This window comes from Populibacterium corticicola (assembly GCF_042683685.1).
GTDB classification, from domain to species: domain Bacteria; phylum Actinomycetota; class Actinomycetes; order Actinomycetales; family Cellulomonadaceae; genus Timonella; species Timonella corticicola.
In genome coordinates this window covers 57,672-171,504 of the sequence record NZ_JBHUOP010000005.1, presented here as the reverse complement: position 1 = coordinate 171,504, position 113,833 = coordinate 57,672, and the positions used below count along the sequence as shown (strand labels likewise).

The 113,833-nt window shown below is 59.2% G+C and carries 119 protein-coding genes, 7 tRNA genes and 1 pseudogene (2 of these 127 only partly in view); 16 read left to right on the top strand and 111 right to left on the bottom strand.

All coding sequences use genetic code 11. The features are described 5' to 3' along the window. Nucleotides 1-203 carry the 3' end of a hypothetical protein gene (locus tag ACFSYH_RS12755; RefSeq protein ID WP_377467378.1) on the top strand. The gene continues 1,213 nt to the left of window position 1, outside the view, so only the last 203 of its 1,416 coding nucleotides appear in the window; its start codon lies off the left edge, out of view; its stop codon occupies nt 201-203. 42 nt (nt 204-245) lie between these two features. Here the strand turns inward: ACFSYH_RS12755 and ykgO are convergent, their stop codons facing one another. The 3 genes from ykgO to ACFSYH_RS12740 all read right to left on the bottom strand — a co-directional run bounded on the left by ykgO (nt 246) and on the right by ACFSYH_RS12740 (nt 1,841). Further along, nucleotides 246-368 (bottom strand): type B 50S ribosomal protein L36, encoded by a 123-nt coding sequence (gene ykgO, locus ACFSYH_RS12750; protein ID WP_012805852.1) that lies wholly within the window; start codon nt 366-368, stop codon nt 246-248. 82 nt (nt 369-450) lie between these two features. Continuing rightward, nucleotides 451-1,539 (bottom strand): GTP-binding protein, encoded by a 1,089-nt coding sequence (locus ACFSYH_RS12745; protein ID WP_377467376.1) that lies wholly within the window; start codon nt 1,537-1,539, stop codon nt 451-453. Next, complete coding sequence (locus ACFSYH_RS12740; protein WP_377467374.1) at nt 1,536-1,841, bottom strand: type B 50S ribosomal protein L31; 306 nt, start codon at nt 1,839-1,841, stop codon at nt 1,536-1,538. The genes ACFSYH_RS12745 and ACFSYH_RS12740 overlap by 4 nt, the downstream gene beginning before the upstream one ends. A 56-nt stretch (nt 1,842-1,897) precedes the next feature. Between ACFSYH_RS12740 and rpmB the strand changes: the two genes are divergently transcribed. Genes rpmB through rpsN form a run of 3 tightly spaced genes read left to right on the top strand, consistent with a single transcriptional unit; the run spans nt 1,898 to nt 2,603 of the window. Continuing rightward, on the top strand, nt 1,898-2,134 hold the full coding sequence (gene rpmB, locus ACFSYH_RS12735; protein ID WP_377467372.1) for a 50S ribosomal protein L28: 237 nt from the start codon (nt 1,898-1,900) through the stop codon (nt 2,132-2,134). Next, nucleotides 2,134-2,301, top strand: coding sequence for a 50S ribosomal protein L33 (gene rpmG, locus ACFSYH_RS12730; protein WP_377467370.1), 168 nt, complete (start codon nt 2,134-2,136; stop codon nt 2,299-2,301). Before rpmB ends, rpmG (ACFSYH_RS12730) begins: the two co-directional genes overlap by 1 nt. Continuing rightward, nucleotides 2,301-2,603 (top strand): 30S ribosomal protein S14, encoded by a 303-nt coding sequence (gene rpsN, locus ACFSYH_RS12725; protein ID WP_377467368.1) that lies wholly within the window; start codon nt 2,301-2,303, stop codon nt 2,601-2,603. The genes rpmG (ACFSYH_RS12730) and rpsN overlap by 1 nt, the downstream gene beginning before the upstream one ends. Before the next feature lie 115 nt (nt 2,604-2,718). Here the strand turns inward: rpsN and tsaD are convergent, their stop codons facing one another. The 11 genes from tsaD to ACFSYH_RS12670 form a co-directional block, all read right to left on the bottom strand. Next, nucleotides 2,719-3,762: a tRNA (adenosine(37)-N6)-threonylcarbamoyltransferase complex transferase subunit TsaD gene (gene tsaD / locus ACFSYH_RS12720; RefSeq protein ID WP_377467366.1), complete on the bottom strand. Its 1,044-nt coding sequence runs from the start codon at nt 3,760-3,762 to the stop codon at nt 2,719-2,721. A gap of 154 nt (nt 3,763-3,916) precedes the next feature. Further along, nucleotides 3,917-4,810, bottom strand: coding sequence for a sulfurtransferase (locus ACFSYH_RS12715; RefSeq protein WP_449301331.1), 894 nt, complete (start codon nt 4,808-4,810; stop codon nt 3,917-3,919). 110 nt (nt 4,811-4,920) lie between these two features. Further along, nucleotides 4,921-5,403 carry a ribosomal protein S18-alanine N-acetyltransferase gene (gene rimI / locus ACFSYH_RS12710; RefSeq protein WP_377467362.1) on the bottom strand — a complete coding sequence of 161 codons (483 nt, stop codon included), beginning with the start codon at nt 5,401-5,403 and terminating at the stop codon, nt 4,921-4,923. Continuing rightward, nucleotides 5,400-6,107, bottom strand: a complete 708-nt coding sequence (gene tsaB, locus ACFSYH_RS12705) for a tRNA (adenosine(37)-N6)-threonylcarbamoyltransferase complex dimerization subunit type 1 TsaB (RefSeq protein WP_377467360.1) — start codon at nt 6,105-6,107, stop codon at nt 5,400-5,402. Before tsaB ends, rimI begins: the two co-directional genes overlap by 4 nt. Before the next feature lie 73 nt (nt 6,108-6,180). Continuing rightward, nucleotides 6,181-6,714 (bottom strand): tRNA (adenosine(37)-N6)-threonylcarbamoyltransferase complex ATPase subunit type 1 TsaE, encoded by a 534-nt coding sequence (gene tsaE, locus ACFSYH_RS12700; protein ID WP_377467358.1) that lies wholly within the window; start codon nt 6,712-6,714, stop codon nt 6,181-6,183. Between the two features lie 331 nt (nt 6,715-7,045). Next, nucleotides 7,046-8,260 (bottom strand): alanine racemase, encoded by a 1,215-nt coding sequence (alr, locus tag ACFSYH_RS12695; protein WP_377467356.1) that lies wholly within the window; start codon nt 8,258-8,260, stop codon nt 7,046-7,048. Between the two features lie 182 nt (nt 8,261-8,442). Next, a complete protein-coding gene (locus tag ACFSYH_RS12690) occupies nt 8,443-9,222 on the bottom strand; it encodes a nucleoside/nucleotide kinase family protein (protein ID WP_377467354.1) in 780 nt (259 codons plus the stop codon). Continuing rightward, nucleotides 9,219-10,907: a bifunctional ADP-dependent NAD(P)H-hydrate dehydratase/NAD(P)H-hydrate epimerase gene (locus ACFSYH_RS12685; protein WP_377467352.1), complete on the bottom strand. Its 1,689-nt coding sequence runs from the start codon at nt 10,905-10,907 to the stop codon at nt 9,219-9,221. Before ACFSYH_RS12685 ends, ACFSYH_RS12690 begins: the two co-directional genes overlap by 4 nt. A 37-nt stretch (nt 10,908-10,944) precedes the next feature. Further along, nucleotides 10,945-11,337 carry a hypothetical protein gene (locus tag ACFSYH_RS12680; protein WP_377467350.1) on the bottom strand — a complete coding sequence of 131 codons (393 nt, stop codon included), beginning with the start codon at nt 11,335-11,337 and terminating at the stop codon, nt 10,945-10,947. Nucleotides 11,338-11,535: 198 nt separating this feature from the next. After that, on the bottom strand, nt 11,536-11,865 hold the full coding sequence (locus tag ACFSYH_RS12675) for a hypothetical protein (protein WP_377467348.1): 330 nt from the start codon (nt 11,863-11,865) through the stop codon (nt 11,536-11,538). Between the two features lie 794 nt (nt 11,866-12,659). Next, nucleotides 12,660-12,908 (bottom strand): hypothetical protein, encoded by a 249-nt coding sequence (locus ACFSYH_RS12670; RefSeq protein ID WP_377467346.1) that lies wholly within the window; start codon nt 12,906-12,908, stop codon nt 12,660-12,662. 63 nt (nt 12,909-12,971) lie between these two features. On the opposite strand from ACFSYH_RS12670, the gene ACFSYH_RS12665 reads away from it, so the two are divergent. Next, nucleotides 12,972-13,262: a hypothetical protein gene (locus tag ACFSYH_RS12665; protein WP_377467344.1), complete on the top strand. Its 291-nt coding sequence runs from the start codon at nt 12,972-12,974 to the stop codon at nt 13,260-13,262. Nucleotide 13,263: 1 nt separating this feature from the next. On the opposite strand, the gene ACFSYH_RS12660 is transcribed toward ACFSYH_RS12665, so the two are convergent. The 3 genes from ACFSYH_RS12660 to ACFSYH_RS12650 form a co-directional block, all read right to left on the bottom strand. Further along, entirely contained in the window at nt 13,264-13,788 is a 525-nt protein-coding gene (locus ACFSYH_RS12660; RefSeq protein ID WP_377467343.1) for a hypothetical protein, read from the bottom strand. A 448-nt stretch (nt 13,789-14,236) separates the two neighbouring features. Then, nucleotides 14,237-14,758, bottom strand: coding sequence for a hypothetical protein (locus tag ACFSYH_RS12655; RefSeq protein WP_377467342.1), 522 nt, complete (start codon nt 14,756-14,758; stop codon nt 14,237-14,239). Between the two features lie 553 nt (nt 14,759-15,311). Next, nucleotides 15,312-15,722, bottom strand: a complete 411-nt coding sequence (locus tag ACFSYH_RS12650; RefSeq protein ID WP_377467341.1) for a hypothetical protein — start codon at nt 15,720-15,722, stop codon at nt 15,312-15,314. Between the two features lie 189 nt (nt 15,723-15,911). Between ACFSYH_RS12650 and ACFSYH_RS12645 the strand changes: the two genes are divergently transcribed. Then, nucleotides 15,912-16,895: an LLM class F420-dependent oxidoreductase gene (locus ACFSYH_RS12645; protein WP_377467340.1), complete on the top strand. Its 984-nt coding sequence runs from the start codon at nt 15,912-15,914 to the stop codon at nt 16,893-16,895. Nucleotides 16,896-17,028: 133 nt separating this feature from the next. Here ACFSYH_RS12645 and ACFSYH_RS12640 read toward each other — a convergent pair whose 3' ends face one another. Then, the gene (locus ACFSYH_RS12640) at nt 17,029-17,379 is read right to left on the bottom strand and encodes a holo-ACP synthase (protein WP_377467339.1); all 351 of its coding nucleotides are present in this window, start codon (nt 17,377-17,379) and stop codon (nt 17,029-17,031) included. Between the two features lie 281 nt (nt 17,380-17,660). Here ACFSYH_RS12640 and ACFSYH_RS12635 point away from each other — a divergent pair, with 281 nt between their 5' ends. Next, a complete protein-coding gene (locus ACFSYH_RS12635; protein ID WP_377467338.1) occupies nt 17,661-19,076 on the top strand; it encodes a hypothetical protein in 1,416 nt (471 codons plus the stop codon). 190 nt (nt 19,077-19,266) lie between these two features. Here the strand turns inward: ACFSYH_RS12635 and glmS are convergent, their stop codons facing one another. After that, a complete protein-coding gene (gene glmS, locus ACFSYH_RS12630; protein ID WP_377467337.1) occupies nt 19,267-21,132 on the bottom strand; it encodes a glutamine--fructose-6-phosphate transaminase (isomerizing) in 1,866 nt (621 codons plus the stop codon). A gap of 375 nt (nt 21,133-21,507) precedes the next feature. Here glmS and coaA point away from each other — a divergent pair, with 375 nt between their 5' ends. Further along, nucleotides 21,508-22,458, top strand: coding sequence for a type I pantothenate kinase (coaA, locus tag ACFSYH_RS12625; RefSeq protein ID WP_377467336.1), 951 nt, complete (start codon nt 21,508-21,510; stop codon nt 22,456-22,458). Nucleotides 22,459-22,686: 228 nt separating this feature from the next. Here coaA and ACFSYH_RS12620 read toward each other — a convergent pair whose 3' ends face one another. The 7 genes from ACFSYH_RS12620 to truA all read right to left on the bottom strand — a co-directional run bounded on the left by ACFSYH_RS12620 (nt 22,687) and on the right by truA (nt 29,677). Beyond that, nucleotides 22,687-23,415, bottom strand: a complete 729-nt coding sequence (locus tag ACFSYH_RS12620) for a DedA family protein (protein ID WP_377467335.1) — start codon at nt 23,413-23,415, stop codon at nt 22,687-22,689. Nucleotides 23,416-23,418: 3 nt separating this feature from the next. Further along, nucleotides 23,419-24,075 (bottom strand): peptide deformylase, encoded by a 657-nt coding sequence (locus tag ACFSYH_RS12615; protein ID WP_377467334.1) that lies wholly within the window; start codon nt 24,073-24,075, stop codon nt 23,419-23,421. 235 nt (nt 24,076-24,310) lie between these two features. After that, nucleotides 24,311-25,657 carry a phosphoglucosamine mutase gene (gene glmM / locus ACFSYH_RS12610; RefSeq protein WP_377467333.1) on the bottom strand — a complete coding sequence of 449 codons (1,347 nt, stop codon included), beginning with the start codon at nt 25,655-25,657 and terminating at the stop codon, nt 24,311-24,313. A gap of 96 nt (nt 25,658-25,753) precedes the next feature. Then, nucleotides 25,754-26,242 (bottom strand): 30S ribosomal protein S9, encoded by a 489-nt coding sequence (gene rpsI, locus ACFSYH_RS12605; protein WP_377467332.1) that lies wholly within the window; start codon nt 26,240-26,242, stop codon nt 25,754-25,756. Nucleotides 26,243-26,285: 43 nt separating this feature from the next. Next, nucleotides 26,286-26,729: a 50S ribosomal protein L13 gene (rplM, locus tag ACFSYH_RS12600; protein WP_377467331.1), complete on the bottom strand. Its 444-nt coding sequence runs from the start codon at nt 26,727-26,729 to the stop codon at nt 26,286-26,288. Nucleotides 26,730-27,286: 557 nt separating this feature from the next. Continuing rightward, nucleotides 27,287-28,183: an oxygen-dependent tRNA uridine(34) hydroxylase TrhO gene (trhO, locus tag ACFSYH_RS12595; RefSeq protein WP_377467330.1), complete on the bottom strand. Its 897-nt coding sequence runs from the start codon at nt 28,181-28,183 to the stop codon at nt 27,287-27,289. Between the two features lie 609 nt (nt 28,184-28,792). Continuing rightward, a complete protein-coding gene (gene truA, locus ACFSYH_RS12590) occupies nt 28,793-29,677 on the bottom strand; it encodes a tRNA pseudouridine(38-40) synthase TruA (protein WP_377467329.1) in 885 nt (294 codons plus the stop codon). A 57-nt stretch (nt 29,678-29,734) separates the two neighbouring features. Between truA and ACFSYH_RS12585 the strand changes: the two genes are divergently transcribed. Further along, nucleotides 29,735-30,556: an ROK family protein gene (locus tag ACFSYH_RS12585; protein WP_377467328.1), complete on the top strand. Its 822-nt coding sequence runs from the start codon at nt 29,735-29,737 to the stop codon at nt 30,554-30,556. A gap of 221 nt (nt 30,557-30,777) precedes the next feature. Here the strand turns inward: ACFSYH_RS12585 and rplQ are convergent, their stop codons facing one another. From rplQ to ACFSYH_RS12365, 44 genes are all read right to left on the bottom strand, one after another. Then, nucleotides 30,778-31,305, bottom strand: a complete 528-nt coding sequence (rplQ, locus tag ACFSYH_RS12580) for a 50S ribosomal protein L17 (protein ID WP_377467327.1) — start codon at nt 31,303-31,305, stop codon at nt 30,778-30,780. Between the two features lie 64 nt (nt 31,306-31,369). Continuing rightward, nucleotides 31,370-32,365 (bottom strand): DNA-directed RNA polymerase subunit alpha, encoded by a 996-nt coding sequence (locus ACFSYH_RS12575; protein ID WP_377467326.1) that lies wholly within the window; start codon nt 32,363-32,365, stop codon nt 31,370-31,372. A 180-nt stretch (nt 32,366-32,545) separates the two neighbouring features. Further along, a complete protein-coding gene (gene rpsK, locus ACFSYH_RS12570) occupies nt 32,546-32,953 on the bottom strand; it encodes a 30S ribosomal protein S11 (RefSeq protein ID WP_377467324.1) in 408 nt (135 codons plus the stop codon). 110 nt (nt 32,954-33,063) lie between these two features. Continuing rightward, entirely contained in the window at nt 33,064-33,438 is a 375-nt protein-coding gene (rpsM, locus tag ACFSYH_RS12565; protein ID WP_377467323.1) for a 30S ribosomal protein S13, read from the bottom strand. Between the two features lie 207 nt (nt 33,439-33,645). Beyond that, nucleotides 33,646-33,759 (bottom strand): 50S ribosomal protein L36, encoded by a 114-nt coding sequence (gene rpmJ, locus ACFSYH_RS12560; protein WP_018682809.1) that lies wholly within the window; start codon nt 33,757-33,759, stop codon nt 33,646-33,648. Between the two features lie 59 nt (nt 33,760-33,818). Then, nucleotides 33,819-34,040 (bottom strand): translation initiation factor IF-1, encoded by a 222-nt coding sequence (infA, locus tag ACFSYH_RS12555; protein ID WP_013770189.1) that lies wholly within the window; start codon nt 34,038-34,040, stop codon nt 33,819-33,821. Nucleotides 34,041-34,455: 415 nt separating this feature from the next. Further along, entirely contained in the window at nt 34,456-35,049 is a 594-nt protein-coding gene (locus tag ACFSYH_RS12550) for an adenylate kinase (protein WP_377467322.1), read from the bottom strand. Then, on the bottom strand, nt 35,046-36,335 hold the full coding sequence (secY, locus tag ACFSYH_RS12545; protein WP_377467321.1) for a preprotein translocase subunit SecY: 1,290 nt from the start codon (nt 36,333-36,335) through the stop codon (nt 35,046-35,048). Before secY ends, ACFSYH_RS12550 begins: the two co-directional genes overlap by 4 nt. A 340-nt stretch (nt 36,336-36,675) precedes the next feature. Beyond that, nucleotides 36,676-37,251, bottom strand: coding sequence for a 50S ribosomal protein L15 (rplO, locus tag ACFSYH_RS12540; RefSeq protein ID WP_377467320.1), 576 nt, complete (start codon nt 37,249-37,251; stop codon nt 36,676-36,678). 2 nt (nt 37,252-37,253) lie between these two features. Then, entirely contained in the window at nt 37,254-37,436 is a 183-nt protein-coding gene (gene rpmD / locus ACFSYH_RS12535) for a 50S ribosomal protein L30 (protein ID WP_377467461.1), read from the bottom strand. Further along, nucleotides 37,436-38,089 (bottom strand): 30S ribosomal protein S5, encoded by a 654-nt coding sequence (gene rpsE, locus ACFSYH_RS12530; RefSeq protein ID WP_377467319.1) that lies wholly within the window; start codon nt 38,087-38,089, stop codon nt 37,436-37,438. The genes rpmD and rpsE overlap by 1 nt, the downstream gene beginning before the upstream one ends. Nucleotides 38,090-38,123: 34 nt before the next feature. Further along, nucleotides 38,124-38,495, bottom strand: coding sequence for a 50S ribosomal protein L18 (gene rplR, locus ACFSYH_RS12525; RefSeq protein ID WP_377467318.1), 372 nt, complete (start codon nt 38,493-38,495; stop codon nt 38,124-38,126). 2 nt (nt 38,496-38,497) lie between these two features. Beyond that, nucleotides 38,498-39,037 carry a 50S ribosomal protein L6 gene (rplF, locus tag ACFSYH_RS12520; protein ID WP_377467316.1) on the bottom strand — a complete coding sequence of 180 codons (540 nt, stop codon included), beginning with the start codon at nt 39,035-39,037 and terminating at the stop codon, nt 38,498-38,500. Nucleotides 39,038-39,058: 21 nt separating this feature from the next. Continuing rightward, nucleotides 39,059-39,457 carry a 30S ribosomal protein S8 gene (gene rpsH / locus ACFSYH_RS12515; RefSeq protein ID WP_377467315.1) on the bottom strand — a complete coding sequence of 133 codons (399 nt, stop codon included), beginning with the start codon at nt 39,455-39,457 and terminating at the stop codon, nt 39,059-39,061. Nucleotides 39,458-39,532: 75 nt separating this feature from the next. Further along, nucleotides 39,533-39,718, bottom strand: coding sequence for a type Z 30S ribosomal protein S14 (locus ACFSYH_RS12510; RefSeq protein ID WP_019146759.1), 186 nt, complete (start codon nt 39,716-39,718; stop codon nt 39,533-39,535). A gap of 1 nt (nt 39,719) precedes the next feature. After that, nucleotides 39,720-40,268 (bottom strand): 50S ribosomal protein L5, encoded by a 549-nt coding sequence (gene rplE / locus ACFSYH_RS12505; protein ID WP_377467314.1) that lies wholly within the window; start codon nt 40,266-40,268, stop codon nt 39,720-39,722. Continuing rightward, nucleotides 40,268-40,618, bottom strand: coding sequence for a 50S ribosomal protein L24 (gene rplX, locus ACFSYH_RS12500; protein ID WP_377467312.1), 351 nt, complete (start codon nt 40,616-40,618; stop codon nt 40,268-40,270). Before rplX ends, rplE begins: the two co-directional genes overlap by 1 nt. A gap of 1 nt (nt 40,619) precedes the next feature. Continuing rightward, nucleotides 40,620-40,988, bottom strand: coding sequence for a 50S ribosomal protein L14 (rplN, locus tag ACFSYH_RS12495; RefSeq protein ID WP_013837848.1), 369 nt, complete (start codon nt 40,986-40,988; stop codon nt 40,620-40,622). Nucleotides 40,989-41,123: 135 nt separating this feature from the next. Further along, nucleotides 41,124-41,396, bottom strand: coding sequence for a 30S ribosomal protein S17 (rpsQ, locus tag ACFSYH_RS12490; RefSeq protein WP_377467311.1), 273 nt, complete (start codon nt 41,394-41,396; stop codon nt 41,124-41,126). Between the two features lie 7 nt (nt 41,397-41,403). After that, nucleotides 41,404-41,643: a 50S ribosomal protein L29 gene (gene rpmC / locus ACFSYH_RS12485; protein WP_377467310.1), complete on the bottom strand. Its 240-nt coding sequence runs from the start codon at nt 41,641-41,643 to the stop codon at nt 41,404-41,406. Further along, complete coding sequence (rplP, locus tag ACFSYH_RS12480; protein WP_377467309.1) at nt 41,643-42,062, bottom strand: 50S ribosomal protein L16; 420 nt, start codon at nt 42,060-42,062, stop codon at nt 41,643-41,645. Before rplP ends, rpmC begins: the two co-directional genes overlap by 1 nt. Before the next feature lie 4 nt (nt 42,063-42,066). Next, complete coding sequence (gene rpsC / locus ACFSYH_RS12475; RefSeq protein ID WP_377467308.1) at nt 42,067-42,888, bottom strand: 30S ribosomal protein S3; 822 nt, start codon at nt 42,886-42,888, stop codon at nt 42,067-42,069. Further along, complete coding sequence (gene rplV, locus ACFSYH_RS12470) at nt 42,888-43,256, bottom strand: 50S ribosomal protein L22 (RefSeq protein WP_019146767.1); 369 nt, start codon at nt 43,254-43,256, stop codon at nt 42,888-42,890. The genes rpsC and rplV overlap by 1 nt, the downstream gene beginning before the upstream one ends. Nucleotides 43,257-43,317: 61 nt before the next feature. Then, entirely contained in the window at nt 43,318-43,599 is a 282-nt protein-coding gene (rpsS, locus tag ACFSYH_RS12465; RefSeq protein WP_377467307.1) for a 30S ribosomal protein S19, read from the bottom strand. Between the two features lie 15 nt (nt 43,600-43,614). Beyond that, nucleotides 43,615-44,451, bottom strand: coding sequence for a 50S ribosomal protein L2 (gene rplB / locus ACFSYH_RS12460; RefSeq protein ID WP_377467306.1), 837 nt, complete (start codon nt 44,449-44,451; stop codon nt 43,615-43,617). Between the two features lie 32 nt (nt 44,452-44,483). Then, complete coding sequence (rplW, locus tag ACFSYH_RS12455) at nt 44,484-44,789, bottom strand: 50S ribosomal protein L23 (protein ID WP_377467305.1); 306 nt, start codon at nt 44,787-44,789, stop codon at nt 44,484-44,486. Beyond that, nucleotides 44,786-45,472 carry a 50S ribosomal protein L4 gene (rplD, locus tag ACFSYH_RS12450; protein WP_377467303.1) on the bottom strand — a complete coding sequence of 229 codons (687 nt, stop codon included), beginning with the start codon at nt 45,470-45,472 and terminating at the stop codon, nt 44,786-44,788. The genes rplW and rplD overlap by 4 nt, the downstream gene beginning before the upstream one ends. Before the next feature lie 5 nt (nt 45,473-45,477). Beyond that, entirely contained in the window at nt 45,478-46,137 is a 660-nt protein-coding gene (gene rplC, locus ACFSYH_RS12445; protein WP_377467302.1) for a 50S ribosomal protein L3, read from the bottom strand. A 19-nt stretch (nt 46,138-46,156) separates the two neighbouring features. Continuing rightward, the gene (gene rpsJ / locus ACFSYH_RS12440) at nt 46,157-46,465 is read right to left on the bottom strand and encodes a 30S ribosomal protein S10 (RefSeq protein ID WP_019146773.1); all 309 of its coding nucleotides are present in this window, start codon (nt 46,463-46,465) and stop codon (nt 46,157-46,159) included. A gap of 607 nt (nt 46,466-47,072) precedes the next feature. Beyond that, the gene (tuf, locus tag ACFSYH_RS12435) at nt 47,073-48,263 is read right to left on the bottom strand and encodes an elongation factor Tu (RefSeq protein WP_377467301.1); all 1,191 of its coding nucleotides are present in this window, start codon (nt 48,261-48,263) and stop codon (nt 47,073-47,075) included. Between the two features lie 130 nt (nt 48,264-48,393). Beyond that, on the bottom strand, nt 48,394-50,496 hold the full coding sequence (fusA, locus tag ACFSYH_RS12430; protein ID WP_377467300.1) for an elongation factor G: 2,103 nt from the start codon (nt 50,494-50,496) through the stop codon (nt 48,394-48,396). Between the two features lie 84 nt (nt 50,497-50,580). Further along, on the bottom strand, nt 50,581-51,051 hold the full coding sequence (rpsG, locus tag ACFSYH_RS12425) for a 30S ribosomal protein S7 (RefSeq protein ID WP_377467298.1): 471 nt from the start codon (nt 51,049-51,051) through the stop codon (nt 50,581-50,583). Between the two features lies 1 nt (nt 51,052). Beyond that, on the bottom strand, nt 51,053-51,427 hold the full coding sequence (gene rpsL / locus ACFSYH_RS12420) for a 30S ribosomal protein S12 (protein WP_377467297.1): 375 nt from the start codon (nt 51,425-51,427) through the stop codon (nt 51,053-51,055). A gap of 687 nt (nt 51,428-52,114) precedes the next feature. Continuing rightward, complete coding sequence (locus ACFSYH_RS12415; RefSeq protein WP_377467296.1) at nt 52,115-55,987, bottom strand: DNA-directed RNA polymerase subunit beta'; 3,873 nt, start codon at nt 55,985-55,987, stop codon at nt 52,115-52,117. Between the two features lie 125 nt (nt 55,988-56,112). Further along, entirely contained in the window at nt 56,113-59,625 is a 3,513-nt protein-coding gene (rpoB, locus tag ACFSYH_RS12410; protein ID WP_377467295.1) for a DNA-directed RNA polymerase subunit beta, read from the bottom strand. 551 nt (nt 59,626-60,176) lie between these two features. Beyond that, nucleotides 60,177-60,563 carry a 50S ribosomal protein L7/L12 gene (gene rplL, locus ACFSYH_RS12405; protein WP_377467294.1) on the bottom strand — a complete coding sequence of 129 codons (387 nt, stop codon included), beginning with the start codon at nt 60,561-60,563 and terminating at the stop codon, nt 60,177-60,179. 79 nt (nt 60,564-60,642) lie between these two features. Then, nucleotides 60,643-61,173 carry a 50S ribosomal protein L10 gene (gene rplJ, locus ACFSYH_RS12400; RefSeq protein ID WP_377467293.1) on the bottom strand — a complete coding sequence of 177 codons (531 nt, stop codon included), beginning with the start codon at nt 61,171-61,173 and terminating at the stop codon, nt 60,643-60,645. Between the two features lie 719 nt (nt 61,174-61,892). Further along, entirely contained in the window at nt 61,893-62,609 is a 717-nt protein-coding gene (rplA, locus tag ACFSYH_RS12395; RefSeq protein ID WP_377467292.1) for a 50S ribosomal protein L1, read from the bottom strand. A 157-nt stretch (nt 62,610-62,766) separates the two neighbouring features. Continuing rightward, a complete protein-coding gene (gene rplK / locus ACFSYH_RS12390; RefSeq protein ID WP_377467291.1) occupies nt 62,767-63,198 on the bottom strand; it encodes a 50S ribosomal protein L11 in 432 nt (143 codons plus the stop codon). 129 nt (nt 63,199-63,327) lie between these two features. Then, nucleotides 63,328-64,104 carry a transcription termination/antitermination protein NusG gene (gene nusG / locus ACFSYH_RS12385; RefSeq protein WP_377467290.1) on the bottom strand — a complete coding sequence of 259 codons (777 nt, stop codon included), beginning with the start codon at nt 64,102-64,104 and terminating at the stop codon, nt 63,328-63,330. Nucleotides 64,105-64,332: 228 nt separating this feature from the next. Next, nucleotides 64,333-64,596 carry a preprotein translocase subunit SecE gene (secE, locus tag ACFSYH_RS12380; RefSeq protein ID WP_377467289.1) on the bottom strand — a complete coding sequence of 88 codons (264 nt, stop codon included), beginning with the start codon at nt 64,594-64,596 and terminating at the stop codon, nt 64,333-64,335. Between the two features lie 48 nt (nt 64,597-64,644). Continuing rightward, nucleotides 64,645-64,717: transfer RNA gene (locus tag ACFSYH_RS12375), tRNA-Trp, on the bottom strand. Between the two features lie 150 nt (nt 64,718-64,867). After that, a tRNA-Trp gene (locus ACFSYH_RS12370) sits at nt 64,868-64,940 on the bottom strand. 182 nt (nt 64,941-65,122) lie between these two features. After that, a complete protein-coding gene (locus ACFSYH_RS12365) occupies nt 65,123-65,620 on the bottom strand; it encodes a flavodoxin domain-containing protein (protein ID WP_377467288.1) in 498 nt (165 codons plus the stop codon). A 214-nt stretch (nt 65,621-65,834) separates the two neighbouring features. Between ACFSYH_RS12365 and ACFSYH_RS12360 the strand changes: the two genes are divergently transcribed. Then, nucleotides 65,835-66,860: an adenosine deaminase gene (locus ACFSYH_RS12360; RefSeq protein ID WP_377467287.1), complete on the top strand. Its 1,026-nt coding sequence runs from the start codon at nt 65,835-65,837 to the stop codon at nt 66,858-66,860. Nucleotides 66,861-66,873: 13 nt separating this feature from the next. On the opposite strand, the gene ACFSYH_RS12355 is transcribed toward ACFSYH_RS12360, so the two are convergent. From ACFSYH_RS12355 to ACFSYH_RS12330, 6 genes are all read right to left on the bottom strand, one after another. Further along, on the bottom strand, nt 66,874-67,737 hold the full coding sequence (locus ACFSYH_RS12355) for an MYG1 family protein (protein ID WP_377467286.1): 864 nt from the start codon (nt 67,735-67,737) through the stop codon (nt 66,874-66,876). Between the two features lie 53 nt (nt 67,738-67,790). Further along, the gene (locus ACFSYH_RS12350) at nt 67,791-68,162 is read right to left on the bottom strand and encodes a GntR family transcriptional regulator (protein WP_377467285.1); all 372 of its coding nucleotides are present in this window, start codon (nt 68,160-68,162) and stop codon (nt 67,791-67,793) included. A 139-nt stretch (nt 68,163-68,301) separates the two neighbouring features. After that, a complete protein-coding gene (locus ACFSYH_RS12345) occupies nt 68,302-69,435 on the bottom strand; it encodes an alpha/beta hydrolase (protein ID WP_377467284.1) in 1,134 nt (377 codons plus the stop codon). Between the two features lie 22 nt (nt 69,436-69,457). Beyond that, nucleotides 69,458-70,867 carry an MFS transporter gene (locus tag ACFSYH_RS12340; RefSeq protein ID WP_377467283.1) on the bottom strand — a complete coding sequence of 470 codons (1,410 nt, stop codon included), beginning with the start codon at nt 70,865-70,867 and terminating at the stop codon, nt 69,458-69,460. Between the two features lie 218 nt (nt 70,868-71,085). Continuing rightward, complete coding sequence (locus ACFSYH_RS12335) at nt 71,086-72,438, bottom strand: UDP-N-acetylmuramate dehydrogenase (RefSeq protein WP_377467282.1); 1,353 nt, start codon at nt 72,436-72,438, stop codon at nt 71,086-71,088. A gap of 81 nt (nt 72,439-72,519) precedes the next feature. After that, complete coding sequence (locus ACFSYH_RS12330) at nt 72,520-73,884, bottom strand: MFS transporter (RefSeq protein WP_377467281.1); 1,365 nt, start codon at nt 73,882-73,884, stop codon at nt 72,520-72,522. Nucleotides 73,885-74,028: 144 nt separating this feature from the next. Here ACFSYH_RS12330 and ACFSYH_RS12325 point away from each other — a divergent pair, with 144 nt between their 5' ends. After that, complete coding sequence (locus ACFSYH_RS12325; protein WP_377467280.1) at nt 74,029-75,126, top strand: LacI family DNA-binding transcriptional regulator; 1,098 nt, start codon at nt 74,029-74,031, stop codon at nt 75,124-75,126. Nucleotides 75,127-75,380: 254 nt separating this feature from the next. On the opposite strand, the gene ACFSYH_RS12320 is transcribed toward ACFSYH_RS12325, so the two are convergent. The 9 genes from ACFSYH_RS12320 to ACFSYH_RS12280 all read right to left on the bottom strand — a co-directional run bounded on the left by ACFSYH_RS12320 (nt 75,381) and on the right by ACFSYH_RS12280 (nt 77,809). Beyond that, nucleotides 75,381-75,803 carry a MaoC/PaaZ C-terminal domain-containing protein gene (locus ACFSYH_RS12320; RefSeq protein WP_377467279.1) on the bottom strand — a complete coding sequence of 141 codons (423 nt, stop codon included), beginning with the start codon at nt 75,801-75,803 and terminating at the stop codon, nt 75,381-75,383. Beyond that, nucleotides 75,800-76,267: an FAS1-like dehydratase domain-containing protein gene (locus ACFSYH_RS12315; protein WP_377467278.1), complete on the bottom strand. Its 468-nt coding sequence runs from the start codon at nt 76,265-76,267 to the stop codon at nt 75,800-75,802. Before ACFSYH_RS12315 ends, ACFSYH_RS12320 begins: the two co-directional genes overlap by 4 nt. Nucleotides 76,268-76,291: 24 nt before the next feature. Next, nucleotides 76,292-76,462 carry a 50S ribosomal protein L33 gene (rpmG, locus tag ACFSYH_RS12310; RefSeq protein ID WP_377467277.1) on the bottom strand — a complete coding sequence of 57 codons (171 nt, stop codon included), beginning with the start codon at nt 76,460-76,462 and terminating at the stop codon, nt 76,292-76,294. An 84-nt stretch (nt 76,463-76,546) separates the two neighbouring features. Further along, nucleotides 76,547-76,620, bottom strand: a tRNA-Met gene (locus ACFSYH_RS12305). Between the two features lie 96 nt (nt 76,621-76,716). Further along, nucleotides 76,717-76,791 (bottom strand) — tRNA-Thr (locus ACFSYH_RS12300). A 40-nt stretch (nt 76,792-76,831) separates the two neighbouring features. Next, nucleotides 76,832-77,002 (bottom strand): 50S ribosomal protein L33, encoded by a 171-nt coding sequence (rpmG, locus tag ACFSYH_RS12295; protein WP_377467277.1) that lies wholly within the window; start codon nt 77,000-77,002, stop codon nt 76,832-76,834. A gap of 81 nt (nt 77,003-77,083) precedes the next feature. Next, nucleotides 77,084-77,157: transfer RNA gene (locus ACFSYH_RS12290), tRNA-Met, on the bottom strand. A gap of 75 nt (nt 77,158-77,232) precedes the next feature. Continuing rightward, nucleotides 77,233-77,304 (bottom strand) — tRNA-Thr (locus tag ACFSYH_RS12285). Nucleotides 77,305-77,727: 423 nt separating this feature from the next. Continuing rightward, a tRNA-Tyr gene (locus ACFSYH_RS12280) sits at nt 77,728-77,809 on the bottom strand. A gap of 150 nt (nt 77,810-77,959) precedes the next feature. On the opposite strand from ACFSYH_RS12280, the gene rarD reads away from it, so the two are divergent. The 3 genes from rarD (at nt 77,960) to ACFSYH_RS12265 (ending at nt 80,577) form a co-directional block, all read left to right on the top strand. Next, nucleotides 77,960-79,045 carry an EamA family transporter RarD gene (gene rarD, locus ACFSYH_RS12275; protein WP_377467276.1) on the top strand — a complete coding sequence of 362 codons (1,086 nt, stop codon included), beginning with the start codon at nt 77,960-77,962 and terminating at the stop codon, nt 79,043-79,045. A 195-nt stretch (nt 79,046-79,240) separates the two neighbouring features. After that, complete coding sequence (locus ACFSYH_RS12270) at nt 79,241-79,735, top strand: YajQ family cyclic di-GMP-binding protein (RefSeq protein ID WP_377467275.1); 495 nt, start codon at nt 79,241-79,243, stop codon at nt 79,733-79,735. A 26-nt stretch (nt 79,736-79,761) separates the two neighbouring features. Continuing rightward, on the top strand, nt 79,762-80,577 hold the full coding sequence (locus tag ACFSYH_RS12265) for an HAD family hydrolase (RefSeq protein ID WP_377467274.1): 816 nt from the start codon (nt 79,762-79,764) through the stop codon (nt 80,575-80,577). 286 nt (nt 80,578-80,863) lie between these two features. On the opposite strand, the pseudogene htpX reads toward ACFSYH_RS12265, so the two are convergent. The 21 genes and pseudogenes from htpX to ACFSYH_RS12160 form a co-directional block, all read right to left on the bottom strand. Beyond that, nucleotides 80,864-81,718 (bottom strand): annotated as a pseudogene (gene htpX, locus ACFSYH_RS12260) (zinc metalloprotease HtpX); the annotation flags it as partial. A gap of 233 nt (nt 81,719-81,951) precedes the next feature. Next, on the bottom strand, nt 81,952-83,334 hold the full coding sequence (locus ACFSYH_RS12255) for an FAD-dependent oxidoreductase (RefSeq protein WP_377467273.1): 1,383 nt from the start codon (nt 83,332-83,334) through the stop codon (nt 81,952-81,954). A gap of 253 nt (nt 83,335-83,587) precedes the next feature. After that, nucleotides 83,588-84,070, bottom strand: a complete 483-nt coding sequence (locus ACFSYH_RS12250) for a hypothetical protein (RefSeq protein WP_377467272.1) — start codon at nt 84,068-84,070, stop codon at nt 83,588-83,590. Between the two features lie 281 nt (nt 84,071-84,351). Then, nucleotides 84,352-85,056, bottom strand: coding sequence for a hypothetical protein (locus ACFSYH_RS12245; protein WP_377467271.1), 705 nt, complete (start codon nt 85,054-85,056; stop codon nt 84,352-84,354). 246 nt (nt 85,057-85,302) lie between these two features. Then, nucleotides 85,303-86,523, bottom strand: coding sequence for an FHA domain-containing protein (locus ACFSYH_RS12240; protein ID WP_377467270.1), 1,221 nt, complete (start codon nt 86,521-86,523; stop codon nt 85,303-85,305). A gap of 79 nt (nt 86,524-86,602) precedes the next feature. Next, nucleotides 86,603-87,613, bottom strand: coding sequence for a polyprenyl synthetase family protein (locus ACFSYH_RS12235; RefSeq protein WP_377467269.1), 1,011 nt, complete (start codon nt 87,611-87,613; stop codon nt 86,603-86,605). Between the two features lie 180 nt (nt 87,614-87,793). Beyond that, on the bottom strand, nt 87,794-89,578 hold the full coding sequence (gene nuoN, locus ACFSYH_RS12230) for an NADH-quinone oxidoreductase subunit NuoN (protein ID WP_377467268.1): 1,785 nt from the start codon (nt 89,576-89,578) through the stop codon (nt 87,794-87,796). Next, nucleotides 89,578-91,119, bottom strand: a complete 1,542-nt coding sequence (locus ACFSYH_RS12225) for an NADH-quinone oxidoreductase subunit M (RefSeq protein WP_377467266.1) — start codon at nt 91,117-91,119, stop codon at nt 89,578-89,580. The genes nuoN and ACFSYH_RS12225 overlap by 1 nt, the downstream gene beginning before the upstream one ends. Nucleotides 91,120-91,131: 12 nt before the next feature. Next, nucleotides 91,132-93,054, bottom strand: a complete 1,923-nt coding sequence (gene nuoL / locus ACFSYH_RS12220) for an NADH-quinone oxidoreductase subunit L (protein WP_377467264.1) — start codon at nt 93,052-93,054, stop codon at nt 91,132-91,134. Between the two features lie 16 nt (nt 93,055-93,070). Further along, entirely contained in the window at nt 93,071-93,370 is a 300-nt protein-coding gene (gene nuoK / locus ACFSYH_RS12215; RefSeq protein ID WP_377467263.1) for an NADH-quinone oxidoreductase subunit NuoK, read from the bottom strand. 1 nt (nt 93,371) lies between these two features. Continuing rightward, a complete protein-coding gene (locus ACFSYH_RS12210; RefSeq protein ID WP_377467262.1) occupies nt 93,372-94,223 on the bottom strand; it encodes an NADH-quinone oxidoreductase subunit J in 852 nt (283 codons plus the stop codon). Further along, nucleotides 94,220-94,921 (bottom strand): NADH-quinone oxidoreductase subunit NuoI, encoded by a 702-nt coding sequence (gene nuoI, locus ACFSYH_RS12205; RefSeq protein ID WP_377467261.1) that lies wholly within the window; start codon nt 94,919-94,921, stop codon nt 94,220-94,222. The genes ACFSYH_RS12210 and nuoI overlap by 4 nt, the downstream gene beginning before the upstream one ends. Then, the gene (nuoH, locus tag ACFSYH_RS12200) at nt 94,914-96,287 is read right to left on the bottom strand and encodes an NADH-quinone oxidoreductase subunit NuoH (RefSeq protein WP_377467260.1); all 1,374 of its coding nucleotides are present in this window, start codon (nt 96,285-96,287) and stop codon (nt 94,914-94,916) included. The genes nuoI and nuoH overlap by 8 nt, the downstream gene beginning before the upstream one ends. Beyond that, entirely contained in the window at nt 96,287-98,932 is a 2,646-nt protein-coding gene (locus ACFSYH_RS12195; RefSeq protein ID WP_377467259.1) for an NADH-quinone oxidoreductase subunit G, read from the bottom strand. The genes nuoH and ACFSYH_RS12195 overlap by 1 nt, the downstream gene beginning before the upstream one ends. Then, nucleotides 98,932-100,269 carry an NADH-quinone oxidoreductase subunit NuoF gene (gene nuoF / locus ACFSYH_RS12190; RefSeq protein ID WP_377467258.1) on the bottom strand — a complete coding sequence of 446 codons (1,338 nt, stop codon included), beginning with the start codon at nt 100,267-100,269 and terminating at the stop codon, nt 98,932-98,934. The genes ACFSYH_RS12195 and nuoF overlap by 1 nt, the downstream gene beginning before the upstream one ends. Next, nucleotides 100,266-101,069 carry an NADH-quinone oxidoreductase subunit NuoE gene (nuoE, locus tag ACFSYH_RS12185; RefSeq protein ID WP_377467257.1) on the bottom strand — a complete coding sequence of 268 codons (804 nt, stop codon included), beginning with the start codon at nt 101,067-101,069 and terminating at the stop codon, nt 100,266-100,268. Before nuoE ends, nuoF begins: the two co-directional genes overlap by 4 nt. Beyond that, nucleotides 101,066-102,406: an NADH-quinone oxidoreductase subunit D gene (locus tag ACFSYH_RS12180; protein WP_377467256.1), complete on the bottom strand. Its 1,341-nt coding sequence runs from the start codon at nt 102,404-102,406 to the stop codon at nt 101,066-101,068. Before ACFSYH_RS12180 ends, nuoE begins: the two co-directional genes overlap by 4 nt. Further along, nucleotides 102,403-103,119, bottom strand: a complete 717-nt coding sequence (locus tag ACFSYH_RS12175) for an NADH-quinone oxidoreductase subunit C (RefSeq protein WP_377467458.1) — start codon at nt 103,117-103,119, stop codon at nt 102,403-102,405. Before ACFSYH_RS12175 ends, ACFSYH_RS12180 begins: the two co-directional genes overlap by 4 nt. Before the next feature lie 5 nt (nt 103,120-103,124). Continuing rightward, nucleotides 103,125-103,676 (bottom strand): NADH-quinone oxidoreductase subunit B, encoded by a 552-nt coding sequence (locus ACFSYH_RS12170; RefSeq protein WP_377467255.1) that lies wholly within the window; start codon nt 103,674-103,676, stop codon nt 103,125-103,127. Between the two features lie 15 nt (nt 103,677-103,691). Further along, complete coding sequence (locus ACFSYH_RS12165; protein WP_377467254.1) at nt 103,692-104,054, bottom strand: NADH-quinone oxidoreductase subunit A; 363 nt, start codon at nt 104,052-104,054, stop codon at nt 103,692-103,694. Nucleotides 104,055-104,851: 797 nt separating this feature from the next. Next, nucleotides 104,852-105,544, bottom strand: coding sequence for a demethylmenaquinone methyltransferase (locus ACFSYH_RS12160; RefSeq protein ID WP_377467253.1), 693 nt, complete (start codon nt 105,542-105,544; stop codon nt 104,852-104,854). 147 nt (nt 105,545-105,691) lie between these two features. Between ACFSYH_RS12160 and ACFSYH_RS12155 the strand changes: the two genes are divergently transcribed. After that, nucleotides 105,692-107,023: an isochorismate synthase gene (locus ACFSYH_RS12155; RefSeq protein ID WP_377467252.1), complete on the top strand. Its 1,332-nt coding sequence runs from the start codon at nt 105,692-105,694 to the stop codon at nt 107,021-107,023. A 108-nt stretch (nt 107,024-107,131) separates the two neighbouring features. On the opposite strand, the gene ACFSYH_RS12150 is transcribed toward ACFSYH_RS12155, so the two are convergent. From ACFSYH_RS12150 to ACFSYH_RS12140, 3 genes are all read right to left on the bottom strand, one after another. After that, nucleotides 107,132-108,715 (bottom strand): S1C family serine protease, encoded by a 1,584-nt coding sequence (locus ACFSYH_RS12150; protein ID WP_377467251.1) that lies wholly within the window; start codon nt 108,713-108,715, stop codon nt 107,132-107,134. 144 nt (nt 108,716-108,859) lie between these two features. After that, complete coding sequence (gene menD / locus ACFSYH_RS12145; protein WP_377467250.1) at nt 108,860-110,632, bottom strand: 2-succinyl-5-enolpyruvyl-6-hydroxy-3-cyclohexene-1-carboxylic-acid synthase; 1,773 nt, start codon at nt 110,630-110,632, stop codon at nt 108,860-108,862. A 48-nt stretch (nt 110,633-110,680) separates the two neighbouring features. Continuing rightward, complete coding sequence (locus ACFSYH_RS12140; protein WP_377467249.1) at nt 110,681-111,640, bottom strand: o-succinylbenzoate synthase; 960 nt, start codon at nt 111,638-111,640, stop codon at nt 110,681-110,683. A 45-nt stretch (nt 111,641-111,685) separates the two neighbouring features. Here ACFSYH_RS12140 and ACFSYH_RS12135 point away from each other — a divergent pair, with 45 nt between their 5' ends. Then, complete coding sequence (locus tag ACFSYH_RS12135) at nt 111,686-112,636, top strand: 1,4-dihydroxy-2-naphthoyl-CoA synthase (protein ID WP_377467248.1); 951 nt, start codon at nt 111,686-111,688, stop codon at nt 112,634-112,636. 267 nt (nt 112,637-112,903) lie between these two features. On the opposite strand, the gene ACFSYH_RS12130 is transcribed toward ACFSYH_RS12135, so the two are convergent. After that, a complete protein-coding gene (locus tag ACFSYH_RS12130; RefSeq protein WP_377467247.1) occupies nt 112,904-113,146 on the bottom strand; it encodes a hypothetical protein in 243 nt (80 codons plus the stop codon). Between the two features lie 286 nt (nt 113,147-113,432). After that, on the bottom strand, nt 113,433-113,833 hold the 3' end of the coding sequence (locus tag ACFSYH_RS12125) for a DUF3048 domain-containing protein (RefSeq protein ID WP_377467246.1). 694 nt of this gene lie beyond the right edge of the window; only the last 401 of its 1,095 coding nucleotides appear in the window; the start codon falls outside the window, past its right edge; it ends in the stop codon at nt 113,433-113,435.

The following is a 113,833-nucleotide window of genomic DNA, read 5'->3' as shown; positions in this document are numbered from 1 at the left end:
TTGATGCGTATGCTACCGAATACACCAGCACTATGGGTATCTACGTTTTGAATCTGACAACACACAAGGGTCTTATGACCGTTGTAGAGGACGCTGAGGCGCGCCCCAGCGAGGACGGTAAGTACATAGAACTGATTAGAAGTGCAGATTATGTAGCTGGCTCGTCTGGCGAGTTGCAGAGGACTTTTATCCCATTGCCATAGCGTGCCAAACTCGCCATACCCCTCGATTTCTTACGTCTAGTGTCACCCTTGGCGCGCTTTGAGCCTCGGGTTCTTCTTGTTGATCACGAACACTCGCCCGCGACGCCGCACGATTTGCGAGCCGGGCTGATTCTTGAGTGACTTAAGTGAGTTTCGTACCTTCATGTTCTTTCCTATCTATTGCGGGTGGGCAATGTGTGCAACCCTCTTAAACTGTGTTGTACAGAATTCGCAAGCTGTTTTCGGCCTAGTGGGCCTCCGAAATCTCGCCAAGCCATGGTTCAAGGCCATCGTATGGATCGTTCCAACGCATTCCACGAGTAACGGCTTCGTACTCTGTGATGAGCACGGATTCGAAGGCCCGACGCAGTTCGTCACGACCGTCCCCAACTCCTGTCACGACGATCCGGGACAGTTTCTCGCCGCTGCCCCAGTGTGCGCACGTCCCGATGGAGAGCTGACCTCCCGCGCCCTCCCAACGGCATACGAGATCTGGGCGGGTGGGCACCCAGAAGCAGCCGCGTGCCCGCGCTTGGTGTGATCCCAGTTCCTCGATTCGTTCGAGTAGTCGCCCGGGATGGAATGGGAATGGTGAGGAGAAGTCCAATACCCACACGTCGGCGTTGTCCACTTCGAGGGATCGCTCACGGCGGACCTCGGCGATCCACCGTTCAGAAGCCTCATGGTCGTGCAGTCCTTGCGTGAGCAGGCGAATCGGCATGCTCTCCGCTCCCTCGACGAGTGGGATCTTTGGTCGTGCGAGGCTCGTGATGAGTTGCGTGGCAGGCTGGAGCAGGGCCAGCGATCCATCTGCAACGATAAGATCTGCGTGTTCCACGAGTGCGCATTGGACTTCTGCAACGCCACGATAGTCATCTGAGGCGCTGTGCTGGCCGCGTTCGATGAGTAGTTCTTCACCGCGTAAGTCTTCTAGTGAATGTTGTGCACTGATGGCGGCGACAACACAGGATACTTTGACCTGTTGTTCTAGATGTTTGTCCCATGCGATCACCCGACAGATCTGCACGGCCTCGGCACCCACGGGCAGATTCACAATGATCGTGCCCCATCGACCGCTTTCCGCGAGGCGTTGAACGGTCGGAATGATGTCCTCCCTGATCGCGCAACTTACACAGGCATGTTCCAGATCCACGATGACGTTCTCTAGGAGTCCGGATGCGTCGCTGACGGTACGCGTCAGCCGAGCCGCTTCAACGTCAATGTGGTGGGTGAGGGCAACAACCCTTGGAATGTCCCACTGCATGGAGACGGTCGCTGCGGCCATGGGCTCTGGTCGCACACCGGTCACCAGAATGAGCGAAACTTGGGTGCTCAATCTGCAACACCGTCCTGTGTCTCTGCTTCACCGTTCGGTGCCGCGGGTGATGTGGTGCGGTTAGATGCTCCGTAGCGGCGCTTGAACTTTTCAATCCGTCCTTCAGCATCAACAACGCGTGCGTTCCCAGTCCAGAATGGGTGGCTTGCGCTGGAGATGTTGACGTCGATGAGCGGATAGATTTCGCCTTCGTACTCGATTTTTTCCTGCGAGGTCGCTGTTGACCGGGTGAGCAGTAAGAGCCCACCGGCTTTGTCGCGGAAGACCACATGGTGATAGTCGGGATGGATGTTCTTTTTCATCGTTTCCTCTGCTAAGGTTATTGATAACGATTCCCATTATATACAGAAAGGTGAGCATGTCACGCATCTGCGATGTCACAGGTGCCCAACCAGGGTTTGGGCACAGCATCTCCCACTCACACCGGCGCACCAAACGCCGCTTCAACGTCAATGTCCAGCGCAAACGGTATTGGGTGCCGAGTTTGGCCCGGCACGTCACGCTCAATGTCAGCGCGCGCGGAATAAAGGTCATCGACAAACGTGGAATCGACGCTGTCGTTACCGAAATCCAACAGCGTGGGAGGAAACTCTGATGGCTAAGGGCCAAGACATTCGCCCGATCATCAAACTGCAATCGACCGCAGGGACCGGGTACACCTACGTCACCCGCAAGAATCGGCGCAACACCCCGGACCGCCTCGTACTGCGCAAATATGATCCGGTTGCGCAACATCACGTTGAGTTTAAGGAGACTCGCTGATGGCAAAGAAGTCAAAGATCGCAGCACAAAAACGCCGCGAGGAAACCGTTGCCCGGTACGCACCACTGCGAGCTGAACTCAAGGAAAAAGCTCGTACCGCATCAACACCACAGGAACGCCAGCAGGCGTACGCAACGCTCGCAGCACTCCCCCGAGACGCCAGCCCAACGCGTCTGCGAAACCGGGATCAGATTGATGGTCGGCCTCGCGCTCATCTGCGTAAGTTCGGACTCTCCCGAATCAACTTCCGCGATCTAGCGCACCGAGGCGAACTTCCCGGCATCACAAAATCAAGCTGGTAGATACAAGTTCACGGTGGGAGCAGCTGATCAGCACAATTCGTGTTCCGCCGACAATAAACGGGGCCCAACCTGTACATCAGGTTGGGCCCCGTTCATGCAGAAGAGGACGACCGTCCTATACGTGAGTGACCGTCAGCGGCATTGACGAGTCCACTGGAATGTCATAATTCGATGGCTCAACACCGGCAGCCACGAGCGAGGAGCCGAGCGCCGCAATCATTGCGCCGTTGTCCGTGCAGTAGCGAATCGGTGGAATACGCAGAGTGATGCCGTGCTCGGCGCAACGCTGCGCCGCCAGGTCGCGAAGTTGCGAGTTGGCCGAGAAACCGCCGCCAACCACGAGGGTGTCCACGCCGTGGAGTTCACAGGCTGCGATGGTTTTTGCGGTCAAGACATCCGCAACAGCGTAGGCGAAGGATGCTGCCACATCGTTGAGCGGGATATCGAGCCCTTGGTCCTGTCGGGTTTCAACCCAGCGTGCGACCGAGGTTTTTAAACCTGAGAACGAGAAATCGTACATGTGCTTCTCCTGATCCTTTTTCGAGGTCAGGGCACGTGGGAAGCGGATTGCGTCGCGGTTGCCTTCGCGAGCCAGACGGTCAATGTGCGGACCGCCCGGGTATGGCAGATCGAGCAAGCGCCCCACCTTGTCAAAGGCCTCACCTGCGGCGTCGTCCAACGTTGATCCGAGTTCGTTCACCGCTGTGGCGATATCATCCACGAGCAGCAGCGACGAGTGTCCGCCGGAAACTACCAGAGCCATGAAGCGCTGCGGGAAATCTCCGTGCACGAGTTTGTCCACAGCCGCGTGTCCCACCACGTGGTTCACGCCGTAGAGTGGCTTGTTGATCGCGAGCGACAGGGCTTTCGCCGCCGAGGCACCGATGGTCAGAGGGCCAACCAGACCCGGACCTGCAGTTACGGCAACCGCGTCCACATCGCTGAGGTCAACATCTGCCTCGCTCAACGCACGCTGCAACGTTGGCACCATGGATTCAAGGTGTGCCCGCGACGCGATTTCGGGAATGATCCCGCCGAAGCGCGAGTGCTCATCCATTGATGAGGCAACCGCATCGAACAGCAGTTCATTTCCACGGACCAGTGCAACACCGGTCTCGTCGCAGGAACTTTCGATTCCAAGAATGAGTGGTTCAGACATGTGCCCCTAGCCCGTGTGGGCTTCTCCTTTATATCCGTACGTGTGCAGTTTTGCTTGTTAGTTACGAACTACATTCATTACGCTTCGGTAGGGTTTGCTCCGCGAAACCCCTACCCTCCGCTGCACTACTTTGTCCGTAACAAGTGTAGTTTTGTCAGCCGGTGTAGTCTTCATCGAACTCATCCGTTCCGGTGGCAACGGGCCGCTCAGGGTTGTTTGACCATTGCGACCACGACCCCGGGAAGAGTGAGGCCTCGATTCCCAGTGATGCGAGAACAGCAATCTCGTGCGAGGCTGTCACGCCTGAACCGCAGTACACGGCAACTGGAACATCAATCGAAACAGCCCCACCGCACCCGTCCTGAACCTGCGGGTCAATCACCCCGGCTTCTTCAAAAGCCTCGATCAGTTCCGTGGTGGAACGCAGCATCCCAGCCTCGCCCAGGTGCGAAAACGTAGGGACGCTAATGGCACCGGGGATGTGGCCAGCTCGCGGGTCAACGGGTTCAACCTCACCTCGGTAACGTTCGGCGGCGCGCGCGTCGATCAGGATTCCCTCTTCGGGCCAAGCTGCAGCTTGGTCGATCGTGATGGTTGGCATGTGTCCCTCGCCAAGCACGATATCGGAGGCGGCAATCTGCACGTCCCCGGCTTCGACCGCATACCCTGCGGCTGTCCAGGCAGGCAGCCCACCATCTAGGATGCGCACATCGGCAAGCCCTGCGTTGCGTAACATCCACCAGGCTCTGGCCGCAGAGGTACCACCGACGGCGTCGTATACGACCACAGTCGAGGAATCGCTGATACCCCAGCTCCGCACCGCACGGGTGAAGTCTTCACGTGCGGGAAGTGGATGCCGCCCGCCCTCGGAGACAAGAACGCCAGCGTGCCCGTCACCATGCGCTACAGCAAGTTCTGTTTCAAGATCCACATACACGGCACCGGGAATATGCGCTTCCATGTGCTGCGCACTTCCATCGGAGCGGCCCAACTGCCAGCGCACGTCGAGTACCCGAAGCTGGGTATCGTCGGCAATGAGCGGCTGCATCGCAGCCACCCCCGATGAACCAGCAGAACCCAACCCGGCAGGCTCATCAAAGATCAACTCGGCGAGCTCGCTCGCAGTGATAAAAATGCGACTGTAAGTTTCTGACATACCTAGCTTTCCAGGGTCAGGCGCATCGTGTATGCGTCGAGATTTTCCGGCTGATAATAACGTTTGCGCACGCCAAGCCGCTCATATCCGTAACGTTCGTAAAGCGAGATGGCAGCGGAGTTCGTGACGGCAACTTCAAGGAAAACCGCACTGGCACCCAGTGAACGAGCGCGTTCATGCAGCGCTTCAAGAAGCATCGAGCCAATCCCAAGGCGTTGCGCCTGTGGTGCAACGCCAATCGTGGTGATGTCGGCGGTTTCACCGTCGCACTGCAGGCCAGCATAGCCAACCACGAGTTCAGCACCCGGAATGGTTCCCGGCGCAGTGGCGACGACATACCAACCCGGCCCGGCAAACTCACCCTCCAACATTGCAGGACTCCACGCGCCGACACCGAAGAGTTCGACCTCAAGCGCGGCCACGCGCGGCAGATCGCCGCTGCGCATGGCGCGCAGGGTGACCTGATCGCGAGAGACGACTGTCATCCGAGCGCCCGCTTGCGGCTCGTGGGCACTTGCGCGTCTGGGCGGCGCAGATAGAGCGGAGTCGTGGGTTGATCTTCGCCGCGCGCCGCACGGGCCAGGGCCAGACGACCAAGCGTGACGGGAGACGGAACCTCGATGTCTGTGCGGACGTCGCTGCCCTCAAACACGGAAGCATAGAGCGTCGCACCTTCACCGACCACGATCGCACCCTCGGCAAGGCCTTGCGCAACCACATCGGCAGCGGACGCAACCTCCGGACCAGCGACAGCGGTGACTTCAACCGCGCCAAACGCATCCAACCGGCCAACTTGGTAGCGGGCGTAGTAGACCTCGCGCCGGCGGGCATCCGTCACCACAAGCACCTCGGCACCCTCATCCAACGAATAGCGGGCAGCAGCCTGCGCCGCGAGCGCATCCAACGAGCACACGCCCAACGCCTGCGTACCCACACCGAACGCGAACGTCCGGGCGGTCACGAGTCCCACGCGTAGACCAGTGAACGGAGCCGGACCGGTGCCACTCACAACTTCCGTCACGTCCGACGAGTCCAGCCCTGCCTCCGCCAACAGTTCCGCCACGAGCGGGGTCAACAGTTCGGCATGGCGGCGCTGCTCACGGATAGTGCGGCTGGCACGTTCGGTGCCGTCATCGCTCAGGAGCGCTGCCGACACGGCGGCAGAGGTGTCTACGATCAGAACGGTCATTACTCGAGTTCCTGTCGTGGTTGGGATGATGCTTGGGGCAAAGGGATACGAACGTTAATGTACTGCCAGGCCACTAGGCACGGATGAGGCCTGGGAGCGAGCCGAAGTCGGCCTCAGCCCACCGTGCGCCGTGCGCGCTCAAGGTCAGTTCGCGCACCCCGGTCTCAGCTTCGGCGGTTTCGAGGTCGGTCGTGTCCAGGCCGCCGTGCGGGCGGTTCAGGGTGATCTCGATGCGGTCATCGGCGATACCCTCAACCAGGCCGGTGCCCCATTCCACGACGGTGACGGCCTCTTCGAGCGAGGAGTCCAGGTCAAGCGCGTCCACTTCGTCGAGTGACCCGAGCCGATACGCATCAACGTGCACGAGTGCAGGCCCATCAGCCAGTGAGGGGTGTTCCCGCGCGATGATGAAGGTCGGCGATGCCACCTGTCCACGCACGCCAAGCCCCTTACCGAGGCCCTGTGTGAGGGTGGTTTTGCCGGCACCAAGGTCACCGGTCAGCATGACCAGGTCTCCTGCCCGCAGCATGGTTGCGAGCGCCTCGCCGAATGCACGAGTCTGTTCCGCCTGCGTCAGTTGCGCGGAGAAAGTCAAAACGTTTACCACGGGTCCATTATCCTCTTATTTTCCGGTGGCAACTGACACGGCAGTGTTAGATTGCCGACGAGTCCGGCGCGTCGTCCCATACCCCGCTTCCCAGCGCGGTTGAGTCTGGTTACTCAGCCCAGCCCTGTTTGGGCCTCAAACAGTCGATGGGGCCAAAACAGCCCAACTACACCTACTTTTCCTGTGTGCTTGGACGAATTATGTCCCATCGGTTTTCGGGGGACAAACGTCGCAGCGAGCGCAGCAGTGTTGGATTGTCGACGAGTCCGGCGCGTCGCCGAGCGCCTCACCTCCCAGCGCGCGTGGGCTGGGAGGTGAAGTGGAGGACTAACTAGACCGGTTCGTCGTCAATGTAGACCCGCGGGACACGCTCACCCACGCGAGTGACAATCTCATAGGAAATCGTTCCGGCGGCAACGGCCCAGTCTTCTGCGCCTGGAACGCCGGTGGCGGGATCACCGAAGAGGATGGCGGTATCCCCGGGGACCGTTCTCGTATCGGGTCCAAGATCGACCACGAACTGATCCATGCATACCCGTCCAGCAATGGAAACTCGCTGGTCACCGATCTGAATCGGAGCGCCCAGTCCGCCGCGATCAGCGGTGCCCGACGCGTGACGGAAGATGCCATCCGCATACCCCAACGGCACAACACCGATTCGTGTGTCCTCTTCGGTGTGGTACTGGTGGCTGTAGGAGACTCCGTGCCCTGCAGGCAGTTTCTTGACGGTGGCGATGTCGGCTTCCAGGGTCATCGCTGGGATGAGACCGAAGTGCGCGGCATCCCCGATCTGGGGCGCGGGAGACAGTCCATACACGGAGAGTCCCGGACGTACCAGGTCGTAGTAGACGCTCGGGTTGAGCAGGGTTGCCGCAGAGTTTGCGAGGTGGCGAACCTCAAGATGAGCACCAGCCGCCTCTGCCTGGGCTATCGCCTGCTTAAACGTTTCCGCCTGCGCCAACACCGTGGGGTTTTCGGGTTCATCCGCGAACGCAAAGTGCGACCAGATTCCAACGAACTCAAGTGTCCCCTCGTCCTGCGCCGCAATGAGCGGAACGAGCATCTGGTCCAGGTCTGCGAGGGTCACACCGTTCCGCCCCAGTCCCGTATCAACCTTGAGATGCACACGCGCGGGCTTCCCTACCTCGCGGGCAGCGTCACGCACGGCGGAGACAGCCCAGGGTCCGGCTACAGAAATGTCAATGTCATGCCTGATGAGTTCCGCAAAATCAATCCCTGGCGTGTGCAGCCAGGTCAAAATCCGCTGATCGAATCCAGCTCTTCGTAGTTCGAGGGCTTCGCTTGCCTGAGCGGTTCCGAACCAGGTTGCACCACCCTGTGCGCTCGCCCGTGCCGACTCGATCAACCCGTGCCCGTACGCGCCGCCCTTCACCACCGCCATGATCTGGGTGTGCGGCGAATGGCTGCGCACCTTCTCCCGCATGAGCGCGACGTTATGCCTGATCGCGGCGAGGTTCACAACGGCTCGACCGGTGTAGTAGTCAAAGTGCGGACGGGTGTTTTGTGCGGGGTCTGGTGTCGTCACCGTCCCATTCTCTCACCGAGGTTGTTTCGGAGACCTCGCCGCAGTGCACCTCCCACAGAACTTTCACCAGACTTTCGGAAAACCGTATGGTGATTTTCCGGAATTAAGGTCCTTTTCCTTGGTTGTTGATCCCGGAAAATCACCATGTCGGTAACCCCAACCAAGGTCCTAGCCACGAGCAGTTAGGTTAGGTGCACGATCAGATCAGCGCGATCACACGAAGCCGCTATGAGTTCGGCATTACGTTGATCTGTTCCAAGCGCCCACTCGATCGCGTCCTGTGGACTGCGCCCATGGTGCACGTGTCGCAGCACGAGACGATCGATACGCACTTGTTCATCTGGTGCGAGATACCAACTTTCGCTGAGCAGCGACCGCACCGGCTCAAAACCCCAGTCATCAAGCAGCAGGTAGTTTCCCTCGATCAGGACCACCTGCGCCGCAACGCTCACAACCCCATCCGCCGCATAGGATTCTTCGATCTCACGGTGAAACACGGGCACATACACGTCCTGATGCCCCTGCACAATCCGCCGTAGCAACCCCACGAATCCCGCAGCGTCAAAGGTCTGCGGAGCACCTTTCACCTGACTGAGCCCGAGCCTCCCAAGTTGCACATTGGACAGGTGGAATCCGTCCATCGGCAGGATCGCGGTATCGATCCCGCGAGCGCTGAGGAGTTCGGCAACTGCCGCAGTTATAGTCGATTTCCCGGCGCCAGGGGCGCCGACAATCCCGACAAGCAATCGTTCGGTGCTCGCTTGCCCAGCCGTATCGTCGCCACGCGACTCCCCCGCACTGTCAGAGCTGCGGCTGACCAGCCCTGCTATGGCCGCGCCAAAGTCCAACCGTGTCGTCGTGTTTTGCCCGTCAATGCGTTCCACGATGCGTGAGGCAAGGAACTGCGCGGCGTGGTCCTCCCGGAGTTCGACCTGCTGCGCCCGGTCCGTGTGAGCGGTCATCGGTCGCCCGCCAGATATGCGTGTACGCCCGGGACAGCAAGCGCCACCTGGCTTGCGCTGAACGGGCGGGAACCCGAGTCACCCAACAACTCCCCCGCCGCCAAGCGACCGGCGAGTCCGTGCAGCATGACGCCTGCGGCTGCGATCTTTGCCCAGTCGATGTGATCGTTCGCGGATACGTCGCCACCCGAAGTTTGCTCTACTTCCGCAACGACCCGTGCCGCAGCGGCCACGAGGATTCCCGCGAGCACGTCACCCGACCCTGCAGTTGCGAGTCGCGGGGTCCCGTCGTTTTGGATGTAGGTTCCGTTCCTACCCGCGATGACGGTTGCTGGCCCTTTGGCCACGATGGTTGCGCCGGTCAGTTCGTGCGCTGTGCGGGTGACAGACAGCAGGTTGTCTTCGACGTCGGTGCGGCTGGCAGGTGTGCCGAGCCGAGTGAGCAGCACAGCGAGTTCGCCCGCGTGCGGGGTCAGAATGTGGCGCGCGTGCAGCGAGGTGGTGTCCTCGTAGGTGAGGCTCGCGATGGCTCCTGCGTCGATGACTGCGGCTTCGGGCTGTCCGAGCACTTCGAGCACTGCGCGCCGCGTTGCGTCGCCTGGTTCGTACCCGGACCCCACGGTCCACGCCTGCACGCGCCCCGGAACCGTCACGATTTCCGGCATCGCTGCGGTCACGCGTTCCGCGACCGCAGCCGCTCCGAGGTATCGGATCATTCCAAGCCCTGAATGCAGTGCCGCGCTCGTGGCGAGCACTCCCGCCCCAGGGAACCGTGCGGTCCCCGACAACACTGCGGCCACTCCGCGCGTGTACTTGTGCGCGTCGGGCGCGGGCCGCTCTACGAGTTCCCGCAGCAGCGGGTCGCTGCGGAAATCGCTGGCTTCCAACTCACGGATGGGAATCTCATTGCCGACGAGCCGGTCAGTCCCAGCCCCATCCCCCATTCCAGAGATGCTTGTGGGGCCCAGCAGTTCGAGTCCGATGTCTACGGTTTCGATTGTTCCCGCATAGAAACAGCCCGGTGCCGCGACGAGTCCAACTTTGAGCGCCCCAAACGTTACGGTAAGGTCTGCGGCCAAGATCGAGTTTCGGTCTTGGACCTGTCCGGTCGCGCAGTTAACCCCGGAGGGCACATCCACTGCGATGACGGTGGGTCGGTCAGACTCGTCGATTCGGTCGATATTGATAGTTCTGGCAACGCTGCCGGTTTGGTGAGCACCGGATGCGCGTGGTGTGTTGAGGGCAAGCCTACGAAGAAGTTTCCCGGCGTTTCCGCGCGGCGCGCCAACGGCTCCGATACCCAACAAGCCATCCACGAGGGTGTCCGCTGACCGAATGAACGCAACCAGATCGTCGGTAATCTCGGTGCTACTGCACGAGACAATACGAGCCTGTGAGGACCGTACTGCGGACAAACCAACCTCGTGGACGCGTTCCCCGAGGAGTACGACCGTCACCTCGATAGGCCGTTTGGCCAGCAGTGCTGCGGCAAACAGTGCATCGCCGCCGTTGTTACCCGGACCAACCAGCACCACAACGCGTCCGCCCCGTTCGACCCTTGAACGCAGCGCCCGCACGACATGCTGGTAGAGCGCGAACGCCGCACGCGCCATCAGCGGCTCGCCGGCCTCCAACAATGGCCGCTCGGCGTCCCTGATCTGCTGCGGCGTATACGCGAACCTCATGGATCAATCATCCCTCATCGCTATTGCTTACGCGGGTCTAGCTGGCCCCGCGCTGGTTTGCTTGGCCCTTCACGAGCCTGTCCTGCCAGAGAACAACGGCAAGAAAAACAAGGCCGCCTGCAAGCACTCCGAGGAAGGACACGAGGTATCCCGCCTCCAGAAAAACCTCGCTCAGAACAGCAGCCACACCAAACACGAGCAGCGTCCAAGCAATTATCTTTCTGTCGCTACCTAAAGCGCTCCACCACGTGCGGAGGGCAGATTTCTCAGATCTGGGTAGTTGATCGTTCTTGCCCTCAAGATATCCGGCAACGCTGGCTGGAACTCGGATCTGAGTTTCGTTGCGGGAAGGCACCCTGGCCGATGAAGAACCGTGCGCTTCAGGATCTGCGGCTTCCTCAATACCCACCTGCACCAATCGGCGAGTCAACCATAAATACAGGCAGAAGGAAAATATCGATAGACAAAAGTGGTACGCAAAATCTGAGAATCCTCCATTGAGGTAGTTCCTCGCAAAATACAAGGCGACAATCATCAACCCGGCCCAAAGGAGTGGCTTCTCTCTGAACATAGGCATTACGCTCTCATCACTTGAATCTTCCATGCTCCGCAACAGGCGGTTCAGCCCCTAAGCCCACCACGGATTCGGCCCATCCGGGACTGTGAGCGTGCAACGAAAGTTGAACACCCGCTCTTCAACTTCGGGTTCCCCGCCTCCCGACAGCCACTGGATCCCCCAACGTTCCAAAAGATGGTTAATGCGCTCGGTGCCATCCATCAGGTTGTCAACCCCGAAAAGATACCCCTGTAAGCTAAAGTCTTTCACCGGAGGTTCAAGGACGAGCGTCCACGCATCATCAACGAGCTCCGGATAGAGCAGAATAAACTTCCCTTTGGTCGGACCCTGCGACGAGATCCCTACCCTACCTAGAGGCCGTCGGGCTCCGTCAATCAGCATTTCGAATCCTTTTCGCCAGCAGGTCAGCCCGGAACCGATAGTCCACGAGGTCGGTTGTGAACTCGACATTACTCTCACCATCTAGTTTCGTAATGTCAAACACGAGCCGTAGAGAACCTGACTCAGCGATGTCCTTCTTTGGCTACATCAGCGACACAAGCATTTTCTCGTATTCCTCATCTAGCCTGCCCGATGTTTTCCAGCGATCAATCTTCCGATCACTCATCCACCGGTAGGTTACCCAGTTGCTGAGTTCGCCATTTGGCAACTCAACTCGCAGCGATATGGCTCGCCTAACACGGGGAGCAGTACGTAGTGACTCGTCAACATCCGCAGCACACGAAAAATGTACGAACAGAGGTTCGTCAGATTCACATTCATGATGCGTAAGGAAAACATATGATCCCTTGGAATATCCATATACTGCGAGGATCGGAAACTGGTCCGACAGAAAGTGCTCGCTGGACACGATCAATTCATCATCGTGCCATGCAGTTCGACCCCACCTCATCACGTCCACCTAACTAGTACGAAATCATCCACTTACACGAGCTTATGCATGTGCATCCTGCGGTGCTTGTCTGAAAAATCCTCACTTCAGTGCATTGCGGAACTCCCGAACCCACTGCTCGGAACCAACACACACGACTTCCACTCACTCCCGTAACGCATATCCAGAGCGTTCGGCACCCGCCCACCGATCCGGATGGAATCGAAGCCAATCATCTGCGCCTCACCTATACGTCGGTTTGCCCATAGAGGTTTATGGTTTTGCGCGTCTGCTGTGGGAACAGCTAAGTCAGCAGCCTATGTTGCTTCGTCTCCTCAAACCTTAGATCACCAACCTCCACCAATCGCAAGGCCAACAGCCCGGCGATCTTTTCCTCTCGCACCACAAGCGGGACCAGATCGAATCTCTCGAGCAGGCTCACAACTTCAGGGATATCTTGCAGCGGACGCCCATCCTCATACTCTCGATGAAATATCTCCGGGACAATCCCAAGACTCCAAAAATCGTTGATCCACGCGAAGTATAGGGTCAAGGAAGTACGTTCACCGTACAAAACCCACTCGACACCGGTATCAAAGACCGCATAGTCCCTCCCGTGGACGCTTGGCGGAAGACTGCCCAGGACCTGCGCACGGAATTCTTCGAAACCTCGCAGTGCTTCTTCCGTAATCACATGAACTTCCCGTATCTGAGCAATGTGGAGCAACACGACTCTGCTCTGCTGGACCAGTATCCTTGGACAAAACTACTGCGCCGTAGTTTGCGCACACCAGGTTTAGCTCGCCGACCACGATATTCTCCGGTCGCAGAGCCTACCGCGGGCTGCCTCGCTCTCGCCCCGCGTAATTCTCTGCAATCACTGATCGTCCACGTGACCAACCTATAGCTCAACTCGATAACCCTCGGCATCGACCATCAATCGCTCCCTCAAACGCAGCAACGATATCCTCCAGATCATCAGAGACCACCCCAATGAAAATGGGCGTATCCGTGAGCACGTCAACTACCGCTGCGCGGTCTCCACTACGCTGCATATCGAACCTGCGATTGTCTACCTGAAACGTGCTGGTTCCTGGCTTATAACCGACACGATATGTAGGAAGTGTTCGTGCCAGTACGAGTTCCAAGGTTTCTGTTTCTATCTCACACACACCGTCAACGAGTTGTTGCCCTGCGGCGGACTCCGCATCATTCACGTACCACGACTCTAGGTAAGCACGAACTGACGACCGCGTGTTGAACTCGACTTCTAAGCCGTAGCGCCCGTCACTGACGACCATGAGTCTGGCGGGATCAGCGACGTCACCACGCTGCCGCGTAAAGGTCCCAGTTGGCGCGACAAGTGCAAAGGACCCTAGATCACTCGTAAGTTCGAGGGTATCGATCGCATCCTTCTTATGGAGTTCAGCCACCGAAAACAGGCTACTGCCGTCTAACACATCATGTAAGGACCACATGCTCATCTCTACGTATCCGTTCGATGATCAAAGTGTTGAATGGGGTTCCACAATAAAATCGTTTCACCGCAGTTCAGGTGGATTCTTGGGACGCTCGTAAACTCTCCCACGGCCCCAAAAACGGTCTCACGTTCATGAGTGAACGTGCAAAGTTCCGCTGTGGCTCGATCTGCTCAAGACTTGTCAGCCCGCGAGTACGACAATTCTATGGTCCCACCCATCAGACCAGGCTCCATAACAGAAACCCGCACAATCTCCACAGTCCCGAGCGCCGCGGCATCAAGTTTCACCTGTGCAGAATAGTTCGCTGCCTGCCGCAATGAATCAGCAAGGCTGTCATGCATCCCACCAATAGTTACTGATGTGCTGCGCACCGGTGGCCTCCTGTCGTGTCGAAAAACCTTCATGACACGTCCTCCCGGATCAAAACAGTAATGTGCAGTTCCGGCAGCACCCTCATCTTTGAGTCAAAGCCATACACGTACCGCACACTCTCCACGGTATCGAAATCCAAGCCATTATCATCCACAAACTTAGCTGCAGCACGAAACAACTTCGGCAGAGAGTCCTGCTTCTTCCCTGGTTTATTCCGGACTATAAACACCTGCGCCGAGTAACTCTCCACGGACTTGACCTCCAGTTTCTGTGGAATACTCACACTTTCATCGAACACCGCTGACGTAGGCGCCATCGCATTGAAGCCTCGCCCACCACCGATATCTAGGCGACTCTTCCTGAATGCTAACTGAAAACTTATTTCAGGGCGGGCATCACCAAATTCGTCGACATTGACATAACTAGTTCGCACAAGCGCCAAAGCACACAACTCGTGCGGCACTAGTTGGGCGTCTTTGCAATACTCTGCCAGAAAATACAGGTACTGCGCGGCGGTTGGCTCGAAAGAAATCGAGTAAGGAAAATCCATGCCTAGGACATAAAAGTCCTCGCTGAACTCGCTTACGAACGGACCCGACCCCATCGTTCCTCCGTGCACATCTCTCTTAAACCAACAACAAAACGCCCAGTCTACGAGCAGTTCAGGCAGACTGACATTCTCACATCCAAAGAGTGCTGTGGAGCATAGAATGCTCTACACACCGTTTTCACCTCTACCTCGGCGAGATACGCTGCCTGATGTGGCGGAGTCATTACCGTGCTGAGTTGTCCCACTACGCCATTGTTCAGAGAACGTGTCAGCATAATAGTCCTTCAACCAGTCTTCGAGGAGTTCAACGAATCGATAGATCACCATCGGCTCGTTCGTGGACCCGAAGACGATCTTGATAGTGGGAAATACTAAATCGCGTTCCATTAACAGGTCGGTAAGGTCCTCTATGTCCGGAATGCTCCCTCTGTTGAACGAGTGCTCGTGCTCAGCAGCAGTCCATTCTTGAACGACATCTTGCATGCTCATTTCGTCCCTCAACATCCTGCACATAACCCGACCCTATCCAGCCACTCCAAGAGTTCGGCACCGTTCAGGCCGAAGAAAATCGGTAAAACACACGGGCCCGACCAGTGTCTGAGTCCGTGAGGATCAGGCATGGACGTTTCAGGATCCGGGTTCTCGCTCCACTGAGCTCAAGCTTCCCTGAGTAATAGTCCGCGACCACATGGAGAAGCTCCGAAACTTGCTCAGGAAATTCTTCTACATACTCGTCGGGCTCATCATCATAGCCTTCGGCCATATGGGTCCACGCGCCCAGAAAGTCTAGGTGGGTGAACGGCATTGACGTCTCGATTCGGAAGTCCGAATGGCCGTTGACAGTCACCGAAAAGTAGATGCGCCACCCGTTGCGCGAAGTCTCATAGGTAGCGTGCGGCAGGACCTTCTTGATCGTTTCATCGAAGGCTCGTTCAAGGAGGTCGTGAAACTCCACAGCTTCCATTGATATCTACTTTCTCACGTCCTTAGCGGTTCCGTCAGGTGTGGGCGCCCCGCAGCACCATGTCGGTTTTCAGCGTTACCACTCAACGGACTCGCTGTGAGTATTGTTATCGCGCATACGATTCGTTGTCGAGGAATTTATGGCGGCCCTACGCCTCACGGCAGCGGCCGTAAGGCGTAGGGTAGAAACATGAAATTTGGAATCTTTGTGCCCCAAGGTTGGCGCCAATCTCTGACCGGAATCGACCCTCGCGAACACTGGAACGTGATGAAATCGCTTGCCCAGCGGGCAGACCAGGGTGACGTGTTCGATTCGATTTGGGTGTACGACCATTTCCACACGGTGCCGGAGCCAACGCATGAGGCAACCCACGAGGCGTGGAGCCTCATCAACGCCTACGCCGCAGTGACCGAGCGGGTCAAGCTTGGCCAGATGTGCACATGCATGGCGTACCGCAACCCTGCTTATCTTGCGAAGGTTGCAACCACCGCGGACATCATTTCGGGTGGTCGCGTGCAGATGGGTATCGGCGCAGGCTGGTATGAGCACGAATGGCGTGCGTACGGTTACGGTTTCCCTGGTGCTGGTGACCGGCTTCGCGCTCTCGAGGAGGGCGTCGAGATCATGCGTCAGGCATTCACCACGGGCACCTCGACTCTCAATGGCCGCTACTACCAGGTGGATGGTGCACTGAACTTCCCGCTGCCGTTGCAAGAGGACGGTATTCCGTTCTGGATTGCGGGTGGCGGCGAGAAGAAGACCCTGCGTATTGCCGCTCAGTACGCGGATTACACCAACTTTGACGGGCGTCCCGAGCAGTTCGTGCACAAGTCAAACGTGCTGCGCGGGCACTGCGAGGATCTTGGCCGTGACTTCTCTAAGATCACGCGTTCCTCGAACTTCAACGTTGTGATCGGCGAGTCCGAAAAGGATGTGACCGACAAGCTCGATTGGATTCACGCGCACTACGCGAAGACTGTTCCTTCGTTCGCGGACAAGGAACGCGCCGATTTTGCGAACGGTCCGCTCGTGGGCACCCCTGAGCAGATCACCGAGAAGCTTGTGGAGCTTGAGAAGCTTGGCATGACGTATGCGGTGACGTTCTTCGCGGATGCCGCGTACGACACTGGTTCAATCGAGTTGTTCGAGCAGCAGGTCACGTCTAACTTCTGACCTGCCGCGAGTGGGCTTGTGCCCACTCGCGCGATCCACTATTGGCGACGAGCCTGCAGTTTCTCCCTCAGCCTCACCTACCAGCATCTACAACAAGGGTGCGTTTCCGTGCACTCTCAACAGAGGTGCGGGGCTAGCCTTCCGCGATCACCATCGCTGTTGCGACACCACCGTCGTGCGAGAGCGACAGGTGAAAGTTACGCACACCCTTTTCCGCAGCGACCGCTGCAACCGTCCCGTGCACCTCAACCTGCGGCGGATGACCTGCGCGGCGTTCTATCACAGCATCGTGGAAGAGCATGCCGCCGGGAGAACCCAGGGCCTTAGCAATCGCTTCCTTCGCCGCGAAACGTGCCGCCAGAGACTCTATCGGCATGTCTCGTTCCCGTTCGTGGAACAACTTCTCAAGCATCCGCGGCGTCGCTTCCAGGGTTTGTGCGAACCGATCAATGTCCACAACATCAATCCCAATTCCTACGATCATCTCCAAGGCCCTCCATGCTAGGTTCCACTCAGCCTATTCGAAAGTATGACGCTGAGACCGAAAAATCTATCCAAAAGTATAGGTTTATCGACGTAAAGAAACGCCATTCTAAGCAATGTCGCGCCGCGCGATAGGTGCAACTTCTTGGTTGCTGCGATGAAACGTTTTCGCACGTTATGACATGAAAAGATCATCCTGCAGTAGGAAGCGGAAGCATCTAAAACAGGAGTATCTTCAAACCGTCCTGCAATAAAACACTCAAGAGATTGCAAAGAACTAGCGTGAAAACCACCTATACCATCGCTGCAAGCGTCATCCTTACTCTTTCACTCGCATCCTGCATAGTTCAAGCTCCGTCAACGAACCCAACCGCAACACCAGACGCATCATCTGATGCTTCGGAGATCGTACCCGTAGATTCCACGGCAACCGCAGTATCTTCCCTGCCCTACTTTGACGTACTACAACTGAGCGGAAAACCCGCTGGTGCAGACAACGTCACCGTAATTGATCTGTCCGCGTTCGCAGAACTGCCCGCGAGCGCCTTAACCCCGACCGGGTTCGTGTTCCCCAACCGACCTGATGAAACCACGGGTGACCTCAACGCCACCTGCACTCAGTATGAGATCCCTTTTGCGCACCTATCTGACGGACGCGCTATCGCACAACGCACAAACGCCACGTGGTGTATCCAGGATGATTTGCCTGCTAAGTCGCCATCCAGAATCGGGGTGCTCGACAGTGACGGGTTCACGCCGTTTGATGACACCGAGAAGATCGTGAAGGACAAGTTCTCGCGGCAGATCCTCTACGCAATTGTGGAGGAGGGCGACCGCGTCTACTGGCTGGAAACGCAGGGTAACGGTGCCTACTACGATGACTGGTACCTGTTCTCCGCTGCCCTTTCGGACGGCAAGACCGAGTTGCTCGCGTCCTACGCTGATGTGTCGGGTCCGGGTATCTTCCCTCCCATTGACTGGTCTGGGGATCTGCGCCTTCATGATGGGCGGCTCTACTTCCACACCAACGCCCCCAACGATGAACTACGCACACTCATTGAGGATGGCGCCATCACGGGCGACACCGGAATCGAGTATGACGAAGATCGGTGGGACTCAGTACTTGTTTCTGTGCCTCTGGCCGGTGGCGAGGTCAAGTTCGAGGCCCATAACGAGTGGCTGGTGGGATTCCACGGAGACACATTCGTGACTGCCAAGACAACTGGTTCCGGTGATACTGAAACCTATGAGATTCACTCGGCTGACCTCGACGTTCCTATCGCTCAAGCGCTACTCGTGTCGCCGGAGGACAACGGACTCGAAAACTATCCTGGGCTTGTCGTAGCGGACGGAATCTACACTGCGTTCGGATACAGCCAGACATTGATCGTGGACCGTGGTCCAGACCAGTCTGCTCTAGCGTTTGATTCGACCGCTTTCCTGAACACCATGCAAGACAGGCCCTTTGGGCGCGTCACTGTGAACGACATCGTGGTGGAGGGCGACACGATCGCGTGGACTCTCGGTTTCAACGGCACCAGTGGCGCAGACGAAGTGTACTTCATCTATGATCTTGCCGCAGAAACCGGCTACTACCTGCCGATCTCTGCTCAGCCCTACATTGGCCTAGACAACGGCCCCGGTTACGTCTGGCTCGGTGAGGGTGAACGCATAGGACACAAGGTGGCCCTCCCGTAAATCACGCCGGGTACGAGTGTAACTCTAGGCGGTTGAATGTGACCATCACCTGGGGTCACATTCAACCACTTATGGTCGCATTACCCCCGAATGACCAAAAAACAAGGGCTGGCCACCATCTGTACAGATGGTGGCCAGCCCTTGAGGTATCAACGCCGAGCTCAGTTACCCGCGCCGGGACTCGTTAGCGTCACTCAACCGTCACGGACTTCGCGAGGTTGCGTGGCTGGTCGATGTCGAGGCCCTTAGCACCCGCAAGCTCTGCGGCGAACACTTGGAGCGGCAGCACCGTGAGTAGCGGGGACATGAGGGTTGGGGCCTGCGGCACCCAGAACACCTCGTCGGCGAACGCCTCGACGTCGGTGTCTCCGTCCTCTGCGATCACGAGGGTGTGGGCACCGCGAGCGCGCACTTCCTGGATGTTGGAGATGACCTTGGCGTGCAGGGAGTCCCGTCCACGTGGGGAAGGCACGATGATGATGACCGGCTGGCCCTCCTCGATCAGCGCGATGGGTCCGTGCTTGAGTTCACCGGCAGCGAAGCCTTCCGCGTGAATGTAGGCGAGCTCTTTGAGTTTGAGCGCGCCCTCCAAAGCGATGGGGTATCCGACGTGGCGGCCAAGGAACAGGACGGAGGTTGCATCGGCCATGGAGCGGGCCACTTCGCGTACGTGTTCGGAGCGGTCCAAGACTTCCTTGAGCTTCGCTGGCATTGCGCGCAGTTCGGTGAGGATCGCTTGGATCTCGTCGCGGAACATGTTGCCGCGCAGTTGGGCCAGGTAGAGGCCGAGCAGGTAGGTTGCGGTGATCTGCGAGACGAACGCCTTGGTCGAGGCCACCGCGATTTCTGGTCCGGCGTGCGTATAGAGCACGGCATCGGATTCGCGTGGGATGGTCGATCCGTGGGTGTTGACGATCGAGATGACCTTGGCGCCCTGTTCCTGCGCGTGGCGCACGGCCATGAGGGTGTCCATGGTTTCACCGGACTGGGAGATCGCAACGACCAGGGTTTTGGACGTGACGATTGGGTCGCGGTAGCGGAACTCGTGTGCGAGTTCGACCTCGACGGGGATACGGCACCAGTGTTCGATCGCGTACTTGGCTACGTGCCCGGCGTATGCGGCGGTCCCGCAGGCGATCACGATGATCTTGTCGATTGTGCGTAGGGTGGCCTCGTCGATGCGCAGGTCGTCGAGGATGAGGTCGCCCTTCTCGTTGGTGCGGCCAAGCAGGGTGTCTCCGACTGCCTGTGGCTGGTCGTCGATTTCCTTGGCCATGAACGAGGAGTATCCGCCCTTTTCCGCTGCCGATGCGTCCCAGTCCACGGTGTAGCGGTTGCCCTCAACCGCGCGTCCGTCGAACGTGGTGACGGTGACGGAATGTGGCGTGATGGTCACGATTTCGTCTTGGCCGAGTTCGAGGGCTTCGTTGGTTTGCGCGATGAATGCGGCGACGTCGGAGCCCATGAAGTTCTCGCCGTCACCGAGGCCAACCACGAGCGGCGAGTCGTGGCGTGCACCGACTACGGTGTCGGGCTGGTCCGCGTGCAGCGCGAGTAGGGTGAACGTTCCTTCGAGGCGCTGCGCCACGTTGGCTATGGCCTTCGTCAGGTTGCCCGTGACGAGGTATTCCTGTCCGAGCAGGTGCGCGGCTACTTCCGTGTCGGTTTCAGACGTGAACTCGATGCCCTTTTCTACCAGCTCAGTTTTGAGGAGGTAGTAGTTCTCGATGATGCCGTTGTGAATGACCGCGAGTTTTCCGTCAAGCGCAAGGTGCGGGTGCGCGTTGAGGTCGCTTGGTCCGCCGTGCGTGGCCCAGCGGGTGTGCCCAATGGCTGCGGTGGCGTTTGGCAGGGGGCGTGCGTCGAGTTCTTCGCGCAGGTTAACGAGTTTTCCGGCTTTTTTGGCCGAGGAGATCAGTGGCTGGTCCGGGGATGCGAGCGCGATTCCAGCGGAGTCATAGCCGCGGTATTCGAGGCGTCCGAGTCCTTCAAGCGCTACGTCCTGGGGCCGCGTCGATGGCGCGCCAGCGCCGACATACCCAACGATTCCACACATATTTTGCGAAGTCCTTTCTGGGCGGTTGCCCGGGTTTCGCGTGATTTTTGCGACTGGCTGCCGCGTTCGGGAGTGCCCGTGTGCGATGCGGACAACGTTTGATTTTACCGCCCCACGGGTTCAACCTGCCCACTTTGTGAGCAGGTAGTACCTGATAGATTGGCGACGACTCCCCATCGACGAGGCCTGCGACAACCGTTCCGCACAAGTCTGGGCACTCTGCTTGACGACGAGTTGGTGCCGTTCCAGCGTTGCCCACGTTGGTGGATGCCCGGTTCAGACCAGTTTGTTCCGTGAGGCGTAAGCCAGTGTTTCGACAAGTTACGTGAACCTAATTCGCGCGCAAATAACGACATACGGCATTATGTGTAGTTGATGGCTAATTCACTTGCCCCCGCTTCTCCATATGTCGATCTAGACCGCGCCACATGGCGCAAACTCTCAGAGTCGACACCGCTTCCGCTGACCGACGCTGACGTCGAGCGACTAGCGGGACTTGGAGACCCCATCGACCTCGCTGAGGTCGATGCAATCTACCGGCCGCTGTCCCGCCTGCTGAACCTGTATGTGGGTGCTTCGCGTCAGTTGAACGAGGCGACCTCCACGTTCCTCCGTGAGGAATCAGGGGGAACCCCATATGTGATCGGTGTTGCCGGTTCGGTGGCCGTGGGTAAGTCGACAACGGCGCGTGTGCTGCGCGAGATGCTCGCCCGCTGGCCAGACACTCCCCACGTCGATCTGATCACGACCGACGGTTTCCTCTACCCAAACGCTGAGTTGGAGCGACGCGGCATCATGAACCGTAAGGGCTTCCCTGAGTCGTATGACCGGCGTGCGCTCACCCGTTTCCTGGCAAAGGTCAAGGCCGGGCGGTCGACCGTTCAGGCTCCGGTGTACTCGCACCTGACCTATGACATTGTGCCCGGCGAGTATCAGACCGTTAATCGCCCGGACGTACTGATCGTTGAGGGTCTGAACGTGCTTCAGCCCGCACGTCCACTTCCCGGTGGACATTCAAACCTGGCTGTCTCTGATTTCTTCGACTTCTCGATCTACGTGGACGCCAAGACAGAGGATGTGAAGTCCTGGTACATCGAGCGATTCCTGTCGCTGCGTGACTCGGCGTTCGCTAAGCCCGAGTCATACTTCCGCCGCTTTGCAGACCTCGACGATGCGGAAGCGGTTGCGACCGCGGAGCGGATCTGGACCGAGATCAACGAACCCAACCTCCATGAGAACGTGCTTCCGACACGCTCACGGGCAACGCTCGTCATGTCGAAGGCGGCGGACCACTCCGTGCAGCACGTTCGCCTCCGCAAGATCTGATTTCCCGCCCGCACAGCTATCCGCCACTCCAGTGGTGGTTTCGCTTCCCTATCCCCTGACACAGCAACGAGCACAGGCTTCCCTCATCCCCTCAGCTCACCGCAAGCCTTCACAGCATCTCGATGGGGCTATTTTGGTCCGGCTGCACTGTTACTCTACGGGGACTCGGCATAATTTGGCCCCGTCGAGGTGAGACGGATACCACCCCTCTGAGTGGGAGGAAGCCGACTACTCGGAGCGGTGATACTGCTCGCGGATCTCGGTCCGGATCGCTGGCTGCTTGCCCGTGACGGCGTCAAGTTGTTCGAGGCCTTCAGACAGTTCCCGACCCTTTTTCTGGTTGAAGTCAAGGTACCAGCGAATCACACGATCCACGATCATGCCGAGCAGCACACCACCTGCCACACCCGCGACAACAGCGATCAACGGGTGGCCCTCCAGCCAATGACCGGCACCAATGCCAATCATGCTCGAATAGGCGGACCAGGTCACCGCAGCGATAGTCACGAGAATCCCAAAAGCGCGCCGCGGAAACCGCATCTTGCCGGCAGTGAAGTTCACGACCACGCGGCCAACCGGAATATAGCGCGCTGAAATGATCACGGGGGCGGGACGCCGCGCAACCATGCGCTGCGCCCACTCGATGACCTTGGCAACCCTCGGTCGTTCGAACACCGCATAGTGACGACGCCCCAGTGCCCGCCCGATCGAATAGGCGGTCAGATCACCGCAGATCGCACCGGCTATCGCCACGGCGAACACGATCCAGATGTTTGGTTGCCCCACGCTCACCGACAGCGCGACAACCCCGATCACCAGGCTCTCGCTCGGAAAGATCGGGCAGATCCCATCGAGAGCGATGAACAGCCACATGACCACGAAGAGCCACGGGGTTCCCTCAAACGAGGTGGCAAAACTCAACAGGGCGTCATTCGCCGCTGACAACCATTCCCACACGTGCTACACCTGCGGTTTCTGAGCAACCTCAAAACCAAGGATTCCCCCGGCGGCGTGTGGCTCGCAGTCAAACGCCCAGTAGGCGATCAGGTTCTCGGTGGTTGTGAGCGAGCGGATGTCGGCCTTGTCGATGTACAGCGTGCCGTTCAGGTGATCAGTCTCATGCTGCGCGATACGGGCGGGCCAACCGGTCAAAACCTCGTCGAACGAATCGCCGTGCTCATCGATTCCAGTGAATCGGACAGTTCGATACCGGGCAACCACAGCCTGGTATCCGTTGACGCTGAGACAGCCCTCAAAGTAGCTGACCTTCTCATCTCCCACAGGCTCGTAACGGGGGTTGATGACCACACGATACTCGAACGGGACTCGCTCACGAGTGTCATCGGGGTCGTCGGGGTCGTCGGTTCCGGGGTCCCACATCACGGCGATGGCGAGTGGAACGTTCACCTGCGGGGCCGCAACGCCCACTCCGGGTGCGTCCAACATGGTCAGGTGCATCGCGTGCAGCAAGTCTGGCAACAGATCACCGAGTTGTCCGTCATACTGCTGTGTTCCCACTCGAAGCACCGGATCGCCAGCTTGGATAAGCGGGAGAACCCCCTCGGGATTCTGGTCGAGCAGAGTCTGGACATGCGCGCGAAGTTCCGTGTTTTCCACACATCAATGTTCCCACAGTGAACAAATACTTCGGCCCAGATTCATCCCCATGCGGAAGCATTCACGCGAACTCTCTACAGGTCCGCCATGTTTTACCCGTGCACCGCAACGCAGAAACGGGCCTACCCCACGGTTCGGATGCTCAGTTGAGCACGCGGGGCAGGCCCGTAGCCTTTGTACGACACGACCAAGGTGCCATGACTCGCGCGAGTGATGGATGATCACCCGATAGGAACTAGAGTGCTAGTTCCTCCTGCACGACAGCAGCCAATTTCTGGCACACCTCGTCGGCCTGTTCCTGGGTTGCCGCCTCTACCATCACACGCACGAGCGGCTCTGTGCCCGATGCACGCAGTAGCACGCGTCCGGTCTCGCCTAAGTATGTTTCCGCTTGGCGTACAGCGTCCTGGACGACCTCGTTGGTGGGAGCCTTGGTCTTGTCCACGTTCCTCACGTTGATCATGGTCTGCGGCAGTGATTCGATGTCTGAAACGAGTTCCGACATCTTGACTCGGCGTTCCGCCAACCGCGAGAGCAACTGGAGTGCCGTGAGCACACCGTCGCCTGTGGTCGAGTAATCGGTCAACAGCACATGGCCCGACTGCTCGCCACCGACGGAGAAACCGCCACGACGCATCTCCTCGAGCACATAGCGATCGCCCACTGCCGTCTCAACGGTATTGATGCGGCGGGCATTCATCGCAAGTTTGAGGCCCAGGTTGGACATGACCGTGGTCACGAGCGTGTTGTTGCGCAGTTTCCCGTACTCGGCCTGTGCGATGGCGAGCACGCCCATGATCTTGTCGCCGTCGACAACGATGCCTTCCTCGTCAGAGGCGATGCAACGGTCGGCATCCCCATCAAACGAGACTCCTGCGTGAGCCATGTGGCCAACCGTCGCGGCGGCCATACGGCGCGGCGCGGTGGCGCCATACTCGTCGTTGATGTTGAGGCCGTCCGGCTGTGCACCGATCACGATGACCTCAGCGCCAGCTCGGCGTAGCGCCTCGGGACCAACGGTCGAGGCAGCGCCATGAGCGCAGTCCACGACCACGCGTAGTCCCTCAAGCGAATACTGCACTGAGTTCACAAGGTGGTCAACATACTTGTTGACGGCGTCTAGGTCTGTGGAGATACGGCCAACCTCGGAGCCAATCGGCCGTGCCCAGTCCTCGCCCATGTGCGCGGCGATTTGATCCTCAACGTCATCTTCAAGCTTGTAGCCGTGCCGGTCAAAGAACTTGATGCCGTTGTCCTGCATTGGATTGTGCGATGCGGAGAGCATGACACCCAAATCCGCGCCCATCTCACCGGTCAGGTATGCAACGGCTGGCGTTGGCAGAACCCCCACGTCGATGACATCCACTCCAGCGGAAGCAAGTCCAGCACTAACCGCAGCGGATAGGAATTCACCCGACGCTCGTGGGTCACGCCCAACGATCGCGCGCGGACGTGCACCACTGAACTCACCGCGAAGTGCCAGCACGTGTGCTGCACCAACCGCGAGATCAAGCGCAAGCTCAGCGGTGACATCGCGGTTTGCAAGGCCGCGCACACCATCGGTGCCGAAGAGACGGGTCATGAGACTCCTATTAGTAAGGTTAGTTGCCTAACTGCCTTAAACAGCGAAAGGCTCCGATGGCGATTGCCATCGGAGCCTTTCGTGAAGGGCTGTATATCAGCGCTTCGAGAACTGCGAAGCCTTGCGTGCCTTCTTCAGACCAGCCTTCTTACGCTCAACGACACGTGGGTCGCGGGTAAGGAAGCCAGCCTTTTTGAGAGCTGCACGGTTTGCGTCGCGGTCGATCTCGTTCAGTGCACGTGCGATTCCGAGACGGAGCGCACCTGCCTGACCGGACGAGCCTCCACCGTTGATACGAGCGACGACGTCGAAGCGACCTTCAACGTCAACGGTCTTGAACGGGGAGTTCACGAGCTGCTGGTGAACCTTGTTTGGGAAGTAGTTCTCGAGGGTACGACCGTTGATCTTCCACTGGCCGGTGCCAGGGACGAGGCGTACTCGCGCGATTGCTTCCTTGCGGCGTCCAAGTCCTTGACCTGGAGCGGTGATGCTCTGTCCACGGCCGGTCTGGGCTGCGGTTTCAGAGGTGTAGTTGCTGGGGATTTCTTCTTCCAGCACGTCAATGTCGACGGTGGTCTCGGCCACTGGTGTGTCCTCGCGTCCTGTTGTATCTCAGTAGTCCGAAGACTTACTGAGCAATCTGGGTGATCTCGAACGTCTTCGGCTGCTGTGCAGCGTGTGGGTGCTCAGAGCCACGGTAAACCTTGAGCTTGCCCAGCTGTGCTGCGCCGAGTTTGGTCTTAGGGAGCATGCCCTTGACAGCTTTCAGGACTGCACGCTCTGGGTTCTTCTCAAGAAGTTCAGAGTATGGAGTCGCAGTCAGACCGCCTGGGTAGCCAGAGTGGCGGTATGCCTTCTTCTGCTCCAGCTTGTTCCCACTGAGTGCAACCTTCTCAGCGTTAATGACGATGACGAAGTCGCCGCCGTCCACGTGAGGAGCAAAGGTGGCCTTGTGCTTACCACGGAGCAACTGAGCAACGTGGCTTGCGAGGCGTCCAAGAACAACATCGGTTGCGTCAATGACGTACCAGTCCTGTTGGATGTCGCCTGGCTTCGGGGTGTACGTACGCACGTTCGTAGCCTTTTCGTATTCGATTCGTCTCTGGTGCTTTGTCAGCACTCAGAAAGGTCAGCGAGCTCTTCTTGAACCAGGCGAGTGGGCGCACCGGCTAAGCATGAGCATCTTGAGTGTTTGTGTGTCGTCGAAGCTGCATGGAACCAACGCGGTTCCGCACATGTTTAACGCTCCTGAGTAATCCACAGGTTGAAGCACGACAGGATCTGAGGTGCGCGGCATGTTACCTGCTGCGCTTACCTGAAAATCTACTGTCGATCCTTGCGGTACCCACGTGAGCGGCGGCTAGCGATTCCGTGTCTCTGGGGAGCTTCCCGCAGTACCTGACGCCGGCTCGTGGTGCTCTCGCACCGCCTGCGCCCTGCTGGGCAACTCGCTCTCAGAGCGGTCGTCGCTGCACGCACTGTTCCGTGAGTTATCACTACGGCATACAACAATCAGCGTCTAGTATATCGCAGGTTTTTAAGTTTCCGAGTTAGATATGGGTCACTTTCCATGTGACGGTGCTATCAACGTCTCCGCACACCCACCAGAGAACCCACAAAGCACGGATCTCAGACCGTTGCAAGACGCTCCACACAGTCTGGACACACCTGGGTACGGGCCACTTCCACGCAGTTCTCGCAGTACAGGCGCAGTACCTTGCAACCAGGGTCGGCGCAGTTGTGGAAGTCGGAGGTTGCTGCCTGGCACTGCGAACATTCGCCAAGTGTGGTGGTTTCCTCGTCAAAGTTCACGACCATGCGCTTGTCGAAGACATACAGCGGCCCATCCCACAGGCCCTTGGAACCGAACTGCTCGCCGTAGCGCACGATTCCGCCCTCAATCTGGTAGACGTCCTCGAACCCACGGTTCTTCATCAAGACCGACAAGATCTCACAGCGGATTCCACCGGTGCAGTACGAGATGATCTTCTTGTTCTTGATGTCGTCGTACTTACCTGATTCAAGGTCCTGGATAAACCCGTGCGTGGTCTGCACGTCCGGCACGATCGCATCCTGGAAGCGCCCAATCTGAGCCTCAAACGCGTTACGTCCATCGAAGAACACGACATCGTCGCCGTATTCCTCAACGAGTTTGTTGACTTCCTCTGGCTTGAGGTGCGTGCCGCCGCCGACCACACCGTGCTTATCCACAGTGACCTCATCCGGCGCGCCAAACGCCACGAGTTCAGGGCGTTCCTTGACCGATAGGCGCGGGAAGTCCTCACCCATGCCATCTGACCACTTCACATCCATCTTGCCGAAGCCCGGGTACTGCTTGGTAGCCTTCACGTAGCGCTTGAGGTCCTCAACGGTTCCGCCGAGCGTCGCGTTGATTCCATGCGGGGACACGATGACGCGGCCCTTCAGGTTCCACTGCTCACCGAGCGCGCGCTGCCACAACTTCACCGCAGTCGGGTCGGCAACCGGGGCGAAGGCATAGAAAAGAATGATCTTGTTAACGGCCATATCTCTAGGATAAGAGGTGCACCGGGCTTTGAAACCCGGCTTTCATCACATCACGGCTGTGATCTTCTCCCCTGCCACCGCAAGTGGGGAAAGTCCCGCTCGCGCTTACTCCTACCCCGCCTCATGTGCGAGTCCTCAAAACAACACTCTCACTACGTGGGAGTGAAGATCCATGTACTCTCACGTGGGAGTCTGCGGTACAAATCCGCTGCGACAGGCCATTGCCGACGAGTCGGCAGCAACCTGCGCCACACACCCTCCAGCTCAAACTGGCTCATCTGCTCAACCCAGCCAACAAGCCGATGGGTTGTTTTTCGTCCGATGCCCCAGAAATTTTCTGGGGCATCGGACGAAAAATTGCCCAGCGACTTCCTGCTCAAGGCAACGAAGACATGTCAACGTACTGAATCGTCGTCAAGCAGACAACACACCAACGCGACTCACCTAGATGTCCCAACCCAGGTGAGGCCCGTTCCGGGCACTCCACCAAGTAGGACTAGGAAGCTGCAGACACACTCGCAAACAGTCCAACAGTTTGAGAGTGACCGATTCCGTACTCTCAGTGACTGAGAGTACGAAATCGGTCACTCTCAACGAGAACGGGCGTTTCTAAGTGGCCGCAGGAGGCTGCGGCAGCCGCACGTCCTGAGCCTCTTCATCCATACGCCGTGCTCGAATCGCATCGGCGCGAGCCGCAAGTTCACTATCCGGCGGATACTCAACGTGCTCAAGAGTCAGTCCGTTCGGTGCGACAACAGCCGAGGAATTCACTCGCGACTTCGAGGCCAAGGCCCGCGCAGGCCAGTCAACGCCCTTCAGCCCTTGTCCCACATCGATACTCGCGCCGACGAGAGCCCGCACCATGTTGTGGCAAAAGGCATCCGCGGCTATCCGTGCACACACCAGCCCCGCATCTGGCCCCTCAGCCACCCGAGTCCACGTGAACTCCTTCAGTTCCCTGATCGTCGAGGCACCGGGACGAGGCTTACAGAACGCCGCAAAATCACGTAACCCCACCAGTGGAGCGACAGCCTCCTGCATCCGCTCCACATCAAGCGGATACCGCTGCCAGTACACGTAGTCCGCAGTCAACGGGTCGCGCAACGAAATTGAATCGGCAATCCGGTAGGTGTACCGACGATAGAGCGCACTGAACCGGGCATCGAAACCCTCCGGTGCAGGTACAGCCGCATAGACCACGATGTCGCGGGGCAAAATCGCATTCAGTTTGTGGACCAGCGCCTCCCCCGGCGTTCGATCTGAACGCCCAGGGAATCCAGCCCACCGCTCCTTCGGCACATCCACGTGGACCACCTGACCACGGGCGTGAACTCCAGCATCGGTACGCCCCGCAACCGTCACGCGGCACGGCACGCGCGCAAGCCGTTCGAGTGCCTCCTCAAGCAGTCCTTGAACACTGCGCAGCCCGGGCTGCGTGGCCCAACCAACAAAGTCTGTTCCGTTGTATGCGAGGTCAATGCGGATCCGAATCACCCAAACATTCTCTCGCATCATGGCAGGTGACCCGCAACCTGTTCCTAGAATGGAGGAATGTCGAATACCGCATCCACCCCCTTCGCCCGAAACAGAGCAGCAGAGACGGCTCCCCTGGGACCGCTCACACTCGCCGTTGACTGCGGCGGTGGCTCCATCAAATCAGCCGTGTGCGCGGTCGATGGAACGCTCGTCAGCGCCGTGCATCGGATACCGGTCACCTATCCGTTCCCGGTCATCCAGTGGCTGGATGTGGTGGGTTCACTCCTCGATCAAGCGAATACTGCGGGATTCACCATTGCTCGCCTGTCCGTCGGACTGCCCGGGATGATCCGAGGTGGCGTCGTTGTATACACACCGCATTACATTCGTTCTGCAGGGCCTCACACGCCCGTTGATCCAGGCATCGCAGGCCAGTGGAACGGCCTGCGTGCCGCCCCTCGGTTCAAAGAACGCTTCGGAGTACCCGCAATCGTGGTCAACGACTCCGAAATGCACGGAGCCGCACTCATCACCGGGAGTGGACTCGAGGTAACACTGACCTTCGGCACCGGCCTCGGCAGTTCCCACTTCCTTGACGGGCAACTGCAGGCGCACCTCGAACTCTCACACGCACAGTTCATCGAAGGCACGACCTACGACCAGTACATCGGCGAACACGTCCGGCTTCAGATCGGCGACGACGCGTGGAGTTTCCGAGTGGTTGAGGTGGTCCGTGCCCTCTACCCCGTTTTCCGTTGGGATGCCGTGTTTGTCGGCGGCGGCAATGCCCATAATCTCACGCCGCATGCTCTGGAGACCCTCACTCAGTTCGGCCCCTCCGTGCGGGTCGTGGCCAATCGGGTTGCGCTCTCAGGCGCTGCCAAGCTGTGGGACTGACCTTTCTCGTCCCATCAGGTATGCCAACGTCAGCTTCATAGGTCGATGGGGTCAAAAGTGTCAGAAGACCTCTGAATAAACAACGTACCGGACAATTCTAGCCCCATCGAAGCCGCAGAGACCCTGCTCCAGGCCTTGCCAAACCTTGGAACTGCACCACAAGACTGAAGGCCCCGAACCATATGGTTCGGGGCCTTCAGTGAAGATCAACAAGACTGGACTCAGTCTTCCTTGGTCTCCTCAGCCTCAACTGCTGGGGTCTCCTCGACTGGAGCCTCAACAGCAGCTTCCTCTGCCTTGGCAGCCTTCTCAGCAGCCTTGGTTGCTTCCTTGACCACTGCCTGCTTTGGCGAAACTGGTTCCATCACGAGCTCGATAACTGCGAGAGGAGCGTTGTCGCCCTTGCGGTTACCAACCTTGGTGATGCGGGTGTAGCCACCGTTACGCTCAGCCATGGCTGGAGCGATCTCGGTGAACAGACGGTGCACGATGGTCTTTGCGTCACCCTCAGCGTCACGAACGTGAACGGTCTTGTTACGAATAACCTTCGAAACCTGACGGCGGTTGTGGATGTCTCCACGCTTCGCCTTGGTGATGAGGCTTTCAGCGAGTGGCTGAAGGCGCTTCGCCTTGGTCACGGTGGTGGTGATGCGGCCGTGCTCGAACAGGCTCGAAGCAAGGTTCGCGAGGATCAGACGCTCGTGAGCCGGGCTTCCACCGAGCCGTGCGCCCTTGGTAGGGGTAGGCATTGTAGTTGCTCCTTGAGATTGTTACGACGACCGGGCCCAAGCCCGATCAGCCGAAGAAGTTCTGTCAGTACTGCTCGTCTTCGTCGTCGAAGTAGTTCGCCGACTGAGTTGGATCGAAGTCGAGTGGGGAGTCCTTGAGGGACAGGCCGAGCTCAGCGAGCTTGTCCTTGACCTCGTTGATGGACTTCGCACCGAAGTTACGAATATCGAGCAGGTCTGCCTCCGAGCGAGCGACAAGTTCACCGACCTGGTGAATGCCCTCACGCTTAAGGCAGTTGTACGAACGGATCGTCAGCTGGAGGTCCTCGATTGGGAGTGCCAGGTCCGCCGCAAGAGCAGCGTCCGTTGGCGAAGGACCGATCTCAATACCCTCTGCTTCTACGTTGAGCTCGCGTGCAAGACCGAAGAGCTCAACCAGAGTCTTACCGGCGGACGCGAGAGCGTCACGTGGTGCAATGGCTGGCTTGGTCTCAACGTCGACGATGAGCTTGTCAAAGTCGGTGCGCTGCTCGACACGCGTTGCCTCGACCTTGTAGGTCACCTTGAGGACTGGCGAGTAGATCGAGTCAACCGGAATACGGCCGATCTCTGCTTCAAAGGACTTGTTCTGGTGAGCGGAGACGTATCCACGTCCACGCTCAACAGTGAGTTCGATTTCCAGCTTGCCCTTTTCATTAAGGGTCGCAATGTGAAGGTCAGTGTTGTGAACCTCTACACCCGCTGGTGGAACGATGTCCGCCGCGGTAACGACGCCCGCTCCCTGCTTACGCAGGTACATCACTACTGGCTCGTCGTTCTCCGAGGAGAGGACAAGGTTCTTGATGTTCAGGATGATCTCGGTGACGTCTTCCTTGACACCCGGAACGGTGGTGAACTCGTGGAGCACTCCATCGATACGGATCGAGGTGACGGCTGCACCTGGGATCGAGGACAGCAGGGTACGACGCAGCGAGTTACCGAGCGTGTAGCCGAAGCCTGGCTCGAGTGGCTCGATGGTGAACCGGGAGCGGTTCTCGGAGATTACCTCTTCAGAGAGGGCTGGGCGCTGTGCAATGAGCACTTCGTGGTTTCCTTTCGAAATGCGTCCGCTATATGACGCATACCAAGTTGGCGGTGGCACCGCCTATGTCAACCTGACTGGTTCACTCGCTTTACAAGCGAACCGGAGGCTGGGAGCTAGAACTAACTACCCAGCGCAACCGATTCGTCGTAAAGACAAAGGCGAACGATTGTTACGAAATCAGACGCGGCGACGCTTAGGCTGGCGGCAGCCGTTGTGTGCCTGAGGCGTAACGTCCTGGATCGAACCAACCTCAAGGCCAGCAGCCTGGAGGGAGCGGATCGCGGTCTCGCGGCCGGAGCCTGGACCCTTGACGAAGACGTCGACCTTCTTCATTCCGTGTTCCTGAGCGCGGCGTGCAGCCGACTCAGCAGCAAGCTGTGCTGCGTAAGGGGTCGACTTACGCGAACCCTTGAAGCCAACCTGACCTGACGATGCCCACGAAATCACAGCGCCCGAAGGGTCCGTGATCGAGACGATCGTGTTGTTAAACGTGCTCTTGATGTGAGCCTGGCCGACTGCGACGTTCTTTTTGTCTTTGCGGCGAGGCTTGCGGGCGCCCTGGGCGCCGCGAGTCTTTGGAGGCATGTGCTCTTATTCTCCTGGGTTAAGATCTTCGGATCGAAAGCCGTGCAAGTCCGATGCAACACCATCAAATGCTGTAACAGACTCGGGCCACTCGAACTACTGCTGCTAGATCAGCGAGCCTTCTTCTTACCGGCCACTGTCTTCTTTGGACCCTTACGGGTACGTGCGTTGGTCTTGGTGCGCTGACCGCGAACTGGGAGTCCGCGACGGTGGCGAAGACCTTCGTAGCAGCCGATCTCAACCTTGCGGCGGATGTCTGCAGCAACCTCACGGCGAAGGTCACCCTCAAGCTTGAAGTTGCCTTCGAGGAAGTCACGAAGCGCAACGAGCTCGGTGTCGCCGAGGTCCTTCACGCGAACGTCTGGGGAGATGCCCGTAGCAGCAAGTGCCTGCTCGGAACGGGTACGGCCTACACCGTAGATGTAAGTGAGAGCTACCACTACGCGCTTATCGCGAGGGAGGTCCACTCCAATCAAACGTGCCATTACTGATGGCTCCTGTATGTCTTTCGGAGGTCTGGAGCATTACCTCTCGCGTTCTTGCGAGCCATGGCCTCCGAGCCAAGGGTTTGCCAACATCGGAAGTATTCCGAGAGGTTGGCGGTAATGCTGTTATTACGTCCTGCTTGTGCAGGTGGGCGTTTCTACAACCCGACGTCCGCGTTGCCGCTGTACGTGACGATTAGTCTCGTATCAGCCCTGGCGCTGCTTGTGACGCAGGTTCTCGCAGATGACCATGACGCGACCGTGGCGGCGGATAACCTTGCACTTGTCGCAGATCTTCTTAACGCTAGGGTTGACCTTCATCGTGTCTCCTCTGCCATATTCAGCGCGTGAGCGCATCGATGACAGTGATCGAGTGTTGATTACTTGTAGCGGTAGACAATCCGGCCACGGGACAAGTCGTATGGGCTCAACTCAACGACCACCCGGTCCTCAGGGAGGATTCGAATGTAGTGTTGGCGCATTTTGCCCGAGATGTGCGCGAGCACCTTGTGCCCGTTGGTCAGTTCTACCCGGAACATTGCGTTCGGGAGAGCCTCGACCACGCTGCCTTCGATCTCGATGACACCGTCCTTCTTTGCCATAAACTCCGCTAACTCCTGTAATTTGGATTGGCTGATATGTGATTAGCACATACCAACACACCATCTTACGGCATAGAACTGACAGATACACCGTGATGCCGGTTACTTTGAACCTGCTGATCTCACGGTTGGCCTGCCGATAGGTGGTTACCACGGCCTAATCTCACGCCACATCTGCCTGGCGCGTGATTCACGCGTTCCATTGCCGACGAGCTCGCGGCAGTGTCCTCGGCCCACAACCCAGCGTGGCCGAGAGCGGCGACACGCCGCCTGGTGGGGAATCGTCGCCAATCCCCATCACAACCGCTGTGGCTACGCGAGACCAGGCGTCCCTGCGATGGGTATGAAAATGGTGGGTGGCCACTCCCCTGCGGGAGTGGCCACCCACCACCTTTAAAATGTGTAGCCGATGTGCTCAGTCGTCGAGTGCCTCAAGCGCCTTCACAAGGCGTGAGGTAACCTCTTCGACCTCGCCGATACCATCTACCTGAACCAACTTGCCCCGCTCCGAGTAAACCGCGGAGATCGGCGCAGTCTGTTCAGCGTAAACGGCCAGTCGGTGCCGAATGACAGGTTCAGTGTCATCTGCGCGGCCTTCGATCTCAGCTCGCTTCAAAAGACGCTCGGTGACAACATCGTTGTCAGCGGTGATCTCAAGAGCACCATCAAGCGTCACTCCGAAATCAGCGAGAATCGCATCGAGTTCAGCGACCTGTGCGACGTTACGTGGGTAACCGTCGAGGATAAAGCCGAGTTCCTCCGCCTTGCCGTCAACAATCTTTGACGCCAACTTGTCGCGGACCATAGCGTTGGTGACTTCATCCGGCACCAGTTCGCCGCGGGAGGTGTACTCCTGCACGAGCTTGCCGAGTTCAGTCTCACCCTTGATGTTGGCGCGGAAGATGTCACCCGTCGAGATGGCCTCGACGCCCAACTTCTCCGCGAGGCGAGCAGCCTGCGTGCCCTTTCCTGCCCCGGGAGGGCCCAACAAAACAATACGTGCGCTCACTTGAGCAACCCTTCATAGTGACGTTGCTGGAGTTGCGCATCGATCTGCTTGACAGTCTCGAGACCAACACCAACGATGATCAAAATTGACGTACCACCAAACGGCACGTTGCCGCCCACACCGAGCGCGATGAACGCAATCGTTGGGATCAGAGCAACGAGTGCAAGGTAAATCGCACCAGCCGTCGTGACACGAGTAATGACGTAGGTCAGATAGTCGGCGGTCGGGCGTCCGGCACGGATACCCGGAATGAACCCACCGTACTTCTTCATGTTGTCGGCGACCTCTTCAGGGTTAAAGGTGATTGCCGTGTAGAAGAACGCGAAGAACAGGATCAGAGCAACGTAGAACACGATGTGCAGAGGAGCCTCGTTGTTCACCAGGTTGCGCTGAACCCAGTCGACCCAGCCGCCCTGGACGTTGGCGAACTGAACGATCAACATCGGGATTGCCAGCAACGACGAGGCGAAGATGACTGGGATAACACCCGCCATGTTGATCTTGATTGGAATATACGTGGTCGAGCCGCCGTACATCTTACGACCGACCATGCGCTTCGCGTACTGCACCGGAATCCGACGCTGCGACTGCTCAACGTAAACGACAGCGGCGATAACGATCAACGAGATCAGAACAACGATCGCGAACTTGCCGAAGCCACCGGAACCGGAGGCGATCGACCATAGAGCTGGAGGGAACGAAGCGGCAATCGAGATGAAGATCAGCATCGACATACCGTTACCGATACCCTGCTCGGTGATCTGTTCACCCATCCACATCAGCAGCGCGGTACCTGCGGTCATCGACAGAATCACGAACAACGAGGTCATGATCCGGTCGTCCACGAGCGGGTCACAGCCGGGGATCAGCATCTGAGTGCGAGCCATGGTCACATAGGTGGTCGCCTGAAGCAGACCCAGCGCGATGGTCAGGTAACGGGTGTACTGCGTCAACTTGGCAGTACCCGTTTGGCCTTCCTTGTGCAGCGCCTCGAAGTGTGGGATCACAACGCGCAGCAACTGAACGATGATGCTCGCAGTAATGTACGGCATGATACCCAGCGCGAAGACCGACAACTGAAGTAGCGCTCCACCACTGAAGAGGTTCATAACGCCCATCAGACCCGACGTGTCCGCGTTAGCGATGCATCGCTGAATAGTCTCGTATGAGACGCCTGGCGCAGGAATAACCGAACCCACGCGATACAGCACGATAATACCGAGGGTGAACAGCAGTTTGCGTCGTAGGTCTGGCGTTCTGAACGCCCGTGCGAGTCCGCTTAGCACCTAGTCCTCCTGGAAACCGCCGTAGCGGTGTCGATCTCCGCTCTCGCGGGATACTTAAGCTTTTAACAACATGAGGTTGTTAGCAATGATGTCTGAGAACAGACCGTACAAGTATGTGAGGTTGGTTTCGAACCACACAACCGTGATCCACAGTTCAGACAGTGAACATGTGGCGTTTGCAGTGGGCTCCACGCAAACTTGCCTGAAACTCATGAAACCAATATCGAACCTACTTTATACGCTCTATGCAGGTTCACGAAATCCGCACACCAGCATGTGAAAGGGTCCGGATACGGCAAGTGGGCCGGTGTCATATGACACCGGCCCACTCACACGTAGATCAGTCTTCGGAGATGGATCCACCCGCTGCAAGGATCTTTTCCTTTGCAGAGCCCGAAACTGCATCAACTGCAACCTCAAGCTTGACGGAGATCTCACCGGTTCCGAGAACCTTCACTGGCTGGTTCTTACGAACCGCACCCTTTGCCACGAGGTCGGCAACGGTAACCGCGCCACCCTCTGGGTAGAGTTCACCGAGCTTGTCTAGGTTTACAACCTGGAACTCAACACGGAACGGGTTCTTGAAACCACGCAACTTTGGCAAACGCATGTGAAGTGGCATCTGGCCACCCTCAAAGCGCTGTGGAACCTGGTAACGAGCCTTCGTACCCTTGGTACCACGACCAGCGGTCTTACCCTTGGATGCCTCACCACGACCAACACGGGTCTTAGCGGTCTTGGCACCTGGGGCTGGGCGAAGGTGGTGGAGCTTAAGGGCCTGACCTACGGTCTCTTCCTTAACCTCTGCTGCCTTCTTCGCTGGAGCCTTCTTAGCCGCAGGCTTCTTCGCAGGAGCCTTTTTTTCGGTGGTCTTGGCCTCAGCCTCGACTACCTCTTCAGCCTTCTTTTCGGCCATGATCAGTCAACCTCCTCAACCGTGACAAGGTGCGCCACGGTTGCGATCATGCCGCGAACCTCTGGACGGTCCTCACGCACAACGGATGCACCGATGCGCTTGAGACCGAGGGTACGCAGCGTGTCACGCTGGTTCTGCTTGCCGCCAATTTCGGACTTAACCTGAGTTACCTTGAGATTGGCCATCATGCACCTGCCTCTGCTGCTTTAGCCGCAACGCCTGCTGCCTGTGCACGAAGCAGCGCAGCAGGTGCTACGTGCTCGAGCGGAAGGCCACGGCGTGCCGCTACCTCAGCTGGCTCTTCGAGGTTACGCAGTGCTTCAACGGTCGCGTGAACGATGTTGATTGCGTTCGAAGATCCGAGCGACTTGGAGAGAACATCGTGGACACCAGCGCACTCAAGAACTGCGCGCACTGGACCACCAGCGATAACACCAGTACCAGGAGCTGCTGGGCGAAGGAACACTACGCCTGCTGCTGCTTCACCCTGGACTGGGTGGGTGATAGTTCCCTGGATGCGTGGTACGCGGAAGAAGTTCTTCTTCGCTTCCTCAACACCCTTAGCAATAGCCGCAGGAACTTCCTTTGCCTTACCGTAGCCAACGCCAACGGTGCCGTCGCCGTCTCCAACCACAACGAGTGCGGTGAAGGAGAAACGACGTCCACCCTTGACAACCTTGGATACGCGGTTGATGGTGACGACGCGCTCTACGAAAGCGCTCTTCTCAGCTGCGTCACCACGACGACCACCTTCACCGCGGCCGCGGCCGTTACGGCGGTCATTCTGCTCGTTAGCGCCACCCTGAGGTGCGCCAGTGTTGCGCTGTCCTGCAGCCATCACAGAGTCCTTTGCTTCGAAACGGAAGTGGTCATCACAGGGACAGACCGCCTTCGCGGGCGCCATCTGCGACTGCTGCCACTCGGCCGTGGTACTTGTTTCCGCCGCGGTCGAAAACAACCGCTTCAATTCCTGCTGCCTTCGCGCGCTCAGCGATCAACTCGCCAACCTTGCGGGACTTTGCAGTCTTGTCGCCATCGAATGCACGAAGATCGGCCTCGAGGGTTGATGCGGATACCAGCGTCTTGCCAACGGTGTCGTCGACAATCTGAGCGACCATGTGACGCGTGGAACGCGTTACAACGAGGCGTGGACGTGCTGCGGTGCCACGGATCTTCTTGCGAAGACGAACGTGACGGCGCGTACGTGCGACTGCCTTGCCCTTGCCCAAAACCTTGAGAGCCATCGTTACTTACCAGCCTTTCCAGCCTTGCGGCGAACGTTCTCGCCGGCGTAACGAACACCCTTGCCCTTGTATGGCTCAGGCTTACGCAGCTTGCGAATATTCGCAGCTACCTCGCCGACCTGCTGCTTGTCGATGCCCGAGACCGAGAACTTGGTTGGAGCTTCAACAGCGAAGGTGATGCCTGCAGGGGCTTCGATGACGACTGGGTGCGAGAAGCCGAGTGCGAACTCAAGGGAGTTGCCCTTAGCGGCTACACGGTAACCGGTACCAACGATTTCCAGCTTCTTCTCGTAACCCTGGGTAACACCGGTGATGATGTTAGCGATGAGGGTACGGGTGAGTCCGTGCAGTGCACGGGACTCGCGCTCGTCGTTTGGACGCGACACAACGATGGTGCCGTCCTCGCCACGAGCCACTTCAATTGGAGCGGGAACTACGTGCTCAAGGGTTCCCTTGGGGCCCTTGATGGTCACGAGCGCACCGCTGATAGATACGTCTACACCAGCAGGAACCGGAATAGGAAGCTTACCGATACGTGACATGAGTATCTTTCTCCTTTCCGATTACCAGACGTAGGCGAGGACTTCCCCACCCACGCCCTTCTGTGCTGCCTGCTTGTCGGTGAGGAGACCGGAAGACGTGGACAGAATTGCCACGCCAAGGCCGCCGCGTACCTTTGGCAGGTTGGTCGACTTTGCGTATACACGCAGACCAGGCTTCGAGACGCGAGTTACGCCTGCGAGGGCGCGTTCACGGTTTGGGCCAAACTTGAGTTCGAGAACGAGGCTCTTACCGACGGTAGCGTCCTCGACCTTCCAACCCTTGATGTAACCCTCTGCCTTAAGAATGTCTGCAATGTTCGACTTCAGCTTCGAGGACGGCATGGTCACCGTCTCGTGGTAAGCCGAGTTCGCGTTGCGCAGACGAGTAAGCATGTCTGCGATCGGGTCGGTCATTGTCATTGGGCTTCTTGCCCTTCCTCGTCGGGGTATCCAGTCAGTTTGCTTAACGCTCCCACTGGACCTACGACGTAGTTGTTACCAGCTGCTCTTCGTGACGCCGGGAAGCTCACCGCGGTGTGCCATCTCGCGAAGGCATACACGGCAGAGTCCGAACTTGCGGTACACCGAGTGCGGACGACCGCACTTCTGGCACCGGGTGTAGGCGCGAACCGCGAACTTAGGCTTTGCGGCTGCCTTGTTGATAAGGGCCTTCTTCGCCATATCAGTTCTCCTTAAAAGGGAAGCCGAGGTGCTTGAGGAGGGCACGGCCCTCTTCATCGGTCTTCGCGGTGGTCACAACGGTGATGTCCATACCGCGTACGCGGTCGATCGAGTCTGGGTCGATCTCGTGGAACATCGACTGCTCGTTCAAACCGAACGTGTAGTTTCCGTTACCGTCGAACTGCTTTGGAGAAAGTCCACGGAAGTCACGGATACGTGGCAGAGCGATCGACACGAGACGGTCGGTGAACTCCCACATGCGGTCGCCACGGAGCGTTACGTGCGCACCAATCGGCATACCCTCACGGAGCTTGAACTGAGCGATAGACTTGCGTGCCTTGGTTACCTGTGGCTTCTGACCAGTGATCAGAGTGAGGTCACGAATTGCGCCTTCGATAAGCTTCGAGTCCTTGGCCGCGTCACCGACACCCATGTTGACGACGACCTTGACAAGGCCACCAACCTGGTTGACGTTTTCGTGGTTGAACTCTTCGAGGAGAGCCTTGCGGATCTCTTCGTTGTAGCGTGCCTTAAGACGTGGCTGTGCCATCAGACGTCCCTCTCTGCCTCACCGTGTCCGCGAGCAACGCGGACGCGGGTAACGCGGGTGCGACCATCGCGTTCTACTTCCTCAAGACGCGAGCCGAGGCGCTTGCCGCGCTTCGCTTCAGCATCGAAGAACTGAACGTTCGAAATGTGAATTGGGGCTTCAACAACCTCAATGCCACCGGTACGGGAACCACGGGCGGTCTGTCCAGGCTTGGTGTGCTTGGTAACACGGCCAATGCCCTCGACGATGACGCGGTCCCTGTCCTTGATTACCTCAAGAACGCGACCGGTCTTACCCTTGTCCTTACCTGCGATGACAACTACGGTGTCACCCTTCTTGATGTTCGCCATGTCAGAGCACCTCCGGAGCAAGCGAGATGATCTTCATGAAACGCTTGTCACGCAGCTCACGGCCGACTGGGCCGAAGATACGGGTTCCACGAGGCTCACCGTCGTTCTTGAGAATGACAGCTGCGTTCTCGTCAAACTTGATGTAAGAGCCGTCTGGGCGACGACGTTCCTTGGCAGTGCGGACGACGACCGCCTTAACGACGTCACCCTTCTTAACGTTTCCGCCAGGGATTGCATCCTTGACGGTTGCGACAATGGTGTCGCCGATTCCGGCGTAGCGACGGCCCGAGCCACCGAGAACACGGATGCAGAGGATTTCCTTTGCACCGGTGTTGTCAGCAACGCGAAGTCGCGACTCCTGCTGGATCATGTAATGAACTCCTGTCGTCGAGCTGGTTCTCGTCTAAACGAGCCTTGCCGAACGGATATTTTTCAAGGAAAGTTTGGTCAAGACACCCTGATGGGGCGGACCGTAAATACGATCCGCCCCGCAGAGCGAAAGAACTTACTTAGCCTTCTCGAGGATCTCCACCAGACGCCAACGCTTGGTAGCGGAGAGCGGGCGGGTTTCCATGATGAGGACCAGGTCGCCGATTCCAGCGGTGCTCAGCTCATCGTGAGCCTTCACCTTGCTAGTCCTGCGGATAACCTTACCGTAAAGTGGGTGCTTTACGCGATCCTCAACTTCAACAACGATGGTTTTGTCCATCTTGTCACTAACTACGTACCCACGACGCGTCTTGCGCTGAGGGCGTTCTGCGATTACCTTCTCGCTCATTTAAGCCTCACTCGCTAACGCTGGGTGCAGTACGAATGCCGAGCTCGCGCTCACGCAGAATCGTGTAGATTCGTGCGATGTCGCGACGAACGGCCTTGAGTCGACCGTGCGTCTCGAGCTGACCAGAGGCAGCCTGGAAACGCAGGTTGAAGAGTTCCTTCTTTGCCTTCTCGAGTTCAGCCACGAGAGCTGCGTCATCGAGTAGGTCCAACTCCTTGGCTTCGAGACCCTTAGTTCCTACAGCCATCAGTTAGCACCTCCTTCGCGTACCACGAAACGGCACTTCATTGGGAGCTTGTGCATCGCGCGACGCATTGCCTCGCGTGCGAGCGGCTCCGGAACTCCTGCCAGTTCGAATACGATTCGGCCTGGCTTGACGTTTGCAACCCACCATTCAGGCGAACCCTTACCGGAACCCATGCGGGTTTCGGCTGGCTTCTTGGTGAGAGGGCGGTCTGGATAGATGTTGATCCAGACCTTACCGCCACGCTTGATGTGACGGGTCATCGCAATACGTGCAGCTTCAATCTGACGGTTGGTGACGTATGCAGGGGTCAAAGCCTGGATACCGTACTCACCAAACGCGACAACGTTGCCACCCTTGGATGCGCCGGAGCGCGATGGGTGGTGCTGCTTGCGGTGCTTAAGCCTGCGCGGGATAAGCATTCGCTCAGGCCTCCGTTCCGGTTTCAGCGGCTGGAGTTGCTGCCTCGGCTGGAGCCGACTCAGCAGTTGCAGTTTCCTGCGCAGCCTTGTTGCGGTCGTTGTTACGGCGACCACCACGCGAAGGACGGTCAGAACGGCCGCGACCGGCACGTGGTGCCTGCGCTGCCTGCTGAGCGTTGAATTCCTTCTCGGTGATGTCACCCTTGTAGATCCATACCTTCACGCCGATGCGACCAAAGGTCGTACGTGCCTCATAGAAGCCGTAGTCGATGTTCGCACGAAGAGTGTGAAGTGGAACGCGTCCCTCGCGGTAGAACTCGGAACGGCTCATCTCTGCGCCGCCGAGACGACCGGAGCACTGAACACGAATTCCCTTGGCGCCTGCGCGGAGCGCGGACTGCATGCCCTTGCGCATTGCGCGACGGAAGGAAACACGCGATGCAAGCTGCTCAGCAATACCCTGAGCAACAAGCTGTGCTTCGATCTCTGCGTTCTTGACCTCGAGGATGTTGAGCTGAACCTGCTTGCCGGTGAGCTTTTCAAGCTCTCCGCGAATACGGTCTGCTTCGGCTCCACGACGGCCGATTACGATACCTGGACGTGCGGTGTGGATGTCAACGCGAACGCGGTCACGCGTACGCTCGATCTCTACCTTTGCGATACCTGCGCGCTCAAGGCCTTCGCTCATGAGCTTGCGGATAGCTACGTCCTCACGAACGTAGTCGCGGTAACGCTGACCAGGCTTGGTGCTGTCAGCAAACCAACGCGACCGGTGGTCGGTGGTAATGCCGAGGCGGTACCCGTGCGGGTGAACCTTCTGTCCCACTATCGGGCCCCTTCCTTGTCGTCAACCGGAGCTACAACCACTGTGATGTGGCTGGTCCGCTTGAGGATCTGGCTTGCACGACCCTGAGCACGGGGACGGAAACGCTTGAGCGTTGGTCCCTCGTCTACGAGCGCAGTCTTGATGACGAGGTTGTTCTCGTCAAAGGCTACGTTGTCGCGGTCGGCGATTACCCGTGCGTTTGCGATCGCGCTCTGCACGACCTTGAGTACTGGCTCGCTTGCAGCCTGTGGTGCAAACTTCAGTACGGCTACGGCCTCAGTGGCCTGCTTGCCACGGATAAGATCCACGACGCGACGGGCCTTCTGGGGCGTGACACGGATAAACCGAGCCTTCGCCATGGCTTCCATTGCTGTCCTGCCTTCTTGGTTCGTCATGACCAGAAGTAGTCCTCGCTGCTGACCCGCGGGGTCAGCGGCGACGACCCTTCTTGTCGTCTTTCACGTGGCCGCGGAAAGTCCGCGTTGGGGCAAACTCACCGAGCTTGTGTCCAACCATAGACTCGGTTACAAACACGGGAACGTGCTTGCGACCGTCGTGCACGGCAAAGGTGTGACCTAGGAAGTCGGGGGTGATAACCGACCGACGGGACCAGGTCTTAATTACGTTCTGGGTGCCAGCTTCGTTCTGGGCATCAACCTTCTTCTGAAGGTGGCCGTCAACGAAAGGACCCTTCTTCAAGCTACGTGGCATTGTTCCAGGCTCCTATCAGCGCTTCTTGCCGGTGCGGCGACGACGAACAATAAGCTTGTCGCTTGGCTTGTTCGGGCGACGGGTACGACCTTCTGGCTGACCCCAAGGTGAGACTGGGTGGCGACCACCGGAGGTCTTACCTTCACCACCACCGTGTGGGTGGTCGATTGGGTTCATGGCAACACCGCGGACGGTTGGGCGAACGCCCTTCCACCGCATACGGCCGGCCTTACCCCAGTTGATGTTGGACTGCTCTGCGTTGCCAACCTCACCAACGGTTGCACGGCAGCGAGCGTCAACGTTGCGGATTTCGCCGGATGGCATACGCAGCTGAGCGTATGGGCCGTCCTTTGCAACCAACTGCACGGAGACACCGGCGGAACGTGCGATCTTAGCGCCGCCACCTGGGCGAAGCTCGATAGCGTGAATCACGGTACCGGTTGGGATGTTGCGCAGCGGGAGGTTGTTGCCTGGCTTGATGTCGGCCTTAGGACCGTTCTCGACAACGTCTCCCTGCTTCAACTTCTCAGGAGCGATGATGTAGCGCTTCTCGCCGTCTGCGTAGTGCAGAAGGGCAATGCGGGCGGTACGGTTTGGGTCGTACTCAATGTGAGCGACCTTTGCCGGTACGCCGTCCTTGTCGTGGCGACGGAAGTCAATGACGCGGTAAGCGCGCTTGTGGCCACCACCCTTGTGGCGGGTGGTGATACGACCGGAGTTGTTGCGTCCACCAGTCTTGGTCAGCGGACGAACGAGGGACTTCTCCGGCTCCGAGCGCGTGATCTCGACGAAGTCGGCAACACTCGAACCACGGCGGCCCGGCGTAGTCGGCTTGTACTTACGGATTCCCATGGGGATCTATCCTAATCTGCTCTCGAACGGCTTCAGTTGGCAGCTCCACCGAACACGTCGATCTGCTGACCCTCAACGAGGGTCACGATCGCGCGCTTGGTGTCCTTGCGCTTACCGATGCCGAAACGGGTACGACGGGTCTTGCCCGTACGGTTAATCGTGTTGACGGAGGCGACCTTGACGCCGAATACCTTTTCTACGGCAATCTTGATCTCGGTCTTGTTCGAGCGTGGGTCTACAAGGAAGGTGTACTTACCCTGTTCGAAACCAACATAGCTCTTCTCCGTGAGGACGGGAGCGACCAGGATGTCGCGAGGGTCCTTCTGTACGTGAGTCACTTTGCAGTCTCCTTGTCGAGCTCAGCCGACTTGGTTGGACCAGCGATGTATGCAGCGAGTGCACCTTCGGTGAACACAACGTCGTCAGAGATAAGCACGTCGTAGGTGTTGAGCTGGTCTGCAGCAAGCAGGTGAACGGACTCAACGTTACGCAGGGACTTAACGGTAACCTCGTCACCGCGCTCGTGAACCACGAGGACGTGCTTCACGTCATCGAAGTTCGCCTTGCTGAAGGTCAGACCCTTCAGCGCTGCAAGTGCCTGCTTGGTCGAAGGAGTCTCACCGATGCCGAATCCGGAGATCACGTGAACGCGGTTTGCGCGTGCGCGGTCCGAAAGTGCACCACGGAGGGCTGCTGCCTTCATCTTCTTAGGGGTGCGCTGCGAGTAGTCGCGTGGCTGTGGACCGTGAACGATTCCACCACCCGCGAACTGAGGCGCACGGGTCGAACCCTGGCGAGCACGACCGGTACCCTTCTGCTTGTAAGGCTTACGTCCACCACCGGAAACATCTGCGCGAGTCTTCGTCGCGTGCGTTCCCTGGCGCGCTGCCGCGCGCTGCGCGACAACTACCTGGTGGATGAGTGGAACGTTGAGCTCTACATCGAAGATCTCAGCAGGGAGCTCGGCGGAGCCGCTCTTCTTGCCGGTTGCGTCGATTACGTCAACAGTCAGGTTAGCCATTTTGTTCACGCTCCCTTAACTGCGCTACGTACGAGTACCACGCCACCCTTAGGACCTGGAACAGCACCCTTTACGAGTACGTAGCCCTTGGCAGCGTCTACTGCGTGTACGGTCAGGTTCTGTGTGGTCTGGCGCTCGCCACCCATGCGGCCGGCCATGCGCAGGCCCTTGAATACGCGCGACGGAGTCGAGGCTCCACCGATCGAACCAGGCTTGCGGTGGTTACGGTGTGCACCGTGGGATGCGGATACACCGGCGAAGCCGTGACGCTTCATAACACCGGCGAAACCCTTACCCTTGGTGGTACCAATTACGTCTACCTTGATACCTGCTTCGAATACGTCAACGTTGATCTCCTGACCAAGGCTGTATTCAGAAGCGTCAGAGGTACGAATCTCGGTAACGTGACGGCGTGGGGTCACGCCTGCCTTCTCGAAGTGTCCCTTGAGTGGCTTGGTCACCTTGCGTGGGTCGATCTGGCCGGTAGCAACCTGAACGGATGCGTAGCCATCAACCTCGGCGGTGCGGACCTGAGTGACAACGTTTGGCTCCACTGCAACAACAGTCACAGGAACCAGACGGCCGTTCTCATCCCAAACCTGGGTCATGCCGAGCTTCTTACCGAGAACTGCCTTTACCGGCTTCTCGTTCTGCTGGGTAGTCATTTAAGTTCTTCCCCCAGTCTCAAAGCTTAATCTCGATGTTAACGTCCGCTGGAAGGTCGAGACGCATGAGCGAATCTACTGCCTTTGGCGTTGGATCGATGATGTCGATAAGCCGCTTGTGCGTGCGCATTTCAAAGTGCTCGCGGCTGTCCTTGTACTTGTGAGGCGAACGGATAACAACGAACACGTTCTTCTCCGTTGGCAACGGCACCGGGCCCACGACCGTCGCACCAGCGCGAGTAACCGTGTCGACGATCTTGCGCGCCGAACTGTCGATTACCTCGTGGTCGTAGGACTTGAGCCGGATGCGGATCTTCTGTCCCGCCATGGCGTCGTCTGACTCTCTTCTCTTGAACCGCTATCTGTCCGACCCCCGCGCTCGCGCGTGTCGCCCTTTCGGGCAATACGCAACGCTACACATTTGTGTGCGGGTCGTTTTTCGAGAAGAAACCATCGAACTCAATGAAACAAGCCCAACGCGTTCCTTCACAACGTCTGCTTGCCTGTGCTAGCCGTAGGCTGCGGGCTTCGATCTGACATATCTACAGAGAGCTCAACACAAATAAAGGCGCTTTGCGCCTCGGCCATGCACACTGTTCGATATTTTTAACGATCGCGCCCTGAAACAGGCAACTACTCAATACTGCCATGCTTGACAGCAAAAAGCCAACCGCTTTAACCAAGATCACAAGGGGTTCTTGCATGCGCCCTTGGCAGTTGGGGTTACGTCTTAGAAAGTATATCGGAAAAGCAGCATCGCTCCTAGCCACGATGATGTGGAACGACTAACGTCACAGGATGCATGTTCAAGACAGAGTCCATACAGACCGTGTAACCAAAGTATCGCTTCCACGACTCCCCAGACATACGCCGAAAGGGCCCCTGCCGAAGCAGGGACCCTTTCGGTCAGCGTTTAGCCGGGTGGTGAAACTAGATCACTTAACGATCTTGGTCACACGACCGGAACCAACGGTGCGGCCACCCTCACGGATAGCGAAGCCGAGGCCCTCTTCCATAGCGATTGGCTGGATGAGCTCTACGGACATCTCAGTGTTGTCGCCAGGCATAACCATTTCGGTGCCCTCAGGAAGGGTGATAACACCGGTTACGTCCGTGGTACGGAAGTAGAACTGTGGACGGTAGTTCGAGTAGAACGGGTTGTGACGTCCACCCTCATCCTTGGCAAGGATGTAGACCTGAGCCTCGAAGTGGGTGTGAGGGGTGATCGAACCAGGCTTGACAACAACCTGACCACGCTCAACGTCTTCACGCTTGATACCACGGAGGAGCAGACCGGTGTTGTCACCAGCCTGTGCCTGGGTCATCTGCTTGTGGAAGGTCTCGATACCGGTAACGGTGGTCTTCTGAGCCTCACGGATACCGACGATCTCAACTTCGGAGTTCACGTCGAGAACACCACGGTCTACCTTACCGGTGACAACGGTTCCACGACCGGTGATGGTGAAGACATCCTCGATTGGCATGAGGAATGGCTTGTCAAGGTCGCGAACTGGGTCTGGAACGTTGTTGTCAACAGCTTCCATGAGCTCTGCAACAGAGTCCATCCACTTCTGGTCGCCCTCAAGTGCCTGGAAACCGGAAACGCGGACAACTGGTGCCTCGTCGCCGTCGAAGCCCTGCGAGGAGAGAAGTTCACGAACTTCCATCTCCACGAGCTCGAGGATTTCCTCGTCATCCACCATGTCGCACTTGTTGAGTGCAACGAGGAGGTAAGGAACACCAACCTGACGAGCAAGCAGAACGTGCTCGCGGGTCTGTGCCATTGGACCGTCGGTTGCTGCTACAACGAGGATTGCGCCATCCATCTGTGCAGCACCGGTGATCATGTTCTTGATGTAGTCAGCGTGACCAGGCGCGTCGACGTGCGCGTAGTGGCGCTTGTCGGTCTCGTACTCGATGTGCGAGATGTTGATCGTGATACCACGCTGCTTTTCTTCCGGAGCCTTGTCGATCTCATCGAACTTGAACTCAGGGTTCACGTCCGGGAAACGGTCGTGAAGAACCTTGGAGATTGCGGCGGTAAGAGTGGTCTTACCGTGGTCAACGTGACCAATGGTACCGATGTTTACGTGCGGCTTGGTACGCTCGAAAATGGCCTTCGCCACTGGGGTCCTCCTGGGACTTGGGTAGTCTTGCCGTTCATGCACACACCCGTCCGTTAAAACGGCGTGCATGCGGGGCGGCTGTCGCTACAGGTTGATGTGTTTTTAGTTTACAGTACGACCTGTGGGGAACTTACTCGCCCCGGGTCTTCTTGATGATCTCTTCGGCAACTGCGCGAGGAACCTCGGCGTAGCTGTCAAAGGACATCGAGTACACTGCGCGTCCCTGCGTCTTGGAACGCAAGTCACCGATGTACCCGAACATTTCTGACAATGGTACCTGCGCACGCACTACCTTGACACCAGTGGCGTCTTCCATGGATTGAATCATTCCACGGCGGGAGTTAATGTCACCGATAACATCACCCATGTACTCCTCAGGAGTACGCACCTCGACGGCCATCACTGGCTCGAGGATAACTGGGTCGGCACGCTTTGCACCCTCACGGAGCACCATCGTACCGGCGATCTTGAACGCCATTTCTGACGAGTCAACGTCGTGGTAGGCGCCGTCGAGTAGACGGGCCTTCACGCCGACGAGTGGGAACCCTGCGAGGACACCCTGCTGCATTGCCGACTGGATACCAGCGTCAACCGATGGGATGTACTCACGTGGGATACGACCACCGGTGACCTCGTTGGAGAACTCGTAGAGCGCACCCTCGGTGGTCTCGAGTGGCTCGAAGGTCACCTGCACCTTAGCGAACTGACCGGAACCACCGGTCTGCTTCTTGTGGGTGTAGTCGATCTTCTCTGCCACGCGGCGGATGGTCTCGCGGTATGCCACCTGTGGCTTACCAACGTTTGCCTCAACCTTGAACTCGCGACGCATACGGTCAACGAGGATGTCGAGGTGGAGCTCACCCATACCACCGATAACGGTCTGGCCGGTCTCCTCATCGAGCTTGACGCGGAAGGTTGGGTCTTCCTCAGCAAGCTTCTGGATAGCGGTCGAGAGCTTCTCCTGGTCAGCCTTCGTCTTTGGCTCGATGGCCACGTCGATAACTGGCTCTGGGAAGGTCATCGACTCGAGAACAACCTGGTTCTGTGGGTCACACAGGGTGTCGCCCGTGGTGGTGTCCTTCAGGCCGATGAACGCGTAGATGTGTCCTGCAGTTGCCTCTTCAACAGGGTTTTCCTTGTTGGAGTGCATCTGGAAGAGCTTACCGATACGTTCCTTCTTACCCTTTGTCGCATTGACAACCTGGGCACCGGACGAGACCTTACCGGAGTACACGCGAACGTAGGTGAGCTTACCGAAGAATGGGTGAGCTGCGACCTTGAACGCGAGTGCGGAGAATGGCTCTTCCGAACTAGGGGAACGCGTGATGACCTTTTCCTCGTCGTTGACTGCGTGACCTTCAACGGCTGGCACGTCAAGTGGCGATGGGAGGTAGTCGATCACGGCGTCAAGCATCGGCTGGACACCCTTGTTCTTGAATGCGGAACCACACAGAACTGGGAATGCTTCACCGGCAATGACGAGCTTGCGGATACCGGACTTGATTTCCGCGATGGTCAGTTCCTCGCCACCGAGGTACTTTTCCATCAGTGCGTCATCAGCCTCAGCAACGTCTTCGATGAGCTGCGCACGGTATTCCGCCGCCTTCTCGACGAGGTCTGCTGGGATCTCTTCGATGTCGTAGGCTTCGCCGAGCTTGGTTTCACCGTGCCAGACGTATGCCTTTTCCTCGATGAGGTCGACCATTCCGATGAAGTCGTTCTCCGCACCGATTGGGAGCTGGATGACGAGTGGCTTGGCCTTGAGGCGGTCCACGATGGTCTTTACGGTGAAGTAGAAGTCCGCACCGAGCTTGTCCATCTTGTTGACAAAGCAGATACGTGGAACGTTGTACTTGTCAGCCTGACGCCAAACGGTCTCGGACTGTGGTTCAACACCTTCCTTACCGTCGAACACCGCAACTGCACCATCGAGAACGCGGAGCGAACGCTCCACCTCAACCGTGAAGTCAACGTGTCCTGGGGTGTCAATGATGTTGATCTGGTTTTCGTGCCAGTAGCAAGTGGTTGCAGCGGAGGTAATGGTGATACCGCGCTCCTGCTCCTGCTCCATCCAGTCCATGGTCGATGCACCGTCGTGGGTTTCACCGATCTTGTAGTTCACACCCGTGTAGAACAGGATGCGCTCTGTGGTGGTGGTCTTTCCAGCATCGATGTGGGCCATGATGCCGATGTTGCGGACCTTGTGTAGGTCCGTCTGCACGTCAAGTGCCACGAGTTACCTCTTCAGGGGTAGGAACAAGTTTTGTTCACTGACCGCGGGTACTCACGGTGTCCCGGTTGAGCGGGACCGAGAGTATTACCAGCGGTAGTGTGCAAACGCCTTGTTCGATTCGGCCATCTTGTGCATGTCCTCGCGGCGCTTCACAGCAGCCCCGAGACCGTTGGATGCGTCGAGGATCTCGTTCATGAGACGCTCGGTCATCGTCTTTTCGCGGCGTGCGCGCGAGTAGTCGGTCAACCAACGCAGTGCCAGGGTGGTTGCGCGTGCTGCGCGAACCTCGACTGGAACCTGGTAGGTTGCACCACCGACGCGGCGGGAGCGAACCTCAAGCGCTGGACGGATGTTCTCCAAGGCGCGCTTCAGTGCGATCACTGGGTCTTGGTCGGTCTTCTCGCGGACACCCTCGAGGGCACCGTAGACGATCGCTTCTGCAGTGGACTTCTTACCGTCGAGAAGAACCTTGTTGATAAGCTGCGTAACCACTGGCGAACCGTAGACTGGGTCTACGACGAGTGGGCGCTTAGGTGCTGGACCCTTACGAGGCATTTCAGCTCTTCTCCTTCTTTGCGCCGTAGCGGGAACGAGCCTGCTTACGGTTCTTTACACCCTGGGTGTCAAGAGCACCGCGGATGACCTTGTAACGAACACCTGGAAGGTCCTTAACACGACCACCGCGAACGAGCACGATCGAGTGCTCCTGGAGGTTGTGACCTACACCTGGGATGTAAGCGGTAACTTCAACACCACTTGAGAGCTTGACACGGGCTACCTTACGGAGCGCCGAGTTTGGCTTCTTCGGGGTGGTGGTGTAAACGCGGGTGCATACGCCGCGTCGCTGAGGGGATCCCTTGAGGGCAGGAGTCTTCGACTTCCCGGCCTTGGACGTCCGCCCCTTACGGACGAGCTGCTGAATAGTTGGCACTACAACTCCGTGTCATTTTGAGCCCGCCGAATCAAAAGTCGGAAGATCGGGCCTAAATTGGTCTGTATTGGCTCCGTCAAGCTTTGAGTAGACACGGCTAGATACTCGTAGCGGGAGCTACCAATACGCCACGTTCCACCGGCTCGATGGCCCGCCAGGAGTTGCCAGTCCTCCGTGCGGGATGCGCTCCGATGAGTTGACGGTTCTTCCACATCTGGTCTGCAGTATCTTGTGGTTCAGCACTGACTACTTAGCCAAGAGACACTGCATGTCTGGCGGGAGCCTTTGATTCAGTGAATCAGTTGTTCCAGCCAGTAGATCCGTCGCGTCAAAACGCGCACAATCACTAACTTTACAGGGCGTAAATGGCACACGCAAAGTAGTTTGCCCCACAATAGCCCGTGATCTGTGTCCCACAGGAGGTCAGAAACCATCCCCGTACATCAACCAGATTCGCAAGTCACCTCTCTGCAAACCTTTGCGCACGGTGTTTTTCAACGCCAGTTCTGCCCCAACCTGCCTGTATTTTGACGCCATCTGATTGCCGACGAGACGGAACCTTACCTGCGCACCGCACGGCTCGTCGTCAATGGGTCACACTTTCGCACTGCCAAGGCAGCACCAAAAAAGGAGTGGGCGACACCGTTACACGGTGCCGCCCACTCCCCTAGAGACTATGCCGAAACATCAGCGGAAGTCCGGGAACTCCAGGTCATCCAGCGGAATCGACTCGCCCGAGCCCATTCCTATGCCAGCGAAGTCGATCTCGTCGTAACCGAAGTTCGGGTACAACTCAGTCTTCGCCTCTTCAGTTGGCTCAACCTCAACCTCACGGTAACGGGGCAGACCCGTACCGGCTGGGATGAGCTTACCGAGGATGACGTTCTCCTTGAGGCCGAGCAGCGGGTCACGGCGACCCGACATCGCAGCCTCGGTGAGAACGCGAGTGGTCTCCTGGAACGATGCAGCCGACAGCCATGACTCAGTGGCAAGCGATGCCTTGGTGATACCCATGAGCTCTGGACGGCCAGAAGCTGGGGTCGCACCGGTTGCAACCGCACCACGGTTCGCGTCTTCGAAGCGAGCACGCTCAGCGAGTTCGCCAGGAAGCAGTTCCGTGTCGCCCGAGTCAAGCACGGTCACGCGGCGCAGCATCTGGCGCACGATAACCTCGATGTGCTTGTCGTGGATGTCCACGCCCTGCGAACGGTACACGTGCTGAACCTCGTCCACCAGGTGCTTCTGGGTCGCGCGTGGGCCGAGGATACGCAGAACCTTCTTCGGGTCAACCGCACCCTGAACGAACTGAGTACCCACGGCAACTTCCTGACCGTCCTCAACGAGCAGGCGCGCACGCTTGGATACCTGGTAGGTGAGTTCCTCCGAACCGTCGTTCGGGGTGAGCACGATACGGCGGCTACGCTCCGAGTCATCGATCGAGACGCGACCGGTGTACTCGGCGATCGGAGCCTCACCCTTGGGGGTACGAGCCTCGAAGAGTTCCGTGATACGTGGCAGACCCTGCGTGATGTCATCGGCAGATGCGACACCACCGGTGTGGAACGTACGCATCGTCAACTGAGTACCGGGCTCACCAATCGACTGAGCAGCGATGATACCGACTGCCTCACCGATGTCGACGAGCTTACCGGTTGCCAGCGAACGTCCGTAGCACTTGGCGCAGGTACCAACGCGTGACTCACAGGTCAGCACGGAACGAACCTTGAGGTTCTCCACGCCAGACGCAACGAGCTTGTCGATGAGCACGTCACCGACGTCCTCACCGGCGCGGCCGATGATCTCACCGTCAACCTCAACGTCCTGCGCGAGGGTACGGGTGTAGATCGACTGCTCAACCTTCTCGTGGCGCACGAGGGTACCGTCACCGATGTCCTCACCGACAGGCAGGAGCAGACCGCGCTCAGTACCGCAGTCGTCCTCGCGAACGATGACGTCCTGGGAAACGTCCACGAGACGACGGGTCAGGTAACCCGAGTCCGCGGTACGCAGTGCGGTGTCAGCAAGACCCTTACGTGCACCGTGGGTTGCGATGAAGTACTCGAGAACCGAGAGGCCTTCACGGTAGTTCGACTTGATCGGACGCGGAATGATGTCACCCTTGGGGTTTGCCACCAGACCACGCATACCCGCGATCTGACGAACCTGCATCCAGTTACCACGAGCACCGGAACCAACCATGCGGAAGACCGTGTTGCGTGCAGGGAAGTTCTCCTGCATCGACTTCGCGACCTTGTCGGTGGCCTGGGTCCAGATCTCGATGAGTTCCTGACGACGTTCGTCATCGGTGATGAGACCGCGGTCGAACTGCTGCTGGATCTTGAGCGCCCGAGCCTCGTGCTCCGCAAGAATCTCGGCCTTCGCCGCTGGGGTTGCGACATCGGAGATAGCAATCGAGACACCGGAACGGGTCGCCCACTTGAAACCTGCCGACTTCAGTGCGTCGAGCGACTCGGCGACCTCTACCTTCGGGTAGGTTTCAGCGAGTTCGTTCACGATGATCGACAGTTTCTTCTTGTCCACGACCTCGTTGACGTACGGGTAGTCAACTGGCAGCAACTCGTTGAAGAGTGCGCGGCCAAGGGTCGTCTCGAAGACGATCGGCTGTCCGAGTTCCCAGCCCTCAGGCGCCTCGAACCCACGTGGTGGTACGAGGTCATCCATACGGACCTTGATGACCGCGTTCAGGTCAAGCTCACCAGCGTCGAATGCCATGATGGCCTCTGAAACCGAGGAGAACGCACGACCATGACCCACTGGGTCCTCACGGTCGGAGGTCAGGTGGAACAGACCGATGATCATATCCTGCGAAGGCATGGTCACTGGGCGTCCATCGGATGGCTTCAGGATGTTGTTGCTTGAAAGCATGAGGATACGAGCCTCAGCCTGGGCCTCAACCGACAGCGGCAGGTGAACTGCCATCTGGTCGCCGTCGAAGTCAGCGTTGAACGCAGCACACACGAGTGGGTGCAGGTGGATTGCCTTACCCTCAACGAGCTGCGGTTCGAACGCCTGAATACCAAGGCGGTGCAGGGTCGGTGCACGGTTGAGCAGCACTGGGTGCTCGGTGATGACCTCTTCGAGGACATCCCACACAACCGAGCGGCCACGCTCGACCATACGCTTGGCCGACTTGATGTTCTGCGCGTGGTTGAGATCAACCAGACGCTTCATCACAAACGGCTTGAACAGTTCGAGAGCCATCTGCTTTGGCAGACCGCACTGGTGCAGTTTGAGCTGAGGACCGACAACGATAACCGAACGACCAGAGTAGTCAACGCGCTTACCGAGCAGGTTCTGACGGAAACGTCCCTGCTTACCCTTGAGCATGTCGGAGATCGACTTCAGCGGGCGGTTACCCGGACCGGTGACCGGACGTCCACGACGACCGTTGTCGAACAGCGAGTCAACTGCTTCCTGGAGCATACGCTTCTCGTTGTTCACGATGATCTCGGGGGCACCGAGGTCAAGCAGGCGCTTCAGACGGTTGTTGCGGTTGATCACGCGACGGTACAGGTCGTTCAGGTCGGAGGTGGCGAAACGGCCACCGTCGAGCTGAACCATTGGACGCAGGTCTGGTGGAATAACCGGAACAGCGTCCAGAACCATCGACTCCGGCTTGTTGTCCGTGGTCAGGAACGCGTTGACGACCTTGAGGCGCTTGAGCGCACGGGTCTTCTTCTGGCCCTTACCGGTACGGATGATCTCACGCAGCGACTCAGCCTCTGCCTCGAGGTCGAAGTTCTGCAGACGCTTCTGAATAGCGGCTGCACCCATCGAGCCCTCGAAGTAGGTGCCGTAGCGGTCTACGAGTTCGCGGTAGAGGAGTTCGTCGCCTTCAAGGTCAGCGACCTTGAGGCTCTTGAACTTCTCCCACACGGCGTTAATGCGGTCGAGTTCAGCGTCCTTGCGCTTACGCAGTTGGGTGAGTTCGCGCTCTGCCGAGTTACGAACCTTGTTCTTTGCGTCTGCGCGAGCGCCTTCCTCTTCGAGCGCGGCAAGGTCGCGCTCAAGACGGATCTGGCGTTCGTTGAGTTCAGACTCGAAACGGTCCTCGATTTCCTTCTTTTCGAGGTCGATTTCGTTCTGCAGGTTTGGCAGGTCTTCCTGGCGTGCGTCCTCGTCAACCGAGGTGATCATGTACGCAGCAAAGTAGATGACCTTTTCGAGGTCCTTTGGCGCGAGATCGAGCAGGTATCCAAGGCGCGATGGAACGCCCTTGAAGAACCAGATGTGCGTGACAGGAGCTGCAAGTTCAATGTGGCCCATGCGCTCACGGCGCACCTTGGAGCGGGTGACTTCAACACCACAGCGCTCACAGATGATGCCCTTGAAGCGCACGCGCTTGTACTTACCGCAGTAGCATTCCCAGTCGCGAGTAGGACCGAAGATCTTCTCGCAGAAGAGTCCGTCCTTCTCAGGCTTGAGTGTGCGGTAGTTGATGGTCTCAGGCTTCTTGACTTCGCCGTGTGACCATACGCGAATGTCTTCAGCATTCGCGAGTCCAATACGAAGCTCGTCGAATTCAGTGACGTCGAGCAAGGTGTCCTACTTCCTTCGTCCGCCGGCCCGTTGGGTGAAACGACCGGCGCGGTGGAGGTGATACTAAAAGGATTCCTGTGTGGTTGGGCGCCTACCCAAGGCACCCAACCACGTAAGAGGCGAGATTAGATCTCGTCGATAGTCGTGGCAGCGTTTGGACGACGCGACAGGTCGATACCGAGTTCTTCAGTTACGCGGTATGCGTCATCGTCGTTCTCGCGCATCTCGATCGAGACGCCGTCGGAGGACAGAACCTCAACGTTCAGGCAGAGGGACTGCATTTCCTTGAGGAGCACCTTGAACGACTCTGGGATACCGGAGTCTGGGATGTTCTCGCCCTTAACGATTGCCTCGTAGACCTTGACACGTCCTGGGACGTCGTCGGACTTGATGGTCAGGAGTTCCTGCAGGGTGTACGCCGCACCGTATGCCTCGAGTGCCCACACCTCCATCTCACCGAAGCGCTGTCCACCGAACTGCGCCTTACCACCGAGTGGCTGCTGGGTGATCATCGAGTATGGACCGGTCGAGCGTGCGTGGATCTTGTCGTCCACCAGGTGGTGGAGCTTCAAGATGTACATGTAACCAACCGAGATTGGCTCTGGGAATGGTTCACCGGAACGACCGTCGAACAGACGGGCCTTACCGTTTGGACCGACCATGCGGGCGCCGTCGCGGTTCGGGAGGGTCGTGGTGAGAAGGCCCTGGAGGGCCTCTTCCTCAAGACCGTCGAACACTGGTGTTGCGACTGGCTTGCCTGGCTCGGACTTGTGTGCAACCTGAGGGAGCTTGTTCTTCCACTCAACGTTGCCCTCAGTTGCGAGTTCGACGTCCCAGCCCTGGGAGGCGATCCATCCGAGGTGCACCTCGAGTACCTGACCGACGTTCATACGTCCTGGAACACCCATTGGGTTCAGGATGATGTCAACTGCGGTTCCGTCCTCAAGGAATGGCATGTCCTCGACCGGAAGGATGGTCGAGATGACACCCTTGTTACCGTGGCGTCCTGCGAGCTTGTCACCGGCGGTGATCTTACGACGCTGTGCGATGTAGACACGCACGAGCTCGTTGACACCCGCTGGCAGTTCGTCACCGTCTTCACGCTTGAAGGTACGGATCGCGATAACCGTTCCGGACTCACCGTGTGGCACCTTGAGCGAGGTGTCGCGAACCTCGCGAGCCTTCTCACCGAAGATTGCACGGAGCAGGCGCTCTTCTGGGGTTAGTTCGGTCTCACCCTTTGGAGTGACCTTACCCACCAGGATGTCGCCGGAGGTTACCTCGGCACCGATTCGGATGATGCCGCGCTCGTCAAGGTCGGCAAGGACATCTTCCGAAACATTCGGGATGTCGCGGGTGATCTCTTCTGGGCCAAGCTTGGTGTCGCGTGCGTCGATTTCGTGTTCTTCGATGTGGATCGAGGAGAGAACATCGTCCTGCACGAGGCGCTGCGACAGGATGATCGCGTCCTCGTAGTTGTGGCCTTCCCACGACATGAACGCAACGAGCAGGTTGCGTCCGAGAGCAAGCTCTCCACCGTCGGTCGCTGGACCATCCGCGAGCACGGAACCGATTTCAACGCGCTCACCCTCGTGGGCCACGACGCGCTGGTTGTAGGAGGTTCCCTGGTTCGAACGGCGGAACTTCTGCACACGGTACGAGGTGGTGGTGCCGTCGTCGTTTGCGACAACGATAAGGTCTGCCGATACCTCGGTGACCACACCGGCCTTCTTCGCGACGATGACATCACCGGCGTCGACTGCGGCACGCCATTCCATACCGGTTCCAACGTATGGAGCCTCGGAACGGACCAGTGGCACAGCCTGGCGCTGCATGTTCGCACCCATGAGCGCGCGGTTTGCGTCGTCGTGCTCAAGGAATGGAATCAGCGCGGTTGCGACCGACACCATCTGGCGTGGGGAGACGTCCATGTAGTCAACGTCAACACCTGGAACGTCGTCGGTCTCGCCACCCTTGGTGCGGACCAGAACGCGGTCGAGTTGGAATGATCCATCCTCGTTGAGAGGGGTGTTTGCCTGCGCGATGACGTAACGGTCCTCGTCATCAGCGGTCAGGAAGACAACCTCTTCGGTGACGCGTCCGTTGACGACCTTGCGGTATGGGGTCTCGATGAAACCGAACGGGTTGATCCGTCCGAATGATGCCAACGAACCGATCAGACCGATGTTTGGTCCTTCTGGGGTTTCGATTGGGCACATACGGCCGTAGTGCGACGGGTGGACGTCACGGACTTCCATGCCTGCGCGGTCACGGGACAGACCACCTGGACCAAGTGCCGAGAGACGGCGCTTGTGGGTCAGTCCGGCCAGAGGGTTGTTCTGGTCCATGAACTGCGACAACTGGGAGGTTCCGAAGAACTCCTTGATGGATGCGACAACCGGGCGGATGTTGATCAGGGTCTGAGGAGCAATGGCCTCGACTTCCTGGGTTGTCATACGCTCGCGAACAACGCGCTCCATACGGGAGAGACCCGTACGGATCTGGTTCTGGATCAGTTCGCCAACCGCGCGGATACGACGGTTACCGAAGTGGTCGATGTCGTCGGTCTCAACGCGTACGTCAACAGCCTCACCGTTGCGGGTGCCCTGTAGGGACGATACGTCCGCGTGCAGTGCTGCGAGGTACTTGATGGTGGCTACGATGTCCTCGACCGAGAGAACCGACTGGTCGATTGGAGCGTCTACGCCGATCTTCTTGTTCAGCTTGTAGCGACCGACCTTTGCGAGGTCGTAACGCTTCGGACGGAAGTAGAAGTTCTCCAGCAGGTTGCGTCCGGCCTCGACCGTCGGTGGCTCGCCTGGGCGGATCTTGCGGTAGAGGTCGACGAGTGCTTCCTCTGCCGTGTGAACCGAGTCCTTCTCGAGAGTGTCGAGAACGGCTGGGAAGTCCTTGAACTCCTCGCGGATCTCGGATTCGGACATGCCGAGGGCCTTGAGCAGCACGGTGACCGACTGCTTGCGCTTGCGGTCGACACGCACACCCACTGCATCGCGCTTGTCGATCTCGAACTCAAGCCAGGCACCACGCGATGGGATGATCTTTGCCGAGTAGATGTCCTTGTCCGAGGTCTTGTCGGCGACGCGCTCGAAGTAGACACCTGGGGAACGCACGAGTTGCGATACGACAACACGCTCGGTTCCGTTGATGATGAAGGTACCGCGCTCGGTCATGAGTGGGAAGTCACCCATGAACACGGTCTGGCTCTTGATTTCACCGGTCGCGTCGTTGTAGAACTCTGCGGTTACGAAGAGCGGTGCGGAATAGGTGAAGTCCTTTTCCTTGCACTCGTCGGCGGTGTATTTTGGCGGCTCGAACCGGTGGTTCGAGAACGACAGAGACATGGTCTCGCCGAAGTCTTCAATCGGTGAGATCTCCTGGAAGATCTCTTCCAGTCCAGAGGTCTCTGGAACGTCCTTACGTCCCGCTGCCTTAGCAGCGTCGACGCGGGCGCGCCAGCGTTCGTTACCCATGAGCCAGTCAAAACTCTCAGTCTGCAGACCGAGAAGGTCTGGAACCTCGAGTGGCTCGTAAATCTTTGCAAAGGATACGCGTCGGGACGCAGTGCGGTTTGCAATTGCGTCAGCGGACGGTGCAGAAGGGGTGCGCGAGGCAGCCAAGAGGGGTCCTTCCCTGCGGTTCGTGTGCACACTTAATACGCTTTCGCATGCATCAACCCCTGCCGGTGCTATTCGCAGAGGTTGCGCCCGAACCGAATGCTACCTGCGGGCAAGTAGACAACATCAAACGATAAATACAGTGATGGCACCGTATTTTCGAGTTCATGTCTCGGTGGCTGGTGGACCCATGGCACTGCCAAAAAGGCGCACCAAGGGCATACGTAAGCGCAAAGCGTCAGCATACATGAAGTCACCAAAAGTACGCAAGTGCGTCCATGTACGCCAACAATTCGGCCTTCGCTTGTGCGAAGGTATTCATCTAGACCGGTCTGCGTGAAGCTACCGCATGCCCTCTTGTATGAGCCCCGCTATTTTGGCTGTCGTTTGGAAAGAGGCAGTGGTGAAAACCGTGGAAAACCGGGCTAGTTTTTCATTCTAACTCTGATACAGCGAAGCCCGCATCCGTTTTCGGATGCGGGCTTCGCCACAAAGTTTCGCTACAACTGCGCATTTAAGCAGTTGCCCCGAGTGTCAGTGCCCGAAGGCACGAATCACTTGAGGGTAACGGTTGCGCCAGCGCCCTCGAGAGCAGCCTTTGCAGCCTCAGCCTTTTCCTTGTCGACTGGAGCGTCGAAGACAGCCTTTGGAGCGCCGTCAACGAGTTCCTTGGCTTCCTTGAGGCCGAGCGAGGTGAGCGCGCGGATTTCCTTGATGACCTGGATCTTCTTGTCACCAGCGGCTTCGAGGACAACCTCGAACTCGTCCTTCTCTGCTGCAGCCTCTGCTGCTGCGCCAGGAGCTGCTGCTACTGCAACTGCTGCTGGAGCTGCTGCGGTGACGTCGAAGGTCTCTTCGAATGCCTTAACGAACTCGGAGAGCTCGATGAGGGAGAGTTCCTTGAACGCTTCGATGAGCTCTTCGGTGCTGAGCTTAGCCATGATGGCCTTCCTTCCGATTTATCCTGCGTGAAGCAGTAGGGGTTTAAGAAGAGGTGGTTGCCGATTCCTCAGTGAGGGATCAGGCAGCCGCCTCTGCCGATGCCTGCTTCTCGCGCAGGGCGTCGATGGTGCGAACGGCCTTCGATGGTGCCGCCGCAAATACGTAAGCTGCCTTCGCGATGGAGGCCTTAACGGCTCCAGCGGTCTTTGCAAGCAGTACTTCGCGGGACTCGAGGTCCGCAAGCTTGGTGATTTCCTCAGCTGAAAGTGGCTTTCCCTCAAGAACACCAGACTTAATGATCAGCTGTGGGTTAGCCTTGGCAAAGTCACGAAGACCCTTTGCAGCCTCCACTGGGTCACCAGTGATGAATGCGATTGCCGATGGGCCCTTGAGGTCAGCGTCGAGTCCTTCGATGCCGGCTTCCTTGGCCGCAATGGCGGTCAGCGTGTTCTTTACCACGGCGTAGGATGCGTTTCCGCTGAGCGACCGACGCAGCGTCTTAAGCTGCGCGACAGTAAGCCCGCGGTACTCGGTCAACACTGCAGCGTTGGCACCGCGGAAGAGTTCCGCCAGTTCCTCTACTGCGGCTGCCTTGTCCGGCCTCGCCATGGCAATCCTTCCGATTGAATGCCGCTGGTTCTCGCTAGGGGATCCAGCTCCCGCCCCGTCTGGATTTCACTTTTTACCAAGCGTTTGTGTAAGCACTTTACGCAAAACAAAAAGCCTCGTGCACAGGCACGAGGCTTACACATACTTAAAGCATGAGCTTGATTCGTTACCTGCGCCGGCTCCAGAACTGGACTTCGGTTTTGCAAGAACCTTCATTGAAGGAACACACAAAACAACCTGCGGTCTTGGGTACCTGAAAACAGTATCAGCCGAGCGAGACCAGACACAACCGACGCCAGATAGTTGTGCGTCACACTTTGGGTGCTGCGATGCGCACTCGCACCGCGGCACATGAGTTGAGAGTACGGATATCCGCACTCCCACACAGTGAGAGTGCACTTTTGGCAACTCTCAAAGGGAACTGGCGGTCGGCGTCGGTAGACCAATTGTCGACGAGCCGAGCACCTCATCCCCAGATCTTCCGACCCAGCCGGGCTGGGTCGGATGACGCTGCGCAAACTAGCCGGATCGTCGCCAATGTCGATGGGATGTTTTTGTTCCGGGTGCATGGTGTTTAAGTACGCATCTGGACATTTTTCGCCCCATCGATTTATGCCGGTTGGCTGCTCCTCCCACGCCCGTAAACAACGGTGGGCCGCACTGCAAAAGCAGTGCGGCCCACCGTACAGACAAGGTGATTCAAGCCCAACGGCAAGAAATCAGTTGGCGTCCTCTTCGGTCAGCTTCGAAACCTTGCTCTGGTCCACTGGGATACCAGGGCCCTGGGTGGTCGAAACGGTTGCCTTGATGAGGTAACGGCCCTTAGACGAAGAAGGCTTCAAACGAAGAACCTCGTCGATGGCGGCTGCGTAGTTCTCAACGAGCTGGGCTTCCGAGAAGGAAGCCTTACCGATGATGAAATGCAGGTTGGCGTGCTTGTCAACGCGGAATTCGATCTTTCCGCCCTTGATGTCGTTCACAGCCTTTGCAACGTCCATCGTGACCGTACCGGTCTTTGGGTTTGGCATGAGGCCACGAGGACCAAGCACGCGACCCAGGCGACCGACCTTACCCATGAGGTCAGGGGTTGCTACCGCTGCGTCGAAGTCGGTGAAACCGTTGGCAACCTGCTCGATGAGCTCGTCGCCACCAACAACGTCAGCACCTGCTGCACGAGCCTGCTCTGCACGCTCACCGTTTGCGAAGACCAGGACCCGAGCGGTCTTACCGGTACCGTGAGGCAGGATGACGGTGCCACGAACCATCTGGTCCGCTTTACGTGGGTCCACACCAAGACGGAAGGCAACCTCAACGGTTGCGTCGTACTTAGCGGACGCCGTTTCCTTTGCGAGGCGAACAGCCTCGATAGGGGTGTACAGGCGCGAACGGTCGATCTTCTCGGCCGCGGCGCGGTAAGCCTTGCTGCGCGTAGTCATCTGCTTTTCTCCTTTTAGCAGTCGTGGTCATAAGATCCGCGCGGATCTTGCCACTGCCCCGGGGTACCCCGGGAAATGAATGGGGTACGACCTACCAGAAGTTCTGGAACAGCCGTGGTGAGGGTTCTGCGCCCGCAGTGGGGAGCAGCAACGTTCCTTACTCGGAAACGGTGATACCCATCGAACGAGCAGTACCAGCGATGATCTTTGCTGCTGCGTCGATGTCGTTTGCGTTGAGGTCTTCGAGCTTGACCTGAGCGATCTCACGAACCTGGTCCATCGAAAGGTTTGCAACCTTGACGGTGTGTGGGGTTCCTGAGCCCTTGTCCACGCCTGCAGCCTTCTTGATGAGCTGTGCTGCTGGTGGGGTCTTGGTGATGAAGGTGAACGAGCGGTCCTCGTACACCGTGATCTCAACTGGAACTACGTTGCCGCGCTGCGACTCGGTTGCCGCGTTGTAGGCCTTGCAGAATTCCATGATGTTGACACCGTGCTGACCGAGCGCGGGGCCGATTGGTGGAGCTGGAGTAGCTGCACCGGCGTTGATCTGGAGCTTAATGAGCCCAGAAACCTTTTTCTTTGGAGGCATTTCGGGTCCTTCTTGCTTGACTAGGAATGAGTTCCTCCCAGATGGAGGAACCTGTCTCTCGGTTTAACCGCTGACACACGAAAACTCGCACCGAGCAAAATCGGCGCGAGCATCGCGGCAAGCGTGCACTCAGATCTTGGCGACCTGGTTGAAGCCGAGTTCGACCGGAGTCTCCCGGCCGAAGATCGAAACCAATACCTGAAGCTTTTGGGCCTCGGCGTTGATCTCGGAAATCGTGGCTGGCAGGGTGTCGAACGGTCCGTCGGTGACGGTAACCGATTCGCCGACCTCGAAGTCGACGGCGACGACTGGGGCTGCCTTTGCCTTCTTCGATGGCTTCGTTGGTACTGGAAGGTCCAGCATTGGCGAAAGCATTGAGAAGACTTCATCTTTGTTCAGTGGGACTGGCTGGTGGGTGTTGCCCACGAATCCGGTCACACCCGGGGTGTGGCGTACTGCGCCCCACGACTCATCCGTGAGGTACATGCGCACGAGCACGTATCCAGGGATGCGGACGCGGCGAACGATCTTCTTCTGAGCGTTCTTGATCTCCGCGACCTCTTCCATGGGCACCTCGATCTGGAAGATGTAATCCTCCATGTTGAGGCTCTGGATACGGGTTTCAAGGTTGGTCTTGACGCGGTTTTCGTAGCCTGCATACGAGTGGATGACATACCAGTCACCCTCAAGTCCGGCGAGTTCGCGGCGGAAGGCCTCGTATGGGTCTTCCTCCTCGTCCTCGTCTTCCTCTTCTTCTGTCACCTCTTGCGCAGGAGCTTCGAGCCCAGCATCGTCGAGGTCCGACGCAAAGTCCGCGGACGCAACATCCTCGGTCTGAGCCTCTACAGCTTCGACCTCGGGTGAGTCTACGTTCTCTTCTGTCGGTTCATACGACTCTTGAGACACGTGTCAACCTGCTTTCTTGGGTAACTAGTAACCGAGCCACCGAATATCGCCGACGCCTCGGGGTTGCGAAAACCTGCAACAAACCATTGTTCCATTAAAAACGGATTCCGGGGAATCCTTTGCCCCAAATGTGACGAGAACCAAACCCCTTGTGAGGTTCAGTTCTCGCGACATCAAAAAGTTGGGCGTTGTGAGCCACTCAGCGCTACTGGGTGGGGTTACACGGGATCAGCCGAACAGGAAGCCTGCGCCCTTACCCAGGAGCCAGTCGACCACCAGAACGAACGCCATCATGATCAGCACGAAGATCACAACGGTGGTCCAGTAGTTCGCGAACTCCTTGCGGGTAGGTGTCACGACCTTCTTGAGTTCAGCGATGACCTGGCGCACAAACAGGGCAATGCGTGCAAAGATGTTTGGCTTCTTCGCAGAGTTCTTCTGCTTGCTTACCTGTGCTTCGCCGTTAACAGCGCCGGAAGCTGATTCACTCACTTGAGTTCTCCACGTTGTTCGAAGTTCATAGAAGGTGCGATAACTTTGCAGGGCAGACAGGACTCGAACCTGCAACCTGCGGTTTTGGAGACCGCTGCGCTACCAATTGCGCCACTACCCTTTGTCTTGCCTGGATGTCAGTCTACTGGGTGCGTGTGGGAAGCCCTAATTGGTGCCCACTCAAGTGACTGCCCGGACAACTTTACCAGCCGTGTCACCTGAAAAACTAACAGGCCGTCCAGGATATGCATCCTGGACGGCCTGTTATCTGCAGGGCAGACAGGACTCGAACCTGCAACCTGCGGTTTTGGAGACCGCTGCGCTACCAATTGCGCCACTACCCTTTGAACTCCACGTGCTTGCAATAGGCATACTGCCGTTCTGCGAAGCCCACGCCGAGGTCCTCGGTAATACTACGCGAAACTTTCTCGAAAGTGTTAACCGACCGGTCAGCCCCTACTTTGGTCTGCGGCAGAGGACTCTTGTGGATACTTCAGGCAGAGCCACGAGCACCCACCGCTCGAAACTACACGTTTGCTCCGACGAGAGCCTGTCCGATTTCGCGGGCCCATTCCCTGATCGCCTTGGGATCCCGGTTGTCGCCGTACTTGCCGCGGGCCGCCATGATCGCCGCGCGCTCTGCAAGGCTCAGGTCAAGCACATCCAGTTTGCCGGGAAAGTGCCGGTGCCCCTGCGCTCCAGTCTGTTCCATTCGGGATTTGAGCGATGGGGTACCGTTTGCATCCTTGGCTGGAGCATCCGCCAGCCCTGAGGAGAACAACCACACGTGCTTGTCTTGGAGTTCTGGGCTCAGGTGGTCGATAAGATCGCGTGCCTCTGTGAGCCACTGTCCAACGTAGATGGCCGATCCGATGACTACCCCGTCGTAGTCAGCAACGTCCGTCACGTTTTTTATGTCTGCGGTATCGCTGTCGATTCCCACAGCACGCAGTTCTTCGGCGATCCATTCCACGATCTCGCGGGTTGACCCGTGCCTGGATGCCGCGGTTACGAGAACCTTCATATTGCACTCCCCTGTTTTGAATCCGTGAGCCTTGCTTCTGGCCTGCCTACCAGTTTTCCGCGTTTTCGCCGTGGGTTCGTGGGCCGGAGGTCCCCGTTGCATGTAAACGCAGATGAAGTGGCTGTTCGAGGCCATGCACGAACGCTGTATTGTGGCCTCTTTCACCTGGTAAACATGTCCGGCAAGCGGGAATGCTTCGTGTCAGACTAGTGGCATGCGTCCTTTGTCCACCCTGCCCAAGGCTCATTTGCACCTGCACTTTACCGGATCGATGCGTCCTGGCACACTCGCTGATCTGGCGGCCAAGCATCGTATCCGGTTACCTGAGGCGCTGTTGGACACGGAGCCGATCCAGCTTCCGCCCACTGAACGTGGCTGGTTCAGGTTCCAGCGGCTGTACGACGCCGCGCGTGCGTGCGTGCGCGACGAACTGGATATGCGCAGAATCGTGAGTGAGGCCGTTGAGGACGACGCGCGTGAGGGTTCAGGACGCCTTGAGATTCAGGTTGACCCGACATCGTATGCCCCCTTTGTCGGTGGGATCACGCCAGCGCTTGAGATCGTGTTGGATGAGGCGCGCGCCGCGAGTACCCGTTTCGGCGTCTCTGTTGGCGTTGTCGTGGCGGCCTCTCGCACCCGGCATCCCCTCGATGCTCGGACGCTTGCCCGTTTGGCTGCACGCTATGCGGGCGATGGCGACGGTGAGGTTGTCGGCTTCGGGTTGTCCAATGATGAGCGTCGCGGGGCAACGCGGGAGTTTGCGCCCGCGTTCAGTATTGCGCGCAAGGCTGGTTTGCTGTGCGTGCCGCACGGTGGAGAGTTGCTGGGGCCAGATCACATAGAGGTTGTGACGAACGAGTTGGTTCCCGCCCGGCTGGGCCACGGTGTTCGGGTGACGGAGAACCCTCGGATTGTCGACGAGTTGGTGCGCAGGGATGTCGCGCTTGAGGTGAATCCGGGATCGAATGTGTCGTTGGGCGTCTACCCTGACGATCAGTCGGTGCCACTGGCTGCACTGTATGACACGGGTTTGAAGATTGCACTGGGTGCGGATGATCCGCTGCTGTTCAGGTCTCGCGTGGTGGATCAGTATGAGACGGCCCGGAAGGTGCACGGGTTCAGCGACGAGCAGCTTGCACGTCTGGCTACGGACTCGATCAAGGCCTCGGCTGCACCGCAGCAGGTCAAGGACCGGTTACTGAGCGGGGTCCGCGACTGGCTGGCCACGGACCCCGAGTAAGACGTACAACCGATCAGTTCGCCAGTGCGAGTTCGACCATCTTGAGCGCGCCCTGTTGGGTTTCCGCCGCTGCGATGAATGCTGCCTTGTGGCAGAACACCGCGTCGTGGACACCGGTGACCTCTGCGAGTTCGCTGCCGTTCAGGCCCCGCCATGCCTTGGGTAGGTCTTTGCGGTTGCCGAACTGGGAATGCTCCGGACGTACGGCCTGGATAGTCCAGTTTCCGGTGGCCCCAGGGTAGACGGTGTAAAGCAGGTCTGGCTGCTTGGAGGCGATGGATGCGTGCGGGATGTACTTGTCGAGGACGACGAATCGCTTGTCACTCGTACGGGCGTAGGCGTCGAGGAAACGCTGTTCTGCGTCGATCACGTTGAGATACTTTGCCTTCATGCGCTGGAGCACGGTGGTCGCCAGCGCTACGGCAACCTCGAACTGCTGGTCGAAGTCTTCTTCCTCACCGATTGGATTGAACAGCCCGAGGTATTCGGAGATGTCGATGGGGCGGGTCCCAAAGTCATTGAGGTTGTAGAGGTCTTGACCGTTGTCCACTGCGTCGATCACGGTGACGAGACGGCTGTCCATCTTGTGCCAAACATCGTCGTTGCCACAGAATTCTTTGCCGTATTCCTGCCAGAGTAGGCCGAACGCGGAGTAGAGGATGCCGGATTGGCGTGCACCCGACGAGAGTTGGTGGTGATCGAATCGCTTCTTCTCAACGTCGTATACTCCGCCCACATCGAGCACGAGGTCGGCCGCGTCGAGCACCTCGGGGTCGCGACTGCGCACGATCTGCGCGTCTGGGAACAGTTGTTTGAGAAGGGCTACGCCGAATACGTCGTCTGCGTGGAATTTACCGTTGTGGGTTGCAATGATCACCCGTTCACTCTACGGCGTTGGGCATGCGAAACGAAAACTTTCGGTGGCCGTATCTAGCGTGCCTCTTCCGCGAGTGCCGCACGGACTGCGTCCAGCACTGCTTGCTCGCTGACCTCCAGGGAACGTACTTTGTGGGCATATTCGCTGGTGATTTGTCGCAATGCGATCTGGGCGGGTACGGCGTGAGTTGACACGCGGGTTCCGCTGCGCCCCTGGGTGATCACGTAGCCCTCTTCTTCGAGTTCGCGGTAGCTGCGTGCGACGGTGTTGACCGCAAGACCGAGTTGCGTGGCTAGTGCTCGGATAGCGGGAAGTTTTTCATCGACCTGCGCGGTTTTGTCAGTGATGGCCGTGATGACGCTCTGTTTGATCTGCTCGAACGGCGGCGTGGTGGAGGATTCGTCTATTGCGAAGTCGATGGGCATGCGCTGTGGTGTCCTTTTTCATTGGCGACGATCTGGCGAGTGTCGCCGTCGGTGCGGCTGGTCGATTGGTTGCGTTAGGTGAGTGACGGTTAAGGACAAAGGAGTGACGTCGAGTGTAGGGGTTTCACGCAGCAGACCCCTACCGGAACGGTAACGAATGCAGTTCGTAACCAACAAGCGGTGGCCCTGCGAATCGATGAGCGCGCAGCCAGTGACCGAGCGCTTTGAAGTAGTCGATTCGTGGACCGTACTCACTCAAGGCAAGATCGTGGATACCGCCCGGAATCTGTACGATTTCGACATCGCGGCCGAGCAACGGTGCACGGCGGATGATCTGTTCGACGTTGAGCACCACATCAGAGGATCGTTTGAGGGGCAGCGGGTCACCTGGGTGTCCTGATCTGTCCGAGGTGCACACGAGCACAGGGCAGTTGAGGTCGAGGCCTTCGGCAAGGCGAGCCTGCCCCGCACGGACCGCCCTGAAGAACCCGGTGCGCACCGGGGAGTTGATTTCGCGTTTGAGATTGAGGTCGAAATCCCAGTCTCCGGCGATGTCCCTGTGCAGCATCCGCACGTAGTTGGACTCGTCGTTGTTGAGCACGAAGTCTGTGACGTACTCTCCCACGGCGTCAACAAACGCGGTGCCGATGGTTCGGTCGAGCCACGGCCGGTTCAGGTCAAACCACGGGCTGTTCAGGATGAGGCCGTCGACCGTCTCACGTCCTGTCTGCGAATGGGCCCACAGGCTGGCGATGAGTCCGCCGGTCGAATGTGCAAGGATCACGAGGTTCTGATACCCGCACTCGTCCTTGATGAGGGTCGTTGCAGCGGCCAGGTCGTTACCGTACTCCCGCAGCGAGAATGCATCATTGCGCGTGATCTCGTCCGTGATCGAACGGCCAAACCCGTGCAGGTCAAGCGCGAAGAAAGCGACGCCCTGCTCAGCCAGATACTCGGCAAGATGTTCGTGGAAAAAATAGTCGTTCAGACCGTGGATGTACAGCACCGCGGTCGTTTCCGGGCGCGGACGGGATGTGCCCACCCCCGTTTCGGCGGATGCGGTGTCAACGCGGGATTCCGCACGAACGCTTCGCGCTGGAAGGTGAACCGAACTGTGGGAATCAGCCTGTTCGTCGGCAATGGAGGAACCGTCAGGACGCGTGAGCCAGCGCGGCTGGCTCACGACGGTCGCAACCGTTTCATGCCCGCGAATCGGGGCGAGTGGAACGGTGAGTGCAACCCATGGGTCGCCCAGAATGTCTTTATGCCACACCAGCGAACAAACTCCCTTTAGGTCATGCAGGTTCCTGCTCCCGTGTTGGAGACAGGTTGAGTGGTGCCACCAGGATCAGCCCCAGCAACAGAACCACCATGATTCCCAAAATACCGTAGATCTGGGATTTAAAGATCGAGATTGCGACACCATAGAGGAATGGGGCGAGGAACGAGACCACACGGCCCGTCATTGCATACAGGCCAAACAGTTCGCCTTCCATCTCCGGCTTTGCGAGTTGCGAGACCGTCGAGCGGCTTGCTGATTGGACCGGCCCGACGAAGATGCACAGGATCGAACCGAATACCCAGAAGATAACTGAACCTTGGCCGTGGAGAGCAAACACCATGATCGCCGCGAAACACATGCCAATCAGAGACCACACGATGACGGCCTTCGAGCCAACCTTGTCCTCGAGGAAGCCAAACGCAATCGTGCTGATACCCGAAATCACGTTTGCGACAATCGCGAACACAATTACAAGAGTCGGCGAGAAACCAAAAACTCCCGCGGCAATAAGACCACCGAAAGCGAAGACAGCCGCGAGCCCATCGCGGAAAATCGCCGAGGCGATAAGGAACTTCAAAACGTTACGGTCGCTGCGCCACAATCTCGCAATGTCGCGGCCCACCTTCTTATAGGACCCGACAACGCCCAGCGTCTTGTGCTTCTCGTGGCTTCGCTTTTCAGGGACGGCAAAGAACACGGGAAGCGCAAAGATCAACCACCACAGGGCAGCAAACACCATGGCGACACGGATGTTCTCGCCGTTCTCGGTGGTCACCCCGAACCAGCCGGTGTCCTCGATCATCACAAAGCCCACGAGCAGGATCGCGAGCAGCACGATTCCACCAAGGTAGCCCGCACCCCAGCCGATTCCGGAGATACGCCCCCGATTCTCACGCGTGGAAATCTGGTTGAGCATCGCGTTGTAGTTCACTGACGCTAGCTCGAAGAAGATGTTTCCGAACGCCAAGATGATCAAGCCGATGATGACCATACGATCCAGATCGCCGGTATCAGGCGTGACGAAGTACAGCGCCGCAATGGCGAGGAACACCATGAAGGAGTTGACGCCCAACCACAGTTTGCGACGACCAGCAGCATCCGCACGCTGACCGAGCAGCGGCGCGATCAGAGCAATTGCCACACCCGCAGCAGCGACTCCCCAACCAAGCCACGTGTTATGAGTAGCGATAACCGCCTTGACCTGCTCTTCTGCGGCGGCATCGGTCTTGGCGAGTTCCACCAGCACCGGGTCCACAAACACGCTGCTCATTAAGAAAGTGGCAAACACAAACGTGGTCACCACGGCGTTCCACGCGGCGGAACCCCAGTCCCACAGAGCCCAAGCTGCAATCGTGCGCTTCTTTACGGAGGGTGCAGCCTCAGCGGGCAAGCTATCCATCGAGTTACTAGTCACAAGGGCCATTGTGTCGCACAAAGACCACGCCAGGGCATCAATTCCTCAAACTGTGGACGAATATCTGCTTTTTCCTGCATTTACCCGCAACCTTTTGTGGACAACCTACTAGAGCGGATGCGCGGTAACTTCAAACGTTCAGATTCACTACTCAGACGAAAACGGTAGTAACTAGTCGCAAAAGATGGCTAGCTACAACCGTTTTTGTCTGGTTTGGTGCCTAAAGGTCAGATGGTGAGCCCGACCGTGACGGGCTCAGGTTCGAGCGTGATCCCAAACTTTCCTCGGACGCCCTCGCGGACGGTGCGTGCGAGTTCGACGATGTCATCGGACGTGGCGTTCCCGCGGTTGGTGAGCGCGAGGGTGTGCACACTCGACAGTGTCGCAGCCGAGTCATCGCCATGCACGCCAAACCCGCGGTCAAAGCCAGCGTTCTGAATCAACCACGCAGCCGAGGTCTTCACCTTCGACTCATCAACGGCGTTCACGCTCGGCCCTGTGGTCACCGCAGGCTTGTTGGACGCAACCGGGTAGCGGGGCGCACCCTCCGGCAGGGCATCGGCAGCCGCCGCATCCACGATCGGGTTCATGAAGAACGAACCAGCACTCCACCTGTCGTACTGTGGGTTGGTAAGCGCCGAATCGTCGGAAATCAGCGTGGTAGCCGTGGCGGCTGGCGCTGAGACCCCGCCATCGCCGCACGCCGCAAGTTCGGCATCGTCATTGACGACGAGTCCCTGCGGCAGCGCACCGCGAGCGCCCGCAGTCCCCGCCACCTGCGGGCGACCAAACGAGTCTTCGAGCATGCCCTTACCGCCACGTAGTTTCAGGACGGCTTCAGCGATGTCGCGCGTGTTCGCACGCTCCCCCACCTGGACTCCGAGTAACCGAGCCAACTCGCCATACTGGACGGGCGCAGACCGAGTGCCGAGCCGGAATTGGAACGACACCTCAAGCACAACGTAACGGGGGGTTGGCCCCCACACGCGGCCATTCTCGTCGCCAGTCATCATCGTCCGTTTAATACGCGAATCGCGGTATGCGAACTCCAACTCGAACAGCGCGAATGTGCGCTTGCGCTGTTCGCCGCGGTCCCACACGCGAACGGATGAGATGACCGAGGAGACCTCGTTGCCGTAAGCTCCGATGTTTTGGACAGGCGCCGCGCCAACGGTTCCGGGAATACCGATCAACGACTCGATGCCCACCCAGCCCTGGGCGATCGCTTCGACCACGAAGCTATCCCAATTGTGCCCGGCGGGGACGGTGACGGACCCGCCACCGCAACTGTCCACCTGATCCACGACCACGCCGCTGCGAGCATCGCGGACAACGAGACCCTCGAATGGGGTGTCGCTCGCAATGATGTTCGACCCACCACCGATCACCAGCAGCGGCAGAGCGTGTTCATCCGCGTAGGTGACCGCCGCGATGAGGTCCGCTTCCGTCTGCGTCTCAACGTACTGCGCGATCCTGCCCCCGATACGCAGTGTGGTCAGATCCTTGAGTGACACGTCCGTGCGTACCTGGGCGTTGTCGAGGGACTGAGTGAGTTGAGTGTCAGGCGATGTAGAGGTCACCGCTCAAGCCTACTCTTGTTCGCTTTATTACCGTTATTTGACGGTCGGGTTGTAGGGCTGTCGGCTGGTATCGCCGCGGAGCTAGTGGAAGGTCTCATCCCGCCGTGCGTCTTGGAGCACCGCGCCCGTCATCTGATCCGGGCGTAACGGTGCAACGTTCCTAGATACCGCGAGGCTCACAAGCATGAAGATCGCAATGGTTGTGATTGCGAGGCGTGCACCAATACTGTCGGCGACCAGACCCAAGATCGGCGGCGCGGCAAGCGACGCAGTGGACGCAAACGCGGACACCACCGAAACCCGCGCTGCCGCGCGGATCGGGTCGTCCGATGCACCCGAAATCACGATGGGCACGGCCAGAGCAGCGCCCATACCCCACAGGACGATACCAACGAGCGCGAAGCCGAAGTGAGGGCCAAACCCAAAGCAGAGCAGCCCCACGACCGATGCGATCGCGGATGCCCGTAGAATCGCGACCCGCCCAAACCTGCCCAACAGCTGTGGCCCGGCGATGCGGATGATCGTCATGGCGGCAAGGAACAGCCCGAGCGCCAATGCGCCAATCTGCTCCTTTTGCCCAAAACCGTCCACGACCGCAATCGATAGCCAGTTGTTGGCCGAACCCTCAGACAATGCGGCCGCGAAGATAACCAGACCGATCAAGAGCGTGCGAGGTTCCCGCCACGCCCCGAGTGCGCTACCGAGAGACGCCTTACGGTTACGGAAAACACCGACAATGCCCTGCGGGTCCGGACTTTCGACAACCCCCGCCTTGATTTCGGCCCTCTCGACACGTCGACGCCGCGCAACCTGAGCCCGGTCGAACCGGGTCTGGGCGGAGAGTTCTGTGTCCAGCACAACCCGTGGGATCAACATGAGACGCACCGCAAGCGTGATTCCTGCCATTGCACTCATCTGCAGTAGGAGTGGGACGTTGAGTGCCGCACACGCTGCACCGATCAACGAACCGATAACCGCACCGATCGAGTATGCGGCATGGAAGTGCGACAGAATCGCCTTACCCATGCGTCGTTCAACTGCAGCCGTCTCCACATTCTGCGGGACGTTCGTAAGCGCTACGAAAACCCCCTGGAAAAACACTCCAACCGCAAGCACCTGAACGGAACCGATTGCGGGTCCAAGCCCTTCCAAGAAGAAGGCGAGGGAGATGCCAAACGCGGACACCGTCAAGATACGGCGCCCGCCGAACCGCTCCACCAGAGCACCCGCAATGGTGACAAAGATGAGAGAGCCAAACGCACCTGCAAGCAACACGAATCCAAGTTGAGCGGTCGTCAGACCCAGTAGCTCGCGCACGGTTGGGAAACGCGCCAGCCAGGTGGAAAAACTCATGCCCAAAAGCGCAAAAAGAATAAGAAGACCGTTTCGCGCTCGATAGATGTACGGCGCTACCGCGGTTGTTTGTTGAGGGTCGCTGGTCGGCATAATTCCAAGGCTTGAAGGGAGATGGGGAAAGAGCAACCTGCGGGATCTAGGATCTCCCGGGAATCGAATCGATTCGAGGCGCTCTTATAATTGTCGAGTACGCTTTGTGTATCGTCAATCAGCACCCCGCCCGAAAGACCTGCGATGTCAGCCACTAAACCAACGCTCGCTCATGTTGCAGCACGCGCTGGAGTCTCCATATCCACTGCGTCGCTCGCATTCTCGGACTCCGGTCCAATCGCGAAAGCAACCCGAGAACGAGTGCTGACCGCAGCAGAGGAACTTGGATACCGCGGCCCCAGCGCCCTTGGACGACAGTTACGCAGCGGACGTTCCGGCATGGTCGGGGTCGTGTTCTCCGACGCTCTGCGCCGAACCTTCCGCGATCCGGTCTCAATCTCCGTGCTCGACGGAGTTACCCGAACCCTTGGAGAACGTGGGCTCGGAGTGCTGCTCGTCCCCGGTGGCAACCACTACGACACGACCTCCGGCCTCAACCCACTCCTGGAAACCGCCGCCATCGACGCTGCGATTCTCCTGTGGGGAAGCCAGGAGAAAGACCCCGTCTACCAGTTGCTCACCGAACGTGGCATACCCATCGTCATCTCCGAGGGGCAGCAGGTACCCGGAACGGCGTTTGTTGGACTCCACGACCGTGAGGGCATCGCAAACCTCACCGCACGAGCGATGGCGCTCGGCCACACCAAAATCGGTGTCATCACTCTGCCCCTCAACACCGGTATGGCTCCGGGACCGCTCCCTCTCGATACGATCGACAATCTCGAACAGTATCTATGCCATCCCTCGCACGGGCGCTTGCGGGGAGTCTATGATGCCGGAGCACGCCCCATGGCCGTCTGGGAGGCGAACGCCTCCCTTGTAGAGGCTGGTGTGGCCGGAGCCACCTATCTACTCGACCCCGCCAACTACGACTCCCCCGAAGATGTCCCAACGCTCATCATCGCGCAGTCAGATCTGCTTGCTGCCGGAGCGCTCCAGGGCGCCCGCGAAGCGGGTAAGAGCGTTCCAGAAGAAGTTTCCGTACTCGGCTTCGACGGAGTAGACCTTCCCTGGCTCGGTTCTGACAAGCTCACCACGATCCGCCAACCGCTCGGATACAAGGGGGAGCTGCTTGCTCAGGGAGTCATCGGGTTACTTGAGGGACAGGATGTCGAACCTGTCTTCCTCGACGTGCACTACGTTGAGGGCAACACACTTGCCCCGCCACCATCTGGTTCGTAGCAGCCATTGGTTCATTGGTTTTGGCGGCTCCACGCCACACCTTCCACACAGGCATCGAACTCAGCCTTTTGCCTACGAACTCAGTCAGGAGCGGGCTGAGTTCGTAGGCAAAAGACTGAGTTCGGTGGAACTGAACCATTGTTTAAGAGACAAGCAGAAGGGTCGAACAATCGAAAAGAAGATTGTTCGACCCTTCTGCTGTCTAGCATTAGCCATTACCTAGACTCACTAGACGGCTGGCCCGGATCGACACACTAGAACTGCACGACCGCCTGAGCCTTCGCGAGCACCTTGGCGCCCTCGAACACTGTCTGTAGATCAACGCGCACCGTGCGGGCCTCTACGTTGATAGCACCGACCGTCGCGGTCACCTCAACGACTGCCGCACCCGGGTTTGGAACCAGAATGGGGCGTGCAAAACGAGTCTGATAGTCGATGACCTTGCGTTGATCGCCGATCCACTCCTCCACGGCAGTGACCGATGAACCCATCGTCAACATCCCGTGCGCGATCACGCCATCGAGCCCAACCGAGGTGGCAAACGTATCGTTCCAGTGGATCGGGTTGAAGTCACCGCTCGCTCCCGCGTACTTCACCAGGGTGGATCGCTCAAAGTTGAAGGTCTTGGTGGCGACCACATCGCCAACCTGTAGGTCTTCAAAAACTGGAGTCGTCATTTGTCCTCCCCACGAACCGCAAGAGTCGATGTCACAGTGACCACATGCTCCGAGCCATCAGCCACGAGAGCGGAGATTTCCACGCGGGTCGTAATCATGGCGAGTCCAGCGCGCTCAACGATCTTGTCCACGTGCACGACACTGACCAGTTCATCGCCGGCGAAGATTGGACGGGTGTACGTGAACCGCTCGTCGGCGTGCACTACCCTGCTGAAGTCGATACGCGCTTCTGGATCCTGGATGTACTGAGCTTCCGCGGCCTGTGCGACAACCACCGCGAAGGTGGTTGGAGCGACAACGTCTGGATAGCCCAAACCCCGCGCTGCCTCTTGGGAGAAGCAGGCGGGGTTATCGGAGCCTATTGCACGCGCGAACTCAGCAATCTTCTCGCGGCCCACTTGATAGGGTGCCGTTGCCGGATATTCCCGACCAATGAACTTGAGATTCACCGAGGATTGCGTCATTGCCTATAAGACCTAACTGTTAGATCAGCGGGTTTCGCGGTGTGCCGTGTGCTTGACACAGCGTGGGCAGAACTTCGCGAGTTCCAGACGGTCTGGGTTGTTGCGACGGTTCTTCTTGGTGATGTAGTTGCGTTCCTTGCAGTCCACGCATGCGAGCGTGATCTTTGGGCGAACGTCTGCACTCTTGCTTGCCACGGTCTAGCCACCTCTCGCGCCGCATCGGCGCAACGGATTACGAACAAAAAGCACGCCCTGGGGCGTGCGGATGAAGTGATTTTGTAGCGGGAGCGGGGCTCGAACCCGCGACCTCACGATTATGAGCCGTGCGCTCTGACCAGCTGAGCTATCCCGCCGCAACCGAAAGCCTAGACTTTCATTGTGCCAGAACCACAACAGCGATCAATTTTTCCACAAGTATGGCGTTGGCACAAGCAATGTGATCAAACACGTGGAGCCCCCGACGGGAATCGGACCCGTGACCTCCATCTTACCAAGATGGCGCTCTACCACTGAGCTACGGGGGCGATGAGCCTCGGTCAGAAGGCTCGAGTGGAAACCGCTAGATCAGCGGGTTTCGCGGTGTGCCGTGTGCTTGACACAGCGTGGGCAGAACTTCGCGAGTTCCAGACGGTCTGGGTTGTTGCGACGGTTCTTCTTGGTGATGTAGTTGCGTTCCTTGCAGTCCACGCATGCGAGCGTGATCTTTGGGCGAACGTCTGCACTCTTGCTTGCCACGGTCTAGCCACCTCTCGCGCCGCATGGGCGCTTGGATCGGATGTATGAAGCACACTGACGTGTGCGGATGAAGTGATTTTGTAGCGGGAGCGGGGCTCGAACCCGCGACCTCACGATTATGAGCCGTGCGCTCTGACCAGCTGAGCTATCCCGCCGCTTGAAACCCACAAAAGGGGCCTTGCACTGACGCTTGCAACCCGCGACTGCATCGCGTGTTCGGGCATCAGCAGAGCCCCCGACGGGAATCGGACCCGTGACCTCCATCTTACCAAGATGGCGCTCTACCACTGAGCTACGGGGGCAACACCGAAAACATTACACATACGGGGGTCCGAGTACAAAATTATCTGGGTGGTGATAGTGGTCACGCCCGGTATTCGTCCTAGCCCGCGCTTTTGCTGTCCCATTTGCGACGAGTAGGCCGCTCCGCCCCACTTCCTCGACCCAGCCGGGCTGGGCCGGGAGGCGCTTTACGGGCGCAGCCGACTCGTCGCCAATCTGAGCCGTGCTGAGCTAGGCCAGGTGACCCATCGACCGGTCGACCCCCTCCAGAATCTCGATGGGGTGTTTTTGTTCCGGGTGCACAGTGTTTAACTGTGCACCCGGGCACTTTTCAGCCCACCGGCTAAGCGGGCAAGGTCAGAGGGGAGGCATCAGCATAGGTCCGAACCGGGCACAACGGGCAACACAAAAGGCCCCACGGTAAAAACCGTGGGGCCTGAGTGTGGCAGTTGAGGGATTCGAACCCCCGAAGCATAACGCGGCTGATTTACAGTCAGCTCCCTTTGGCCGCTCGGGCAAACTGCCGAACTGACGGAACCGAACAGGCGAACCTGACGGTGTTCTCCGTGAGCAGGAACAACTCTACACAATTTGAAAGCAAAACAAAAATCTATTGCATTGACCGCTAAATCATGCGGTTTCTGGCTATTTTGCGCTCTGTGATCAGTCCGCCGGATGACATCGCGCAGAGGGCCAGCCACCAAGGGGAAGGTGGCGTATATCGCCCTGCGCCGACTGCACATCAAGCGATTAAACACCGATGATGAATATGTGACCTCCACACCGGATACTCCTAATCAGCAGTCAGTGCCCGCACCAGCGCAGACCACGCCGCGGGGTACGGAACCCTCCGCAACCCAACGCGCCCGCCGCTCTGCACGCAATGGCCTGCTCGCGGGCATAGGCTGCTATGCAATCTGGGGCTGCATTCCAATCTTCTTCAACGCGATCGGCCGTGCGGGACCGGTAGAGATCCTTGCGCACCGTGTTGTGTGGTCACTCGTGTTCTGCGTGATCATACTCGTGTTGTCCCGCCGCTGGTCTCGCTTCACGGCAACGCTTCGCAACGGACGGGCCCTGCGCACACTCGCCGTCGCGACGGTACTCATCCTGTGCAACTGGCTCGTGTACGTGTACGCGGTCACGTCGGGTCACGTGTTGGATGCCTCGCTCGGGTACTACATCAACCCGCTCGTCACCGTGATCCTCGCGGTTCTCGTGCAAAAGGAACGTGTGCAACCGCTGACTTGGATTGCCCTCGGCTTTGGCGCTGGCGCGGTCATCGTGCTGACGGTTGGAATGGGCACGCTGCCCTGGGTCTCGCTGGTGCTCGCATTCTCGTTCGGGTTTTACGGCCTCTTGAAGTCTCGGATCGGCAGCAGCGTTGACTCCCTCACGTCCCTGTCCGTGGAGACCCTGCTCGCCGCACCCTTCGCCCTGGGCTTCCTCATCTGGCTCACCGCAATCGGGCAGTCCACCTTTGGCACGGGCGGCTCGCTCCACACCGTACTTCTCATCTGTTCGGGCATCATCACCGCGCTGCCGCTGCTGTTCTTTGGATACTCCGCCCAACACCTGCCCCTTTCCACATTGGGCATGCTGCAGTATCTCGGGCCAACGATCCAGTTCATCATCGCTCTCGCGGTATTCAATGAACCGATGCCACCGGCACGCTGGATCGGATTCGTCCTCGTGTGGGTGGCCGTCGTGCTGGCTGCGGTTAGCGCGGCACGGCACAGCCGCATGGTAAACAACCGATAAGCAGCACTCGCCCACCCCCAGAATCAGCCATTCACCTGCGCGAGATGTAGGGTGGCGGCACCCCATTCGTCGCTAATTTCCGATACGGTGGATGGCAGCGAGCCGCACTGCTATACCGCCCGCACTGGGAAGCCATCCAAGCGGGCCAGCGTCGTCGCGGCACCGACACGTCATTACCCACATCAAGGAGGACTCATGGCAGATTCATCGATGGACATCGTCTCGCGTGTTGACCGTCAGGAAGTCGACAACGCACTGAACCAGGCAGGTAAGGAAATCTCGCAGCGCTACGACTTCAAGAATGTCGGCGCTTCGATCTCATGGAGCGGCGAGAAGATCGTGATGGTGGCGAACTCCGCCGAGCGCGTGCTCGCAATCCTTGATGTATTCCAGACCAAGCTCATCAAGCGCGGCGTATCGCTCAAGGCGATCGACACCGGAGACAACGAGCCGCAGGCGTCCGGCAAGGAGTATCGCCTTGAGGGCGTGCTCAAGGAGGGCCTGGCTGGCGAGAACGCCAAGAAGGTCACCAAGATCATCCGCGAGGAGGGCCCCAAGTCGGTCAAGACCCAGATCACCGGTGACGAGGTGCGCGCCACCTCGAAGTCCCGCGACGACCTTCAAGAGGTTCAGGCGCTGCTCAAGAACGCTGACCTGGACTTCGCGGTCCAGTTCACGAACTACCGCTGATTCCAGCGTCTGTAGAGGATCGCCGTATGGAACCGACTGTCATGCCCCGGCTGATTGCCACGGACCTCGACGGAACGCTTCTGCGTAGCGACCTTTCGATCTCGCCTTTTACCCGACGTGTATTGCGTGGTCTTGAAGACCGCGCGATACACGTCGTTTTCGTGACGGCGCGTCCACCGCGATGGATGGCCCCGCTCGCCGAGGCTGCGGGCGGGCATGGTCGTGCGATCTGCATGAACGGTGCGTGCGTGTACGAGTTTGCGACCGGGCAGTCATCGCACGTCTTCGGGTTCACTCACGACCAGGTGGCGGCTCTCGTCACGGACCTGCGTGCAGTGTTGCCTGGCATCGCGTTTGCCTCTGAGCGTCCGTCTGGCGCTGTTTTCGACCCGTCGTTTGTCTCATCGCACCCGGTTGGTCCCGAAACCCTCATCCAGCCGGTGGAAACCGCACACGATGACGTGGTGGGCAAGCTGCTGGCTCGCATGCCGGGTATGCCCGACAGCCAGTTCTTCGACATTGTCGACGAGGTGGTTGCGGAGCGCGCGCTCCTCGCCTACTCGGGGGCGTCCGGGTTGGCAGAGATGACTGCGCCCGGTGTTACCAAGGCTGCCGCTCTTGAGCGGTTCGCACTCTCGCATGGGATTGAGGCACGTGAGGTGTGGGCCTTTGGGGACATGCCCAACGACATACCGATGCTGCGCTGGGCAGGTCGTGGGATAGCCGTCGGGAACGCACATCCAGAGGTGTTGAACGCCGCCGATGCGATCACGGGCAGCAACGACGACGATGGACTTGCCCACGAGATCGTACGAGGGCTTGGGCCGTTGCTCGACCTGTGATCCCTTGGCACTACCGCTGCGGCGGATTGAACCGCTTGTCGTCCCTGTTGTAGGGGTTATACGGCTGTCCTTGAGACGGCTGCTGGTCCCGCTGCTGTGACTGCCCGTCGTGTGGTCCCTGTCCCTGCGAGCCCGGCTGGGAGTAATCCGGCCAACGTTGCGAATACTGACCGGGCTGAGATGGACCACTTCCGTGGGTCCGCCCCTGCGAGTTGTTCTGCGATCCAGAACCATACTCGCCGTAGTTTCCCCGCATCGTGTTGAAACCACCTGCATCTGGCAGACTCTGGCCAGCCAGGTTCTCGAGGCGGGCAACGCGTTGGTCCATGGGTGGGTGCGTGGCAAACAGTTTGCCCAGTCCCCCACCGCGGAACGGGTTGGCGATCATCATGTGCGACACGTCCGCGAACTCCTGACGCTGCGGCAGCGGAGCCGCGTTGGTGCCGAGTTCGAGCTTGCGCAGCGCGCTTGCGAGGGCCAGTGGGTCTCCGGTGAGTCTGGCACCGTCCTCGTCCGCGTCGTACTCGCGCGTACGCGAGATACTGAGTTGAATGAGAGTCGCTGCAAGCGGCGCGAGGATCATCGAGGCAATCACGACGAGCGGGTTCCCACCACGTTCCCGATCTCCACCAAAGATGAACAGGATGTTTGTGATCGCGGAGATCATTCCCGCAAATGCGCTCGCCACAGACGAGGTCAGGATGTCTCGGTTGTATACGTGCATCAGTTCGTGCCCGAGCACCCCGCGCAGTTCCCGTTCGTTGAGGAGTTGCAGAATGCCCTCGGTGCAGCACACGGCGGCATTCTGCGGGTTGCGTCCCGTTGCGAATGCGTTGGGGTTACTGGTGGGCGACACATACAACTTAGGCATCGGCTTACGCGCCTGAGTGGAAAGTTCCCGCACGATCCGGTACATGACCGGCTGTTCAAGCTCGGTCACGGGGCGCGCCCGCATCGACTTGATCGCGAGTTTGTCGGAGTTCCAGTACGTGTAGGCGGTCATTGCCAGCCCGATGCCCGAGAACACGACCAGCAGCCCAACCGATTGATTGCCGACAAGCGCCCACAATCCAATGAGCACAGCCCACATAAGCCCAAACAGGAAGGCTGTTTTCAGTCCATTGAAGTGCCGGTGTCCCACGTCTCGCCCTTTCTACAGTAAAGAATTCTACTGCTGCTAGAGGAACGGCTGGGCTGGCGGCTTGGTTCCATCGCCCTTGGCGAAACGTCGATGGGGCAAAGAGCCATATAGCCCTTTGCCCCACCGGTTACCGCGTATGTTGCGCGCGTTTGGCGCGCTCTATGGTTTTGTGCCGCTTAGCGACGAGCCGTTTTTCCCAGCCCCGACTCACGCAGGGCGGCGAATATTTGAGGCTAGCTGTTACGACCAAGGGAGATGTTGATCTGCTCGTGGCGGGGCACGACCTTGATGCGCTCACGGCCTTCCTTCTCACCGAGTGCCTTCTCGTACTCGTCAAGCAGTTGCCAGCCCGACCACTCGATGTAGCTCACGCCGCGCTCCGCGAGGAACTCGGTGATCGCCTCCGGTGTCGGCTGGGTCGCCGTTGCGAACGCCGAGAGGTTCTCCGCATCCTCAGTCAGGTGACGGATGGTCTCAGAGGCATCGGACTTGGTGTGACCGATCAGCCCGACAGGTCCACGCTTGATCCAGCCGGTGCAGTACAGTCCAGGAATGTGGTTGCCCTCCAGGTCGAGTACGCGACCCTCATCGTTCGTGATGACGCCGCGCTTGTCGTTGTAAGGAATCTCTGGAAGTTCCGACCCGAAGTATCCAACCGCACGGTACACAGCCTGAACGTCCCAGTCATGGAACACACCGGTACCGGAGACGGTGCCATCGCCATTGAGTTTGGTGCGCTCGGTGCGGAAACCGTCGACCTTGCCATCGCCGTTGGCATCCACTACTTCAGCCGGTGCGTGCAGGAAGTGCAGGTGCAGACGGCGGGACGCCGTGAACTTGGTTGGGTCCTTGAGTGCCCAGTCAGTCAGCGTCTTGACAACCTGCTTGGTCTGGTTGGTTGCCTCGATTGCCGCCAGCGATCCCTCGTCGAACTCGAAGTCCTCCGGGTAAACGATCACGTCAACGTCTGGGACGTGGCCGAGTTCGCGCAGTTCGAGCGGAGAGAACTTGGCCTGGGCAGGTCCACGACGGGCGAAGACATGGACATCCTTGACTGGACTCTTGGAAAGACCCTGATACACGTTGTCTGGGATCTCGGTGCTCAGCAGATCCTTCGGGTGCTTCGCAAGCACACGGGCAACGTCAAGCGCGACGTTTCCAGCACCGATAACCGCGATCGATTCCGCCTCAAGTGGCCACGTGTCTGGCACGTCTGGGTGACCGTCGTACCAGGAGACGAAGTCAGCCGCACCATACGAACCGTCAAGGTCAACACCAGGAATTGGTAGTTCCGCATCCTTGATTGCACCGGTCGAGAAGATCACGGCATCGTAGAACTCACGCAGGTTCTCAAGTTTCAGGTCCACGCCGTAGTCCACGTTGGAGATCAGACGGATGTCACCGCGTTCGAGGATCTTGTGCAGTGCTTTGATGATCTGCTTGATACGTGGGTGATCGGGGGCAACGCCGTAACGCACCAGACCGAATGGCGCAGGCAGACGGTCGAACAGGTCGATCGAAACATCGAGGTCAGTCTTGGACAGGATGTCCGATGCATAGATTCCTGCTGGACCAGCACCAACGACGGCCACTCGTAATTGACGGTTTTCAGTCACGGAAAATCGTGCCTTCCGATGTGTTTGGCGGACCGGTTGCCCGCGGTTAAGTTCACTATGGATTCGCGCCTGAGGTCAGGCTCGGTGACTCTGTTGTTTGCACGAGTGCGACTGCAACAGATTCAGGTAACTCTAGGGTGACAAGAAATCTCGAAGGATGGAACAGGTTGTCCATCGGGCGGGATGTTGTAACGTACCGTGAATGCACGCAGCAGGACCTCGAACGCCGTGGTTGACCGCATCAGCACCCTGATCAGGCATCGAGCGAGACAACCACGCCCTTCACGATTTCTCGCACCTCTTCCTCACTATTGTCCCCCGCAAGGAGCGAGACCGTGCCGGTGATCTCTACCACGTCGTACACATATCCACGGCTTAAGACGACAACCCGCACAAACTGCCCAAGAAGTTCACCTTTGGCACCCGTGAAGCGACCCTCTATATAGAGTTCTGGAATCTGTTCCGTCCCACCCAGCTCGCGCAGGGTCTCCTTGTATCGAGGTAGCTTCTTGAGTTTTGCGGTCAGGGCCGAGACCTGCCCGTCAAAACTATGCTCCGCGCCAACTCGTGTCAGTGATGTCAACACGTTGGCACGAAATTTCTTCCCCTCCATCTCACGTGCAAGCGCGAGGGGTAGACCAACCGCCGCCAAGGCAACCCAGCCTTCCGGCTGCGGGGCACTGAGTGTTGGATACGCGGGAAACGCCTCGGACGGAAACGTAAGGGTATTGGCCATGCCTTAACTGTGGTGCACTGCGCAGCCATTTTCAAATCAGCCTGTGCCCGACGGCTCTGCCACACACAGCCGGGCAGAGCGCACGACTTCGATGGGGTGACTTAGGTCCAGATACCCAACTTTCATATACGCACTTGGACCCGTTTAGCCCCATCGAGCGTAACCGCGCAGCAGCACTGCACCAGTAAAACCACAGGCAGCGGAAACCCTCTGTGGGTTTCCGCTGCCTGTGTTGTACGTCGTGACCGGGTGGCGGCCCAGCCCCTGAGTACCTCTTACTATCAGTCCTCGTCGTCAGAAATATCGAGGATGGGCAAGTCATCGGCAGTGACAAGACGCGTAGTCACCGCATACTCGACCAGACGCGCACGGCGATTCGTGGCAAGCTGCTTCGGTCCGCCTCGCAGGCCCTTGACTCCCATACGATCCAACTTGTCACACACGTTGTCGAGCTTACGGTTGAAGCGGGTGATAGCCCAGCCCAAGCGCTTGGCCGCATCAGCGGTGGAAGGAATCTCAGTGAACCCAGTGCCTTCACGCCGCAGCATTGGCTCGCACAGAGCGACGATGAGCTGCTTCTGACTCAGCGTAAAGTTGATCATTCCAATGGTCTGCTCGCCGGTCTCCGGCGCGTCAACCGTGGCGGTCTCAAACTGCTGTCCTCGTAGATGCGCAAGCAGTTCATACGTAGTCGGTCCGGCCGTGAAAACGATCGTGGTGGACTGGAAAACAATCGGAATACGGTTTCCCGGCGAGAGCCATGACTGGACTCCCCCGCTTGTGTCACAAACCGTTGCGGAAAGCAGCGATCCAACATTGGACAGCCACCAGATTCCATCCTGATACCCGATGCGTAGAAACCTACGGTGCAGGTAAGGGTTGTCGTCAATAGTGAGGTCACCTTCGCGACCGATGTCGAATGGTTCGTCCGGGTCAGGCGTGAACCATTCGCCACAGTACTCCAGTGTCATTTGCGGTGCTGACATGAATAACTCCCAAGTTTCATGCGTACGCTCAGTACAAACCTTGACTGTACCTAAGTTCAGGCTATGAATGATAGCCGCAGGTCAGATTAGTTCCCTTTCCGGGAAGTAGTACCCATGTATTTTGCGCCCTGATTCACGGAGAAAATGGGACAAATCCGTCCTGAACAGGCGGCACGCGAAATCTACTGCCGCGAATTTCACCCGCCGATACGTCTTCCCCACCCGAGGCTGAGGTTGCGATAGGCCTCAACGCAGTTGTTCGAAGGTCAACGTGACCCCGTCGCCCAGGTCGAGTACATCGTCGCTGAGGATCAATGTCGCCTGCTGAGACTGAAGCTGCCGGTCTGGCTGCCCTGATCGTCGTAAGAGCGTGCCGTTCACCGACCCCAGATCCTGAGCCAGCACGTGCCCCTGCTCAACCCTAATCAACAGGTGATTACGAGAAATGTCCTTCGATGGACTCGGCACCGACACCATGCGCGCGAACGGCTGTGCCCCCGATCCCTCATGCGTTGGCTTGCGCCCAATGACAAGTGGCACGCCAAGCTCGATCACCTCACCATGCGAGAACCGCACATAGCCCTGGTGCACCGCATACGCCGCGGCATTGGCGGTCTCAAAAGCCGTGGTCTGCGCCGCAGCAACGTGTGCGGCAGCGATCTCCGCGGCCGTGGCAATCACCTCTGTGGGCATGACATCGGGTGGCGGGGTGCCGAAGACCTGGGTTGCGGCTTCGTGAACCGGCACGGGACCGATCGGCGTGGGGTCGACCTCCGAGTCCTCATATACGTCATCTTCGCCCTGTCCAAACCATTCCTCGGGCAGCTCCGCAAGCGTCTGCCCAAGGTCATCAAGACTACGGGCTGACTGCACCGAAACCGCACGGGTTGGAGTCCCCCGAGCCGCGACAGGCTCAAACGACCAAGCGACCATATCCGCTCGCACAATCCCCTCGGCAAGAGGAAGCAAAACCTTGTGCGACGAGACATTCTCGGGATCGAGCCCTTCCGGCAGATTCTCATGGAGCCCTCGCAATGGGGCAAAGGGAACCGGATCAATATCCCGAGTCGTCTCAGGGGAACCCGAGGAGATCCGAAACGACACGGCGTCTGCTACCTGCTCCTCAAGCCACATCGCAGCGCCGTTGCCACGAAACACCGAAGCTGGCACTCCCGAAGCGTGTTCAACAACCACGTTGAGTTCACCGCACACAGCGATTCGAGCGGTCTGGCTGACCTGCGTCTGATCCCCCAACTCGACAACGGCGAAACGCGGCAAGCGCTCCAACGTTGGATCAAGCGACTTCGCCACCGCTGACAGGGCACCGAGGAATCCCTTGGTCTTGACCTGCGACTGGGCCAGCCACAACTCACGCAGAGTGTCTGGCTTCGCGTCATCGGGCAGGAAGATCAGATAGTCGCCTTTGGCAACAACATATCCAGCGCCTGGACCATACGTATGCGCCATGGCTCACCATCCCATCCTCGGGCCTACCAAGCCCCTGACTCATTGATCGCCGCGAAGTGCACCTGACAATCAACTACTACTACGCGACCCGATCAACCAACGCCTGGGCGAACTTCACGAGGGCATCCTTCACGGGTCCGTCAGCGATCGGGCGCAGTGCGTCGATCGCGGCGTGCGCATACTCCAGAGCACGCTGACGAGTGAGATCCACAACCGGGTGAACACGGAGTCGCTCGATAGTCCGTGCGAGTGCCTCATCCGACGAGAGATCCGAATCGACGAGAGCCAGCAGGGCACGGTCGGCGTCCGTCGCGGCCTCGGAGGCAACGAGTTCACGCAACAGCAGTACCGGCATGGTCGGAACCTTCTCACGTAAATCGGTTCCCTGAGTCTTACCGGTCACCGATCCGTCAGACGTCAGATCAATGACGTCATCCGCAAGTTGGAAAGCAACCCCGACATATTCACCGTACTGTGCGACGGTGTCCTGCACGTCCTTGGGAGCACCGGCGTACTTGGCCCCGAGAAGCGCCGAGGCGGCCAACAGCGAGGCGGTCTTGTCCGCGAGCACCTGGATATAGTGCTCAACCGGATCGGCCGGCGCAGTCGGCCCCATCGTCTCGTGCAACTGTCCCATGCACAGGCGTTCAAAAGTCTTGGCCTGGATAAAGACCGCTTCGGGTCCAAGTTCTGCCGTCAACAGCGACGCACGCGCAAACAGCAGATCGCCGGTGAGGATGGCCACCGAATTGCCCCACACCTCATGGGCCGACGGAGCACCTCGGCGCATCGGCGCAGAGTCCATGACGTCATCGTGATACAGCGAAGCAAGATGAGTAAGCTCGACAACCACCGCCGCCGTGCGCACGTCTTCGTTCACTCCAGAGCCAAGTTGCGAAACCAGCAACGTCAAAAGCGGCCGCAGACGCTTACCACCGGCGGCCATCAGATGACGAGAAGCTTGGTCCACGAGACCGTCAGCGTTTTCAACCGCAGTCGAAAGGTCTGACTCGATCCGTTCCATCTCCTGTGCGAGTGCTTGTGCGAGCTGCTCGTCTTCGAGTGGCAGGGCCAGAGAAACTGTAGTCACGAAATGATCTTTGCTGTTGAAACGAGAGCGTGCGACCCCAAACTTCGCGCTGAGTCATCGAACGCCCATGGACTTATCACCTAATCTACCGCAGCGACAAGGTGTACAACGATGAACCCCGCGCCCAGACGTGATGTGTTGTGTCACGTCCCTGCGCGGGGTTCACAGGTTAGCGAGGAGTCAGCCCCACATGACGAACAGGTCGCCCAGTACTGAGAGCACCGGACTCGGGAACAGGCCCAGGCCGATCACCGCGACGAGAGCGACCACGATTGCTGCGAGAGTCGTGCCGTTCGAACGCACAACCCCCACCCCGGTGTTCGACTCGAGAGTCACGACTGAGGTGCGTGCTGCAACGTGCGCTCCTTCAAGCTCAGAGGCCTCGTCACCATCTTCTGCGGGGTCTGCGGCGTTCGGCGTCGGGACAACTGTCTCGCGTTCCTCAGCCGGAGCCACGAAGTACATGAGCACGATGATGCGCACGTAGAAGAACAGCGAGATAGCCGACGCCAATACACCGACCACGACGAGCGGGGTCGCATCGCCCCCGACACCTGCCGAGAATGCCGTGAATTTCGCGATGAAGCCCGCGGTTCCAGGAATACCGGCGAACGACAGCAGGAAGATGGAGAACGCCGCGGCAAGGAACGGGCTGCGCTTGGCCAGACCAGCCCACTGACCAATGTGGTTCGCCTCGCCGAGCACCTCGCCATTCGCACCCACCTCACGGACCAGGGTGACCACGGCGAATGCCCCAACGGTCGAGACACCGTACACCAACAGGTAGAACACGATCGCCGTTGTTGGCGATCCGCCCATGTAACCGAGCAGAGCCACCATGATGAAACCCGTGTGGCCGATGGACGAATACGCGAGCATACGCTTCATATCCGTCTGGGTCAGACCAGCGACGGTTCCCAGGAGCATCGTGACGATCGCGACAACCCACAGACCCTTCGTGATTGCTTCCGCAACCTCGCCGTGCGGCACAAGCAGGAAGAAGTACACGACGCGAACCAGAACGATCGTTGCTGCGATCTTGGTGCACGCAGCCATGAAACCGGTGATAGGCGTTGGTGCACCCTGATAGACGTCCGGCGTCCAGGCCTGGAACGGAACGGCACCGACCTTGAACAGCACCCCTGCCAAGACCAGGGTCACACCGATCAGGTACAGGGCCGCAAACTCCGGTGCCTGGCCAGAGTTCTGGTGCATGTAGGCAACATTTGTGATGACGGTCAGGTCGATCGAACCCGAGTAGCCATACAGGAGGGCTGCACCGAACAGGAACAGGGCCGAGGCAAACGAGCCAAGCACGAAGTACTTGAAAGCTGCCTCCTGCGAGAGCAGACGACGGCGACGCGCCATTGCAGTGAGCGCGTAAAGCGGCAGCGACAGAACCTCGAGTGCGATGAACATCGTGATGAAATCAGCAGCGCCTGGGAACACGAGCATACCGGTCAACGCGAACAGGAACAGCGGGAACACTTCCGTCTGTTGCAAGCCCCTGGAGCTTGCCAGTTCCTCGTACTGCGAGCCGGGAACAGAAGCCGCCGTGGATGCGAAGGGATCCTGATTCGCTGAGGTGCGGTCAATCATCACCAGCGCAGCCAGGATTGACGCGATCAGGATGACTATCTGGATTGAGAGCGTCAGGTTGTCGATGATCATGCCCTGATTCGACAACACCTGCCCATCCGCGCTCATGCGGCGGATTGGGAACAAGAAGTTCTCAGCCAGCGCATCCCTGTTTGCCGTCATCGTGAAGACAACCGCGAGCAACGCACCGATCTGTGCGATGAGCAGCACGCCGATCTGCGTGTGGCGGCGTGCACGATCTGGCACGAAAGCCTCAACGAGAACCGATACGACGGCCGCTCCCGCCACGATCAGAACCGGTGCGAGCAGCGCCCAGTTGATCTCCGGAACGTTGAACGTAGTGGCTGTTAGGAGACCAGAGAACATCAGCCTTCTCCTTCAATGATCGAGCCGCTCTGTGCGGCGGGCTCATCAAGGTACTGCAGTGCAATACCCGGAACGAAACCGAGCAGAAGCATGAGCGCGATGAGCGGTGCGACAACCCACTTTTCACGTCCAGAGAGATCTGGTTTGTCGACCAGTTCGGGGTTCTTCTCTCCAGTGAACACCTTCTGGTAGGTGAGCAGTACATACAGTGCGGCCAGCACCACACCGGTTGCAGCAAGGACGGCAGCCCACTTGTTCACGCCGAACGCAGCCACCAACACCATGATTTCAGAGATGAAGGTGGACAGCCCCGGCATCGAGAGCGCAGAGAGACCGGCTACCAGGAACACACCGGCGAGAACCGGAGTGATTCGCTGCATTCCGCCGAAGTCGGTGATGATCTGAGATCTGCCGTCACGTGAGCGCAGGAACAGGAATCCGGCCACAAGGAACAGCAGTCCAGTGGATAGTCCGTGGTTTACCATGTAGAACGCAGAACCTGCGGTGCCCTCCGCCGTGAAGGTGAAGATGCCCAGCACGATGAAGCCGAAGTGCGAGACCGAGGTGTATGCAATAAGGCGCATGAGGTCGCGCTGTCCGATCGCGAGCAGTCCACCGTAGATGATGGAGACAACCGCAAGAACCACGATGACCGGAGCAGCCCACTGCGAGGCGTTCGGGAACAGCGGCAGGCACAGGGTCAGCATTCCGAACGTGCCGATCTTGTCCAGGACGCCCACGAGCAGAACCGAGGTTCCCGCAGGAGCATGCTGGGTCGTGTCGGGCAGCCACGTGTGCACGGGGAACATGGGAGCCTTGATCGCGAACGCGATGAAGAATCCAAGGAACACCCACTTCTCCGTGGTGGGGTCGAGCGCGACGGCGGCAAGGTTGTCCACGAGGAATGCGGTCTCGCCGCCACCGCTCTTGACGTAGAGCACGATGACCGCCACGAGCATGACGAGTCCACCCACGAGCGAGAACAGTAGGAACTTGATCGCTGCATAGCGACGACGCGCACCGTTGCCGAATGAGCCGATCATGAAGTAGACCGGAATCAGCATCGCTTCAAAGACGACATAGAACAGGAACACGTCGCGGGCCGCGAAGATCAAAACCATGAAAGTGGTCAGAACCAGTACGAGCGCAAGGTAGTTACGCAGTCGCACGTGTGCGAGTTCCGCGGTTTCGCCCTCGGCCTCGCCAACTCCCTGCTCCTTGAAGGCCGCGAGGATGACGAGTGGCACGAGGATGATCGACAGTGCGATGAGCAGGAGCGAGACTCCGTTGGCACCGAGCGCGTAGGACGCGCCGATCTGCGGGATCCATGCGTGTTGTTCAACCAACTGGAACGTACCGGCGCGCGCTACGTCGAACGCGATGAACGCCCCGACGAGTGCAAGGAGTTCGAGTCCGGCAACGCCGAGCGCGAGCTTTGGCGCGAGCGAGGCGCTACGCTTCGGAAGCGCCCACAGCGCGAGTGCACCCAGTGTCGGGATGACGGTGAGGATCGTCAGCCAGGGCAATGTTTCGAAGTTCATTGGTCAGCTTCCTCAGTTCCAGATAGCCAGGATAATGATGAGCAGAAGGACCAGGCCTCCGAGCATCATTGCTGCATACGATCGGACGAAACCGTTGTGGAGTTTCTTGACTCCGATACCAAGCGAGGCGACGAGCGTTGCGACGCCCATAAACGATCCGTCCACCGCCTTCTTGTCCGCGAAGACCAGGGAGCGGGTCGCGTACTGTCCTGGGCGCATGAACAGAGCCTCGTTCGTGGCGTCCTGGTATAGATCCGCACGGGCCGCCTGGGTGAGCAGTGAACCCTTCGGGGCGACGGTTGGAACCGGAGCGGCTCCATACTGGCGCCAAGCGAGGAACACACCGGCTGCGACCAAGATCAGTGTCGACGCCATAATGACGGGGATCGGAATGACCGGATCGTGGTGTTCCGCATGTCCGGTCACCGGTTCGAGGAAGGTCACGAACGAGTTGTTGATCGAGAGCAGACCACCAAGGAACACCGAGCCAAGCGAGAGCAGGATCATCGGAATGGTCATGAGCTTTGGCGACTCGTGCGGGTGACGCTGCACGTAGGTTGACCCCTCGTCGTGAGACCAGCGGGCCTTGCCGTGGAAGGTCATGAAGAACAGTCGCGACATGTAGAACGCGGTGACACCGGCAACGATCAGCGTGATCATACCGAATACCCATGGTTGCCAGCCTTCGCCGTGGTTCGCTGCGAACGCGGACTCGATGATCTTGTCCTTGGACCAGAAGCCGGACAGGAAGGGGAAGCCGATGATGGCGAGCCAGCCGAGCCCGAACGTCATCCAGGTGACCTTCATGTGCTTGGACAATCCGCCGAAGTTGCGCATGTTCACGTCATCGTTCATGCCGTGCATGACGGAACCTGCGCCGAGGAACATTCCGGCCTTGAAGAAGCCGTGAGTCAGCAGGTGGAAGATAGCGAAGGCGTAGCCGATTGGGCCGAGGCCCGCAGCGAGCATCATGTAGCCGATCTGGGACATCGTGGAGGCAGCCAGCGCCTTCTTGATGTCGTCCTTGGCGCAACCTACGATCGCTCCGAATACCAGTGTGATCGCACCGATGATCGTCACCACGAGTAGTGCGGTCGGGGTCTCGTTGTAGATCGCACCAGAACGGACGATCAGGTAGACGCCCGCGGTCACCATGGTGGCGGCGTGAATGAGCGCGGAGACCGGTGTCGGACCGGCCATCGCATCGCCGAGCCAAGCCTGCAGTGGGAACTGCGCGGACTTACCGCATGCGGCGACAAGCAACATGAGTCCGATCAGGGTCAATGTTCCCTCGTGACCTGCCGCTGCCACGGCACCCGCCTGCGCGTGAACGGTCGTGAAGTCGAGCGAGCCGAATGCCGCGAAGATCGCACCGAGCGCGACGATCATGCCGACATCGGCGATACGGTTCATGACGAACGCCTTCTTGGCGGCAGTTGCATAGCTCGGGTTGTGGTTCCAGAAGCCGATGAGCAGGTACGAGGCCAAGCCCACGCCCTCCCACCCGACAAACAGCATCAGGTAGGAGTTCGAGAGGACCAGGATCAGCATCGCTGCAACGAACAGGTTCAGGTATGCGAAGAACCGGCGGCGGTCCTTGTCATGTTCCATGTATGCGACGGAGTACAGGTGGATGAGCGTACCCACGAATGTCACGAGCATGACGAAGGTCAGCGACAACGGGTCGATGCGTAGTCCGGCCTCGACGTTGAGCGCACCCACTGAGATCCAGTCGAACAGGTGAACGTCTACGACGCGATCGGCGGCATCGCGTCCGAGCAGTTCAATGAGTGCCAGCGCTCCAACGACAAACGAACCCGTGGATGCGAGCAGTCCGAGCCAGTGTCCCCACGCGTTCGAACGTTTGCCGGCGAGCAGCAAAAAGGCTGCGCTGGCAAGCGGGATGGCGATTAGTAGCCATGAAGCTTGAATCATTTTCGGTGACTCCCGGCTAGTTCTTGAGCAGGTTGATGTCGTCGGCCGACACCGTCCTGCGTGAGCGGTAGATCGAAACGATGATCGCTAGACCAACAACAACCTCGGCTGCTGCAACGGTCATGACGAAGAACGCGGCCACCTGGCCCGTCACGTCGCCATACATGCGGGAGAACGTCACGAATGCGAGGTTTGCGGCGTTGAGCATGAGTTCGATGCCCATGAACATGATGATGACGTTGCGGCGACGCAACACCACGATCGACCCAAGGGCAAAGAGGATGACTGCGAGGTACAGGTAGTTGATGTATTCCACGTCAGTTCTCCTTGCCTTCGGTTGACGCGTCCCCGCCATGTTCAGCGTCGGATGGGGCGGCTTCCAGCTCACCGGTTTCGGTCGGTTTGTCCCAGGTGCTTGGTTCTGGGCGGCCAGCCTCATCCAGCATGGCGATCTTGTCGTCGCTGATCGCGTCGCGGTCTTGGCCGCGGGCACGTAGGACGCGAGAAACGGAGGATTCAACAGGGTTGCCGTGTGGGTCGAGGGCCGGCACGTCCATCGCGTTGCGTTGGGCAAACACGCCGGGGTTTGGCAGCGGTGTCAGACGAGCACCGGACGCGACTCGAGCGTCTGCGAGTTCCTTCTGGCCAACACGCTTGGTGAGGTTACGCTTGTGGGTCATGGACAGGGCGGCAACCGCGGAGGTGACGAGCAGAATACCCACGAGTTCGAGGGGGAAGATGAAGTTCCCGAGCAGGGCGTCCGCAAGATCGTGCATGGTCGCACCCTCGGCGGCCTCGTGGCCCACTCCCGTACCGACGCCAATTCGTGCGATGAAGGTGAAGAGGGTGACTCCCAGGCCGATTCCGAACGTCCAGCCGAGTAGTCGCTGTCCCTTGAGGGTTTCCACGAGTGAGTCGGCGCGGTCCACGCCAACCAGCATGATCACGAAGACGAACAGCATCATGACCGCACCGGTGTAGACGACTATCTGCACCATGCCAAGGAATGGTGCCTGGTTGGCCATATACATGACCGCGATTGAGATCATGATGAAGACCATGCACACGGTCGCGTGCACTGCCTTGCGCGCGAAGATGAGTCCCAGTCCGGCGAGCACCATGAGCGGTGCAAGACCCCAGAAGAGAACTGCCTCAGCACTTGAGGTCATGACTGCACCACCTTGTCGGCTTCGACTGCCGCGCGGGCGGAGTCGAGCGTCGGGTCATCCGGACGGTGTTCCTCGACCCAGGCAACCTGTTCGGAGGTTGGCCGGGTGACTTCGCCACGGTAATAGTTCGTGTCCTTGGTTCCCTCGACCATTGGGTGCGGTCCGGCAAGCATACCGTCACGCAGTGGAGCGAGGAGGTCTTCCTTCTCAAAGATCAGTCCCTCGCGGGTCGGACCAGCGAGTTCGAATTCGTTGGTCATTGTGAGCGCGCGGGTTGGGCACGCCTCGATGCACAGTCCGCAGAAGATGCACCGCAGATAGTTGATCTGGTAGACCGCCCCATAGCGCTCGCCTGGCGAGATGTGCTGGCCTTCTGGGAGGTCAGCGTTGGATGCGGCTTCAACGTAGATCGCGTCTGCTGGGCAGGCCCAAGCGCACAACTCGCACCCGATGCACTTCTCGAGTCCATCTGGGTATCGGTTGAGTTGGTGACGGCCGTGATAGCGGGGTTTGACCTGCGCTGGAGTGCGGGGATACTGCTCGGTGACCGTCGGGCTGAAGAACGAGTTGAGCGTGACCCCGAATCCGGCGACTGGGGACAGCACCTTCTTGACGCCCCGGTCCTCTGGGATCAGACGCTGGTATTCCTGCGCGCCTGGCAACTGGTCAGGGGTAATGCCCTGTGGCTGCTCAGTCATCGTTCGCCTCCTTCTCAGCTTGTTGGGTGGCTTGTTCTGCTTGCGCTGCGGGAGCCTCGATGGTTGCGATGGCTCCCTGCGCCTCCTGTGCCGCACGGCGTGCCGCGCGTGGCGATGGCGGTAGCTTCTCTCCCGGTTTGGGTGGGACCGGGTATCCGGCTGCGAATGGATCGATCACAGTGCGGGCACCAGTGTTTGCCGAGGCCGATGCGACGGCGTCCTTGTCCTTGGCCGCAGCCTTGCCGTCGAGGTATAGGGTCACGATCAGAATGATTCCGGCGATGATCGCAGCCCCGATGAGGAACGGCTGTGCGTTGATGTCGAGGAAGGTCTGTAGGGCATGGAAGACCGCGAGGATCACGAGCCATCCGAGTGCCATCGGGATCATGATCTTCCAGCCCAACTGCATGAACTGGTCGTAGCGGAAGCGCACCACGGTTCCACGGACCCAGACGAAGACGAACATGAACGTCCAGACCTTGAGCAGGAACCAGATGAGTCCCCACCAACCTTCGTTGAGGGCACCGTCCCAGAGGTTTCCGAGCCCGAATGGTGCATGCCAGCCGCCGAAGAACAGGGTGGTTGCAACAGCGGAGACGTTGATCATGTTGATGTATTCAGCGAGGAAGAACCACGCGAACTTCATCGAGGAGTATTCGGTCATGTATCCGGAGACGAGTTCGCCCTCGGCTTCGGGGAGGTCGAATGGGAGTCGGTTGACTTCACCCATCATGGATACGACATAGATGATGAATGCCGGGAACAGTGGCAGGAACCACCAGATCTTTTCCTGGGTGCTCACGATTTCGGAGGTCGACATGGTTCCGGCCATGATGAACACCGAAACGAGCGAGAGGCCCATCGACAACTCATAGGAGATGACCTGCGCGGTGGAACGCACGGAGCCGAGCAGTGGGTAGGTGGATCCCGAGGACCAGCCGCCGAGCACGATTCCGTACACGCCAACGGACGCGCAGGCGAGAATGTACAGCGTCGCGACGGGGAAGTCGGTCAGTTGTAGCGGTGTGACGATGTCCGTGAATGGGATGCGTATCTCGCCGCCCATCGGAATGACTGCGAACACCAGAAGCGAGCAGAACACGGAAATCATCGGGGCAAGGATGTAGACGACCTTGTCCGCAGCCTTGACGATGATGTCTTCCTTGAGCAGGAGCTTTCCTGCGTCGGCGACCGGCTGGAGCAGGCCGAATGGGCCGTGCACGTTTGGTCCGGGGCGCACTTGGAGACGCCCCACGACCTTGCGTTCAAACCAGATCGCGAAGATGACGCTGAGCAGCAAGAACACGAGGATCAGCACGGATTTGACGATCCACGTGATCAGCGTGTCACTGGAGAAATCGGCCATTATGCCTCGTTCCCTTCTGCGCTAGGAGCTGCGGGCCGGACGTTCACGATGTCGCCTGGGGTGGCTCCGAGAGTGGCGTGTACGAACGATCCGTGGGACTTGAGCGGAATCCAGACAACCGAGTCGCTCATGTCGGTGAGTGCGACCGGCAGGGCGATTGCACCGTGTGCGGTGGCGACCTCGAGGACGTCTCCGTCGCTGACGCCGATTTCGGCTGCCGTCTTACCCGATATACGAGCGACCGGGGTCTTCGCGGTTCCGGCGAGGTAGCGTTCTGCGATCTGGAGCGCGCCGGAGTCAATGAGTTGATGCCAGGACGCGAGAATCGCCTGACCGGGCCCGATTGGCTGTGGTGTCGCGCCTGGCGTGGCTGGAGCGTCCACGCGGTTTCCGTCCCATGAGTCGAGTGCGTCGATGTCGCCGCGGACTGCGTCGAGTGTGCCGAGCGAGATCGGTGTATCGAGCGCGTCTGCGAGGATGGACAGGATGCGGTGGTCGGCTTCAACTGCCGTGTCGAGTGCCTTGCCGAACGGCCGTACGCGACCTTCCCAGTTCCAGTACGCGCCCGCACGCTCCGATGGTGGAGCGACGGGCAGGATGACATCGGCGAGTTCGGTGACGTCTGATTCGCGTACTTCCAGACTGACGACGATCCGGGCGTTTTCCAGCGCGGCTTTCGCGTGCGCTGGGTCGGGTAGGTCGGCAAGCTCGAGACCGCCTACGACCACTCCCCCGAGACGAGAGTCTGCGAGGGCAGCAACGATACCGGCGGTGTCGAGACCAGCTTCGCTTGGCAGACTGTCCACGTTCCAGGCTGCCGCGATGTCGACGCGTGCCGCCGAGTCTGCGACAGGTCGTCCACCTGGTAGGAGCGTTGGAAGTACACCCATCTCAACACCGGCGCGTTCGCCGATACGGCGCGGAATCCACGCGATGCGGGCACCCGTGTCAGCGGCAAGGCGCAACGCTGCGGAGTACGCTCCCGGCGAGGAGGCGAGGCGTTCGCCAACGATGATGACTGCCTTGTCCCCTGCCTCGCGCAGTGCTGCTGCGGCAGCCGAGATTTCTTCGGTTCCGCTGCCTGCCGCGATCGCGTCGATGACCTCTGCCTCGCTACCTGGGGCCGCTTTGATGAGCGTACCCCCGGTGTTCCCGATGCGCTGGAGTCCACGGGTTGCAAACGGGGCGATCGAGAATGCCTTGAGGCCGCTCTTGCGTGCTGCCTTACGCAACCGCAGGAAGACGACACCGCCCTCCTCCTCGGCTTCAAATCCCGCAAGCAGCGCTGCTGGTGCTGCTTCAAGGTCGTTGAAGGTGACACCGATGCCGTGCCCTGCGACCTGAGATCCGAGGAACTGGAGTTCCTCGTCGCTGTGAGCGCGCGCACGGTAGTCAACGTTGTTGGTGTGAAGTGCTACGCGAGCGAACTTTCCATACGCGTAGGCGTCTTCGATGGTGAGGCGACCGCCTGCGAGTACTCCGGTGCTTCCAGCGTCTTTAAGGCCAGCGGCTGCGAAGGCGATTGCCTCCTTCCAGGAGGCATCGCGCAACTGTCCGCGGGTGCCGTCAGCGTTGCGCTCGCGAATCTGCGGGGTCGTGAATCGGCCGGGCGCCTGCTGCCAGGTGAAGGCGAAGCGGTCCTTGTCGGTGATCCACTCCTCGTTGACCACCGGGTCGTTGCCGGACAGTCGGCGCATGACTGTGCCGCGGCGGTGGTCGATACGGATTGCGGAGCCAGAGGAGTCGTGTTCCGAGATCGCCGGGGTGGAGACCAAGTCAAATGGGCGGGACCTAAACCGGTATGCAGCCGAGGTGAGCGCCCCGACCGGGCAGATCTGGACGGTGTTTCCTGAGAAGTACGAGGAGAACAACTGTCCAGATTCGTCTGCTTCGGCTGCGCCCACAGGCGCTTCGCCTGCCGGGGTGTTTGCGAGTGCGTCTGCCTTGAGCTCGGCCTCGTCCACTCCAGCGAGGTCTGCTGCATCGACGCGGTCAAGTTCACGTGGCTCGTATCCCTGGCAACCGCCGACAGGTTCCTTGGCGAATCCGAGGATATCCTCATCGAAACGGCCTATCTGCTGCTGTGCTCCACGCTTTTGCAGGTCGATGAATGCGTCACCGGCGATCTGTTTGGAGAATCGGGTGCACCGCTGGCACAGTACGCAGCGTTCGCGGTCGAGCAGAATCTGGGTGGAGATGGAGATCGGCTTGGCGAAGGTGCGCTTGACGTCGATGAAACGCGATTCTGCGTGTCCGTGGCTGAGCGCCTGGTTCTGAAGTGGGCACTCACCGCCCTTGTCACAGATCGGGCAGTCGAGCGGGTGGTTGATGAGTAGCAGTTCCAAGACGCCCTTCTGCGCCTTGTCAGCGACAGCAGAGGTGTTCTGGGTGTGCACAACCATGCCGGGCGATGCCTCGAGAGTGCAGGAGGCCTGTGGCTTCGGCATCTTGCGGAGCACGCCTTCGCGGTCTGGGACCTCGACCTCCACGAGACACTGACGGCATGCACCGGCAGGCTCAAGTAGCGGGTGGTCGCAGAAGCGTGGGATCTCCACGCCGATCTGCTCGGCGGCGCGAATCACAAGGGTGCCCTTTGGGACCTCGGTTTCGACGCCGTCGATAACGAATTTCAAGGTGTCGGTCATCAGTGGCCTCCCACGCCTGCAAGCGTTTCGTGCTTCGGGGTGTAGTCGAACAGTGCGGAGCGCTGTGGTGGGAACAGCTCGCTCGCAGGAGTGTGCATCCCGGCTTCAAACTCTTCGCGGAAGTATTGGATAGCCGAGGTGATCGATGAGGTGGCACCATCGCCGAGCGCGCAGAAGGAGCGCCCAAGGATGTTGTCACAGGTGTCGAGTAGGGTTTCGATGTCGCCTTCGCGGCCCTTGCCCTGTTCGAGACGGCGCAGAATCTGCTTGAGCCAGTAGGTGCCCTCGCGGCACGGGGTGCACTTTCCGCAGGATTCGTGTGCGTAGAACTCCGTCCAACGCGTCACCGCGCGCACAACCGAGGTGGTCTCGTCGAAAATCTGGAGTGCTCGGGTACCGAGCATGGAACCAGCCGCGCCCACCGATTCATAGTCGAGCGGAACGTCAAGGTGTTCCTTGGTGAAGATCGGGGTTGACGATCCACCTGGGGTCCAGAACTTGATGTCGTTTCCGTTGCGCATGCCACCGGCCATGTCGATCAGTTCGCGCAGGGTGATACCGAGCGGAGCCTCGTACTGTCCCGGCTTGTTGACGTGTCCGGACAGCGAGAAGATTCCGTTTCCTGCAGAGCGCTCGGTTCCCATCGAGGTGAACCAGTCGGCACCGCGGTTGATGATCTCGGGGACCGAGGCCACGGATTCGACGTTGTTCACGACGGTTGGTCGTGCGTAAAGACCCGCAACGGCAGGGAATGGAGGCTTCAGGCGCGGCTGGCCACGGCGTCCCTCGAGCGAGTCGAGCAGCGCGGTTTCCTCACCGCAGATATAGGCACCGGCACCTGCGTGCACGGTGACGTCGAGGTCGAATCCACTTCCCTGGATGTTCTTGCCCAGGTAGCCTGCGGCGTATGCCTCCTCGACAGCCCGCAGCAGTCGACGGTAGACGTGGACGACCTCGCCACGCAGGTAGATGAATGCGTGGTTGCATCCGATCGCGTAGGAGGTGATGATGACGCCCTCAATGAGGAACTGCGGTGCGGCCATCATGAGCGGAATGTCCTTGCACGTTCCCGGCTCGGACTCGTCAGCATTGACGACGAGGTAGCGAGGTCCGCCGTCGGCTGGCGGCAGGAAGCCCCACTTCATGCCGGTTGGGAAGCCTGCGCCACCACGTCCGCGCAGCCCCGAGTCCTTGATCGCCTGGGTCAGTTCCTCTGGCTTCTGCGTGAAGGCCTTCTTCAGGCCCTCGTAACCGCCATGGTCGAGGTAGGTCTTGAGGGTCCACGATTCTGGGTGATCCCAGAATGCGCTGAGGACCGGAGCGAGTGGCGTTGTCACTTGTCTGCTCCCTCATCTGCTGGCCGCTGCGCGGACGAACCCTCGTCACCGGTTTCCGGGGCGACCTCGTCGTTCTGTGGGGTCTGGGCTGGATGGGAGGCCGCGTCGGTCCCGATCCATCCGTTTTCCCGTGCGATGACGGTTCCGCGAATCGAGGCTGGGCCTGCGCCCACGCCCTCGTCTGCGTGACCGTCGTTGAAGCCCGCAAGAACCCGCGAGACCTCTTTGAAGGTGTGGACCTTGTCCGGTCCGCGCGATGGCCTGATGTCCTTGCCCTCACGCAGGTCGTCTACCATCGCAACCGCAGACTGCGGTGTCTGGTTGTCCATGAACTCCCAGTTGGCCATGACCACGGGTGCGAAGTCGCAGCCGGCGTTGCACTCGACGCGTTCCAGGGTGATCTTGCCGTCCGGGGTGGTTTCATCGTGGCCGATGCCGAGGTGTTCGGACAGTTCGTCAAAGATCGCGTCGCCGCCCATGACCGCGCATAGCGTGTTGGTGCACACGCCGATCGTGTAGTCGCCGTTGGGTTTGCGCTTGTACTGGGTGTAGAAGGTGGCAACGGCAGATACCTCAGCGGTGGTCAACTCAAGTTGCTGTGCACAGAACTCGATGCCGCGGCGTGAGGTGTAGCCGTCAACGGATTGCACGAGGTGCAGCATCGGCAAGAGCGCGGAGCGCTTGACCGGGTAGCGGCTGATGATCTCCGCAGCGTCGCGCGAGAGCTGCTCAAGGGTCTCGGCGTCGAATCCGCCCGATTGTGGCACCGCTGCTCCTGGTTGTTGAGTGGGGGTTGTCACCGGTCCACACCTCCCATAACTGGGTCGATTGAGGCAACCGCGACAACGACGTCTGCGACCTGTCCGCCCTCGCACATGATTGAGGTTGCCTGCAGGTTGTTGAACGATGGGTCGCGGAAGTGTACGCGGTATGGGCGGGTGCCGCCGTCGGAGACGAGGTGTACGCCGAGTTCGCCGCGTGGGTGTTCGACGGTCTGGAAGACCTGTCCGGCTGGAACCTTGAAGCCCTCGGTGACCAACTTGAAGTGGTGGATGAGTGCTTCCATGGAGGATCCCATGATGTGGCGGATATGTTCGAGGGAGTTACCTTGACCGTCCTGACCGATTGCGAGTTGCGCTGGCCAGGCGATCTTCTTGTCCTCGACCATGACCGGCTGTCCCTCAGTCTGTTCGAGACGGTCGAGCGCCTGCTCGCAGATGCGGATGGACTGGCGGATTTCCTCGAAGCGGAGGACCACGCGGTCGTAGGAGTCGGCGCCCTCTGCAACCGGTACGTCGAAATCATAGGTTTCGTAACCGCAGTACGGGTCGGACTTGCGAACATCGTAGGGCAGTCCCGCTGAGCGCAGGATCGGTCCTGTGATTCCCAGGGCCATCGCACCGGCGAGGTTGAGGTGTCCGATGCCGATGGTGCGCATTTTGAAGATGGGGTTGCCGAGCGAAAGGTTCTCGATCTCTCGGGTGTACTTGAGCATCTTGACCAGACCCTCGCGTGCCGCCGCGACGAAACCCTCTGGTACGTCTTGGGCCACGCCACCGGGACGGATGTAGGCGTTGTTCATGCGCAGGCCGGAAGCCATCTCGAACAGGCGCAGCACTTCCTCACGCCCGGTGAATGCCGCGGTCATGACCGTGGTGGCGCCGAGCTCGTTACCACCGGTTCCAAGGCACACGAGGTGGGATCCCACGCGTTGGAGTTCCATCATGAGTACGCGCAGGATGTTGGCGCGCTCTGGGATGTCGCCCGTGATGCCGAGCAGTTTCTCAACGGCAAGGCAGTAGGCCGTCTCCTGGAAGATGGAGGCGAGGTAGTCCATGCGGGTGCAGTAGGTGACGCCCTGTACGAAGGTCCGGTACTCCATGTTCTTCTCGATACCGGTGTGCAGGTAGCCAATGCCCGCACGTGCCTCGGTGACGTGCTCGCCATCCATTTCGATCATGAGACGGAGCACGCCGTGGGTGGATGGGTGCTGCGGTCCCATGTTGACGATGATGCGCTCTTCACCGAGTTGGCGGATCTCTTCGGTGATGCGGTCCCAGTCGCCACCGGTTGCCTCGAACTGAGGAGCGTCATTGTCGATGAAGTCAGCCCTCGTTGCGTGCGGTTGGGTACTCACGAGTACTTCCTCCTCTGGTCTGCTGGTGGGATGGTGGCACCGCGATATTCAACCGGGATGCCGCCGAGTGGATAGTCCTTGCGCTGCGGATGTCCGGGCCAGTCGTCGGGCATTTCAACGCGCGTGAGTTCGTCACGTCCGGTGAAGATGATTCCGAAGAAGTCCCAGGTCTCACGCTCGTGCCAGTCGTTGGCCGGGTAGACGCTCACGGTGGATGGGACCGTTGGGTCTTCATCCGAGCACGCGACGTCGAGGCGCAGGCGGCGGTTGTGGGTGACGGAGACCAGGTGATACACGGCGTGCAGTTCGCGCCCGATGTCGCCTGGGTAGTGGACCCCCGAGACGCCGAGGCTCAACTCGAACCGGAGGTCTTGGTCATCGCGTAGCAGTTGGCACACGGTGACGAGGTGTTCCTTTGCGATGAACAGCGTGAGTTCATCGCGGTCAACGGTGACCGACTCGATGACGGTGTTTGGATCGACGCCTTGTTCCGCTAGGTCTTCCGCGAGGAAGTCGACGACCTCGTCGAACCATCCGCCATACGGACGAGGGCTTGCCTGGGCGATGTGGACGAGTCTGGTGAGACCGCCGAACCCGGAGGTGTCTCCATCGTCGGTTCCGAACATACCGGTTTTCACCGCTACGGTTTCGGCTGGCTGTGTGGCAAACAGCGAGGTCCGGCCCTCAGGGTCGGGAGCCGTGGTGTTACTCAGTTCAGTCACTTGAGCAGACCCTTCTGGTGCGAGAGCGGAGGGGCTTCGAGTGCTGCGCGCTCAACGGCAGCGATGACGTCGCGGCGGTGCTGGAACAGCGGTTCCGTGCGCACTTGTTTGTGTAGTTCAAGGAGCGCGTTGATGAGCATCTCTGGGCGGGGTGGGCAGCCTGGCAGGTAGATGTCAACGGGCACGATGTGGTCGACGCCCTGCACGATCGCATAGTTGTTGAACATTCCACCGGATGAGGCGCATACGCCCATGGAGAGAACCCATTTTGGCTCTGCCATCTGGTCGTAGACCTGGCGGACGACGGGGGCCATCTTCTGGCTGACGCGCCCTGCAACGATCATGAGGTCTGCTTGGCGTGGGGACGCACGGAAGACCTCCATACCGAAACGCGACAGGTCGAATCGGGAGGAGGCTGTGGCCATCATCTCGATGGCGCAACATGCGAGTCCGAAGGTCACGGGCCACATGGAGGACTTTTGGATCAGACCGGCAACCTCTTCGAGGTTTGCGGTGAAGAATCCCGGGGTGGCTTCGTCGTGAGACATGATTTCCCTTTCCTGCTATTCCCAGTCGAATCCACCACGGCGCCACTCATAGATGAATGGCACGGTGATGAGGGCGAGGAACGACAACATGGCAACCAGACCGAACGCCGCGAGGTACTGGAACTCCACAGCCCACGGGTAGAGGAAGACGACCTCTAGGTCAAAGATGATGAAGGACATTGCATATAGGTAGAACTTGATGGGGAATCGCCCGCCACCTACTGCGTGTGGGGTGGGCTGGATTCCGCACTCGTATCCTTCGAGTTTGGCTTTGTTGTAGCGCTTAGGTCCGAGTAGCGCGGAGGCCACCAGGCCACCGATTGCGAGTACAAGGGCCGTGCCCATCAGTACAAGCAAGGGAACGTATGGGTTGTTCATCTACGAAGCCACCTTGAGTCCTACGAGTTAGTCTTGCCTAGCGCCCCTCCCGACACGGGAGGGGCGATGAGCGCTCGGGGCTCGTGCGTTTCACCGGTTGCCCGGTGTGGTCTCCTGAACCGCTTTGTAAGCCGGCGCAGGCAACACTGCCCGTAACGCTAATCGTCCAGTCCATCCTTGTGCAGTTCACGGGTGAAAGCCTGGGACTTGCGTCCCAGGAGGGGGATTATCTGGGACTGCTGCACTGCATTTTCCGCAGATTCTTTTACCTGTAAACCACAGCTTGTGACAGTATTCACAAGCCTGCTTGCAACTCTATCGAGCCACGCAAATTAAGTCCGCTTAGGCCCACCTAACCAGAGGTATCACATTACCGTCTAAGCCGCTAGATTTAGCCGGTTCTGACCATTTCAGATTTCTGACAACCGTCCGTAAAAATGAGTTTACGAGACGAATCATCTCAATAGTCGAACAAGGGATTTCATCCCGAATTACGCAACAAAATAGTCACGTAATTATCGAGTTGTCCAGCGGATGAAATGCAATTTGTAAATAGGACCCGACCACTTTGTCGTTTCCTCGCCGAAAGGCCTCTCCACCCGTCCAACCGTGCGTGGGAAACAGCCGAGTCGTCGTCAATTTATGCTGCCTTTCCCACCCAGGCAGGACAGAACCGCAGCGCGTGTCGACAAGTGCCCGCCGACGCCCTGCCCCATATCGTCTGCCCGTACCCGGGTACGACGCAGCCCCATAGGCCCGAACCGGGCCTACGGGGCTGTAGACGCATTTATTTAGGCTCAGGGCTTAATTCCTCGGTGTAGGGCAACGATGCCACCGGACAGGTTGCGATACCCCACCGAACGCCATCCCGCACCCTGCATCAACTGAGCGAGCACCTGTTGATTCGGCCACGTGGCGATCGACTCGACGAGGTAGTCGTACGACCCTGGATCACGCGTCACCCATCCGGCCACGACCGGCAGGCCCTTCATGAACACATCGGAGTACAGCGTGCGAAACGGCTTCCAGGTCGGGGTCGAGAACTCAGCGATGACCACACGTCCGCCCGGGCGCACAACGCGCAGCAACTCAGACAGTGCCTTCTCGGTGTCCACAACGTTGCGCAGGCCGAACGAGATCGTGGCAGCGTCAAATGTGTTGTCGGCAAACGGAAGCTGGGTTGCGTCCCCCGCAACGAACGGCAGATCTGGACGACGTTCCTTACCCACGGTGAGCATGCCCACCGAGAAGTCACATGGCACGACGTGTGCGCCAGCGGTCTCAAACGGCTCGGATGATGTGCCGGTGCCCGCGGCGAGGTCCAGGATCAACTCACCGGGAACGGGGTTGACCGCCGCGACGGTTGCACGGCGCCACCTTCGGTCCTGACCGAGAGATATGACGTCGTTGGTGATGTCGTACTTGGCGGCAATGCCGTCAAACATGGAGGCGACTTCGTGTGGCTTCTTATCAAGGCTGGCTCGAGACATGTAGTCATTATCTCAGCAAACCCAGGGTGATTGTGGACGTGTGTTTGTTAGTTACGAACTACATTCGTTATGTTCCGGCAGGGCTCTGCTCGACGACACCCCTACACTCCACTTCACTACTTTATCCGTGACATATCCTTGAGGGTAATGAGTACGCACGCCATGAGGCCGAACGATTCGGACGCGATTGCCGGTTCAGATGCTCCTGTCCCCCGCATCGTGTCCCGAACCATACCTATTGACCCTCTCAACCCTTCGGTCACCGCCCTGATTGATCTACTTCCCGCGCAAGCTCCACTTGCCTGGGTTCGACGCGGTGACGGCATCGTTGGCTGGGGTGAGATCGCCCGGTTCGAAGCCACCGGCTCCGAACGGTTCACGCAACTCGCAGCGGCATGGAACGAGATGCGTTCTCAGGCGATCATTCGCGACGAGGTGATACGTCCCGGCACGGGGCCAGTCGCGTTTGGCACGATCGGGTTCAGTCAGGCCACCTCGGCACCCAGTGTTCTGGTGGTGCCCAGGGTTGTGGTTGGTCGTCGTGATGGCCAGGCGTGGCTTACGGTCATGACGACCGCTGACGCTCCGTTCACGGGTCCTCTCGAACTCTCAGATCTTGCGGAAGACCGCGAGCCGGTCCACGAACCCGGGAACGTCACATTTGGCACAGGCTCCCTGAGCGAATCGCAGTGGACCGATGTTGTTGCCACCGCAATTGAACTCATCCATGGCGAGACGCTGGAGAAGATCGTTCTTGCCCGCGACGTTGTGGCGCGCACGGAACATCCCATTGACGTTCGCCACCTTCTGGGAAATCTGGCCTCCCTGTACGAGAACTGTTGGACGTTCTGTGTGGACGGCATGGTCGGCGCGACCCCCGAGTTGCTTGTTCGCACCGAGAAGGGACTTATCACCTCCCGGGTGTTGGCGGGAACCGTTCAGCGCTCCGGCGACGAGGAGACCGACACCGCGCATGCCGCGATTCTCGCGCACTCGTCCAAGGATCTCGAAGAGCACGAATATGCCGTACGTTCCGTTGCACAGGCCCTGCGCCCGTACTGCTCCTCGATGAACGTCCCGGAGACGCCGTTCGTGCTGCACCTGCCAAACGTCCTGCATCTGGCAACCGACATCGCGGCTGTCGTGGACACCGCTCAGGGTGCAACCTCCCTGTCGCTTGCGTCAGCGCTGCATCCGACTGCCGCCGTGTGTGGCACGCCAACGTCGGTTGCCGCCGAAACCATTCTCGAGATCGAGGGCATGGACCGTTCCCGGTATGCCGGTCCTGTTGGATGGATGGGCGCAGACGGCGACGGTGAATGGGGCATTGCGCTGCGTTCGGCCGAACTCGACCCACACGATCCGCGTCAGATTCGTCTGTTTGCGGGCTGCGGTATCGTTGCGGCGTCTGACCCGGAGGCGGAACTCGCGGAGACGCATGCGAAGTTCGCGCCGATGACCCAGGCGCTACTCGCCTGACTTACCTTGGCCAACTACACGTCAGGGTACGGTTTTCTCCGTTTTGCCCAGTAAAGAACTAGGCGAAACAGAGGAAACCGTACCCCGGTGAGTTGGGATCAGAGGTGGTTAGCGCTGGAACTGCTCGAACATCTCCCAAATGTCCTCAAGGCTCGGTGGGTTCGATGGGTCGAAGCTGTCCTGTCCGCCACGCGAACTGTTGCCCTGATCGTCCTGGCCGCTACCCTGTGAACCTTCCTGGGTGCCGCCGGAGTCGTTGCCGCTGCCGCCCTGCTCGTCTTCAGGGATCGTGGTGGCGTTCTCGGTGCGCGCGGTCAAGGTTGCGGTGAGCTCGATCAGCTCGCCGTTCCGAATCACGCCGAGAGCCACGGTCTCGCCTGCACGACGCTCGCGCACGAATCCGGTCAGCGACTCTGATCCAGTCACGGTGCGTCCGTCAACAGACACGATCACGTCGCCTTTTTGCAGTCCTGCCTTGGCAGCGGCGGAGTCAGACGTCACCTCCTCGACCTGCGCGCCCTGACGTGTCTCGTCGTTTGCGGTGCCCGAGCCATCCGTCATGGTCACGCCAAGGAAGGCATGCTCGGCCTTGCCATTCTCGATGAGTTGCTCAGAGATGTTCTTGGCCAGGTTGGATGGGATCGCAAAGCCAAGGCCGATGGAACCACTTTGGCTTGAGGAATAGCCCGAGGACATCGTGGCGATGGATGAGGTGATTCCAATGACCTCGCCCTTCGAGTTGAACAGCGGACCTCCCGAGTTTCCGGGGTTGATCGCCGCATCGATCTGAATCGCGTTGGTAACCACGAGAGTCCCATCGGAGGTCTGTGCAGTCGACACTGGGCGGTCAAGCGCCGATACGATTCCGGTGGTTGCAGTCTGCGATAGCCCGAGCGGGTTACCCATCGCAAGCACCGAGGCACCCACCGTCACGGTGTTGGAGTCGGCTATCGTCGCGGAAGAGAGGTCGCTCGGCGGGTTCTTGATCTTGATGACTGCGAGATCAGTCGCTGCGTCGAGGCCAGTGATCTCGGCTGTGTAGATACGACCGTCGTCCAACGTCACCGTGACCTCGTTGTTCTGGGCGTCCTCCACCACGTGGTTGTTGGTGATGATGTGGCCTTCAGTGTCGATGATGACACCTGAGCCTTGCGAGCCACCCTGGTTGGAGGTCACTTCGATAGCCACCACGGTCTTGGCAACCGCTTCGGTGACGGCCTCCCAGTCGGGGTTCTGGTTGGTCGAGTTCGCGATCGGTGCGACCGTTCCCGCGGAACCATTCTCAGTGGCCTGCTGGCTCGTGGTCGCAGCAGGAGTGTTTGTGGACGTGTCGTTGAATGCGCCGGTCACGGCCACAGTTCCAACCGAGGCCAGGATCGCCGAGATCGCAGCCGTTGACACGATCGGCAGCATCAGCGATTTCCTGCGCTCATCTGCGACGGGTTCACCGCCCGTGCCCGCTGTTACCGGATTGCCCTGCGGAGGGAGACTCGCGTACGGCTGGTAGTGACCGTCGTGCTGGGCGGAGCGGTTGTGCGCAGTGGCGTCTCCCGCGTTCACGGCCGCAAACTGCGTGGTCGGCGCGCTGTGGTTCTCTGGTCGCGGCACTGGCGGAACCGAGGGGATACGCTGGGTCTCGGCTGGGTCCTGCGCGTGCTCGTTGGCTGGGTTGTTGTTGAAGTTGTCGGTCATGGTTCCTCCTAGATCCGTTACTGATATCTAGGTAACACCTGTCGTCTTAACCGCCTCTTGGAAAAAACTGTGAAGAGGCTATGAATCGAAATCTACGACTTTGACCAGCCGATCCCTCAAGCGACAGATCTTCCCCCGAAGCGGCTAGAACATGCCCTTCACAAGCTCGGCGTGGGTCTCGGCGCGTTGGGCCCGTGGGTAGTTGAGTTCTGCGACACGGATGCCGTGGCGAGGTCCGCTCAGGAACTCCTCAAGTTCCGCCACCGTGCGCACGGCAGTGTGGTCCACCCGATACCCCGCGCACAGTTGCGCGAGATCGGATACGTGCGAGGTCCCGAAGACTCGTTCATAGAGTTCCGTATCGCCCGCCACGCCGTGTTCAAGCCCACCGAAGATCGCTCCACCGCAGTCGTTGAGCACGATGATGTCGAGGTCCGCCACCGGTTCACGCGGCCCACGGAGCAGTCCGCCGATGTCGTGCAGAAATGTGAGGTCTCCCAGCATGAGGCGGGTGCGCCCCGGGTGAGTGAAGGCAACGCCACGCGCCATGGAGATGGTTCCGTCGATCCCCGCAAGCCCGCGGTTCGAGAGGATACGTACACCTGTGGGCCACGCGGTCACGTAGCTGTCCGCATCTCTGATTGCCGACGATGCCCCAAATACCAGCGTGTCCCCCGCCTGTGCGCTGGCTGCCAGTGCTCTGACCGCACGCATCGGAGCGACCGGTCCAGTCAGTTCTGTGTTCGTGTCCAGCACGGTGGTGAGACGTTGGTCAAGGGCGGCGTGGTGTTCCCGCCAGCGGCTCAACCACTGGTCCGAACCATTCCCGGAGGGCACCAGCAGGTAGTCCGGCACGCCGTAGAGAACGGCATCTGCAGTGCGCGGTGCGTCTATCCACTGGTCTCCGTGCGTGGGGAACACGATGGTGCGCACGTCCGTTCGTCCGATGAGGCGCTGCACAGGGCGAGTCAGGGTAGGATGCCCAAACACGAGCACCTGCTCAACGGACTCCGCGAGTGTCGTATCGCCCTCCTGATGTGCCAGGATGTTGACCGCACCGGGAAACGCATTGGGATGGGCGACCAGCCCGGATGATGGCTCCGCAATGATGGGCCAGCCCTGTGCCACCGCGACGGCACCAGCCTGCGACAGTGCCCTGTCGCCTGCGACGATCACGGTTCGCGCAGCGGTCTCGACAGGTCGCTCCGCCCCAAGGGCAAGGACAGGGGGTTCGCTGTCCCCGGAAACGTACACGGGTGTGACAGGCTCCGCGAAGCGTTCGGTGATAGCGACCAACTGCTCGGAACTCGGGGCAAGCGGTTCCCGGAAACCAACGTTGAGGTGAACCGGCCCTGGCCTACCGATGATCCCAGTCGATGCGGCATACGCACGCGCAGCAATTGCTCGGGCATCTCCGGCCTCGCTGGGCGCGCCGAACGGTACCCCCACCTCGACCGTGAGTCGCAGGGCGTCGGCGAAGATTCCCACTTGGGTTGTGGTCTGATTGGCGCCCGTTCCACGCAGTTCATGTGGGCGGTCAGCGCTCAACACGATCAATGGGATGTCAGAGTGGTGAGCCTCGAGCACTGCGGGATGCAGGTTGGCGACAGCGGTTCCCGAGGTCGTGATCACAACCGCAGGGACTCCGCTGGTCAGACCCTCACCTGCACCGCTGTCACCCGTGCCAGCGCTTCCCTTGCCCATGCCGAGCGCGAGGAAGCCAGCCGAACGCTCGTCGACAAGCACGTGCAGTCGGACCAACCCTGCACGTTCCGCCGCGACCGCGGCATATGCAAGCGGCGCAGAGCGCGAACCCGGGCACAGCACGATCTCACGCACGCCCTGCCCGATTAGCTGGGCGAGCAACGCCTGAGCATAGGACAGCGCGGGCGGGATCAGTTGGTCGGGTTTACTCACTCGAATATCCTTGCATGAGCCTGTGACATTTCATATCTGCGAGGCCGTTCAGACAACTGGCAGTTCGATTCCAGCACGTGCGGCAACGCGTCGGGTACGTTCGCGCCACCACTGCGCGTCTGCCTCCGGCGCGGCGAGCGCGGCCAGACGCCCCGGTTCTGGAACCACAGGGCGCACCGCGATCTGACCGTCCACGGGCAACAGCGGCTCGGGGGTGACATCGCTGACAAACAGTTGCGAGGTGGCCAACCCGCACGCGAACGGCAGTTCGGGGAGGGCCGCCGCGAGCGCGAGGCCCGCCGACAGTCCAACCGAGGAGTCAAGGGCACTCGACACCACGACCGGGAGCCCGATCTGCTCAACCAGTTCCAGGCAGCGGCGCACTCCCCCAAGCGGAGCGACCTTCACCACCATGACATCGGCGGCTTCAAGTTCAGCCACACGTAGCGGGTCCTCGGCCCGGCGGATCGACTCATCTGCAGCGATCAATACGTTGACTGTACGGCGCAACTGCGCCAACTCTTCGACCTGAGCGCATGGCTGCTCCGCATATTCAAGCCCGCCCGCAGCGCGGTCGAGTACGGCAAGCCGCGCACGTGCGGTCTCCAGGTCCCAGCCGCCATTCGCGTCCACGCGAATCTTCCCGCTCGGACCGAGAGCCGCACGGACGGCCTCAAGCCGAGCCACCTCGTCGGAAAGCGTCTGCCCCTTCTCCGCGACCTTGACCTTTGCCGTGGTGCAGCCATTCGAGGCGCGCACGAGGTCGAATGCGCGCTCGGCATCCGTCGCGGGAATGGTGACGTTCACCGGAACGTGCGTGCGCACGGGCTGTGGGAAGCCAAGGAAGGCGGCCTCGTGGGCGGCCCGCAACCAGTTCGCAGCCTCGTCGTCGCCATATTCGACGAAAGGAGCGAACTCAGCCCATCCGGCGGGTCCCTCGAACAGGACACCCTGACGGACCGTTAGCCCGCGGAACCTCAACTTCAACGCGGCGGAGTAAACATGCATCCCTCAAGCCTACGCGGGGCAACAAAACTGTCCTAAAGTGAACGGGTGACGATTCCACAAAAAGTATCCGAGACCTTTGACCCGACTAAATGGCGCACGATTGAGGGCTTCGAAGACCTCACGGACATCACCTACCACCGCGGGGTCGACCGCACTGGTGACACGGAGAGTGATGTGCCCGTGGTGCGTATCGCGTTCGACCGCCCCGAGGTACGCAATGCGTTCCGCCCGCACACCGTGGACGAACTGTACCGGGCACTCGATCACGCACGTATGACCTCCTCGGTCGGCACCGTGTTGCTGACCGGAAACGGACCTTCCACCAAAGACGGCGGCTGGGCCTTCTGCTCAGGTGGCGACCAGCGCATCCGGTCTCGTTCGGGATACCGCTACGTCACCGACAATGCGGTCGAAACGGCTGAGGGAATCGATCCCGCACAGGCTGGGCGTCTGCACATCCTTGAGGTTCAGCGCCTGATCCGCACCATGCCGAAGGTCGTCATCTCCGTGGTCAACGGCTGGGCCGCAGGCGGTGGGCACTCGCTGCACGTTGTCTCGGACCTGTCTATCGCCTCACGCCAGCACGCCCGGTTCAAGCAGACGGACGCCAACGTGGGTTCGTTCGACGGCGGCTATGGCTCAGCTTATCTGGCCAAGCAGATCGGGCAGAAGCGTGCCCGCGAGATCTTCTTCCTCGCCCGCGAGTACTCCGCGCAGGACGCCTACGACTGGGGCGCGGTCAACGAGGTGGCCGACCATGAGGATCTCGAGGACCTTGCCATCGAGTACGCCCGGATCATCGCGACCAAGTCCCCGCAGGCGATCCGCATGCTCAAGTTCGCGTTCAACCTCACCGATGACGGTCTGATGGGCCAGCAGGTGTTCGCTGGGGAGGCCACCCGTCTCGCCTATCTGACCGATGAGGCTGTCGAGGGTCGTGATGCGTTCCTTGAGCGGCGTGATCCTGACTGGACGAACTACCCGTACGCTTTCTAGGGCCGGTTAGGCGTCAACGTGTGTGTGAAAGCCCCGGCCTTCACACACGAGTAGACTCCTACGCACTCATTGCGTCCGACGCTCACGCCCCTTACTCGCGTTCGGCACGCCAACAACAGAATTGGCCACTCAGATCGGTTGGTAAGTCCCTGGATTGACTTACCGACCAGCCCGAGTGGCCGTGGTTCTGTGGTGACGGGACTGGTCCTGGACTACCGTTCCGTCACCAAGTATGTGTTGTAGGTGGCATGGATATTACAGATGGACCTACAGTCCGGCGATCAACTTGGCGCCCCATTCGAGGACGACCCCGAAAGCGAAAGCCCCACCAGCGATTAGTCCAACCCCCACCGTAAAGGCGAGAAGCACGGAGGCGACCGAGGATTTCGTCACCTGGCTAAAGGGCTTCTCATAGATGTCCACATCGTCGTCGCCCCCGTAGGGCAATTCAGCGTCCCGGTCATCAAACCGGTAGCTGTTCACTGGATGCGAAGAGATTCGCTGTCCCACTGGTATTCCTGTCGCCGCCGCCATGTTCTTAATTGTTTCAAGGTCGCGGGCTAAGCGCGACCGGCGAAAGGCTGAATTATGCGGATGCGAGACTAGACTTCAGTAGCATCGAGCGGATGCGAACGTCATCCTCTAGGTGGACTTTGCAATGACTTGTGGGCCGGGGTGTAACAACGCCCCGGCCCACAACATATACCCGTTTCAACTCCTCAGCGGCGAAAACTACCTCCCTGTGGTTTTCAGGAGGGTTCGTCTCACGGCCATACGCCACCCGGCGGCGTTCCCCCTAGTCCGTCGTGTACGAACCAGAGCCTGCTGGGAGGAGTTCTACCCATGTCTGGCCAGGTGCCAGGGTGACTGAGTCACCCTCATCGTTGCTCAGGGTGAGTGGGCTGGCGTTGTCCTTCTTGGACCACGTTGCCTTGATGGTTTTTCCACCCGTGGCAACGAGTGCCTCGCCGGTTCCGGTCAACTCGTAGTCCGGCACGGGGGCGTTGTTCTGAGCGTTGAACCCGGAGTCGAAGTGCTTTGCGGTGATGACGACAACGTTGGTTGCGGAGATTCGATCGCCGGACGCGACGACTGCCGGGCTGCTGCCCTCGGATCGCAGCCATACCTTCTTGGATGAGTCCCACTGCCAGGATGGCTTCGCGGCGGATGACATGTTGAGGCGCAGCGCGGTTGCGG

Bases quoted from the DNA above. Each gene is read 5' to 3' on its own strand.
- ykgO (WP_012805852.1), bottom strand. From the start codon at position 368: ATGAAGGTACGAAACTCACTTAAGTCACTCAAGAATCAGCCCGGCTCG.
- ACFSYH_RS12740 (WP_377467374.1), bottom strand. From the start codon at position 1,841: ATGAAAAAGAACATCCATCCCGACTATCACCATGTGGTCTTCCGCGAC.
- rpmB (WP_377467372.1), top strand. From the start codon at position 1,898: ATGTCACGCATCTGCGATGTCACAGGTGCCCAACCAGGGTTTGGGCAC.
- rpmG (WP_377467370.1), top strand. From the start codon at position 2,134: ATGGCTAAGGGCCAAGACATTCGCCCGATCATCAAACTGCAATCGACC.
- rpsN (WP_377467368.1), top strand. From the start codon at position 2,301: ATGGCAAAGAAGTCAAAGATCGCAGCACAAAAACGCCGCGAGGAAACC.
- tsaD (WP_377467366.1), bottom strand. From the start codon at position 3,762: ATGTCTGAACCACTCATTCTTGGAATCGAAAGTTCCTGCGACGAGACC.
- ACFSYH_RS12715 (WP_449301331.1), bottom strand. From the start codon at position 4,810: ATGCAGCCGCTCATTGCCGACGATACCCAGCTTCGGGTACTCGACGTG.
- rimI (WP_377467362.1), bottom strand. From the start codon at position 5,403: ATGACAGTCGTCTCTCGCGATCAGGTCACCCTGCGCGCCATGCGCAGC.
- tsaB (WP_377467360.1), bottom strand. From the start codon at position 6,107: ATGACCGTTCTGATCGTAGACACCTCTGCCGCCGTGTCGGCAGCGCTC.
- ACFSYH_RS12690 (WP_377467354.1), bottom strand. From the start codon at position 9,222: ATGACCGCTCACACGGACCGGGCGCAGCAGGTCGAACTCCGGGAGGAC.
- ACFSYH_RS12685 (WP_377467352.1), bottom strand. From the start codon at position 10,907: ATGAGGTTCGCGTATACGCCGCAGCAGATCAGGGACGCCGAGCGGCCA.
- ACFSYH_RS12675 (WP_377467348.1), bottom strand. From the start codon at position 11,865: ATGCTGATTGACGGAGCCCGACGGCCTCTAGGTAGGGTAGGGATCTCG.
- ACFSYH_RS12655 (WP_377467342.1), bottom strand. From the start codon at position 14,758: ATGGATTTTCCTTACTCGATTTCTTTCGAGCCAACCGCCGCGCAGTAC.
- ACFSYH_RS12650 (WP_377467341.1), bottom strand. From the start codon at position 15,722: ATGGAAGCTGTGGAGTTTCACGACCTCCTTGAACGAGCCTTCGATGAA.
- ACFSYH_RS12645 (WP_377467340.1), top strand. From the start codon at position 15,912: ATGAAATTTGGAATCTTTGTGCCCCAAGGTTGGCGCCAATCTCTGACC.
- ACFSYH_RS12640 (WP_377467339.1), bottom strand. From the start codon at position 17,379: ATGATCGTAGGAATTGGGATTGATGTTGTGGACATTGATCGGTTCGCA.
- glmS (WP_377467337.1), bottom strand. From the start codon at position 21,132: ATGTGTGGAATCGTTGGGTATGTCGGCGCTGGCGCGCCATCGACGCGG.
- coaA (WP_377467336.1), top strand. From the start codon at position 21,508: ATGGCTAATTCACTTGCCCCCGCTTCTCCATATGTCGATCTAGACCGC.
- glmM (WP_377467333.1), bottom strand. From the start codon at position 25,657: ATGACCCGTCTCTTCGGCACCGATGGTGTGCGCGGCCTTGCAAACCGC.
- trhO (WP_377467330.1), bottom strand. From the start codon at position 28,183: ATGGCCGTTAACAAGATCATTCTTTTCTATGCCTTCGCCCCGGTTGCC.
- ACFSYH_RS12585 (WP_377467328.1), top strand. From the start codon at position 29,735: ATGTCGAATACCGCATCCACCCCCTTCGCCCGAAACAGAGCAGCAGAG.
- rplQ (WP_377467327.1), bottom strand. From the start codon at position 31,305: ATGCCTACCCCTACCAAGGGCGCACGGCTCGGTGGAAGCCCGGCTCAC.
- rpsK (WP_377467324.1), bottom strand. From the start codon at position 32,953: ATGCCTCCAAAGACTCGCGGCGCCCAGGGCGCCCGCAAGCCTCGCCGC.
- rpsM (WP_377467323.1), bottom strand. From the start codon at position 33,438: ATGGCACGTTTGATTGGAGTGGACCTCCCTCGCGATAAGCGCGTAGTG.
- rpmJ (WP_018682809.1), bottom strand. From the start codon at position 33,759: ATGAAGGTCAACCCTAGCGTTAAGAAGATCTGCGACAAGTGCAAGGTT.
- infA (WP_013770189.1), bottom strand. From the start codon at position 34,040: ATGGCAAAGAAGGACGGTGTCATCGAGATCGAAGGCAGCGTGGTCGAG.
- rplO (WP_377467320.1), bottom strand. From the start codon at position 37,251: ATGGCCGAAAAGAAGGCTGAAGAGGTAGTCGAGGCTGAGGCCAAGACC.
- rpmD (WP_377467461.1), bottom strand. From the start codon at position 37,436: ATGGCCAATCTCAAGGTAACTCAGGTTAAGTCCGAAATTGGCGGCAAG.
- rpsE (WP_377467319.1), bottom strand. From the start codon at position 38,089: ATGGCTGCAGGACAGCGCAACACTGGCGCACCTCAGGGTGGCGCTAAC.
- rplR (WP_377467318.1), bottom strand. From the start codon at position 38,495: ATGGCTCTCAAGGTTTTGGGCAAGGGCAAGGCAGTCGCACGTACGCGC.
- rplF (WP_377467316.1), bottom strand. From the start codon at position 39,037: ATGTCACGTATCGGTAAGCTTCCTATTCCGGTTCCTGCTGGTGTAGAC.
- rpsH (WP_377467315.1), bottom strand. From the start codon at position 39,457: ATGACAATGACCGACCCGATCGCAGACATGCTTACTCGTCTGCGCAAC.
- ACFSYH_RS12510 (WP_019146759.1), bottom strand. From the start codon at position 39,718: ATGGCGAAGAAGGCCCTTATCAACAAGGCAGCCGCAAAGCCTAAGTTC.
- rplE (WP_377467314.1), bottom strand. From the start codon at position 40,268: ATGGCACAGCCACGTCTTAAGGCACGCTACAACGAAGAGATCCGCAAG.
- rplX (WP_377467312.1), bottom strand. From the start codon at position 40,618: ATGGCGAACATCAAGAAGGGTGACACCGTAGTTGTCATCGCAGGTAAG.
- rplN (WP_013837848.1), bottom strand. From the start codon at position 40,988: ATGATCCAGCAGGAGTCGCGACTTCGCGTTGCTGACAACACCGGTGCA.
- rpsQ (WP_377467311.1), bottom strand. From the start codon at position 41,396: ATGAGCGAGAAGGTAATCGCAGAACGCCCTCAGCGCAAGACGCGTCGT.
- rpmC (WP_377467310.1), bottom strand. From the start codon at position 41,643: ATGGCTGTAGGAACTAAGGGTCTCGAAGCCAAGGAGTTGGACCTACTC.
- rplP (WP_377467309.1), bottom strand. From the start codon at position 42,062: ATGCTTATCCCGCGCAGGCTTAAGCACCGCAAGCAGCACCACCCATCG.
- rplV (WP_019146767.1), bottom strand. From the start codon at position 43,256: ATGGAAGCCATGGCGAAGGCTCGGTTTATCCGTGTCACGCCCCAGAAG.
- rpsS (WP_377467307.1), bottom strand. From the start codon at position 43,599: ATGCCACGTAGCTTGAAGAAGGGTCCTTTCGTTGACGGCCACCTTCAG.
- rplB (WP_377467306.1), bottom strand. From the start codon at position 44,451: ATGGGAATCCGTAAGTACAAGCCGACTACGCCGGGCCGCCGTGGTTCG.
- rplD (WP_377467303.1), bottom strand. From the start codon at position 45,472: ATGGCTAACCTGACTGTTGACGTAATCGACGCAACCGGCAAGAAGAGC.
- rplC (WP_377467302.1), bottom strand. From the start codon at position 46,137: ATGACTACCCAGCAGAACGAGAAGCCGGTAAAGGCAGTTCTCGGTAAG.
- rpsJ (WP_019146773.1), bottom strand. From the start codon at position 46,465: ATGGCGGGACAGAAGATCCGCATCCGGCTCAAGTCCTACGACCACGAG.
- rpsG (WP_377467298.1), bottom strand. From the start codon at position 51,051: ATGCCTCGTAAGGGTCCAGCACCTAAGCGCCCACTCGTCGTAGACCCA.
- rplL (WP_377467294.1), bottom strand. From the start codon at position 60,563: ATGGCTAAGCTCAGCACCGAAGAGCTCATCGAAGCGTTCAAGGAACTC.
- rplJ (WP_377467293.1), bottom strand. From the start codon at position 61,173: ATGGCGAGGCCGGACAAGGCAGCCGCAGTAGAGGAACTGGCGGAACTC.
- rplA (WP_377467292.1), bottom strand. From the start codon at position 62,609: ATGACTACGCGCAGCAAGGCTTACCGCGCCGCGGCCGAGAAGATCGAC.
- rplK (WP_377467291.1), bottom strand. From the start codon at position 63,198: ATGCCTCCAAAGAAAAAGGTTTCTGGGCTCATTAAGCTCCAGATCAAC.
- ACFSYH_RS12365 (WP_377467288.1), bottom strand. From the start codon at position 65,620: ATGAAGGTTCTCGTAACCGCGGCATCCAGGCACGGGTCAACCCGCGAG.
- ACFSYH_RS12360 (WP_377467287.1), top strand. From the start codon at position 65,835: ATGCGTCCTTTGTCCACCCTGCCCAAGGCTCATTTGCACCTGCACTTT.
- ACFSYH_RS12350 (WP_377467285.1), bottom strand. From the start codon at position 68,162: ATGCCCATCGACTTCGCAATAGACGAATCCTCCACCACGCCGCCGTTC.
- ACFSYH_RS12340 (WP_377467283.1), bottom strand. From the start codon at position 70,867: ATGGCCCTTGTGACTAGTAACTCGATGGATAGCTTGCCCGCTGAGGCT.
- ACFSYH_RS12330 (WP_377467281.1), bottom strand. From the start codon at position 73,884: ATGCCGACCAGCGACCCTCAACAAACAACCGCGGTAGCGCCGTACATC.
- ACFSYH_RS12325 (WP_377467280.1), top strand. From the start codon at position 74,029: ATGTCAGCCACTAAACCAACGCTCGCTCATGTTGCAGCACGCGCTGGA.
- ACFSYH_RS12320 (WP_377467279.1), bottom strand. From the start codon at position 75,803: ATGACGACTCCAGTTTTTGAAGACCTACAGGTTGGCGATGTGGTCGCC.
- ACFSYH_RS12315 (WP_377467278.1), bottom strand. From the start codon at position 76,267: ATGACGCAATCCTCGGTGAATCTCAAGTTCATTGGTCGGGAATATCCG.
- rarD (WP_377467276.1), top strand. From the start codon at position 77,960: ATGACATCGCGCAGAGGGCCAGCCACCAAGGGGAAGGTGGCGTATATC.
- ACFSYH_RS12270 (WP_377467275.1), top strand. From the start codon at position 79,241: ATGGCAGATTCATCGATGGACATCGTCTCGCGTGTTGACCGTCAGGAA.
- ACFSYH_RS12265 (WP_377467274.1), top strand. From the start codon at position 79,762: ATGGAACCGACTGTCATGCCCCGGCTGATTGCCACGGACCTCGACGGA.
- ACFSYH_RS12250 (WP_377467272.1), bottom strand. From the start codon at position 84,070: ATGGCCAATACCCTTACGTTTCCGTCCGAGGCGTTTCCCGCGTATCCA.
- ACFSYH_RS12245 (WP_377467271.1), bottom strand. From the start codon at position 85,056: ATGTCAGCACCGCAAATGACACTGGAGTACTGTGGCGAATGGTTCACG.
- ACFSYH_RS12240 (WP_377467270.1), bottom strand. From the start codon at position 86,523: ATGGCGCATACGTATGGTCCAGGCGCTGGATATGTTGTTGCCAAAGGC.
- nuoN (WP_377467268.1), bottom strand. From the start codon at position 89,578: ATGTTCTCTGGTCTCCTAACAGCCACTACGTTCAACGTTCCGGAGATC.
- ACFSYH_RS12225 (WP_377467266.1), bottom strand. From the start codon at position 91,119: ATGAACTTCGAAACATTGCCCTGGCTGACGATCCTCACCGTCATCCCG.
- nuoL (WP_377467264.1), bottom strand. From the start codon at position 93,054: ATGATTCAAGCTTCATGGCTACTAATCGCCATCCCGCTTGCCAGCGCA.
- ACFSYH_RS12210 (WP_377467262.1), bottom strand. From the start codon at position 94,223: ATGACCTCAAGTGCTGAGGCAGTTCTCTTCTGGGGTCTTGCACCGCTC.
- nuoI (WP_377467261.1), bottom strand. From the start codon at position 94,921: ATGACTGAGCAGCCACAGGGCATTACCCCTGACCAGTTGCCAGGCGCG.
- nuoH (WP_377467260.1), bottom strand. From the start codon at position 96,287: ATGGCCGATTTCTCCAGTGACACGCTGATCACGTGGATCGTCAAATCC.
- ACFSYH_RS12195 (WP_377467259.1), bottom strand. From the start codon at position 98,932: ATGACCGACACCTTGAAATTCGTTATCGACGGCGTCGAAACCGAGGTC.
- ACFSYH_RS12170 (WP_377467255.1), bottom strand. From the start codon at position 103,676: ATGTCTCACGACGAAGCCACCCCGGGATTCTTCACCGCAAACCTCGAA.
- ACFSYH_RS12165 (WP_377467254.1), bottom strand. From the start codon at position 104,054: ATGAACAACCCATACGTTCCCTTGCTTGTACTGATGGGCACGGCCCTT.
- ACFSYH_RS12160 (WP_377467253.1), bottom strand. From the start codon at position 105,544: ATGTCTCGAGCCAGCCTTGATAAGAAGCCACACGAAGTCGCCTCCATG.
- ACFSYH_RS12155 (WP_377467252.1), top strand. From the start codon at position 105,692: ATGAGTACGCACGCCATGAGGCCGAACGATTCGGACGCGATTGCCGGT.
- ACFSYH_RS12150 (WP_377467251.1), bottom strand. From the start codon at position 108,715: ATGACCGACAACTTCAACAACAACCCAGCCAACGAGCACGCGCAGGAC.
- ACFSYH_RS12140 (WP_377467249.1), bottom strand. From the start codon at position 111,640: ATGCATGTTTACTCCGCCGCGTTGAAGTTGAGGTTCCGCGGGCTAACG.